Source organism: Nocardia sp. NPDC057668, from assembly GCF_042799795.1.
Lineage (GTDB): Bacteria > Actinomycetota > Actinomycetes > Mycobacteriales > Mycobacteriaceae > Nocardia.
This window is the reverse complement of record NZ_JBHVIC010000007.1, coordinates 170022-285364: the sequence shown is the minus strand read 5'-3', so window position 1 is coordinate 285364 and position 115343 is coordinate 170022. Positions and strand designations below refer to the sequence as shown.

Genomic DNA, 115343 nt, shown 5'->3' with positions numbered 1-115343 from the left:
TGCTGGCCACGGGTATCACTACTCCTCGGGCGCACCTGGTCGAGCTACAGGACGGTGAGCGGCAGGGGTGCGCCCCGATCCGTGAAGGTGAATGCCGCTCCGGTGCTGAAACGAGTGATCGCTACCTCGGTAGCTTCCCTGAACGGGGCGGCCGCGAGGGCGATTTCGACGGACAGGGTTCGATCGCGCACGACGCCGGCCCGGGTATGGAAGCGGGGGTTCACCCCGCGCACCAGCGCGTCGAGCGGCGCGAGCTGGTCGGCGGTGAGCAGTTGCGCCCAGGCCCCGTCCGCGATCGCGCCGCAGTCCTGCCCCAGCCGCAGGTGCAGAACCTGTTCTCCGGCATCGGATTCCACGGTGCGCAGGTCGAGATCCACGTAGGCCGACGGGTTGAGCGCCGGATGCAGGCGCAGGACCCGAGCCAGCGCGGCGAGGTCATCGCCGAGTCCCAGTGCGGTGCGCAGTCGTTCGGCGGTGAGTCCGGCGATACCGGCGAACTGCTTGCGCATGATCGCCAGGGCCGCCGCGGAATCCGCGCGCTCTTCCACCGCGTGCCGGAAGCCGAGGGTGAGCAGATGCTGTTGCAGGCACACCTCGTCGGCCATGCGGATCAGCGCCGAGCGGGAGAAGTCGCCGAAGCGCAGATCGTTCAGCAGCGGGCCCGCGTAGTCGGGCCGCCCCGGATCGGCGGGGTCGATCGCGGCCAGTTCCACCCGGGCGGCGCGCGAGGTCTCCAGCACCCGCGCCGACGCGGGCAGCTCGATCGGATCGATGTCCGGGTCGATCTCGACGGTCCACGCGCACACCGGTGTCCGGTCCGCGGGCACCCGGGGCGGCCGGTGCACCGGCCGCACCCGCGCCCGGGCGTTGGTGGCCCAGGCGGTGGCGTCGAAGGTGGGGTCCTCGATGTGGTGGCACATGCCGACCACGTAGTCCTCGCCCATGGGTTCCACGTCGGCGAGCGCGCCGCAGTGCGCGAGGTTGAACTCGCCGTGCCCGTGATCGCGCACCGTGTAGCGGAAGTCCATGAACTGCGGCGGCGCACCGATATCGAGCTGGAAGCCCTTGAAGATGGTCTCCACGCCGTCGCCGGTGATGCCCAGCGCGGCCCGCATGCGCCGCGTGTAGATCGGACTGGCCAGCCGCCATTCCTCGATGGCGACCTCGGTCATGCCCGCGCGGCCGAACGCGCCGATGGCGTGCGCCATGCCGGAGCGATCGATGAGGTGCCCGGTCAGCAGCAGCTCGGGCACCAGGATCGCCAGCTGCTCGCGGTCGAGCTCGTCGTATCTGCTGCGCGGCAGGGTGATCTCGCCGAGTTCGGCGGGGGACCGGGACATGGCGATTCCTTCAGTCGGCGGGGGTGTCTTCGTGCAGGGACAGGGCGCCGGTGGGGCAGTACCGCACGGCGGCGCGCGCCGCGGCGAGATCGGCGCCGGGGTCGGCGGCCAGCAGTTCGACCGTGCCGCGTTTGGGCACGCGGAAGAGTTCGGGCGCTTCGTCCTGGCAGACGGCGTGGCCCTGGCACAGGTCGCTGTCGACGACGAGTCGCATCACTCGCCCCCGGTGGCCTCGGCGACCGGGCGCAGCGGCGCTTCGGGCTGAACCTCGACCAGCACCAGGTGCGCCCCGCGCGGGGTGCCGACGACCGCGGCCACCGCCGCGGCGATGTCCGAGGCGCGCAGGAAGTACGGGTGCCGGGCGAAGCCCCACTTCACCCATTCCTCGAGCATGGGCCCGACCACCTCGGGTGCGGCCGTCATGCCCATGCCGGTCTGGGTCTGGCCCGGCCGCACGATGGACGAGCGCACGCCGGTGCCCTCGAGTTCCATCCGCAACTGCCGCGAGAACGCCTCGACCCCGAGTTTGGCCGCGTTGTACGCGCCGACGCTCGGCCGGGCCCGGTCGGCGCAGTCCGAGCCGATGACCACGAAATCCCCGCGCCTGCGCTCGATCATGCCGGGGATCACGCGGTGCGCAAGCCGCTGCGCGCCGACCAGATGCACCCGCAGCTGGTCCTCGAAGACCGCGGGATCCATGGCCCAGCCCGGCCCGAATTCGAGGTCGCCCGCCCCGGAGACCACGACTTCGATAGGGCCGAGCGCCTGTTCGGCGGCCTCGACGAACTCGTGCACCGACGCGGTGTCGCCGACGTCGAGCCGGTGCGCGAACGCCTCGCCCCCGTCGGCGCGAATCTTCTCCGCGAGGGTCTCGCAGATCTCGACCCGCCGGGCGCCCAGCGCCACCGGATAGCCCAGTTCGGCCAGCGCGGTCGCGGTGGCCGCGCCGATCCCGGAGGATGCCCCGGCGATCAGCACCGGGCGGCGCGCGGGATGTGGTGCGAAACGTGGCATTACCGAACCTCCACCGTCACGGGCAGTTTCGCGAAACCGCGCACGTTCACCGAGTGCACCCGTTCACTGCCGGGCCGCAGATCGTAGGCCGCGACCCGATCGGTGAACTCGCGCAACACGATTCCCGCCTCCAGTCGCGCCAGGTGCGCGCCCAGGCAGAAGTGCACGCCCTTGCCGAAGCTGATGAGCCCGCCCTTGTCGGCGCGCTCGATGTCGAAGCGATCGGGATCGTGGAAGGCCGAGGAGTCCCGGTTGGCCGCGCCGATCAGCAGCAGCACCTTGGATCCCTGCGGCAGGGTCCGGCCGTAGTACTCGAGGTCGACCGCCGCGGTGCGCGCCAGGATCTGGCTCGACGCGTCGTAGCGCAGCGTCTCCTCGACCCAGTCCCCCACCAGTTCGGGGTTCGCGGCGGCCTTGGCGTACTGCTCGGGATTGCGTCCCGCCCAGTACAGGGCGTTGCCGAGCAGTTTGGTGGTGGTCTCGTTGCCCGCCACGACCATCAGGAACATGAAGCCGAGGATCTCGTCGTCGGTGAGCTTGTCGCCGTCGGCCTCCACGTCCAGCAGCACCGAGGTCAGGTCGTCGGTGCGCTGTTTGCGGCGGATGGCCAGCATGTCGGCGTAATAGCCGATGAGGAAGATCGCGGCCTCCATGGCCGGGACCGGCACGTCGAGAACGCCTTCTTCGCGGTGCAGCAGCAGGTCGGCCTGCCGGCGCAGCTCGGCGCGGTCGGCCTCGGGCACGCCGAGCAGTTCGGAGATCACGTCCATGGGCAGCTTGCCCGCGACGTCGTCGATCCAGTCGAATTCGCCTGCGGCCAAGGCCGGTTCGAGGTGCTGCAGGGTGATCTCGCGTATGCGATCGGTCATCTCGGTGACCCGGCGGGGGGTGAAGCCCTGATAAACCAGTTTGCGCAGGCGCAGATGCGCGGGATCGTCCATGGCCAGGAACGACATGGTGCGATGCGCGTGCGGACCCCAGGCGGCGGGGTCCAGCGATACGCCGTTGGCGCTGGAGAGCCGGATGTTGTCGCGGAAGCCCGCGCCGACGTCGGCGTGCCGGGACAGGGCCCAGAAGTCGATCTCCGGATTGTGATAGATCGGCGCCTCGGCGCGCAGCCGCTCGTAGATGGGGTAGGGATCCTCGTGGACGCCGTAGTCGTACGGGTCGAACAGCAGCGGCTCGAGGGAGGCTGCGGTCATGGCTGGTGCACCTCGATTCGATAACGCGTTCATCGACTCTGATGAAGGCTGTCCAACCCGTGAGACACCTAGCTGGACATGTGTCCGTACACTACTGGCGCGGACGGGGCCTGACAATGGAAACCGAAAACTTCCCGCTCGCGGCGATCCCAGAACTGAAACATGTTCTTGCGCGCCTTCCGGACGCGAACCTATAGTTCCGTACACGTGTCCGGACAGCGTGGGAGCCGTGTCTTCCACGGCAAACGAGTGAATCGGTAAGGAACACTGAGAACAATGGCCGAGACCCCCTCCGTACGACCGCTGCACGCCGGCGAGGTCGAAACCTGGGACCATACGGCCGATGTGGTCGTGATCGGCTTCGGCGTCGCCGGGGCCTGCGCCGCCATCGAGGCCGCGCGTTCGGGCGCGGACACCCTCGTGCTCGAGCGCACCGGCGGCTGGGGCGGCGCGGCCGCCATGTCGGGCGGCTTCATCTACCTCGGCGGCGGCACCCCGCTGCAGCGCGCCCTCGGCTTCGAGGACACCGCCGAGAACATGGAGAAGTTCCTGACCGCCGCGCTCGGCCCCGGCGTGGACAAGGCCAAGATCCACGACTACTGCCAGGGCAGCGTGGAGCACTACAACTGGCTTGTCGCCCAGGGTGTTCCGTTCAAGGAGGAGTTCTGGGGCGAGCCCGGCTACGAGCCGCCGGCCGACCAGGGCCTGATGTTCTCCGGCGGCGAGAACGCCGCGCCGTTCAACACCATCGCCGATCCCGCGCCGCGCGGTCACCTCGCCTGGACCAAGGACAAGAAGCTGGGTGAGAAGGGCGGCGGCTACATGCTGATGGAGCCGCTCGCCCAGACGGCCGAAAAGCTGGGCGTGCGACACGAATACGACGTGCGCCTGCGCCGGCTCGTCGTGGACGACGCCGGTCGCGTCGTCGGCGTGGCCGCCACCCGCTACGGCAAGCCGGTGTACGTGCGCGCCGAGCGCGGCGTGGTGCTGGCCACCGGCAGCTTCGCCTACGCGCACGACATGGTCGAGCAGTTCGCGCCCAAGATCTTCGGCCGCCCCGCCGCCACCGTGGAGGAGCACGACGGCATCGGCATCCGGGTCGCGCAGGCCCTGGGCGCGGACGTGGCGCACATGGACGCCACCGAGGTCGCCCTCATCGCGGACCCGCAGGTGATCGTGCGCGGGATCCTGGTGAACGGGCGCGGCCAGCGCTTCGTCACCGAGGACACCTATCCCGGGCGGATGGGCCAGGCCGTGCTGCAGGACCAGGACAACCAGGCCTACCTGATCATCGACGAGACCGCGCTGGAAGCGGCGTTCGAGACCCTGTCCGCCATGTCGTTCCTGCGCATCGCGCCGACCTGGGTGGCCGAGACGGTCGCCGAGCTCGAGACCGAGATGGGACTGCCCGAGCACACCCTGTCCAGCACGATCGACCTGTACAACCATCACGCGGCGAACGGACAGGATCCGTTCCTGCACAAGAAGTCCGAGTGGGTCAAGCCCATCGGCAGCCCGCTCGGGGCCTACGACCTGCGCGGGTACACCGGCGGCTTCACCCTCGGCGGCCTGCGCACCGACCTGGATTCGCGCGTGCTGCACGTGGACGGCTCCGCGATCCCCGGCCTGTTCGCCGCGGGCCGGGTCACCTCGGGCATCTGCGCGGGCGGGTACGCCTCGGGCTGCTCGCTGGGTGACGGCAGCTTCTACGGCCGGCGCGCGGGCGTGGCCGCCGCGAAGAACAACTGAGACAGGAAGCGCTACATGCGATACGGCATCGTCCAATTCACCAGCGATCGCGGCATGACGCCGGCGGTGCTGGCCAAGGCGGCCGAGGAGCGCGGGTTCCGCTCGTTCTTCGTGCCCGAGCACACCCACATCCCGGTGAAACGTGAAGCGGCGCATCCGCTCACGGGCGGCGCGGAGCTGCCCGACGACCGGTACACCCGCACCCTGGACCCCTGGGTGGCCCTGGCCACCGCGGCGGCGGTGACCTCGAGCATCGAGCTGTCCACCGCGGTGGCGCTGCCCACCGAGAGCGATCCCATCACCCTCGCCAAAACCATTGCGACGCTGGACCATCTGTCCGGCGGCCGGGTCACCGTCGGCGCCGGGTTCGGCTGGAACACCGACGAGCTCACCGATCACGGCATCCCCGGCAACAAGCGGCGCACCGCGCTGCGCGAGTACATGGAGGCCATGCGCGCGCTGTGGACCCAGGAGGAGGCGAGCTACTCCGGTGAGTTCGTGTCCTTCGGGCCGAGTTGGGCGTGGCCCAAGCCGGTGCAGTCGCACGTCCCGCTGCTGATCGGCGCGGGCGGCACCGACAAGACCTTCAAGTGGATCGCGAAGTCCGCCGACGGCTGGATCACCACCCCGTACGAATCCGACGTGCAGGCGTCCACGGCGCTGCTCTACAAGCACTGGCAGGAAGCCGGTCGCACCGGAACCCCGCGCGTGGTGGCACTGGACGGCAAGCCCGACCCGGAGAAGCTGACCCGCTGGGCCGCGGCCGGGGTGACCGACGCGCTGTACGGGGTGCCGGAGAAATCCGACGCCGAGGTCTTCGCCTACCTGGATCGACTGGCGGCCAAACTCGAAGCCTTCGGCATCGACGCCTGAGCGACCCGCCGCCTTCGAATACCACTCTCCCCCGGTAAGTTTCGCCTGCCCCCGAAAGGCTGTGACGTGCGTATCGCCCTGCTGTCCTACCGCAGCAAGACCCACTGTGGGGGCCAGGGGGTCTACGTGCGCTACCTGAGCCGGGGCCTGGCGGAACTCGGGCACGAGGTCGAGGTGTTCTCGGGACAGCCGTACCCGGAACACCTGGACCCGCGCGTCCGGCTCACCGAGGTGCCGAGCCTGGATCTGTACCGCGACGAGGACCCCTTCCGCACCCCGGCGCCGGGCGAGATCCGGGACGGGATCGATCTGCTCGAACTCGCCACCATGTGGACCGCGGGCTTCCCCGAACCGCGCACCTTCAGCCTGCGCGCGGCCCGGGTGCTGCGCGAGCGCGCCGCGGAATTCGATGTGGTGCACGACAATCAGTGCCTGGGCTCCGGCCTGCTCGACATCGCCGGGCACCTGCCGCTGGTGGCCACCATCCACCATCCCATCACCCGCGACCGCGCGGTGGATCTCGCGGCCGCGCCGTGGCGGCGAAAACCGTTCCTGCGCCGCTGGTACGGGTTCCTGGGCATGCAGCGCCGGGTGGCCCGGCGGATTCCCGAACTGATCACCGTCTCCTCGTCCTCGGCCGCCGACATCGTGACCGACTTCGGGGTGCTGCCCGAACAGCTGCGCACGGTGCCGCTCGGGGTGGACACCGACCTGTTCCGGCCCCGCGACGTACCGCGCGTGCCCGGCCGCGTCGTCGCGGTGGCCAGTGCCGACAAGCCGCTCAAGGGCATCGCGCACCTGCTGCACGCCGTCGCGCGGCTGCGCGGGGAACACGAGATCGAACTGCGGCTGGTCGCCAGACTCGAGCCGAACGGGCCGACCGAGAAGCTCATCGCCGAACTCGGTCTCGCCGATATCGTGACCGCGGCCGGCGGACTGTCCGACACCGAACTCGCCGAACTGCTGGCCTCGGCCGAGATCGCCTGCATCCCCTCGATGTACGAGGGCTTCTCGCTCCCGGCGGTCGAGGCCATGGCCAGCGGCACGCCCCTGGTGGCCAGCCGGGCCGGGGCGCTGCCGGAGGTGACGGGCGACTGCGCCGAATTGGTGGAACCCGGCAATGTCGGCGAATTGACCCGGGTGCTGGGCGAATTGCTCGACTCACCCGAACGACGGCATGCGCTGGGCCGCGCCGGACGCCACCGGGCGCTCACCATTTTCAGCTGGGAAGCCGTTGCCGCGCAGACGGTGTCCGTGTACGAACATGCCATTGCCCGTCACGGATCCCGCCCGGCCATCGCCGCCATCGGTATCCGCCCCGCCAGCCCCCAGGAGGCGCACACATGCTGACCGTCGACTTCGATCGCCTGGGCGTCGGCCCGGGCACCCGCGTCATCGATGTGGGGTGCGGGGCCGGTCGGCATTCGTTCGAGGCGTATCGCCGGGGCGCGGACGTGGTGGCCTTCGACCAGAACGCCGATGATCTGGCCGAGGTGGAGACCATGTTCGGCGCGATGGCCGAGGTCGGGGAGGCGCCGGACTACGCCAAGGCCGAGACCGTGCGCGGCGACGCGCTCGACCTGCCCTACGGCGAGGGCGAATTCGACGTGGTCATCGCCTCGGAGATCCTCGAGCACGTACCGCAGGACGGGCGGGCCATCGCCGAACTGGTGCGGGTGCTCAAACCCGGTGGCTCCCTGGCCATCACGGTGCCGCGCTGGCTGCCCGAGCGCATCTGCTGGGCGCTCTCGGACAGGTACCACGCCAACGAGGGCGGGCACGTGCGCATCTACAAGGCCGACGAACTGCGCGCCATGGTCACCGCGCGGGGTGTGCGATTCATCCACAGCTCGCACGCGCACGCGCTGCACGCGCCGTACTGGTGGCTCAAATGCGCGGTCGGGGTGGACAACGACAAGAACGCGCTGGTGAGCGCCTACCACCGAATGCTGGTGTGGGACATGATGTCCGCGCCCGCGCTCACCCGCACCGCCGAACGCCTGCTCGATCCGCTCATCGGCAAGAGCGTGGCGCTGTACTTCGCGAAGCCGGCGGTCCGCAGTGCCGCCCGCTGACCTACCCGAGATCCCCGGGGTCCTGAGCGCCCGCCAGGCGCTGGCCACGGCCGAGGCCATCGCCGCCACCCAGGAACCCGACGGCGCGCTGCCGTGGTTCACCGGCGGGCACACCGACCCCTGGGATCACCTCGAGAACGCCATGGCGCTCACCACCGCGGGCCTGTGGGAGCAGGCCCGCGCGGCCTACCTGTGGTCGGCGAAGACCCAGCGCGCGGACGGCTCCTGGCCCACGCAGTTCCGCGCCGGGGTGATCGAGAACCACGACAGCGACACCAATTTCTGCGCCTATCTCGCCACCGGGGTGCTGCACTACCTCACCAGCACCGGCGACGCGGAGTTCGCGAACGAGATGTGGCCGGTGGTGCGCGCGGGCATCGACTTCGTACTGCGCGCGCAACTCGGGCACTTCGGCGAAATCCACTGGTCCGTGGGCGCTTCGGGCACCTCCGGCGAGGCCCTGCTCACCGGCTGCTCCAGCATCTTCCACAGTCTGCGCTGCGCGCTGGCGCTGGCCGCGCACGCCCGCGATCCGCAACCCGAGTGGGAGGTGGCCGCGCTGCGGCTGGGCCACGCCCTGCGCGCGCATCCCGAGGCCTTCCTGGACAAGGACCGCTACTCCATGGATTGGTACTACCCGATCCTGGGCGGCGCGATCCGCGGCCCGGACGGGTACGACCGAATCGCCTCCCGCTGGGATGATTTCGTCGTCACCGACCTCGGCATCCGCTGCGTCTCGGACCAGCCGTGGGTCACCGGCGCGGAGACGTGCGAACTGGTGCTGGCCCTGGACGCGCTCGGCGATCACCGCCGCGCGCTGGCGCTGTTCACGAACATGCAGCACCTGCGCGAGACCGACGGCTCCTACTGGACCGGCCTGGTCTTCGCCGACGGCAAACGCTGGCCCGAGGAACGCACCACCTGGACCGCCGCCGCGATGCTGCTGGCCGCCGACGCCCTGTCCCGAACCACCCCCGCCAACAACATCTTCCGCGACCTGCTCCCCCCACCGACCCGAACGACCCGCGCCTGCGACTGCGCCGCCACCGTCCCCCGCCCCTGACCCCCTGCCCCGCCGAGCCGCGCGACGCCCCGGCCGGATCGCTCCGGCACCGCCCGGCGAAAGTCCCCCGCGGCGGCGGGTGTCGGCCGCCGGGTGGTCAGAGGGGTTGACGGGGCGGGGCGGGTGGCGCGGGTGGCGCCACCGCAGCTGGCTGGTGAATCGGGAGCAATCGGCGGGCCGGGGTGGGTGCGGGCGCGCACGGCAAGGGGCGAAACCCGCCCTGCGCGAGTGGGGGTGGCGGTTATGCTCGCGCGGTGGGTGGTGTGATCGGCGGGCCGGAACACTCGGGGCCCGAGCAGCATTCGAGATCCTCGGCGCTTCACGACGGGCCGGGTGGCCCGGGATCGGCTGCCGGAGCGGTGCACCCGGAACAGTTCGGGCCGCTGGCGCCGATGCCCTTCCTGGTCGATCCGGACGCGGTGTACGTCGCCCGCGCGAGCACGCCCGAGATGCTGGCGGCGGCGGGGGCCGGGTACCCCTCCAGGCGGCTGGCCCGCTGGTCCACCGGGGCCGGAATCCTCACGGTGGCATGCCTTTTCCTGGCCACGCTGTGGGGCTGGATCGGCGCGGGAATCGGGCTGGCGCTGTGCGTGCTGCTGTGGTGGCGGCTCCCGGGCCGCAAGCGGCGGCGCGCCGAGTCCGAGGCGTTCTGGCGGACCCTGGCCGGGCCCGGCACCGTCATGGCCACCCGTTTCGGACCCGAATCGTTCGACGTGCAGATCGGCGACGGTCATCATCGGCGAGTGCGGTACGCGGGCATCTCACGGTTGCGCGTCGACGATCGCACGGTGCTGTTCACCCGGGACGATCTGCTGCACGCCTATCCGCGAGAGTTGTTCCCGCAGGAGGTGATCGACCTGCTCGAGATGGTGTCCGCAGGCGCTCCCGACCAGGCCACCCTGCCCCGCCCGCCGCTGCCGCCCATCCCCCCGCTCGACGGTCCCACCGCCACCTTCACGGTCCGGCCCGGCACCGCGCGGCGCATCGCGGAGACCCTCGAGAAGGAGAACTCCCTCGGCCTGCGCGGTCTGCTGCTCATCGTGGCGGCGCCGTATCTGCCGCTGCTGTGGTTCCTGCGCGGCTGGACCGCGGTCGCCATCGCGCTCGGCGTCATCGCGGTGCTCGTTCCGGCGCAGATGCTGCGCTCCCGCTACACGATTCGCCGCGTGACGGCGGATCTCGAACGCGACATGCCCCCGGGAACGAGCATGGCCACCCGCTTCGGTCCCGACGCCTTCGACATCCACATCGGCCCCAGCCGCACCCGCTTCCGCTACGACTGGCTCGGGAATGTGGCCGTGCTCGACAGCGTCGTGCGCATCGACAGCACCCTGTCGCAGAGCTTCCCCCGCCAGCTGTTCCCGCCCCCGACCCTGGCCCACCTCGACGCCATGCGCCCGCACCCCGAGCGAAAACGCCGCGTGCGCATGTGATTCCGCGGCGGCGAAGCCGATCGGCCCGGCTGCCGGCAGCAACCTCACACCCGCGGGCGCACCGCGATCAGTTGCAGGCGGCGGTGCGCTGCAGGATGCGCAGCGAACCGGTGACCGAGAGCTCGCGGAACTTCCCGCTGTCCATGGCCCGGCGATAGATGTTGTACGGCGCCTGCCCGCCGTCGGCCGGGTCGGGGAACACGTCGTGAATGGCCAGCAGTCCGCCGCCCGCCACCCAGTGCGCCCAGTTGTCGTAGTCGCGCTGGGCCGCTTCCTCGGTGTGCCCGCCGTCGATGAACAGCAGGCGCAGCGGGGTGCGCCAGGTCCGGGCGACCGTCGCCGAGGAGCCGATCACGCCGACGACCGTGTCGGTCAGCCCGGCGCGGACGATGGTGCGGCGGAACTCCGTCACCGTGTCGAAGACCCCGGTCTCGGGATCGACGAGGGTGGTGTCGTGGTACTCCCAGCCCGGCTGATGCTCCTCCGAACCACCGTGGTGATCGACGGTGTACACGACGGCCCCGGTCTCGCGGGCGGCCGCGCCCAGATAGACGGCGGATTTGCCGCAGTACGTGCCGATCTCCAGGATCACACCGTCCCCGGCGTAGGCGCGGGCGGCTTCGTAGAGCGCCCGGCCCTCGTGCGGCGGCATGAATCCGCGCGCCTCGTCCGCGAAGGTGAGCAATTCGCCGGTCGCGGCGGATGTTTCGGCCTGCGTCATTCGAAAACCTTTCTGGGACAACCGGATCGATGCGCAACACACATCAGCGGGTTGCCCGGCGAGCTGCCCGATAATAGCATCCGGACACGTGTCTGATTACCCTTCCGCCCGGTAGTCGGCGAACATGGAGGCCGTGAACATGGAACCTGTCAGCATGGAGGCGACCCGGCGCCGGCTCACCGAGAAACAGGCCGATACCGTCGACCGCCTCACCCGGGCCGCCATGGACGTGCTCGCCCGCGAGGGTTTCGCCGGGCTCACCGTGCGCATGGTGGCCGCGGCCGCCGGGGTCGGCACGGCCACCGCCTACACCTACTTCTCCTCCAAGGAACACCTGGTCGCCGAGATGTTCTGGCGACGCCTGGCCGCGACCCCGGCCCCGGATGGAACCGAGGAGGACAGCACCGCGCGCACCCTGGCGGTGCTGCGGCAGATCGCCATGCTCGTCGCCGACGAACCGGCGCTGGCGGGCGCGGTCACCAGTGCGCTGCTGGGCACCGACCCGGACGTGGCGCACCTGCGCCTGCGCATCGGCAACGAGATCCGCCGCCGGCTCATCGACGCCCTCGGCGGCGCGCCGGACATGGAGATCGTGGAGACGCTGGAACTGCTCTACGCGGGCGCGCTGGTGCGCGCGGGCATGGGCTACGCCTCGTACGCGGAGATCGCGGAGCGGCTCGAACAGGCCGGCGCGCGCATCCTGGCCGGCTGAGTCCCGGCCGGACGCGAGGTCCGCGCGTTCGCGCCGGGCGTGCGAGAGTTTCCGCCGGACAGCGCGTTACGAGCGCGCCGTCCGGCGGGCGAAATCGACTCGAAGCGATCGACTCGAAGCGATCGGCTCAGAGCGCCGCTTCGATGGCCGCGACGACGCTCGGGTCCTTGGGCTCGGTGCGCGGGCGAATGCGCGCCAGCACCGCGCCGTCGCGCCCGATGAGGAACTTCTCGAAGTTCCACTGCACGTCCCCCGCGGCGCCCTCGGCATCGGCGGCGGCGGTCAGCTCGGTGTACAGCGGGTGCCGCCCCTCACCGTTGACCTCGGTCTTCTCCAGCAGCGGGAAGTCGACGCCGTAGGTGGTGGAGCAGAATTCGGCGATCTCCTCGGCGGTGCCGGGCTCCTGGCCGAGGAACTGATTGCTGGGTACCCCGACGACGGTGAAACCGCGGCCGCCGTAGGCGTGCTGCAGTTCGACCAGGCCGGTGTACTGCGGGGTCAGTCCGCACTTGGAGGCCACGTTGACCAGCAGCACGACCTTGTCACCGGCCAACTCGGCCAGCGTGGTGGGCTTGTCGGACAGTGTGCGCAATGGAATTTCGCGAAGATTGGTCACGAGAACGAATAGTAGAACGAGTTCGGTGACCACACCGGTTCCGCCGTCGCGAGCGGGCGCTCAGCCGTAGTGCACCCGCCAATGCTTGATCCCGTTGATCCAGCCCGCCCGCAGTCGTTCCGGCGGCGCGACCTCGCGCAGTTCGGGCATGACGTCGGCGATGGCATTGAACATGAGGTCGATCTCCAGCCGCGCGAGATTCGCGCCGACGCAGAAATGCGCGCCGGTGCCGCCGAATCCGACATGCGGATTGGGATCACGCAGCACATCGAAGGTGAACGGGTCGGCGAACACCGCCTCGTCGAAATTGGCGGAGCTGTAGAACAATCCGGCCCGGTCCCCGGCGCGAATGCGCTGCCCGCCCAGTTCGGTGTCGCACAGCGCGGTGCGCTGGAACGAGGTGACCGGGGTCGCCCAGCGCACGATCTCGTCCGGCGCGGTGCGCGGTCGGCGTTCGCGATAGAGCGCCCACTGCTCGGGATGGTCGACGAAGGCCTTCATGCCGTGCGTGATCGCGTTGCGGGTGGTTTCGTTGCCCGCCACCGAGAGCAGGATGACGAAGAATCCGAATTCGTCCGAACCCAGGGCCTCGCCGTCGATGTCGGCGGTGACGAGCTGGGTGACGATATCGTCCATGGGCCGGGCCCGGCGCTGTTCGGCCAGGTTGTAGGCATAGCCGAGCAGTTCGGCGTTGGCGGTCATGTTCGCCCCGGCGAACTCCGGATCGTCGTAGTTCAGCAGCTGATTCGACCAGGCGAAGAGCTTGTGCCGATCGTGCTGCGGCACCCCGAGCAATTCGGCGATGGCCTGCAACGGCAGTTCCGAGGCGACCTGCTCCACGAAATCACCGCCGCCGGCCGATTTCGCCTCGGCCACGATGGCCGCGGCGCGCTCGGTGAGCGCGCGGCGCAATCCCTCGACCGCGCGCGGGGTGAAACCCTGCGAGATGATTCGCCGAATCTTGGTGTGCTTGGGCGGATCCATATTGACCAGCAACGCATTCCGCGACAGCTGCAGCTGTTCGGGTAGCGAATCCGCGGGCATTCGAATGATCGCGCCCTTTTCGTGCGAGGACCAGATGTCCGGCCGGCGCGATATCTCCTTCACGTCCTCGTGCCTGGTGATCGCCCAGTAACCGGAATCGTCGAAGGGGGCCGCCTGTTCGGGGGTCTGGGCGTTCCACCAGACCGGCGCGGTGCGCCGCAGGGCCGCGAACTCCTCGACGGGGCTGTGATCGGCCCAGAGTGCGGGATCGGTGAAATCGAAGCCGGCCGGTAGCGATGGAACAGACACTGTTCCTCCTCGGGCATCTTGCCGCAATGCGCACGAAATTGTAACGTGTTTCACAGTGATTGAACCACGCGCATCGTGACGTGGGACACGCTTTCGACGGGGCGATCTGCCGTCGCACCCCACCCCCACCAGCCAGTTATCCCCCAGCACTCCTAGAACCTGTTACCGGACGCACGTACTGGGATATTTCGTGCCCTGAGGTCGATCTTGTGGCTGGACATCATGTCCAGTCTGGGCACAGACTAGAACTTGTTCTACAGTGACCGCAGGCACTCTCGAAGATGAGGTAACGAACAATGACCGCTTCTCCACGCAGCGCGGACGCCGCAACCGAAGCCGACTACGTGGTCATAGGCGCGGGCAGCGCCGGCGCCGTGGTGGCCGGACGTCTCGCCGAGCGTGGCGCCAGCGTGATCCTGCTCGAGGCCGGTGGCAAGGACAACACCCGTCTGGTCACCATGCCCGGCGCGATCAGCATGGTGCACACCGTCCCGCAGCTGAAGAAGCGCGTGACCTGGAAGCAGTTCTCCACCCCGCAGAAGCACGCCAACGATCGCAAGATCCCCATGACGCGCGGCAAGGTGCTCGGCGGATCCAGTTCCGTCAACGGCATGCTCTACGTGCGCGGCAACAAGGCGAACTTCGATTCCTGGGCCGCGGAAGGCAATACGGGCTGGAGCTACGAGGACGTCCTGCCGGCCTACAAGCGCCTGGAGAACTGGCAGGACGGCGCGAGCGACGTGCGCGGCGCGGGCGGCCCCATCGAGGTCACCCGCCAGCAGGAGCTGACCCCGATCGCCCAGGCCTTCATGGTCGCCGCGTCCGAGACCACCGGTGCGCCGATCATCGAGGACTACAACGGCGAGTCGCAGGAAGGCATCTCGATCTTCCAGCAGTCCGTCAAGAACGGCCTGCGCTACAGCTCCTCGCGCGGCTTCATCACCGATCGCCCGGACTCGGGCCTGATCGTGCGCACCGGCGTGCACGTCACCCGCGTGGTCATCGAGAACGGCCGCGCCACCGGCGTCGAGATCGCGGCCAAGAACGGCAGCCGCAGCATCGTCAAGGCGAACAAGGAAGTCATCGTCTCGGCCGGCGTCATCGGCTCCCCGCAGATCCTCATGCTCTCGGGCATCGGCCCGGCCGCGCATCTGCGCGAGCACGGCATCGAGGTCGTCGCGGACCTGCCCGTGGGCCAGAACCTGCACGATCACCTGTTCGTGCCGATGACCTACATCTCGAAAAAGGCCATCCACCGCGGCATTCCGACCCACTTCGCCAGCGGCATCCTGCAGGAACTGCGCCGTCCGGGCAGCTCCTGGATGGGCCGTACCGTCTTCGAGGCGTGCGGGTTCATCAAGACCAAGTTCGCCGAGGGCGACTACCCGGACATGCAGATCCACACCCTGCCGTGGAGCTACCCGATCCCGAACCAGGACGAGGACAAACTGCACCTGGTGGACCGCCGTCCCGGCTTCACCATCTTCCCGAGCCTGATCTACCCCAAGAGCCGCGGTGAGATGAAGCTGCTGTCGAACGACCCGTTCGCCGCGCCGTACATCGACCCGGGCTACCTGAGCGATCCGCGCGACACCGAATTCCTCGTCGAGGGCATCCGGATCATCCGCGAGATCATGGCGCACGAGTCCATCGCCAAGGACTGGACCGAGGAGCTCGCCCCCGGACCCGCCCTGCAGGACGAGACCGCCCTGCGCGCCGAACTGCCCAACCGCGTGCACTCGATCTACCACCCGGTCGGCACCTGCCGCATGGGCGTGGACGAGCGCGCCGTGGTCGATCCGACGCTCAAGGTCATCGGCATCGAGGGCCTGCGGGTCGCCGACGCCTCGATCATGCCGAGCATCACCGGCGGCAACACCAACGCTCCGAGCTACATGATCGGCGAGAAGTGCGCCGAGTTCATCGAGGTGTAGAAACGGGCGCCGGCCCGCGGCGCTGAAACCGCGGTGCCGTGGTGCCGTTTCTTCCCTTGCCACCACGACATCGCTCCGCCGCGCCCTCGCGCCCATTCCGGGCGCGGGGGCGCGGCCTTTCCTCCGGAGGAACGATGGCTGCCCTGCCCATCGACGTGTGGCTCAACGCCCCACTGGCCGAATCCGCCACGCGCGCGGCCCGATTGCGCGAGCTCGGGGTGGACGGCGTCTTCACCTTCGAGGGCGCGCACGACGTCTTCGCGCCGCTGACCCTGGCCGCGGCCGCCGCGCCCGGCCTGGACGTCATGACGAATGTCGCCATGGCGTTCCCGCGCAGCCCGGTGCATCTGGCGCACGCCGCGTGGGATCTGCACACGCTGTCGCGGGGCCGCTTCCGGCTCGGGCTCGGCAGTCAGATCCGCACCCACATCGAACGGCGCTACGGCAGCGTGTGGTCCGAACCGGTGGAGCGCATGCGCGATACGGTCGCGGCCGTGCAGGCGATCCTGCACGCCTGGCAGAGCGGCGAGCGCCTGCGCCACGAGGGCAGGTTCTGGCGGCACACCCTCATGCCGCCGCAGTTCGATCCGGGTCCCAACGAGTACGGACCGCCGCCGGTGCTGGTCGGCGCGCTCGGGCCGCGCATGACCGAGATGACCGCGCAGGTTGCCGACGGGCTGCTGGTCATGCCGTTCAACACCGAACGGCACTTCCACGAGCGCACCCTGCCCGCGGTGGCGCGCGGCCGGGCGGGCTCGGAGCGGCCCTTCCAGATCATCGCCGAAGCCATCTGCGCCATGGGTGATTCCGCGGCCGAGATCGACACCGCGCGCCGCGCCGTGCGAAACCTGCTGGCGTTCTACGGTTCCACCCCCGCCTATCGGCCGGTGCTCGAGGTACACGGCTGGGCGAAGTTGCAGCCCGAACTGAACGCGCTCTCCAAACAGGGCCGCTGGCAGGAGATGTCGGGCCTGATCGACGACGAGATGGTCGACGCTCTCACCATTTCCGGCACCCCGGCCGAATGCGCCGGGCAGATCCGCGCGCGCTACGGCGACCACATCGCGCGCGTGTGCTGCTACTTCCCGGGCTACTCGGTCCGCGACGAGTCCGTCGCCGAGTTGGCCGCACTGCTGCATCGGGACTGAAAGAGGGTCTGCAAACAGGTGCCCCGGACCCGCAGAATTCGCGAGCCCGGGGCTGTCTCTCGTTCCGTGCCAGAGGATTTCGAACGACATCACGCGGCTACCTCGTCACACCCGCCCCTCAGCCGATGACTATCGGACGGGGCAGTTCGTAGAGGCTGCGATGCCCGGTCATATCGGTGACCACCAGCCGCGGCAGATGCGGCCCGTGCCCGCGATAGACGTGCGCGACCACCGGCGCGGTGGTGACCACCCGATCGCCGTCGCCGAAATGCCATTCGTACTGACGTATCGCGCCGCCCGCGAGTGCGGCGTCGAAATCCACGGTGACCCCGGCCGGGCCGGATTCCCGCGAGGCCAGGAAGCCTTCGCCGCCGGGCCCGCCGCCGCCGAACCAGTCGCGCACGCGCGGATTCATGAGGAAGGCGTCGGCGTACTGTTGCGCGCCGCGCACATCACGCCGTTTCCCCGCGTCGGTGCGGCACTGCGGCGGAAGTTCGCTCCATTGCGGGCAGGCCAGCAGGCGCAGTGATACGGCCTCGTCGCCGAGCGGATTCATCCACGGCGCGCCGCCGCGCAGATCGGTGTCCGCGGTGGACAGCCCGTCCGCGGCGACCGCGAACGTCCGGCCCGCCTCCGCGTTGGCCCGCGCCGCGGCCCGGCGGAAGACCTCCGCCGACGAACGCACGAACTCGGACCAGCGCTGCCGCAGCCCGTCCGGGGCGTCCTCGGTGTCGTGTCCGTGAAAGTAGTTGCCCACCATGACCTTCGGGCTGCCGGGCAGCTGATGCGCGGCGGTGATGGCGGCGGCCATGCCGCGTCCGCCGTAGCCGTCCTTGGCGCCACTGAAGTAGGGCACGTGTGCGGCCGGGTTCTCGGGTTCGGCGCCTTCGCCCCCGCATTCGCGGCGCACGGCCGCGTCCAGATCCTGGGTGCCGGGGGTGACGCCGACCGGAATGCCGAAGAGCGGGTCCAGATCGTTGATGCAGCCGGTCAGCAGCACGAGATCGACGGTGTAGTCGTGCGCTCTCGCGTCGGCGGCGGCCTGGTTCAGCTGGCAGAACACGTCCGGCATGAGGTCGGCGCCGGCGGGCGGGCAGGCGCTGTCGTCATTGCCCGCGGGTAGGCCGGGAGCGTCCAGCACCGCGCCCGGGACCGAGTAGTCGTGGACCTGCGCCCCGCGCCCGGTTCTGCTGCCCAGGGTCTCGGCGGTCAGGTGCGCGAACTTGCGGTCCCCGCCCAGGCCCTGCCCCCAGGTGACCGCGTCGCCGATGGACACCACGTGCAGCGGGCTGCATTCGCGGCTCACCCGGAAGTTCCACGGCTTGCCGTAGCCGCCGACCTGCCCGCCGGGAATCCGGGCGCGGGCGTCGATCCGGAGCAGGCCGTCGGCGGGTAGTTCCTCGGGGCGGATATCGAACCCGACGGTCACCACCTCGCTGCTGGCCGGGGTGATGCCGCTGCGGATGGGTTGCTCACCGGCCAGGATGCGCCATTCGACATCGGCCCCGGCGGGCACGCCCGGCGGATAGAACACCGCCGTGGTGCCGCGCAGCGGGCCGTCGCACTGTCGATCGGCGGGGGTGCTCACGTCGATGATGAGCGGATAGTCGGTGCGTGCGTCGGCCCGGGCCACCGGCCCGCCCAGCACCACCGCACCCGCCAGCCCGGGCAGTATCGCAGCCCGGTACCAGCGCGATCGCCACAACCTCACAACGCACCTCCTGGAATTCCGCAACTCAACAGCAGACATAGTGAACGGAGGCCGCGCGACACACGAAAGGCTCGCCGAGCTGGCCGAATTTAGTCACTTTTACCGGCGTTTCTGCTAGACAAATGGGATGAATGCGAGAAACCTCACGCTCGCTACGCTGGCCTTCGCCCTGACCTTCTGGGCGTGGAACCTCATTGGACCGCTATCCAGTAGTTACACAGACGATCTCGGACTTTCGCCCGGGCAGACGTCGATGCTGGTGGCCACGCCGGTCCTGGTCGGCTCGCTGGGTCGCATTCCCGTCGGCGTGTTGGCCGACAAGTTCGGCGGCCGCCTCATGTTCGCCGTCGTCTGCTTCATCTCGATCATTCCGACGTTGCTCGTCGGGTGGTCGAATTCCTATGGCGCACTGATCTTCTGGGGATTCTTCCTGGGTATCGCGGGCACCTCGTTCGCGATCGGCGTGCCCTTCGTCAGCGCCTGGTACGAACCGGCCCGGCGCGGCTTCGCCACCGGCGTGTTCGGCGCCGGCATGGGCGGCACCGCGCTGTCGGCGCTGCTCACCCCGCGCCTGGTCGACCACCTCGGACGGGCGCAGACGCACATCCTGATGGCCGTCGCGCTGGCCGTCATGGGCGTGGTCATGCTGGTGTTCAGCCGCAACTCCCCCGACTGGTCCCCGGCCACCGAGCCGGCCCTGCCGCGCATCCGGCATGCGCTGGGGCTCAAGGCAACCTGGCAGGGATCGTTCCTGTACGCGGTGGCCTTCGGCGGCTTCGTCGCCTTCTCCACCTACCTGCCGACCGTGCTGCGCAACGTGTACGACTTCGCGCAGTCCGACGCGGGGCTGCGCACCGCGGGCTTCTCGATCGCGGGCGTGCTGGCCCGCCCGATCGGCGGCACGCTGTCCGATCGCGTCGGGCCGGACCGGGTACTGGCGGTGTCGTTCGCGGGCACCGCGATCCTGGCCGTGGTGCTGGGATTCGAACCGGCGCCGGAGATTCCGGCCGGAGCGAGCCTGATCCTGATGGCGTTCTTCCTCGGCCTGGGCACCGGCGGCGTCTTCGCGCTCATCGCCAAACTGGTCGATCCGGCCAAGGTCGGTTCGGTCACCGGCGTGGTCGGCGCGGCGGGCGGCCTCGGCGGCTACTTCCCACCCCTGGTCATGGGCCTGGTGTACAGCTCGCGCTCGGACTACACCCTGGGCTACTGGCTGCTCGCGCTCACGGCGCTGGCCGCATTCGCCTACACGCTGAAACTGGGCCGCGAGATCCGGACCTGACGGCCGGCACACCGCGCATCCCGGCTCCGGCCCGGGCGGGTTGCCCGCCCGGGCCGAAACCTGTTCCGCGCCAAGTGATCATGGCGCAGCCCTGGCGTCCCGGCACGGCGGCGGGTATCTCCCGTCGAGCACCGCAAGATCTTGTTAAGGCCGTGCCAAGCACCGACCGACATCGTTGTCGTCAACACCGGAACCCACCGGAAAAAACCCGGAACCGAAGGAAGACACGACGATGATCGCGAAACTCACCGCCGGAATCGCCCTCACCGCCGCGACCGCCGCACTCGCGCTCGGCACGACCGGCACGGCCGCCGCCGCCGACTTCGGCGCCCCGGGTCAGACGGTGGTCGCCGCGGCGACCTGCAAGCACAAGAACAACGACATCGAGATCACCATGGACGCGCCGAAGGTCTACGCCCAGCCCGGCTACCTGCCCGGCGAGCACCAGACCATCCGGTACCGCACCGTGGTCATCGACGAGGCCCAGGGCACCGTCGCCGCCGTGACCGAGTACTCGACCGGCAAGGCCACCGCCACCGACGCCGCGAAACTGGACGACGCGAAGGTCAAGGTCCTGCGCAACGACCCGAACCAGTACCACGTCTACCAGCAGATCGAATGGCTCTCCGCCGACCAGGAGAACCCGCTGGCCGAGCTGAACGTGGAGGCGACCAGCTACGCGATCAAGGACGGCCGCACGCTGCTGGCCACGCTCTCGGTCTGCAAGTAGGAACCACCGCCGGGGTGGGACACGCCGCACCCGGCCCGTCCACGAGGGGTGACGGGCCGGGTTCGGCGAACAGCCGCCCGGTCACGAGGAAGATGTCCTGCCGCGAAGGGGGCGGCAGGCCGCGAAGAACCCGCCGGACCTGACCACGAGGGGTGTCAGGTCCGGCGGGTTCTTTGTCTTGGCGAGCTAACGATCGGCGATCTTGTTCTGCCAATCCTGGTCGATTTCGCCCCCGACGGAGCATCATGGAGGTAAGTGCGCCAAGGAGATTGGAGTAGACGATGGAAAGCGTGGTCGTCTTCGTACTCGCCTGCGTGATCTACTGGTTCGGTCTCATACGCTGACGCGCGGCCGCGACGGCCGCCACCGCTACTCCCGCTCGTCCCGCTCGCACCGCGGCGAGCTCTCCCCGGGCCCCGGTGTGCTCGAAACCGACTCCGGTGGCCAAGTTTTCGTGATCCGTCACCTGTTACGCGCGAGTACGCGCAACCCTCTATACGCTCTTGCGCGGCAACAGAAGGTAAACCACGGGGGACACGAATGATTCGCATTGGTTTATGGCTCATAGTCCTGGGTTTCGGCTCGGTGTTACTCCAGGTACTCGATTTGAATTTCGTTGTTTTGACCTGGGCGGATGATGCCCAGCCCGTGACCGGGCTGGCCATCGGCACGCTCGGACTGATCATCGCCCTGGTCGGCGCGGCACTACCCAGTTCCAATCGCAACGCTTGACCGCGGCGCCACGAACTCCGCCCCCGGCACCTGAGGCCGGGGGCGGAGTCTCGTTTGCGGGGCCGCCGCTCAGCGGGCCGGTTCGAGTTCGGCCGCGCCGGCCTCGTCCGACGGAAGCTGCTCGGGGGCAGCGCCTTTCGCGCCACGCATGAGAACGAACGCGAGCGCGGCGGCGACCAGCACACAGACCGCGCCCGCGCCGAAGGTGGCGGACATGGCCGTGGTGAACGACTCGCGGGCCGCCTCGACCAGCGCGCCGTCCCCGCTCGCGATGGCCGGGGCGACGCTCTCGCGGGCCGCCGTGGGGGCGGAGTCCGGCATGGAGGCGGTGTAGGTGTGCGCCAGCACCGCGCCCAGCATCGCCACGCCCAGCGCACCGCCGGTCTGCTGAATGGTGTCGTTCAGTGCGGAGCCGACGCCGGCCTGTTCGGGTGGCACCGCGCCCATGAGCGCGCCGATCGCGGCGGGCATGGCCAGGCCGGCGCCGGCGCCCACCAGGGTCATCGCCACCGCGGGCAGCCAGAACCCCGACTCGGCGGTGAGCGTGCACAGCAGGCCCGTACCGGCGGCCAGCACCAGCAGGCCCGCGATCGTGACGACCCGGACCCCGAGCTTGGGCACCAGGCCCGCGCCGACGCCGTTGAAGACCAAGGCGCTCAACGCCATCGGGGTCAGGGCCAGGGCGGTCTTCATGGGCGAGTAGCCGAGCACGAACTGCAGGTACTGGGTGAGCACCAGCAGCAGACCGGCATTGGCGAAGGTCACCAGCACCAGGGAGAAGCTGGAACCGGTGAACACGCGATTGCGGAACAGGTGCAGCGGCACCATCGGGTGCTCGGCCTTCAGCTCGCGCACCACGAATGCGGCCGAACCGGCTGCGGCCACCAGGATTCCGGGCCAGACGCCGCCGATCCCGCGGTGCGGCAGTTCGATGATGGTCCATACCAGCGCGGTCGTGCCGATGATCGAGAGCGTCATGCCGGACAGGTCCGGCTTCGTCCAGGGCCCCTTGGACTCCGGCATCAGCGCGAGCGCGGCCACGATGGCGACGACGGCGATCGGGACGTTCAGCAGGAAGACCGAACCCCACCAGAAGTGCTGCAGCAGTACACCGCCCATGACCGGACCGCCCACCATGCCGATCATCGCGACCGCGCTCCAGGCCGCGATGGCCCGGGGACGTTCCCGCTCGTCGAACACGGTGATGAGGATGGACAGGGTGCTCGGCATGATGAGCGCGCCGCCGATGCCCATCACGACACGGCCGGCGATCAGCAGTTCGGGCGAGCTCGCGTAGGCCGCGAGCAGCGAGGCCGCGCCGAAGAGCACCAGGCCAAGCACCATGACCAGCCGCCGGCCGAACCGGTCGGACAGGCTGCCCGAGGTCAGCAGCAGGCCCGCGAAGACCAGGATGTACGAGTCGATGATCCACTGGATGTCCTGGGCGCCCGCGCCGAGATCGGTGGAGATCTGCGGAATGGCGACGGTGAGGACCATGTTGTCGATCACCAGCACCAGCGAGCTCAGGCAGAGCACGATCAGGATGAGCCAGCGCTTCGGATCGCGCTGGGCCGCAGGCTCTTCCGGAGCCGCGGTCGGATGGTTGGCAGTCAATTCGATCCCCTTACGAAGCCTGTCACCGAACACTGTTCGGGGTTAGCGCACACTGTACGGTCTCCGTACACTGTTCGCAATACAGCACAGTGTTCGGCGGCGCGAACAGCGTTCTAGCAGTCGTTATGCTGGCCGCAGTCGAAGAAGGAGACAGCCGTGGCCGAGCAGGACCAGCCCTTTCAGTCGGTGTGGACCCGGGAAGAGCCGCGGGGTCGCCGCCGCGATCAGCCGGCGCTGAGCCGCGAACAGATCGTCGCCGCCGCCCTGGAACTGCTGGACACCGAAGGCGTCGAGGCGCTGAGCATGCGCAAGCTCGGGACCAAGCTGGGCGCCGGAGCCACCTCGCTCTACACCCATGTCACGAACAAGGAAGAGATCATGGAGCTGGTCACCGACGCCGCCTTCGACGAGGTTCCCTCACCCACCCCCGGACCGTGGCGCGCCGGCCTGATGACCCTGGCCAAGGGGCTGCACGCCACGTTCATGCGGCACCCGTGGCTGGCGACCGTGGTCGGCGAGGTCGGTCTGCTCTACCTCGCGCCGAGCATGCTGCGACTCAACAACGACACCCTGACGCTGCTCGAGCAATCCGGTTTTCCCGATGACGAGGCAGACATCACGCTGACCGTGCTGTGGGCCTACTGCCTGGGACTGGCCATCACCGACGCCGCGTCGCAGCAGACCATTCGGCGCAGCGGGCTCACCGAGGAGGAATGGTTCCGCCGGATCTCCCCCGCGGCCACCGCCGCCACCGCCGCGTACCCCGTGCTGCACAAGCGCTACGCGGCGTTCACCGCCGAAGCCGAGCAGCCGACCCTGGACGTGCAGCAGATCCGGATGACCGCGTTCGAGGTCCAGTTGGACCGCATGCTCGACGGACTCGATCCCGCGCTGCGCCGGACCGAGTCGCCCGGGATCGCCTCAGCGCGTTGACCATTCCTTCCGGTTGTAATCGAGGATGACCGGATGCAGCAGGGTGGAGATCTCCTCCCCCGACGCCCGGCGATCCGGCGGGAACACCGACGCGGCCGCCAGCGTCGCCGCGTCCAGCGATCGCGTACGGGCGTGCGGTGCGAGCTCGAGCCGCGCCGGTTCCCCCGTCGCCAGCACGAAGCCCCAGTCCCCGAAGCTGGGCACGTTCACGTGGTACGGCAGGGTCGACAACCCGGCCGCGCGGATCGTGGACTCGATGCACCAGAACGAATGCGGGGCGTAGAACGGCGAACCCGACTGCACCACCGCCGTTCCGCCGGGCGTCAGCGTGCGCGAGAGCAGGCCGTAGAACTCGCGCGAGTACAGCTTGGCGACCGAGGTCTGATCGGGATCGGGGAAGTCCACGATCACCGCGTCGAAGCGGCACTCGCACTCGCGCAACCAGCCGAAGGCGTCGTCGTTCACCACCGTGACGCGCGGGTCGTCGAAGGCGTGCCGGTTGAGGTCGGCGAGGGTCTCGAACGAACGCGCCAAATCGACCATGGCGGAGTCCAATTCGACCAGGGTCACCGATTCCACGTCCGGATAGGTGAGGATCTCACGCAGGGCCAGGCCGTCCCCGCCGCCGAGCACCAGCACGTTGCGGCGGGCCTGCGCCAGCGCGGGATGCACCAGCGCCTCGTGGTAGCGGTACTCGTCCACCGAGGCGAATTGCAGATCGCCGTTCAGGAACAGGCGCGTATCGCGGGTGCGGAACGGCGAGGCCGCCTCGGTGACGACTATGCGCTGATAGGGCGTCTGCACGCTGCGCACGATCGGACTCGCGAACAGCGCCTGTTCGGCGGTGGCCTCGAAGCGATCGGCGTAGAGGTAGCTCGCGCCCAGCGCCAGCGACACCAGCAGGGTGGCCGCGCCGAGTCCGGCGCGGACCAGTGGGCGCAGGTCCCGGGGAAAGACGGTGAACACCAGGATGATTCCGGCAAGCGCGTTGACCGCGCCGACCACCAGGGCGCCGCGCAATTGGCCGAAGACCGGCAGCAGGAAGAACGGGAACGCCAATCCGCCCAGCAGCGCGCCGATGTAGTCGGCGGCGAACAGATCGGCGACCGCCGAGCCCGCCGCCTGCCGGCGAATGCGCTGCAACAGCACCATGAGCAGCGGAATCTCCGCGCCCACCAGCATTCCCAGAATCAGGGCGACGCCGATGAGCGCGCCGGTGTAGATCTTCAGCCAGGCGAAGGCCGCGTACAGCATGAGCACCGAGAAGCCGCCGATCAGCGCGAGCAGCAGCTCGATGGCGGCGAAAGCCGGTGCGGCCCAGCGCTGTAGCGGCTTGGCCGCCAGCGCCCCGATCCCCATCGCGAAGATCATCACGCTGAGCACGATGGACGCCTGCACGGCGGTGTCGCCGATGAGGAAGCTGCCCAGGGTCACCAGCGCGAGTTCGTAGACCAATCCGCAGGAGGCGCAGACGAATACGGTGAGCAGCAGTCCCAGGCGCGCCGCTCGCCGCCGGAACGCCATCTACGACAAGCCGGCGGCGACGACCAGTGCGACCGCGATATGCGTTGCCGCCGAAACCCATACGGCGGGATTGAGACCCTCGCCCGAGACGAGCAGCTCGCCCAGCTTGCCCGGGGTCAGCAGGTCGAGCAGGACGAAGGCGATCGCCATGACGAACAGGCCGATCAGGCCGTACACCACGCTGGCGGTCAGGCCGCGGCCGATGCTGCCCTCGGAGGTCCAGATCGCCATGGCCACGATGATGCCCATGGACAGCACGTTGGACGCGGCCAGCAGCGCGCAGTTCGGATTGCGATCGATCCAGATCTGCTGCCGCAGATTGCCCGGGGTGATCACGTCGACCAGGACGAATCCCAGCACCATCAGCACGATGCCGACGGCGCTGTAGGCCAGGGCCGCACCGCCGTCGTGGGCCAGATCGGCGAGCATGTGTTTCTCCTCGAAATCTCTTGTACTACTTGCCCGAGTTGTTGCCGCCGTTGCCGGTGGTGGCATTGGCCGGCCAGCCGGAACCGGCGAGTTGTTCGCGGTAGCGCTTGTAGCCGTTGTCGTAGCTGTCGACATCGATCTTGGCGCCGCCGCCGTTCGGGGCGACGACGACCAGCCATTCGGGATAGCGCAGGAAGCTCAATGTCCCGCTGCTGTACTGCGCGGTCTCGTCGGTCTTGGCGGCGATGTCCTTGCGCACGCGGTCTGGAGTCTGCGCGGTGGTGTAGACCTGCCCGCCCAGCTTGTCGTCCAACTGTGCGGCACGCTGGTAGTGCTTCTGGATGTACGGGCGCGGGTCGTCGACGTTGAGCGTGTTCACCATGCCGGCGATGGCGGCTCCCCCGGCGAGGACGGCAACGAGCAGACCCGCCAGCGCCAGCCCTATCCCCCGGGCACTGCCCCTGCGCGAAGCGCGAATCAGCAGCCACAACACGACAGCGAACGCCAGGACCGCCACCACGAGCATGGCGATCCACAGAAATAAAGCCACGAAATTCAACTCCTCCCGGCCGCGAATAGTACTGGACCGGGCGGGAACCCACAGCGGCGCTGAGCCCGCACCCTGGAACAGGGTGCGGGCTCAGCGTTTCGGTGCGCGGGCGCTACTTGCCGTCGAGACCGGCGCGCACGCCCTCCTCGACTCGCTTGCCGAGATCGGCGTCCACGTTCTTCCAGTACTCGAAAACCCTGCTCAGCACGGGTTCTCGGACACCGCCCAGCACGTGGCCGACGATGTTGTCCACCAGCCGCGCGCGGGCGGCGTCGTCGAGCACCTCACGCACGAGGGTGCCCGCCTGGGTGAAGTCGCCGTCCTGCGCGTGCTCGATATAGCCCGCGTGCACCATGGTCGGCTCGAAATCCCAGAGCCCGCCGTCGGGCGCCCGATCGGGTTCGGCGTGCGGACCGCCGAACGAATTGGGCGCGTAGACCGGCACATCGGCGTCGTTGTAGGCGAACCGCATCGCACCCTCCTTGGAATAGGAGTTCACTTCCGCGGCGCGGGGCAGGTTCGGCGGCAGCTGCGCGTAGTTGGTGCCGATCCGGTAGCGATGCGCGTCGGCGTAGGCGAAGACCCGGCCCAGCAGCATCTTGTCCGGCGAGAAGCCTATGCCCGGAACGACATTGGACGGTTCGAAGGCGGCCTGCTCGATGTCGACGAAGAAGTTGCCCGGGTTCCGGTTCAGGGTCCACTTGCCGACCTCGATCAGCGGGTAGTCCCGCTGCGACCACACCTTGGTCAGGTCGAAGGGATTGAAGCGGTAGTTCTCGGCGTCGGCGAGCGGCATCACCTGCACGTGCAGGGTCCAGCTCGGGAAGTCCCCGCGCTCGATGGCGTCCCACAGGTCCTGGCGGTGCAGATCCGGATCGGTGCCCGCCTTCTCGTCGGCCTCGGCCGCGGTCAGGAACTCGATGCCCTGGTCGGTCTTGAAGTGGTACTTCACCCAGAAGCGCTCGCCGGCGGCGTTGATCCACTGGTAGGTGTGCGAGCCGAAGCCGTCCATGTTGCGGTAGGTCTTGGGAATTCCGCGATCGCCCATCAGCCAGGTCACCTGGTGCGCGGTCTCCGGGCGCAGGGTCCAGAAGTCCCACTGCATGTTGTGATCGCGAAGCCCGTTGCCGGGCAGGCGTTTCTGGGATCGGATGAAGTCCGGGAACTTGATCGGATCCTTGATGAAGAAGATCGGGGTGTTGTTGCCGACGAGGTCGTAGTTGCCGTCCTCGGTGTAGAACTTCACCGAGAATCCGCGCGGATCGCGCCAGGTGTCGGGGCTGCCCTGTTCACCGGCGACCGTGGAGAAGCGGGCCAGCGATTCCGTCCGGGCGCCCGGCTGGAACAGCTTGGCCTTGGTGAAGCGGCTGACGTCCTGGGTCACGACGAGTTCGCCGTAGGCGCCCGAGCCCTTGGCGTGCACGATGCGCTCGGGCACGCGTTCGCGATTGAACTGGGCGAGCTTCTCGATCAGATAGTGGTCGTGCAGCAGTATCGGGCCCTGGGCGCCCGCGGTGAGCGACTCGTTGTCGCTCTTGACCGGTGTGCCGGTGTTGGTGGTGGTCGGCTTGCTCGTGGCCGGCTTGGTCATTCCTAGCCTCCTGATAGGTGTAGGCCTCTCCCGGAGCGCGGCCCGGACTACAGGGCGCGCAATTCGGGCTTCAGGGCGCGCAATTGGGGCAGAGTCCCCAGAACACGACTTCGGCCTCGTCGATGACGAAACCGTGGGCTGCGCCGGGTTCCAGGCACGGTGCCGCGCCCACGACACAGTCGACGTCCACGACCGTGTCGCAACTCCTGCACACCAGATGGTGGTGATTGTCGCCGGTCCGCGCCTCGTAGAGCGCGGGCGACCCGGCGGGTTCGATGCGGCGGAGCAACCCCGCGCCCACGCAGGCCCGCAGTACGTCGTACACGGCCTGGGTGGATACCGAGCCCAGCTGCTCGCGCACCTGCACGGCGACGCGGTCGGCGTCGGAGTGCGGGGCCCGGACCACCGCGTCCAGCACGGCGACACGCGGGGCTGTCACCCGCAGGCCCGCGGCCCGCAAGCGTTCCCGTGCGTCATATCCGGTGTGCATGACAACCACCCTGCTCCCTTTTCTGGAATAAGTCAAGAAAACACATCCATGCAGGCAGCGGACTCACAGCTGGTTGCCGCGAGGTTACTGTGGCGGATTCACGTCCGCGGGCAGGGGCGACCTCGCGGCCGTGGCGGCCGGACTCAGCGGTGGGAGTCGCCCGGCGTCACGGCTTCGACCGCGGGACGCGATGACTGCCGCTCGTGTTCGTCGACCGCGCACCCGGCCGCGTCCTTCAACAGCCACCACGCCAGTGCCACGACGATGGCGGTGGCGGGCTTCCACAATTTCCGGGCCTGATCGATGTCGATGCCGTGCTCGCGCACCTCCCGCTCACCCTGCAGCAGCGCCTTCTCCTGCGCCCGGATCCGCGCCGCCGCGCGCTGTTCGGCGCGCTCGGCCGCGACCCTGTCCTGCTGCTCCGCCTTCGCCGTGGACAGCCGGCTCTCCGCGGCTTCGATGGCCGCGATCTGCTCGGCCACCTCGCCGGCGCGGTCCGGATCGAGGCGGGCGACCGCGCGCAACCGCACGATCGCGGTCCGCCGTTTGCCGGCCAGCCATTCGCACAACGCCAATTCGTGTGCGGCCCCGGCGTTTCCGGGTTCGGCGCGCAGCACCTCCCGCAGCTCGGCGTCGGCTCGCGCGATGGCCTCGGCGTCCGCCGCCCGCCACCGCTGCGCGTCGAATCGCCGCAGCAGACCGAGGATGTGGTTCGTCTCGTCGGTGATCACGATCGGTCCTAGCGCGGGGGCATCGTCGGCCAGGCGTGCGGGGCCGTCGTCGGATACCCCTTGGTGGGGTAGGGCTTATAGCTGGCGGTGGGGTAGTTCCGCGTCGACGGGGTGTCCGACACCGCCTCGTCGACGAAGAAGCCGAGACCGAGTTTGAAGGCGAAGCCGATGACGAACACCAGTGCGCCGATCACGAATTTGCCCACGCCGGAACCCGACTCCGGCTCCGTCTCGGACTCCATACGCCAGCGCGTTTCCGCCGCCGCCCGCTGCCGTTCCGCCGCCAGCGCGCGCCGCGCCGATTCCTGCTCCTCGAGGTCCGCGCGCACGGCCGCGATCAGTTCGTACAGCGCCGGATCGCCGGGATCCAGCGCCACCGCCTTGTTCAGCGCCACCAATGCGTCGGCGGGCGAGGCCACCAGCAGCGTCCGCGCGCGAATACGCAAATTCTCGATATCGCCGGGCGCCAGTTCGACCGCCCGGCGCGCGGCGACAATCGCCTCGATCCGATGCTCGCGCACCTGCGCGACCTTGCCGCGGCCCGCGCTCGCCAATTCCCAGCGCGCGAGTGCCCGCACCCGCCACGCCGTCGCATTGTCGGGCTCGGCGGCCAGCACCGCCGAGACCTGTTCCAGCGCTGTTTCGTACTCCTGCCGATCCAGCGCCGCGAATGCCGTGCGCAGCGTGCCGTCGGCGACAGCGCCGTCTTTCGAGCCGTACATCTTGTGCCCCCACCGAACATCTCTATCGTCGGTCCGAACTCTAAACCGTGACGCCGACAACAGTTGTCGTGCGGTGTGGCGTACGCGATTCGGACCTCGTGCGGCTTCGCACGCTAGCTGGCCCGAACCCGCCGTGCGAGCGGATTCCACACGTTGCCCACATCACAGGGCCCGCTCCGGAATAGAACCGGACGGCCCCCGGTTGATCAGTTTCGTCGGCGTCGGAAACAGCCCCGGGCCGCACCCATCAGTCGCTACGAGCGACCACTCGCCGAGAGGCGCTTGTTGGGCGTCGACTTCTCTTCGTGGCATTCGTGCCGCGAGCGTGCGCCGCCAGTCACCCCCGTCTGGCGGCGTTTCGCTGTTCCGGGCAATTCGCCACGCGCGCCGACCCATTCAACGGCCCGCGGGGCTCGCCATTGGCTAGCCTGCATTCCATGTTGCGCGAACGCGGGTGTCTGGCCGGCGTTATGGCGGTCGTGATCATCGCGGGCAGTGTGCACTTCGGCGGGAATGCCGGAGCCACTCCCGCGGAATTCCATTGCGCTCAACCGGCCGGCCGGGAATTCGAGCGCACGACACCCGAACAGGCCGGACTGGATTCGCGCCTGCTCACGGAAGCACTCACTTTCGCCGCCGAGCGCAATCGCTCGAATGTGCAGGTATTCCGGCACAATTGCCTCATCGGTGAAGGACCATTCAACGACCGCACCGGATCGATCGCCTGGAATGTTTGGTCCGTCACCAAAAGCGTCGTATCACTAGTGGCCGGAATCGCCGCCGATCGCGGAAAACTCGATATCGACGCCGCCATCGGCGCCTATCTGCCACCGGGACTCGGGGACGCCGCGCACCGCGCCATCACCGTGCACAACCTGCTCACCGAAACGTCCGGCCTGCGCGTCGGCGTCGTCACCGAGGGCATCACCGGCGTCATCCCGATCGACCCCTTCAGCGCGGTGCAGGCGCTGGCGGTGCCGTTCGAGAACCCGCCGGGCACCGTGTTCACCTACAGCCAGCGCAACGTCGATCTGCTCGCCTACGTGATCGAACTGGCCACCGGCGAACCGCTCCGGGAGTTCGCGCAGCGGGAGCTGTTCGGCCCCATCGGCATCGGCCGCGACGACTACTACTGGGCTCGTGACCGGGCCGGGCACACCTACGGCTACGCGCACCTCATGCTGCCGCCGCTGGACCTGGCCCGGCTCGGGCTGTTGGTCTCCGGCGCCGGGCGCTGGCACGACCGGCAGGTGATCTCGGCCGGGTATCTGCGCCGCGCCACCAGCCCCTCGGCGACCGACCACTGCTACGGCTTCCTGTTCTGGACCGGGCCCGGCTGCGCGGAGAACCCCGAATTCCTGCCTCCCGGCAGCTATTCCATGTCCGGGTTCGGCCTGCAGCACGTGTACGTCATTCCCGGCCTCGACCTCGTCGTGGTGTGGACCGGGCTCTTCGGCACGCACACCTCGCAGGGTCCGGGCGGGCTACTGCAGCACGGCGTGGAACTGCCGCACGAATTCTTCCGGAAACTGTTCGCGGCCTTCGCGGACGGCCCGGTCCCCGAACCGGGCCCCTACGTGGAACCACCCGCGCGCGTGAACCCCGGCGACTACGTCGACGCCGACATCGCACTGGCCGTGTTCGGCCTCGGCCCGAGCGCCTACCCGGGCTGTACCGTGCTGGCCTGCTTGGACACTCCGCTCGCGCCGCCGTTCAGCGACGCGCCGCCCGGCTGCCTGCTGCAGGCATGCCTGGGCACGGACCCGCGCACGCCCGGCATCCGCTGACCCCACGCCCCCGGTCCCCGAACCGAGGGGTGCGAACTAGGGTGTCACGGCCGCGCGGCCCGCCAGATCACGCAGTTCATCGGCCGGACGCCGGCCCGCGAACTGTAGTAGATCGCGCACCACCTCCCGGGCGCGATGATCGTTGTGCACGTACTCCGGGGTCAGCCGCTCGGCGTTGAGCAGGGACTCCAGGGCATCCGATGCCTGCCGCCGTTGCGCGTGCGCGCGAGCGACATCCACCAGGAAACGCGCCTGCCGCTCGGGTGAGAGCACGGACGCGTCGACGGTGCGCGCGGTATCGAGCGCCTCGCCCGCGTCACCGAGTTCGACCGCCACCGCGACCGCGTACACGGCCACACTGGTCGGGCCGAATTCGGTGTCGAAATCGTTGCGCCCCTCACCGAGTCGCGCCGCGGCGGTTCGCGCCGCGGCCAACCCCGTGCGGGCCGCCGTTCTGTTCCCGTCCGTCGCCGCGATCACCGCCAGCATGAGCTGGAGAGAACCGTAGAGCGACAACACTTCCGGGCGAACGAGATCATCGTCGCCCGCCCGGCCGATCTGCGGCGCCAACGCGGCCACCGAGACCCGCGCCGCCTGTTCGGCCTGTTCGAGTCGCTGCAGCCGCAGGAAAGCCTGTGCCATGCGGTATGTTCCGGCCACCACGCTGAGCGCGTCGCCGGATTCCTCGGCCGCCGTCAGCGCCCGATCCGCGGCGACCCAGGCCGCATCCACTTCTTCCTGTCTGGTGAACGCGGTCGCGGCCACCTGGTAGGCGCGTGACAACAGTGTCAGCACCTCCGGCCGCTTCGCGGAATCGCTCCGCGCCGCATGTTCGAGGTCCGGGATGAGTTCCAGCAGGCTGCTGCCGACTTCCACGAGCCGAGACTCGTGCGCCAACCGCCAAACCAGATCCACCCGCTCCCGCAGCCCCGGCAACTCGTCGGCCGACTCGCGATCGACCGCTTTCACTTCCGAGACGCCAAGGATTTGCTCCAACGCCGGATGTCCGGTGAGCAACAGTCGCAGCTGTTCGAAAACGGCGGACCCTGCTCGATGCCCATCACCGCGATCGGCGGCCAGGGGTTCGGCCGCCTCCGGTCTGAGATCTCGCACCGCCACGCCGAGTACATCGGCCAAACGCTGCAGCACCGACAGTCTCTCGACCGGCAGTACATCGCGCTCGACCTGTGACACCCAGCTTTCCGAGCGCCTGATCGCGGCGCCCAACTCTTTCTGCGATAGTCCCCGCCGCCGGCGTAACTCCGCTACCCGTGCCCCTAGGGTACTTTCGGCCACCGGGTCAAACTCCTTCTGCCTGATCGGCTTTCCCGGCCGTCACCGCCCGCGTGTTTCGCCGATGTCTACCATGCCCTTCTCCTTCCCGATGGGAACTTCTCCTTCCCCTATGAGATCTGCCGACAAGGATTCCAGACAGGGCGAGCTTACGGCGCACAGTATGGAACATGTATTTTTCTTATTGCACCGCAATTTTTCTGTGTTTATCGTTTACCAGGCACCCGTCGCACCAAATCCGACACAAGAGGTGGCAGTTGACCGCCGCACCGCAAACACGTGAAGTCCATGTGCGCCTGAGCTTTCCGGGCGGCATGGTCCTGGACTACCGCGCCGAACTCACAATTGCCGAACGACTCGCGGCACATCTGCGCCCCCATCGCATTGAAGTCACCATCGAGACTTCGGCGCCCGGCCGACTTCCCCCACTCCCCTGCGCCGAACTCTGGACCGACTGAAATGAGAAAACGGGCCGTTTGATCCCTGGCGGATCGAACGGCCCGTTCTCGGACTGACGGAAATCTCAGCGATTCGCCAGCAAAACCTCGGCGATCTGAATGGTGTTCAGCGCCGCGCCCTTACGCAGGTTGTCGCCGGAGATGAACAGCGCCAGACCACGGCCGTCCGGGACGCCCGGATCCTGGCGGATGCGGCCCACGAGCGAATCGTCGGCGCCGGCGGCGGCCAGCGGGGTGGGGACGTCGACCAGTTTGACCCCGGGCGCGCCCGCGAGCAGCTTCTTGGCGGTCTCCACCGAAATCGGCTCGGCGAACTCGGCATTGATCGAGAGCGAGTGCCCGGTGAAGACCGGAACGCGCACGCAGGTGCCGCTGACCAGCAGGTCGGGCAGGTTCAGAATCTTGCGCGACTCGTTGCGCAGCTTCTGATCCTCGTCCGTCTCCTCCGAGCCGTCGTCCACGAGCGCGCCCGCGAGCGGGATCACGTCGAAGGCGATGGGCGCGACGTACTTGTTCGGGGCCGGGAACTCCACGGCCGAACCGTCGTGCACCAGTTGCTCGGCGTTGTCGATGACCGCGCGCACCTGGGTGGCGAGCTCCTCGACACCGGCCAGGCCGCTACCGGAAACCGCCTGGTAGCTGGAGACGATGAGCCGGCGCAGGCCCGCCTCGTCGTGCAGCACCTTGAGCACCGGCATGGCGGCCATGGTGGTGCAGTTCGGGTTGGCGATGATGCCCTTCTTCAGATTCCGGGTCGCCTCGGGATTGACCTCGGAGACGACCAGCGGGACCTCGGGGTCCTTGCGCCAGGCCGAAGAATTGTCGATGACGGTGACACCGGCGGCCGCGAAGCGCGGCGCCTGCACCCGGGACATGGTCGCGCCCGCGGAGAACAGCGCGATGTCCAGACCGGTCGGATCGGCGGTCTCGGTGTCCTCGACCACGATGTCCTGACCGCGGAACGGCAGAATCTTGCCCGCCGAGCGCGCGGAAGCGAAGAACCGGATCTCATCGGCCGGGAAGTTGCGCTCCTCCAGCAGCTTTCGCATGACGGCGCCGACCTGACCGGTCGCGCCGACGACGCCTACCCGCAATCCCATAATTAGCGCCCCGTTCCGCCGTGCACCACGGCCAGTTCGTCGCCGCCGAGCTCGAAGGCCCGGTGCAGCACCTGCACGGACTCGTCCAGGTCGGTGTCCTTGACCAGCACCGAGATTCGGATCTCGGAGGTGGAGATGAGATCGATGTTGATACCCGCGTCCGCGAGCGACTCGCAGAAGGTCGCGGTCACGCCCGGATGCGACTTCATACCCGCGCCGACGAGGGACACCTTGCCGACGTGATCGTCGTAGACCACCTGCGAGAAGCCGATGTCGCCCTGCCGCTTGGTGAGCAGTTCCACCGCGCGCGGGCCGTCCAGCTTGGGCAGGGTGAAGGTGATGTCGGTCTTGCCGGTCTCCACCTTCGAGATGTTCTGCAACACCATGTCGATATTGATCTCGGCGTCGGCGACGGCACGGAACACCTTGGCGGCGTAGCCCGGTTCGTCCGGAATGCCGACAACGGTCACCTTGGCCTCGCTGCGGTCGTGCGCGACGCCCGTGAGGATTGCTTGCTCCAAGGGGATGTCCTCCATCGATCCGGTAATCAGGGTGCCGGTCTTGTCCGTGTACGAGGAACGGACGTGCACCGGCACGTTGTAGCGGCGCGCGTACTCGACGCAGCGCAGCATGAGAACTTTCGAGCCGCAGGCGGCCATCTCCAGCATTTCCTCGTAGGAGACGGTGTCCAGCTTCTGGGCATCGGAGACGACCCGGGGATCGGCGCTGAAGACGCCGTCCACATCGGTATAGATCTCGCACACATCGGCATTGAGCGCGGCGGCCAGCGCGACGGCGGTGGTGTCCGAGCCGCCGCGGCCCAGCGTGGTCACGTCCTTGCTGTCCTGGCTCACGCCCTGGAAGCCGGCGACCAGCACGATCGTGCCCTCGGCGAGCGCGTTCTGCACCCGGCCCGGGGCCACGTCGATGATCTTCGCGTTGCCGTGCGCCCCGGTGGTGATGACGCCGGCCTGCGAGCCGGTGAACGAGCGCGCTTCCGCGCCGAGCGAGTGAATGGCCATGGCCACCAGCGCATTGGAGATGCGCTCACCCGAGGTGAGCAACATGTCCATTTCACGCGCGGGCGGCGCGGGGGCGACCTGCTGGGCCAGATCGAGAAGTTCGTCGGTGGTGTCACCCATCGCCGAGCAGACCACGACCACGTCGTGCCCCTGCTTCTTCGTCTCGATGATCCGCTCGGCAACCCTGCGGATGCGCTCGGCGGTGGCGACCGAGGATCCTCCGTACTTCTGGACGACGAGAGCCACGGCGGAAATCCTCCAAGATCGACTAACTGCTGCTACCGACCCACAAGACTACCGGCCCAGGTCACGAGATTTTCGGCCACCTCCCGGCAACCCGGATCTCACCGAGCTGATCAGGCGCGAGTGAGCCAGGTGACCTGCGCGCCACTGTCGAATTCCCGCCGCCGCTCGACCCGGAAGCCGGTGGGCCGGAAATTTCCGGCAAGCGCCCGCACGCCCTCACCCAGCAGCACCGGATACTGCTTGATGACGAGTTCGTCGATCTCGTCCAGGACCTGGGCGGCGAACCTGCCGCCGCCGGCCAGCCAAATACCTTGGCCGTCCTGCTTCTTCAGGCGCTGAATCAGCCCGATGGGATCCGACGCCACCAGTTCGACCCCCGGATCGGCGATCTCGCCCAGCGTGGTGGAGACCACGTACTGCCGCACATGCGGATACGGGCTGGTGATGCCCACATTCAGGGCGGGCTCGTAGGTGCCGCGACCCATGATCATGGTGTCGAAGTGCACATTCGCCGCACCCTCGGGCACCCCGAAATGCGGGCGCACATGGGCGGGCAGGGTTTCCGGATAGTCGGTCGCCAGCCAGGTCCAGAAGTCCGGGGACGCCTCGTAGGCGCTGATGTCACCGTCGGGGGCGGCGATGTAGCCGTCGAGGGACATACCGACGAAGTAGGTGAGATTTCGCAAGGGTTACCGCCTCGTTCGTAGTACTCTGCGTGAAGTGATTGAAATGTAGTACTACGGATGGAGTGGTGTCAACGGCCGGGACGAATCCGCGCCGGGCATCGCCACCGGGCAACTACGCCGCGATCCGGTTCGAGCGGCGATGGAACGGGCGATACCCACGGACACCGAGGCGTCAAGCCCTGAGAAGTAGTCGCGTTTCAGACCCTGACGGCGCAAAATTCTCCACCACCTGTCCGAGCTGCCTATTACGTTGGCGGCCAGTGATATTCGCAAACCTGTCGAAACGGGCGGGTTCGAGCGGCCTGGGACACAGTTGACTCAACGAGCGACGCTGGTCACAATCAGGCCCCGAAGCTGGAGGGTTGGAATGCGTACTAAGACTGATCACCGATTCGTCATCGATATCGATCCCGATCAGGTGATGGAGGCGTTGCTCATGGTCGAGCAACTGCCCGACTGGTCGCCTTCCCACTCGGATGTCCGGGTCGCGACCCGCGACAAATTGGGCAGACCGAAGCGGACCTACATCTCCGCGAACCTCATGGGCCGGCCGGATCGGCAGGTCGTCGAGTACACCTGCACCGAGAACCGGGTCGCGTGGAAGGTCGCCGAATCCAGCGCCGGCGCCGGCGGCCAGGGCTGGTTCGACGTCGCCGAGACCGAGGACGGCGGCACCGAGGTCTGGTACCACTCCGAGATCTACCTGCCGATTCCCGCGCCCGGCATGTTCCTCAAGCGCACCGCCCGCCGCGAGGGCGAGGCCATGATCGAGAACTTCATCGCCTTCGTCGAATCGGTCACCGGCATCGAAGGACTCGGCGAGGCCGAGGAGCCGTACGCGGAACCGGCGCCCTACGAGCCCGCGACCTACACCCAGCAGCTCAACTACGGCCACGGTTTCGAACCGGGGTTCGGCACCGCGTAACCGCGGCCCGGCAGCGCGCCGCGGCCGCCGCCGTGACGCCGACAGTGAACACGCGTCCGCTGCACTGTCATTGACGCCCCGCGCCCTGCACTATGTCCAACATGCCCGGTGCGCAACGATCACGATTGACCAGGGTCGGCGAGAACGCCTCCGTCACCCAGCTGGAACTATTCTTCGACCTGGTGATCGTGTTCGCCTTCACCATGGTCACCGACTTCGCGGCACACGAGACCACCGCGGTCAACATGCTGCGCTCCCTGCTGATCCTCATGCTGCTGTGGTGGATGTGGATCGCCTATTCCTGGCTCGGCAACGTCATCAAGGCCGACGAGGGCATCGCGCGCGTCGGCATCTTCGTGGCCATGGGCGGCGCCTTCCTCATCGCGCTCACCATCCCCGAGGCCTTCCACGATCTGCCCGGAGGCTGGTACGCCCCACTGGTATTCGTCATCGCGTACCTGCTGGTGCGCTTCGTCCACCTGTGGATGTTCTGGCTGGCCAGCGCCGAGGACGCCCAACTGCGCCGGCAGGTGGTGCGCTGGGCCGCGGGTTCGCTCACCATCGCCGGCACCCTGCTGACCATCGGCGCGCTCACCAGCGAGACCGCCCAGCTGGTGCTGTGGCTGGCCGCGCTGGCCGGGGACATGCTGTGGACCAGCCTGGCGGGCAACGAATGGCGGCTCAACTCCGCCAAGCACTTCGCCGAGCGGTACGGGCTGATCATCATCATCGCGCTGGGCGAATCCATCGTCTCCATCGGCGTCGGCGTGGCCGGGCTGCCCATCTCCTGGCCCATCGCGCTGGGATCGATGCTGGGACTGGCCATTTCGGGCCTGCTGTGGTGGGCGTACTTCGACGTCGCCGCGCTGACCGTGGAACACGAGCTCGCACACGCCACCGGCACGCGCCGGGTGCAGATCGCCCGCGGCTGCTACACCTACTGGCACTTCCCCATGATCGTCGGCATCATCGCGCTCTCGCTCGGCATGAAAAAGGTGATCAACTACGTCGGCGACGCGGAGGATCACCGGCTCTCCGACGCGCTGTACGGGATTCCGCTGTACTGCCTGTACGGCGGCGTCGTGCTGTACCTGCTGGCACTGATCGGGTTCAAGTACTACGCGACGGGTGCGCTGAGCACACACCGTCTCATCGCCGTCGTCCTGCTGCTCGTGCTGATCCCGCTCGCCGCGGCGCTGCCCGCGCTGGCGTCGCTGACCCTGCTGTTCGTGGTGCTGGGCGCGCTGATCCTGTGGGAGACGGTGTCCTATCGCGAGCCGCGCGAGGAGATCAGGCACGGCTCGCACGACGCCGCGTGACGCCGCGGGCGGTGGATCAGCGGTCGAACCGGTGATCCACCGACTCGCTCACGCGCACGCCCTCGCGTACGGCCTCGCGCATCTGGTTGATGTTCTCGCGCAGAACATCGGCTACCAATTCGTCCGTGCGCTCGTCCGCCAGCACCCGGAAGATGATCCGGAAGCTGGCGTCGGCGACGCCGCGAATCACGTCCTCGTGGAACGGCAGGTATTTCACCCGGCCCAATTGTGGATCCTGCCGGATGAACTCGACCATCATCTGATCGATCTCGCCGCGGTTCTCCTCCAGCGCGTTCGCGATGTTGCGGGCGTAGTGCCCCGTGCGCAGCACCTCGGCGACCTCGTCCAGCACCGCCATGGTCACCGGGCGCTTCACGGTCTCGACGATCGCGCCGACCGAGCGGTTCACGATCGCCGCGGTCACCCGGTCGCCGAAGGCCCGATCCGCCACGCGCGCGAGCCGCACCAGGATCACGACCACGCGCAGCAGCCGGAAGCCGCGGAAGAACGGGCTGGTCACCGGGATCATGCCCAGGACCTCGTACCAGTAGACGAACGGGAAGGTCCAGCTCCAGCCCTCCCGCCGCCAGCGCCAGCAGAATTCGATCGCGAAGATCGCGCAGATGACGTAGTCGGCGATCTGGATGAGCCGGTAGGTGTCCCCGCCGACCGGGAAGAACGTCACCCAGCCGACCAGCACGACCGAGATCACAGCCAGCCCCAGCATGAGGAAATCCGTCCACAGGGCCGGTGGCTTCCGCGGGTACTCCACGTCGTCCGGTGCACTCGCCTGGATCACGCCGACCCCTTCCACATCGAACGGTCCCGCGCCAGCGTAGTGGCCGGGCCCGGCCCGGCGCGCCATTCCCGCGACGGCCGGTCCGGGGCCGGATCAGCGGTCGCGAAAAGCGCGCCGGTGCAGGGATTTCCGGTGCGCGGTCAGCTGCCCGCGCGGATGATGGCCTCGATGTTGCGCTCGGCCAGCGCGGTGATGGTCAGCGACGGGTTGACCGTGGCCGAGCTGCCCGGCAGGCCGGCGCCGTCCATGACATAGAGCCCCGGATGCCCGAGCACGCGGCCGTAGCCGTCGGTCGCCTGGCCGAGCACCGCGCCGCCGAGCGGGTGCGCGGTGAAGAAGGCGTTGGCGTCGTAGCCGATCGGGGCGTAGTCCAGCAGCGCGTTCGAGCGCTGGGCGATGCGCTGATCGACGGCCCGGCAGGCGGCGGCCACCTGGTCCTGCACACCGGGGTTCCAGCTCAGGCCGACGCCGTTGCGTGCGCTGTCGTAGCCGAACCGGGCGCGGGTCGGGTCGAGCACCATGCCGAGCGAGGCGATGGCCCCGGTGTCGACGGGAATGCCGGGGACGTACCAGTTCTCGAGGGTCAGCGGGACGGTCGAGTCGTCGAAGATCCGGCTCGCGCTGGGCACGCCGCCGCCGGTGGCGCTCAGCGAATCGGCGCTGCGGGCCAGCACCACGTCGCCGTTGGTGCCCCAGCCCGCGCCGATGTGCTCGTTGAGCCGGGGCAGGCCGCCGGTGGCCTGGGCGCGGACCAGGAGTTCGGACGTGCCGATCGAGCCCGCGCCGAGGAACAGCCGATCGCAGGTGAGGGTGCGGGTGCGCAGGACCGCGCCGGTGGGCGCGAGCTTGGACACGGTCACCACGTATTTGCCGGAGCCGTCCTGCGCGATCGAGTCCACACGGTGGCCGGGGAAGATGCCGGTGCGGCCGGTGGCCTCCGCGTAGCGCAGGTAGTTCTGGTCCAGGTCGAACTTCGCGCCGTTGGAATTGCCGAGGTTGCTGCGCGACGCCGTGGCCGAGGCGCGGCTCGTGCCCGCCAGTTCGGCGCGCAGCACGTCCCAGTTGAAGATCGAATCATTGGGCTGCGGTTCGTACCCCGCGGCCCGCACCTGCTGATCCCACACCCGGGAATGGGCGAAGGGCGCGGAGTTGTAGATGTCGGCGGGCACGGGGCTGAGCCGCAGCATCTGCCGCACCCGCGGGTAGTACACGCTCTCCAGCTCGCCGTAGTCGACCACACCGCGAAACACGCTGTCGAACAGGTGCTTCGGCGGGGCGACCATCGCGCCGGAGAAGATGATCGAGCCGCCGCCGACCGCGGCCGCGCGCCAGACGTCGATGCCCGGGTAGTTGACCACGTCCAGCACGCCGCCGAAATCGGCGAAGGCCATGGGCACCTTGGTGACCCCGGTGAAACTGGTCCGATGCCAGAAGCCGCGGCCGTCGGGCAGATCGTCACCGGTGAAGATCTCGCGCTGGGGATCGTTGGGCCAGCGTGAGCCGCGCTCGAGCACGGTGTTCTGCACGCCGGCCTCGGCTAGTCGCAGGGCGGTGACCGCGGCGCCGAAGCCGGAGCCGATCACGATCGCCGGGGAGTGCTCCGGCGGATCCGGCAGCGGCGCGAAGATTTCCGGCACCCACCGCTCGAACAGCGCGTTCCACAGTGGACTCGCCGCCGCGACACCGGAGCCGCGCACGGCGGCGCCCGATCCCACACCGGCAGCAAAAGCCGCAAAACCGGCAGCTTTCAGTAGAGCGCGCCTCCGCACGGCCACCTCCCTCATCAAGTAGGCCGCGCGCGAGATTACCGTTCGGTCGCCAGTCCAACAACACATGCGACGAGCCGAACAATTCGGTCATACGTGTCGGCTATGTCCCGATCGAATCGGTGGATAGCCGACAATTCGCCAGAGGGGTGAAGGGTCGAGCCCGGAGGCTCAGGCGCGCAGGCGTTCCCGGCGAAGCTGATCGACCTCGGGCATGGGCAGGGGGGCCAGCGAATCGACGCCCAGGGCGCGGGACAGGAGCAGGTCGGCGAGCTCGGGATTGCGGGCCAGGGCCGGACCGTGCATGTAGGTGCCGATCGTCGAGCCCTGGATCACGCCCTCGAGACCGTCGCCCACGCCGTTGCCGACGCCCTTGGTGACGCGCGCCAGGCCGGTGGCGTCGCCACCGAGTTTGGTTCCGCCCCGGTGGTTTTCGAAGCCGGTCAGGGCCTGGGTCAGCCCCGGCAGCAGCGGGGCGGTGGCCACCTCGCCGATCGCGCGCCTGTCCTGCGGGGAGGTGGTCACGTCGATGAGGCCGACGCCGTCCACCCGCTCCCCCGAGGAGGTCTCGTACCACTGGCCGAGCACCTGGATGGCCGCGCAGATCGCGAGCACCGGCGCGCCCCGCCCGGCGGCGCGCTGCAGTCCCGGGTACTTCACGAGGTGACGGGTGGCCAGGCGCTGCGCGGAATCCTCCGCGCCGCCCAGGGTGTAGATGTCCAGGGAGTCCGGCACCTCGTCGGCCAGCGTGATCTCGACGACCTCGGCGGCGTACCCGCGCATGCGCAGCCGCTGCCGCAGCACCAGGGCATTGCCGCCGTCGCCGTAGGTGCCCATGACGTCGGGCAGCACCAGGCCGATGCGGACGGTCGATTCGCTCATGCGCGGACGCTCGCCTTCTCGTCGAGATCGCGGTTCAGGTCACGGAACGCGGTGTAGTTGGCCAGCACCTCGACCTGCCCGGCGGGGCAGGAAGCGATGGCGCGCAAGGGATCCGCCACGGTGGTGTGTTCCACGCCCGCGTAGGTCAGGCGCACGGCCAGATCGGTGGCGCGCTCCCCCGCGGCGACCACCTGGGTGCCCTCGAAGTGCTCGAACCGCACGTCCCACAGCCAGGACAGATCCTCGCCGTCGGGCACCTGACCGTTCACCGCGATCACCAAACCCGTTGCGGCGGGGTCGATCATGGACAGGGCCTCCTGCCAGCCGGCCGGATTCTTGGCCAGCAGCAGGCGCGCGGTGCGCCCGCCGACCTCGACGGTCCGGTAGCGGCCGGCGATCTCCCGTACGGTGCCCGCCGCGTCGGCCGCGGCCCGCGCGTCCGCGCCCATGGCGACGGCCGCGGCCACCGCCTGGGCGGCGTTACCGCGATTGGCGCGGCCCGGAAGGGCAAGGGCCAGTGGGATTTCCAGACCGTCGGGGCCGTGCAGCGCGTGCTCGTCAACGCGCCACTGCGGTTCCGGGCGCTTGAAATCCGCGCCGGTGCTGTACCAGTGCTCGCCGTCCCACATGATCGGCTCACCGCTGCGCGGGCAGCTGCTGGCGTCGACCGCCCAGCCGCTGCCGGCCGCGACCCACACCACGTTGGGGTGGTCGTAGGCGATCGAAGTGATCAGCACGTCATCGCAATTGGCGATGAGCACGGCGTCGGGGTGGCGCGCCATGCCCGCGCGCAGGCGGCGCTCGATCATATTGATCTCGCCGACCCGGTCCAGCTGATCGCGGGACAGGTTGAGCAGCACCACCGCGGCCGGGTTCAGGGCATCGGCCACGTGCGGCAGGTGCAGCTCGTCCACCTCGATGGCGGCCAGGCGCGCGGTGCGATTGGCGGTGAGCGCGGCCACGATTCCGGCGTCCATGTTGGCGCCGTCGGCCTGCGTCGCGACCGCGCCGAGGGTCTGTAGCGCGGCCGTGGTCATGCGGGTGGTGGTGGACTTGCCGTTGGTGCCGGTGACCAGCACCGTGCGCCGCTCGCGGCCCAGCTGGGTCATGATCGTCGGGTCGATCTTCAGCGCGATGAGGCCGCCGATCATCGATCCCTTACCGCGTCCGGCTTTCTGCGAAGCCCACGACGCCGCCGTCGCCGCCCGCAGCGCCAGCTTTCCGCGTACCGAGATGTCTGCCACGGTCGCGAGTTTATTGGTGTGCCGCGCTCGGTGCGCAGGCGGTGTCACGGCTTTCGCCGTGAGCTGCGGCACTCAGGTGTTGTAGAGCTTGTTCTCGTAGGCGGCCGAGTAGTACTGCTCCAATTGCTCCAGCGTTTCGGGGCTGTCGGGGATCAATTCCTTCACCAGCCGCGCCTGGCTGGGCAGGGTGTCGGCGGGCCACTGCTCGGGCTGCCAGAGCCTACTGCGCAGAAACGCCTTGGCGCAGTGCAGGAAGATCTGCTCGATCTCGACCTCGACGGCCAGAATGGGCCGGTGCCCGCGCACCACCATGTCGTCGAAGTAGGGTGCCTCGCGCACCAGCCGCGCCCGGCCGTTGATGCGCAGGGTTTCTCCGCGCCCCGGGATCAGGAAGATCACGCCCACATGCGGATTGCTCAGCATGTTGAGGTAGCCGTCGGCGCGGCGGTTGCCCGGGCGTTCGGGAATGGCGATGGTGGTGTCGCCGAGCACCCGCACGAAACCGGCCGGGTCGCCCTTCGGCGAGGCGTCGCAGTTGCCCTCGGCGTCGCTGGTCGCGAGTACGACGAAGGGAGAGTTGGCGATCCACTCCCGGTCCCGCGCGTGCAGGGTGCGGCGTTCCTTGGCGACGGCCCGCGGCGTGGGCGCACCGAGGAGTTCCCGCAGTTCGACCGGATCCGTGATCTCGCTCATCGTTCGATTCAACGCCCGGATCACACCGCCGCGCCAGCCATTTGTGAGAAAGCAGTCGGTCCCGAAACGGTTACGCGCGCACCGGTGGGTTACAGCGGAACGTCGAACAGGTTGGGCTGCCCGGCGGCGTAGCGGCTCTCGTCCAGCTGCCGGAAGGGATCCAGCTCCGGCGCGCGGTAGAGGGTGAACAGCGCACAGCGGGGCGCGGTGGAACCGGCCACCTCCAGCAGGGCGTTCACCGCGGTGCGGGCGGACTCCGACGCACCCTCCATGGTCGCCAAATCCACCTTGGTGCGGACGTAATCCCCTGCCAGGAACAGGTTTTCGAGCTCGGCGCGATGCGATTCCGGGCGCAGCGCCCAGGAGCCCGCGGTGTTGATCAGCAGCGGGTCGGCGTTCTCGTTGCGACGCTGGGCGGCGTTCCAGGTCACGCCGGTGTCCAGGAACCAGGAGTGCAGGTCCTCGTCGCGCAGCAGGATCTGCTTGTCGTTCAGGTGCGCCTGCAACTGCGCCCAGACCTCGCGGGCGATCTCGTCGTGGGTGCATTCCTTGGCGGTCTTGCCGAACAGGATCCCGGGGGTGTTCCAGTCCGAGATGTCCACGGACAGGCAGTCCTGCACCGTGCCGTCGCCGAGGCCGGACATGGGGGTGCGGTTCCAGAACTGGTTCTGCGAGATGGAGGTCAGCGACCAGGGCGAGTCCACGTAGGCGGCGTGGCCGCGCGCGATGGCCGAAGGATTGCGCAGGAAGAACTGGATGCCGGTCATCCAGTCCACGGTGAGCTGGGCCATGCCGGCCAATTCGGGTCTGCGCGCGAGGATTTCGGGCGACCACAGGGTGCGGGCCACCTCGACCGGGAGGGCGGCCACGAAGTAGTCGGCCGTGATCGTCTGCGCCACACCGGAAGTGGTGACCACCCGGGCGCCGGAGATGCGGTTGTCGGCGACCTCGAGCCCGTGCACCTCGGCGCCGGCGAACTTCACCCCGAGTTCGCGCAGCCTGCGCACCCACGGGTCTATCCAGGCTTCGTTGGTCGGGCCGTCCAGCAGGCGGTCCAGCGGGCCGTCGTTGGCGATCTCCAGGGGATTGCCCAGGAACTGCTCGCCCATGGTGCCGATGGTGCGGGTGCTGGCCAGGTCGTCCTTGGCCGCCACCAGCAGGGTGGTGAGGGTGCGCGAGAGCAGCATGCGGAATTCGTTGGAGCGCCGGCCCGCGCCGACGTAGTCGCGCCAGGAGATGGTGTCCCACTGGCCGTAACGGCGAGCGTCGCAGCTGGAGTTGAAGACCAGCAGGCGGTTCGCGAAGTAGAGGGCGTCGGCCTGGCCCATCTTGGTGGTGGTGGAGATGGCCGAGCTGACGGTTTCGCGGAAATCCTCGGGGGTCGTCCACGGGCGTCCGGCCCGGCCCAGGGGCAGCAGGGTGTCGTCGCCCCCGCGCCGGGAGAATCGCGCCTCGGGGGCGGCGACCAGGTTGTCCCACACGCCGTTCTCGTTGTCCCCGAACGGGATTCGCCGCATGGTGTCGGTGAGATGGCGGTAGAAGCCGGGGAAGAAGCGGAAGCCGTGCTCGCCCCACAGGTCCGGGCGGCCGTCGCGGCCGCTGCCGGGAACGGCGATGCTGCGGGCTTTTCCGCCGAGCGCGCGGCGCTCGTAGACGGTGACGTCGAAGCCGCGTTCGGCCAGTTCGTGCGCGGCGGTCAGCCCGGCCGGGCCCGCGCCCAGCACGGCGACGCTGCGGCCGGGTTCGGCATGGGCCGGGGTCGGTCGCAGCGTGGTCGCCGACAGTGCACCGGCGGCGGCCCCCGCCGCGACGGCGCCGCGCAGCACTGTCCGCCGCGCGACGGACATACGCTGTCCAGTCATTCCCTACCTCCCACGCCTGGGAGGAATCCTAAGCAGCGGGAACGGGCACCGGGTCGGTAGGGGTGATCTTTTCCGTACCGGCGGTCTCCGGAGATGCGGCGGCGGTGCGGCGGCGACCCCATCGGCCCCGGCGTAGCGATCCGCCCGAGGTTGCTGTGAAAGCGCCCGCTATCACGATCACCGCGCCCGCCAGGGCCACCGCCGACGGGGTCTCGTCCAGGAAGAACCAGGACGCGGCTATGCCGACCACCGGCACCAGCAGGGACAGCGGGGCGACCGTGCCCGCCGGATAGCGGCTCATGAGATAGGTCCACAGGCCCGACCCGGCGATGGTGCCCAGCAGCGCGATGTAGGCCAGCGCCGCGAACGCGGGCAGGCCGTCCGGGCCGAACGCGGCCGCGAGATCGTGCCAGCCGGTGGCCGGTCCCTCGGTGAGCGCGGACAGCGCGAACAGGGGCAGCGGCGGCACGACGGTCATCCACAGCGTCAGGTGCAGCGGGTTGACCCCCGCGGATTCGGCAGCGGCGAGCCGGGATCCGATGTTGCCGAAGGCCCAGCCCAGGCCGGCGGCCAGGGTCAGCAGCAGCGGCAGCAGCGCGGCATGCTGCATGCGGTCCCAGCCGATCACGGCCATGCCCGCCACGGCCACCGCGATCCCGAACAGTTGCACCCCGCGCAGGCGCTCGCGCAGCAGCACCGCGCCCAGCAGCACGGTGAACGGCGCCGAGGACTGCAGCACCAGCGAGGCCAGCCCGGTCGGCATGCCCGCCCGCATGGCGCTGAACAGGAAGGCGAACTGCAGAATCCCGAACCCGATCCCGTACAGCAGCAGCCAGCGCCACGGCACCGCCGGTCGCGGCACGAACACCAGGACCGGTACGGCGATGACCGCGAACCGCAGCCCCGCGAAGAAGAACGGCGGAAAATGGTCGAGCCCCACCCGTATCGCCAGGAAGTTCAACCCCCAGAGCACCACCACACCCAGCCCCAGCAGCCGATCCCGATTCGTCATACCCGGAATGATCCGACGACCAATAGGTAAGAACAATCGAATAATTCTGCACCAATACTGTAGTAGAACTTACCTATGCCCCACCCGGATCCCCCCGCCGACGACGCCACACCCCCGCGCTCGGTCCCCCGCCCCCGCCGCATCCCGGCGTCCCCCGATCCGGCCACCGCCACCCCGCGCCCCCGCCGGGTCTCCGCCGACCCCCACTCCCGCCGCGACCCCGACGCGCCCGGCCGCCGATCCCCCCGCACCCCCGCCCCCGGCATCACCGCGTCGCCCACCCGCCGAACACCCCCGGCGGACCCACCGGCCACCCGATCCACCCCCGCGGCCCGCCCTCGCCGCATCACCAACTCCCCCGCGGCCCCGACCGCCGCCACCCCGGTCCCGCCCCGGGCCGGCCTGCCCCCGCAGGAGCCCACGCCCCCCGGCCCCGCACCCTCGCCGCCGGTCGCCGGCGAGACGGGCACAACGCCTCGCCCAGGCAAAGACCCCGAAGCCCCTGCGCCCGAGTCTGTTTCAACCTCGGCCACGGGCACCGTCTCGGGGCACCAACCGACATCTCCCGGCCGCGACAACCACGACCGACCATCCACCGGTGCACGGAACGTCGAAACATCGGCACCCAAACAGGTTTCAGCGTCGGCCACCGGCACCGACTCGGCACATCGAGCAGCATCGGGCGACCGTGACGAGCCCGGTGTGACGCGGAGAGAGACGGACCGCGTCGGCGGCGGCAGGTCGGGCGCGCCGGACACCGGGAGGGGGCGAGCGGGTTGGAGGAACGACGGATCGGGTACTCACCCCCGGGTGAATCGGGAAGGGCGTTCCAGCGCGGTCGAACGCGGGGAGGGCGTCTCGGGAGGCGAGGTGCGGGTGGCGGATTCGAGCGGGGGCGGGAACGGCTCGGGGGCGCTCATGTCGGTCGAGCGGTTGCGGGTGTTGCGGGAGCTGGCGGATCGGGGGACGGTGGCCGCGGTCGCGGCGGCCCTGTCCATGACGCCTTCGGCGGTGTCGCAGCAGCTCAAAGCGCTTGCGCGCGAGGCGGGAGTGCCGTTGCTCGAGCCGGACGGGCGGCGGGTGCGGCTCACCGACGCGGGGCGGGCGCTGGTGGTGCGGGCCGACGAGGTGCTGGCGGCCGTGGAGCGGGCCGCGGCCGAGATGGCGTCCTATCGCGGGTCCGCGCGCGGGCAGGTGCGGGTGGCGCTGTTCCCTTCCGGCGCAGCGCTGTTGCTGCCGCACGTGCTGACCGAATTGGCCGCGAGCGGCGTGGAGGTGGTCGCCCGGGACGAGGACGTGCCGCCCTCGGAGGTGCCGCGCCTGCTCGCCGACTACGACGTGGTGCTGACCCACCGGGACGAGCGTTCGCCCTCGGTCGGCGGGGCGCGGGTGAGCTCGCGCGTGCTCATGCGCGAGCCGATCGACGTGGTCGTGGGCCCCGGCCACCGCTTCGCGCGCAATGCCACCGTGATGCCCGCCGAACTGGCCGACGAGACCTGGATCAGCGTGCGCGGCGGCTTCCCCGTCGACGACGTGCTGCGCTCGATCGCCACCGTCACCGGCGTGCAACCCCGAATAGCCCAGCGCCTCAACGATTTCACGGTGATCGAGGCCCTGGTGGCCGACGGCTACGGCATCGCCCTGATGCCGCACTACGCGGTCCGCCACCCGGACCTGCTGATGCTCCGGCTGACCGGCGTCCGCGCCGCCCGCCTCTACGACCTGGCCACGCGCCCGCACGCGGAGAAACGCCCCGCCGTCGCCGCGGTCCTGGCCGCCTTCCAGACAGCCGCCCGCAAGGTAACCGACGAATCCGACTGACAAACAACGACTCCGGCCACTCGCAGCGCGCGGACCTACGTGGTCTGCGAAACGATGATCACGCGCACGGTCCGCTTCCCCGACGCCAGATCGACGGGGGGTTCGACGGTCCGCGGCTCGGGCTCCCGCCTTCGAACGGAAACCGGCCCCGCACTCGGGATTCGAGGCGGGGCCGATTCGGGGGGTTCTGCCGGAATCAGCGCTGCTGCGGCGGCTGCTGCCTGCCCATCTGGGCGGCGTGGTAGCCGAAGTCGTCGGCGACCATCGCGGCCAGTTCGAGCAGGGCGCGGCGGGTGGGCTTCCCGACCAGTTCCAGGTCGATCTCCGCGCCCTCGGCGAGGTGATCGTCGAAGGGCACGACCTGTACCGCGCGGGTGCGGTCCAGGAACAGCTTGCGCAGCTGATCCAGATCGACGGTCGAGGAACCCTTGCGAGAAGCGTTGACCACCACCACGGTTCGCTCCACCAGCTTGTGGTAGCCGTGGTGGTCCAGCCAGTCCAGGGTGGCCGAGGCGCTGCGCGCGCCGTCGATGGCGGGTGAGGTCACCAGCACCAGCGAGCTGGCCATATCCAGGACGCCGGACATCGCCGAGTGCATGAGCCCGGTGCCGCAGTCGGTGAGAATGATGTTGTAGAACTGCTGCAGGATGCCGATCGCCTTGCGATAGTCGGCCTCGCTGAACGCCTCCGACACCGCCGGATCCTGTTCGCTGGCAAGCACTTCGAGGCGGCTGGGCGCCTGCGAGGTGTGGGCGCGGACATCGGAGTAACGGCTGATGTGGTTGTCCTCCAGCAGGTTCCGCACCGTGGAGCGGGTCTGCCGCGGCACCCGGTGGGCGAGGGTGCCCAGGTCCGGGTTGGCGTCGATGGCGATGACGCGGTCGCCGCGCTGGGAGGCGAAGGTGGAGCCGAGACCGACCGTGGTGGTGGTCTTTCCGACGCCGCCCTTGAGCGAGAGGATCGCGATGCGGTAGTCACCGCGCACCGGCTGATTCACCCGGTCCACGAGCTGGCCGTAGACGACGTCCGCCGGCGACTCACCCGGATTGATCATGCCGCCGGACGCCTTGTGCACGGTGCGGCGCCAGCCGCTGCGCGGCGCGCGCCGGGCGCGCTTGAGCAGATTCAGGTCGTTGACCGAATTACCCTGCGGCGGCGGCTGCTGCCCGAAGCCGGGCTGCTGCGGAAATCCCTGGGGCGGTTGCCCGTTCCAGCCCTGCTGCTGGAATCCCGGCGGCGGTTGCTGCGGCTGATGCTGCTGCACCGGCGGGGGCGGTGACCAGGTGTAGATCGGCGCGCCGGACGGATCGGTGCCCGGGCCGAACTGCCCCGGCTGACCCGGCTGACCGAACTGCCCGCCCGGGTCCGGCTGCTGCTCCGGAAATACCCGGCGCACCATGCCGTCGCTGCCGATCTCCTGGCGAATCTCCCCGTAGGGCGTCTCGTCCCGGACCTCGCCGAAGGCGTCACCCGGCGGAAAACCGCCCGGCGCACCGGGATTCGGCGGCGGCGCGAACTGCCCCGAATCAGGCATCTGATAGTTGCCGGTGGGCGGGAAACCCGGCTGCTGGCCGTTCGCGTACGGACCGCCGCCATAGGCCCCCTGCGGGCCGAACCCGCCGGGCGCGAAGGGATTCGAGCCTTCGGGCCCCTGCGGGGCGAAGGGATTGGGCCCCTCGCCCGGACCACCGGGCCCGGCGAACGGCCCCTGCGGGAATCCCGGCCGGTCGAACGGCGGCGCCGCGGCCGCACCCATGTGCACGGTCTGGTCGATCGAATCCGGAACGGGCGGGAAGAACCCCGCGCCCGGCTGCTCCGCCTCGGCGGATTCACCCGATTCCGGCGTAGCCGCGCCGGCGGTCGCGCGCTCATCCGGTTCGAGATCGTCGGCATCCACCGACGCCCCCGGTTTCGACGTCGAATTCTGATCGTTCGTGGTCACGTGTCCCCCATCTGCTCGACAGCTCGAACAGAGAGCTCGGCGCTAATGCAAGCACAACGCTAGCAGCTGTCCCGCCTCTCCGAATCTTCAGCGCACAGCTCAGGGCCGTAGCCCGCCCCGCGTCCGTGCTCGCGGTCCGTGCGCCCCCGATCCCGGGCGTACCCGGGAGTTACCCCCATCCCGCGAATTCAGTCCTCCCGTACCGGGACTCGCGTCCCGCGCACGCGAGAGCCCGCCCCGGCGGCCGGAGCGGGCTCTGCGGTAAGGCTTCTCAGCTGGTGCGGGCCGCGCGGTTGACCGCGGAGACGACCGCGCGCAGCGAGGCGGTGGTGATGGAGGTGGCGATGCCGACGCCCCACGTCACCTTCTCGCCGATGGCGCATTCGACGTAGGCCGCGGCCTGGGCGTCGTCGCCGGAGGACATGGCGTGCTCGCTGTAGTCCAGCACGCTGACCTCGTAGCCGATGGTGCCCAGCGCGTCGACGAACGACGCGAGCGGACCGTTGCCCTCACCCGCGATGGCCTGCTCGACGCCGCCGACCTTGACCACGGCCTCGATGTGATCGACGCCGCCGTCCAGCTCGGAGGCCGTGACCTTCTGGCGGATGCGCTCCAGCGGCAGGATCGGGGTCAGGTACTCCTCGGAGAAGACGTCCCACATCTCCTTCGGGGTGACCTCGCCGCCCTCGCCGTCGGTGATCTTCTGGATCGCCTGCGAGAACTCGATCTGCAGCCGGCGCGGCAGCACCAGCCCGTGATCGGTCTTCATGATGTAGGCGACGCCGCCCTTGCCGGACTGCGAATTCACCCGGATGACAGCCTCGTACGTGCGGCCGACGTCCTTGGGATCGATGGGCAGGTACGGGACCTCCCAGGTGATGTCGTCGACATCGGAGCCCGCGGCGTCGGCGGCGGCCTTCATCGCGTCCAGGCCCTTGTTGATGGCGTCCTGATGCGAACCCGAGAACGCGGTGTAGACCAGATCGCCGCCGTACGGGTGGCGCTCGGCCACGGGCAGCTGGTTGCAGTACTCGACGGTGCGGCGGATCTCGTCGATGTTCGAGAAGTCGATCTGCGGATCCACCCCGCGGCTGAACATGTTCATGCCCAGGGTCACCAGGCAGACGTTGCCGGTGCGCTCGCCGTTGCCGAACAGGCAGCCCTCGATGCGATCGGCGCCGGCCTGGTAGCCCAGTTCGGCGGCGGCCACGGCGGTGCCGCGGTCGTTGTGCGGGTGCAGCGACAGCACGATGGAGTCGCGGCGCTCGAGGTTGCGGTGCATCCACTCGATGGAGTCGGCGTAGACGTTGGGCGTCGCCATCTCCACGGTCGCGGGCAGGTTGATGATCAGCGGCTTGTCCGGGGTCGGCGCGATGATCGCCGAGACCGCGTCGCAGACCTCCTTGGCGTAGCCCAGCTCGGTGCCGGTGTAGGACTCCGGGCTGTACTCGTAGCGCCAGTTGGTGTCCGGGTGCCGCTGCTCGATCTCCAGGCACAGGGTGGCGGCGTCGGTGGCGATCTTCTTCACCGCGTCGCGGTCCGCGCGGAAGACCACGCGGCGCTGCAGGACCGAGGTGGAGTTGTAGAAGTGCACGATGACGTTCGGTGCCCCGGCGCAGGCTTCGAAGGTGCGCTCGATCAGCTCGGCGCGGGCCTGGGTCAGCACCTGGATGGTGACGTCGTCCGGCACGGCGCCGTCTTCGATGATCTCGCGGACGAAGTCGAAGTCGGTCTGCGAGGCGGACGGGAAGCCGACCTCGATCTCCTTGTAGCCCATGCGGACCAGCAGGTCGAACATGCGGCGCTTGCGGGCCGGGCTCATGGGGTCGATGAGCGCCTGGTTGCCGTCGCGCAGATCCACCGCACACCAGGAGGGCGCGCGATCGATGACCTTGTCCGGCCAGGTGCGGTCGGGCAGTTCCACCGCCTCGACCTCTTCGGCGTACGGCCGGTACCGGAACACCGGCATGGAGGAGTTCTTCTGCTTGTTCCACGCGGGCTGGTCGGCGGGCGCGGGCTTGCTCGGCGCGGTGATGGAGCGCGAGCCGGATACGAACGCATCAGCGGGTGACATAGCGATTTATCTCCGAAGTGTGGCTGGAAATCCCAGGTGTGGGTTTAGACCGGCACGACTAGCACCCGCGACGGGAGGCCAGTCCGTATCAGACCCCGTCGCGGCGGCAAAGGAGGAGAAGTGCCCGCTGCATGATGATCAGGAGTTTACAGGTCTGCAATGCGCCCCCGGAAGCAGGGGAGGCACGCGCCACACCGGCGAACCGGGTTTTACCGGTTTGCCGCATTTGCACACAGCTCGTGAATGAAGCGCATCTTGTCCAGCACCGGTTCGGCCAGCACGAAGGGGTACAGGTCGCGGTGGCCCATCGAGCGATTGACCATGTTCAGCGCCCAGGCCAGCGGCAACCACAGATCGATGATGCGATCGAAGCCCGCGCGACCCACCTGCGGGCGTTCCAGGGTGGCGCCGGCCGGGGCGAATCCGAAGGCCGCGGCGGTGTCCAGGGTGTCCCGGATGTGGAGGTAGTGGGCGAAGGTCTCGGCCCAGTCCTCGGCGGGGTGCATGGTCGCGTACGAGGAGACGAAGGAGTCTTCCCAGCCGGACGGCGGGCCCGAGCGGTAGTGCCGGTCCAGCGCCTCCTGGTAGTCGGCGAACGGATCGCCGAACAGCTCGCGGGAGAGCTCCAGATCGGCGTCCGCGGTGACCAGGACCGGGAAGTAGTAGTGCCCGATCTCGTGCCGGAAGTGACCGAGCAGGGTCCGGTAGGGCTCGTCCATGGCGACCCGCAGCTGCTCGCGGTGCACGTCGTCGCCCTCGGCGAGGTCGAGCGTGATGACCCCGTTCTCGTGACCGGTCATCACCTGCTGCGATCCGCTGGCCAGCAGATCGAAGGCGAGACCGAAATCGGGATCGGCGGTGCGATCGACGATCGGCAGGCCGAGTTCGGTGAGCTCGAGGACCAGGCGGCGTTTGGCGGCCTCGGCCTCGGCGAAGGCGGGCAGCCACTTGTCGTCCTGGTCGGCGGGCCGGGTGCGGGTGAGCCGGCAGGATTCGCAGAGCGTGGGACCACCGCTGCGGGGCACCAGCCAGTTGCACTGGGCCACATGGCGGTTGTCGCAGAGCCGGAACTCCTGGGCGTCGACGGTGCCGCTGGTGAAATCGCGGGCGCTGTCCCCCGGATCGTCCTGATCGCCCGCCGCGCGGGCGGGGTCGCCGTCCTTCGCCAGGATCAGCAGCGCCCGGTCGGCCAGTCCGAAGCCGAGCGGGCTCCCGCATTGGAGACAGAGCGAATTCTCGAAGGCCAATTGCTGGCCGCACTGGGGACAGCTGAAATCACGCATGGCGCAACACCTCGATCGTTCAAGCGGACAACGGGGCCACGTCCACCGACACGCTGATGGTGCTCTCCTTGGCGTCGGTGTAGATGATGCCGCGGACCGGCGGAACATCCGCGTAGTCCCGGCCCCACGCCAGGGTGACGTACCGCTCGTCGGCGAACTGATTGTTGGTGGGATCGAAATCGAGCCATCCGCCCTCGGCGCTGCCGTCCGGCAGCCACACCGCGGCCCAGGCGTGCGTGGCGTCCACCCCGACCATGCGTTCCTTGCCGGGCGGCGGATCGGTGGCGAGGTAGCCCGAGACGTAGCGCCCGGCCAGGCCGAGCGAGCGCAGGCAGGCGATGCCGAGACGGGCGAAGTCCTGGCAGACGCCCGCGCGGGCGGCGAAGACGTCGGCCACCCGCGTGCTGACCGTGGTGGAGCCGGACTCGTAGGTGAAGTCGGTGAAGATGCGGGTGTTCAGCTCGGTCACCGCCGCGAGCAGCGAGCGGCCGGGCGGGAAGGATTCGGCGGCGTAGGCGGCGACCTCGTCGATGATCTCGGGCGGGACCAGATCGAGGGTGAATTCCACCGCCAGCGGGCCGTTCTCGTGAGTGGGCCGGGCCTGTTCCCACGGCTGGCCGGCGGCCGCGACGGGCGCGCGGCGCACCTCGACCACCGATTCCCCGGTCACCTCGAGGCGGCGGTGGTCGGCGGTGACGTGGAAGTACAGCGTGGTGTTGTCGTAGACGTCGGTGCCCACCGAGCGATCCGAGGGCACCGGATCGACGCGGATATCGTGCGAAAGCAGTTGCTGGCCCGCGAATTCGCGCGGTGTCAGGTAGGCGCGGCCGTAGGAACTGGTGACCGCGTCGGAGTAGACGTAGACCGTCCGGTGCAGGACCCGGTAGCGGCGTGCGGCGCTCATCCGACCACCCGGGCCGATCCCCACAGCGGCTGGGTTTCGCGCGGCACGGAAAGCCGGGTGCTCTCGAAGGATTCGGAGACCTTGCGCAGGCGCAGATGGACGCCGTCGAGCAGTTCGGCCAGTTCGGTGCGACAGCCCTGTGCGTCGATGACCTCCAGGTCGGCGGGATCCAGCCGGTGCAGCATGCGCTGGGCGTCGCTCAGGAGTCGTTGCGGGCGCGCGGATCCGGCCGCGGCGGGCAGCGCGAGGAAGTGGGCTTCGAGGCGGGCGAGCTGGTAGGCGAGCGAGCGCGGGTTGCTCGCGTCGAACAGCAACAGCGCGGCCAGGGCGGCCACTCGGACCGAATCCCGATGGCGGCGGCGGTAACTCACCGAGGAGACGGTGGCCCGCAGCACCGCCTCGGTCACGACCCGCCCGACCGGGGCGGGATAGGTGTCGGTCAGCGCCGCGGCCAGCAGCGAGCACAGCGCCAGCCCGCGTTCGATGCGGCGGCCGATGTCCATGACGCGCCACCCGGTGTCGCGGACCATGGATTCGCCGTCGATCCCGGCCAGCGACAGCAGCCCCGCGAGCGCCCGCGAATGCACCGCCGACAGCGCCGCGCCCTGATCCCCCCGCGCACCCCGGTACTCCGCGAGCGCCCGGTCCACCGAACCCAGCACCATCCAGGTGTCCGGCGAGAGCTGGTCGCGCACCGCCCGCGCCGCTTTCCCGTACCGCTCCATGGCGTAGGCGACCGACCCGGGCAGCTCCCGGTCCACGGTCAGCGCCACCAGGTAGTCGTGGTCGCTCCGCGAGGCCCCCGGCAGCGCGATCGGCATGGTCGGCTGGTCCGAGAACTCCCGCCGCCGCAGCTCGCGCCGCGCCGCGACCGCCGGGTCCGACCCCCGGGCCGCGGGACCGGACCCGGTCCCGCCCGCCGACTGCGACTGTGCCCCTTGCGATTGCGACTGTCCGCCCTGACTCTGGGACTGTCCCCCTTGCGATTGCGATTGCCCGCCCTGGCTCTGGGACTGCCCGCCCTGCGACTGGGACTGACCACCCCGGCCCTGCGACTGACCGCCTTGCGACTGCGACTGACCACCCTGACTCTGGGACTGACCGCCCTGACTTTGGGACTGCCCGCCCTGCGACTGGGGCTGACTGCCCTGGCTCTGCGACTGTCCCCCTTGCGATTGCGATTGCCCGCCCTGGTCCTGCGTCTGCCCACCTTGCGACTGTGACTGCGACGAACCACCCTGGTCCTGCGTCCGACCGCTCTGTGACGGGGATTGCCCGCCCCGGGGTTCGGATTGCCCATCCGGGCTCTGCGCCGCTTCACTCCGCCACTGCGGCAACGCATCTCGCGCGTGCTCACCGACCGGCGAATACCCCTGCCCGGCAGCTGTTTCGGCGTCCGCTCCCTGCGACTGGCCGCCAGGGCCCTGCCGCTGGCCCGTCCCGCCCTGGCGCAGGCTGCTGGTCTGGAGCTGCTGGTTCAGCCAGTCCGATTGGGCGACAGATTGTTTCGGGGCGGGCGGGGCCGTGCCGGTCATGTGGCCGAGGGCGGCGATGAGGATCGGCATCGCGTCCGCGCCCTCCATCCAGGGGCGGTAGCGGTAGTCCTGGTGGCGGTCGTGCGTGGCGCTGAGCAGGCGGACCGTCGCCTCGGCGCGTTCGCCGTAGCGGCCCAGCCAGAACAGATCGCTCAGGACGCGGGGCGAGCTGACGACCTCCAGCGCCGCGACGGCCGGGGTGCGGTGTTCGCGCTCCTCGGCGACCTCGACGGCGGGCACGGGGGTGGGGGTGGCGCGGACCCAGATGTCCTTGGCCGCGGCCTCGCCGACCATGCCGTCCGGCCCGGTGCGCTGATGCAGTTGCCCGAGCCCGCCGGCCATGACCCGGTACCCCACCCGGCCGGCCAGGGAGAACAGCCGCATCTCGACCGGGGACGCGGCCAGGGTCCCGCCGCCCGCGACGGCCGGAGCCAGGGAGAAGCGCGCCGGCTCCTGCCCGACCCACTTCCAGCCCTCGGCCTCGATGCGCGCCCGCCACAGCGCCCGCTGTTCGCGGGTGAGCAGGGCGCCGAAGACGGTGGTCCCGTCCCGGGTGGAGCGCAGGATCAGCCGGTGCAGATTGCCGATCAGGTAGGAGCGCTGGAGATCGTCTCCGCCCCAATAGGTTTCGACACTCGGTAGTTTCAGGTCCTGGTCCAGCAGCATGCGGGACAGCCGCGGCAGGAACGCGGCCAGCGCCGGGGTCTCCAGCACCCCGCTGCCGAGGGTGTTGACCACGGTGACCGCGCCGCGGCGCAGGACCTCCACCAGACCCACCACCCCGAGCCGGGAGTCGGGCCGCAGATCCAGCGGATCGGAGAATTCGGCGTCCACGCGGCGCAGCACCACGTCGACCTGTTCGAGGGTGCCGAGCGAGCGCATCCACAGCCGCCCGTCCCGCACCACCAGGTCGGCGTTCTCGACCAGCGGGAACCCCAGCACCGACGCCAGATACGCCTGATCGAAGGCGGTTTCCGAATGCGGGCCGGGGCTGAGCACCACGACGGTCGGCTCTTCGTCCGCGGCGCGTGGCGCGGCCTCGATCAGCATGAGCCGCATGGCGCGCACGAAGGGCGTGAGCGGCAGCGGGCTGGCGAGTTCGAAGGCTTCGGGGATGGCGGCGGACACCACGCGGCGGTCGGCGAGCGCGTAGCCCGCGCCCGAAGGCGCCTGCGCCCAGTCCGCGAGCACCCGGAACCCGCCGTCGCTCCAGCGGCTGATGTCGCAGGCGTGCAGGAACAGCTGATGCCGGCCGGGCAGCGTGATCCCGTGCGCGGCACGCATGTACCCGCTGTAGCCGAACACGATCTGCGGGGGCAGCAGCCCGGAGGTGATGGTGCGGCGCGGCCCGTACACGTCGGCCAGGATCGCGTCGAGCAGCCGCGAACGCTGCACCACACCGGCTTCCAGCCCCGCCCAGTCCGGTGCGGTGAGCAGCAGCGGGATGGGATCGAGCCGCCAGGGCTTGGCCGCCGCGGGTTCGGTGGCCGAGCCGCCCAGCTCGGTGTAGGTGATGCCGTCGTCCTCGATGAGGCGGCGGACCCGGGCGTCGAGCCGGTCCAGGCCCGCGCCGCCCTGGTCCAGGAGGTCGCCGGCGAGTTCGGCCCACGGCGGGCGCAACCGCCCGCGCCCGTCCACCAGTTCGTCGTGGTACCCGTCGGTGGGCAGGCCGCAGGCATCGAACGCGCCGGTATTCGCCGCCGCCGCACGATATTTCGCGTACTGTTCGGCGGCCGCCGGGCTCATGCCCGCCGTGCCCCAGCGGTCCGGTCGCCCGGACCCGGCGTCGCCCGGGGGCGTCGCGTCGAGCATTGTCACCGCAACCACTTCCCGCCGCGTGCCTATCGGTCGCCGGGCAGGCCCCACACCGTGCGCGCCCGCCGTAGGTCGAGGATCCCGGGCGCACCGATATCCGTGGCCTGCATGGCTATTCTGGCACGCAGATCGGCGATGTCCACCGGACCGGGCGTATGCCCGGCCGGTTCGAAACGCCGGTTGCGCCGCGATTGCGCCGCCAGGTCGTTCACCGGCGGCCCCGGGTAGAACATGCCGCCCGGGTGCGAGACGTGATAGGTGCAGCCGCCCCGGGACAGTCCCGCCTCGATGTCGACGACGTCGAAGACCAGCGGCGCGTCCACGGTGATGCTGGGGTGCAGCGCGTTCGGCGGCTGCCAGGCCCGGTAGCGGACGCCCGCGACCTGCGTATCCTCCTTGCCCGCGGGCATGAGCGGCACCGGGAAACCGTTGCAGGTGAGCAGGTATCGCCCGCGGTCGGCGCCGGTGACACGCACCTGCAGCCGTTCCACGGACGAGTCGACGTAGCGGGCGGTGCCGCTCGCGGTGGTCTGCTCGCCCAGGGTGTTCCACGGCTCGATGGCGCCGCGCAGTTCCACTTCCATACCACCGAGTACCACCGTGCCGATGCGCGGAAAACGGAATTCGAAGAACGGATCGAGCCAGCTCATATCGAAATCGATGCCGTGCGCGCGCAGATCGGCCACGACCTCGGCGATATCGGCCGCCAGGAAGTGCGGCAGCAGGTACCGGCCGTGCAGGTTGACCCCGTGCCGCAGCAGCGGCGCGGTGTACGGGCGCTCCCAGCAGCGCAGTACGAGCGCGCGCACCAGCAGCGACTGCACCATGGCCATGCGAAAGTGCGGCGGCATCTCGAAGCCGCGCAGTTCCACCAGGCCCAGGCGGCCGCGCGCGGAGTCCGGGCTGTACAGCTTGTCGATGCAGAACTCGGCCCGATGGGTGTTGCCGGTGAGGTCGGTGAGCAGGTGCCGCAGCGCGCGGTCCACCACCCACGGCGCGGAAAGCTGTTCCCCGGCATCGGATTCGCCCGCCGGGTGCAGTCGCGCGATCTCCGCGAACGCGATCTCCAGCTCGTACAGCGACTCCGGGCGCCCCTCGTCCACCCGCGGGGCCTGCGAGGTGGGCCCGATGAAGCGGCCGGAGAACAGGTAGGACAGCGCCGGATGCCGCTGCCAGTAGGTCAGCAGCGAAACCAGCAGGTCCGGCCGCCGCAGCATGGGCGAGCGGGCGGGCGTCCAGCCGCCCAGTGTGATGTGGTTGCCGCCGCCGGTGCCGCCGTGCGTGCCGTCCACGTCGAATTTCTCGGTGCCGAGCCGGGCCAGGCGCGCCTGCTCGTAGAGGGTGTCCAGCAATTCGGCCTGTTCGGCGAAGGTCTCGGCGGGCTGCACGTTGACCTCGATGACGCCGGGGTCCGGCGTGATGGACAGGCTGTGCAGCCGGGCGTCCACCGGCGGCGGATAGCCCTCGAGCACCACCGGCTCCCCCACCGTCGCCACCGCCTCCTCGATCCGGCACACCAGATCGAAGTAGGCGTCCAGTTCGGTGACCGGCGGCAGGAAGACGAACATCCGCCCGCGCCGCACCTCCACCACGAGGGCGGTGATCGGCGCGTCGTACGCGGGCACCACCGCGGCGTCCGGTTCGCCCGCCAGCGGCCGTGCGCGCGGCGGCGCGACGGGGTCGTTCTCCACCGTCTCGGGCGGCGGCTCCCACGAGATGGAGCTCAACGGCAGCCGCAGCCCGGCCGGAGAATCGCCCTCCGTCAACACGATTCGCCCGCGCCGCAGCCGCCAGTCCGCGCTGGCCCAGCCCCCGCCGTCCGGCCGGCGATGCAGCGGCAGCACGTAGGCCGCGGGCTCCCCCGCCGACTCGTCCAGCCGCGCGAGCAATTCGGCCCGCGCGCGGTCCGAATCCCGTTCCGGCACCAGGTCGTCGATCTCCGAGACCGGATCACCCCACGGCACACGGGCTTTCGCCCCCATCCGCGCCAGCGAATCCTCGTACGCGGCCCGGACCTGACTCTCCGGCAGTCCCAGCCCGTCGGCGATATGCGCCAGCACGGACCGCGCGGCGTCCGCGGTACCGATGCCCGCGCCCTCCGCGCCGGGGCCCGATCCCACCGCCACCGATTCCGAGGCACGCCGCGAATGCTCTTGTGCCGAGGCACTGTTCCGACCGAGATCGGTACCGGCGCCGGGTGGTGGAGGAACGACGGAGGTGTCGGCCACGAGCGCCGCGCCGACGGCCGCCGGGGCGGCAGAGCGCTCCGATTCGTTCGTCGACCCGGGCCGCGCGGCAACCGGACTACCCGCACCATCGGGACCATCGCCACCCTCGGGATCCACCCGGTGCTCCGACGGTAGATGTTGTCCGGCACTGCCGAACTCGGCCACCGGCCCGTTTCGCAGCATGGCCGCGATGTCCGTCCCGCCGGGCAGGCCGTTGATCCCGGCAGGTCCCGAGGCAGGCGTGGCCGCCGAACCGTTCGGCGAGACATCGCCCGGACCAGTCGGCGCCGGGTCCGCCGGTGCGGGGGCGGCGGGGAGCCAGGGGTCTATCAGCAGGTCGGGGTAGTGCCAGAGGGGTTTGCCGTCGGCGCGCCAGAGCAGGGCTATGTCCCAGCGAGGCAGGGGTTCGCCGGGGTACCACTTGCCCTGGCGGTACTGGACCAGGCCGGTGGGGGCGTAGATCCGGCGCAGGCGGCGGGCGAGGTCGGCGGCGCGTTCGCGTTTGTGCGGGCCGTCGGCGTCGGTGGTCCATTCGGGGCCGGTCTGGTCGTCGATGGAGACGAAGGTGGGTTCGCCGCCGACGGTGAGCCCGATCCCCGCGTCGCGCGTGCGGAGATCGACCGCCGCCCCGGTGGCGGCGATGCGATTCCACTGAACGTCGCTGTAGGGCAGCGTTACTCGTGGATCCTCGTGGACACGGCGGACGGTGTTGGAGAACTCCAGGCTGGCGAGCACCGGATCGGTCGCACCGGTGATGGGCGCGGAGGACACCGGGTGCGGGGTGGCGGCCAGCGGAATATGGCCCTCCCCGGCGAACAGCCCGGAGGTGGGGTCCAGGCCCACCCAGCCCGCGCCCGGCAGGTACACCTCGGTCCAGGCGTGCAGGTCGGTGAAGTCGGCGGGCGGGCCGGAGGGCCCGTCCAGGGACGGCGTGTCCTGCGCCAGCTGGATGAGGTACCCCGAGACGAACCGGGCGGCCAGCCCGTACTCGCGCAGGATCGACACCAGCAGCCAGGCCGAATCACGGCAGGAGCCCAGCGCCGAGCGCAGCGTGTGATCGGGGGTCTGCACACCCGGTTCGAGCCGGATGGTGTACCCGACGTCCCGGCGCAGCGCCTGGTTGATCGCGATCAGGAATTCGATGGTGCGCGGCTGCGAGCGGGGCGGGTTGGCGCGCACCCACTCGCGGACCAGTTCACCTGTGCCCGAACCGGGTTCGCCCTCGTCGACCGGGCGCAGATACGCCTCCAGATCGGCACTCAGTTCCCGGGGATAGCGGAACGGGAAGTGCTCGGCGTACTCCTCGACGAAGAAGTCGAACGGGTTGATGGCGTCCATCTCGGCCACGAGCCCGATCACCACGGACAACTCGCGCGCGGGTTCGTGAAAGACCAGGCGCGCCAAGAAGTTCCCGAACGCGTCCTGCTGCCAGTTGACCCAGTGCGCGGCCGGATCCACCCGCATGGAGTACGCCTCGATGCTGGTGCGCGTGTGCGGCGCAGGCCGCAATCGCACCACGTGCGGGTGGATTCGCACCGGGCGGTCGAAGGTGTAGGTCGTGCGATGCTCGAGGGAAACTCGAATCCCCATAATCAAGTTCACCACGCGAGAGCGGTGACACGCGGGCTTATTACCGACAGAAAGGACGACACGCGGCGACCTCCCACAGATGCCGCGGGGGTGTGCGCACACTCGTAGGGACGATTGGAGGAGGTTTCGATGAGCACTTCGGTGTGCCGGCTCTGCGCAGCGGCCCTGGATCACTGCCACGGGACGCTGATCGCACACGCCGACGGGTCCTTCGAATGCACCGATTGGGGCTGCGCCGCGGCCGATCGGGTGCGGCACCCCTACCTGGCCGACTGTTCGACGGTGGCCGGCGGCTGCGAATGCGTAGTGGCGGAGGTCGTTTCACACCGCGCGCCGCAGAGCCTAGCGGGCTGATCCGCCGCACCGCCCGGTTCCGCCACGCCGTCGCGACAGGCTTCGGTGGCCTCGCGCCGACCCCCGGCGACCCGGCAACTAGCCTGGTCAGGTGAGCTACGACCACGTATTGCTGCCCTCCGGTGCCGCCGCGACCCCCGACGCCGTCGACGCGTACCTGTCCACGCAGGACGGGAAACCCGCCGCGGACGTGGTGGCCGAGATCGCGGCCGAACTCGATCGGCGCAATGCCGAACTCCCGGAGTCGGACGCGTTCCTGGCCGCGCCGGCGGCGGACGGCACCATCGGCGCCACGCTTTTCGTATCCAGCCCCATTGACGCGGTGGGGCACGTACGGGGGCTGCTGTTCGAGTTGGCGACCCCGCACGGGTACGCCGTCTACGATCCGCAGCTGACCTGGCTGATCGATCCGGCCGATCACGTACCGGTCGCCGTGTCGCACGGCGGGGCGGGCGAATTCCCCTATCTCACAAACAAACTCGTCCAGCAGTGGATCCCGGAGCTGAGCCAGCCGGGACCGTATCTGATCGTCGAGAGCGGTGACCAGATCTACATCCAGACCTATCGCAACGAGGACGGCCGCTACGACCTCGAGTATCGCGACGGCTCGCCCGAGCGGCATTTCGGCGTGCGGGTGGAGGATCCGCAGACGGTGGCGGATCTGATCTGGTCCTGGACCACCGGCGACCGTTCCCGGTTCGAGACCCTGGACTGGCAGCGCCTGACCTTCTGACCGACGCGGGCCCGAGCCCGCACGTGCATCCGAACAGCCCGGGACGCGAGCGCGTCCCGGGCTGTCTTGCGCCGCGAACGGGCGACTTACACCGGGTCAGCCGATTATGGCTAATGCACAGCCAACATTTCACATTTCGGAGTTCTTAAGGTAATCCTTACCTAAATTAGACCGATGTCCAGTTGGCGTCTTCCGGATGCCTGGACCTACCCCCGGAAGATTCGATGAGGCTCACCCGACTCGCGCCGTTCGTCGGCGCGTTCACCATCGCCGCGCTGGTCGGCACCGCGACCCTGACTCCGCTCGCCGCCCCCGCGCAGGCGGAGACGGCGACCGAAACGCTCGCCGGCGTGGCGATCAGCGACGCGAACTGCGCTACCGGCGCAACAACTTTCGACGATGTCATCACCGCCGCCGCCACCGCGCTGCGCACGGTCGTGCCCGCGGATCAGCATCCGGCATACGACCAGCAAGTACAGGACTTCCGGCAGACGGTGGCCGCCACCCGCGTCCACCGCAATGTGCTGCCGGTCGACCCGGCCACCCTCGGCGCGAAGGTCGAGGACATCGACGACCCGATCGTCACCTACCTGGTCAACGGGCTGGACGCGGTGCGCACCGGCCGCATGGACACCACCGTCTCGGTCTCGGAGCTGACCCTCGAGCACGTGGTCGAGGTCTTCCTGTTGGCCAACCGGATCGTCAAGATTCCGACGCAGCTGCTCACCACCATGATCCCGCGGGTGGGGTCGATGCTGGTCGGCATGGTCGGCAGCATGTTCAAGGGCGTGCACCGGCTGGGCCGCAGTATTCAGGACCGGATCGGCGACACCTGCAATCCGCCGAACGCGTACGAGCCGCTGGATCTGTCCTTCGCCGAAGAGGCGATCGAGCTCGAATTCCCGGTGCCCGCCGAACTCGCCCATTTGGCGAATCAGTTCGTGCTCGCCGATGAAAGCTGCACTCCGGCAGGCGAGCTGAACACCGCCGCCGTTCTCGAACGCACCCGCGCTTTTCTGGCCACCTCGGATCAGTTGCCATTCGATCTGCCCACCCTGCACGCGGCCACCGATGCGCTGCACGCATTTCTGCGCGATCACCAAGTCGCGAAACCGCTGATCCTGCGTCCCACAGCGGAACTCGGCGCCATTCCGGCAATCCTCGATTACGGCCCGCTGACCCTGCTCACCAATCTCGGCTTCGATATCTACGAGGGCAAGGCGCACCACACCGTGCCGTTGAGCGAGGTCACCATCGAGAATTCGATGGATCTGGCCTATGTGACCGCCGATACCGCGAGCCTGCTGATGGCGCTCGGCAGCATGGCGGCAGGAATCGGTGGCGTCGGTTCGGAGATTCTGACGCCCATCACAATTGCGCGGGTTCTGGCCTTCGCGCCGTTGAAATACGGCTGGCCGGTTATGCGGGGCGTACTGCGCTCCATGTGCGCGGCCGAGTAACAAGCGCATCTCGATTCGGATTCCGGCACCCGCGCAATGAACTGCGCGCGGGCGCCGGAAAGCTAACATTTCGAAATATTCGCACGCGGTGCCGTCCGATTTGCTTTCGAAATCCGTCCGAGACGAGGAGAGAGCTTTGAAGCTACGCCCGAGGCCGAGCACACCGAGACTGCGCAAGAGCCTGGCCGTGCTGGTCGGCATCGCGGCCGCACTGGCCGCGGTGGTCGCACTGCACGCCACCGGAGCGGGCGCGGACGTTCCTCGCAACAGCCAGCACATGCCGTGCCCCCAGCCCGCGGCCATGCCCGCGCCGCCCGTCTGGACCTAGCCGGACGGGTTCGAGTTCACCCGGGAGCGACGCGGCAGCGATGCCGCGCCGCCATCGAGAGCACGAACGGCCACCTCAGAGTGCGCGGCGACCGGACAGCGCCCGGCCGAGCGTGAGCTCGTCCGCGAACTCCAGATCCCCGCCCATGGGCAGACCCGACGCCAGCCGGGTCACGCTCAGGCCTGGGAAATCACGCAGCATGCGCACCAGATACGTCGCCGTCGCCTCACCCTCGGTGTTGGGATCGGTCGCGATGATGACCTCCCTGACGTCGACGCCGTCGTCCTGATTGCCGATGCGGGTCAGCAGCTCCCGGATCCGGAGCTGATCCGGGCCGACGCCCGAGAGCGGATCCAGCGCACCGCCCAGCACGTGATAGCGGCCGCGGAACTCCCGCGTGCGCTCGATGGCCTGCACGTCCTTGGGTTCCTCGACCACACAGATCATGGTGCGATCGCGCCGCGGGTCGGAGCAGATGCGGCAGCGTTCACCGTCGGAGACCGTGCCGCAGACCACGCAGAAACGCACGCCGTCGCGCACCTTCTGCAGCGCCGCCTGCAGGCGATCGATCTCCGGCGGTTCCACCGAGAGAAAATGAAAAGCGATGCGCTGGGCGCTCTTCGGACCGACACCGGGCAGTTTGCCCAGCTCGTCGATGAGATCCTGAACCGGACCCTCGTACACGCCTGTTCCTCTCCGCCGCTGTCCCGGCCGCGATCAGAAGCCGGGCAGCGCGCCGCCGCCGAGACCGCCGGCCAGCGGGCCGAGCCGATCCGCGGCCAGTTCCTGGGCATTCTCCATGGCGTTGTTGATCGCGCCGATGACCAGGTCCTGCAGCGTCTCCGCGTCCTCCGGGTCGATGATCTTGGGGTCGATGGTCAACGCGAGAATCTCGCCGGTGGCGCGAATGCGGACGCGCACCAGACCGCCGCCCGCCTCACCGTCCACCTCGGCCGCCGCGATCTCCTGCTGCGCGGCCATCACGGCCTGCTGCATCTGCTGGGCCTGGGCCATCAACTGCTGGATATCGAACTCTCCACCGGGCTGCACGACGTGTCCTCTCTGCGGGGATGTGATCGGTCACCAGCCTACAAGCGGAGGGTCTTGACTCTCCCCCGGTGGGAGAGTGTTCGCTGAAGGCATGACAGCGACGGTTCCGATCGGGGAGTTCTCCCGGCTCAGTTATCTCAGCGTGAAGGCGCTGCGCTACTACCACGAGATCGAGCTGCTCGAACCGGCCGCGGTCGACCCGGGCACCGGCTATCGGTTCTACTCCACCGATCAGGTGGATCAGGCTCATCTCATTCGCCGGCTGCGCGAGCTGAACATGCCGGTGCCCGAGATCAAGGCGGTGCTCGCGGCCCCGGACCGGGCCGCCCGGGACGAGGCGCTGCGCGCGCACCTCGAGCGGATGGAGGCCGAGCTGACCCGCACCCGCGACGTCGTCGCCTCCCTGCGGACGCTGCTGCTGCCGCCCGCGAGCATTCCGCTCGCGGTCGAATATCGTTCCGTCGCAAGCCATCCCGCGCTGGTCCTGGGTGAGACGGTGGGCCGGGACGGCATCGGCGACTGGTGCGACACCAGCTTCGGCACGCTGTATCAGGGGCTGGCGCGCGCGGAGATCGAGCCCGCCGGACCGGCCGGAGCCACCTACGACATGGAGTTCTTCGAGCAGGAGAACGGCGAGGTCATGGCGTACGTGCCGATCACCCCGGCCGACCGGTCGCGCGCCGCGGTGGTGGGCCGGGTGCTGGAACTGCCCGCCCGGCGCTTCGCGGTCGCCGTGCACCTGGGCCCCTTCACCGAGTTCGACCGCACCTACGGCGCGCTGGGCAGCCACGTCGCCGAGCACGACACCGCGCTCGCCGAGCCGGTCCGCGAGATCTACCTGGCCGGACCGGACGACGCCGATGAGTCCGGCTACATCACCGAGATCTGCTGGCCCATCGGCCGGCTCTGAGCACCACCCGAGTTCATCCGACCCGACAGGAGACCGTCATGGCCATCAAGATCGCCAACATCACCATCGACTCCGGGAACGCCGCGGAGCTGGCCGCTTTCTGGGCGCAACTGCTCGACCGCACCGTAGACCCGGACGGCAACGAGCACTTCGCCACCGTCGGCCAGAGCACCGGCCAGAGCCCGACGCTCATGTTCATCCACGTCCCGGACAAGAACCCCGGCAAGAACGTCGTCCACCTGGACCTGCTGTCGGACGACCTGCCCGGCGGCATCGAGCGCGCGGTCGCCCTCGGCGCCAAGCACATCGCCGATTTCGACGAGTACGGCATGAAGTGGACGACCCTGTCGGATCCGGAGGGCAACCTCTTCGACATCGCGGCGGGCTGAGAGTCACCGCCGGGCACGCGACTGCCGCCCGCCCCGTATTCACGGGGCGGGCGGCAGTGTCGAATTGTTCGGGGGTCGCGCGACCCAAACCGTTCGGGGTCGCGCGCCCCACACCGTTCGGGGTCGTGCGGCCCGCTCCGCATCCGGTCGGGCCGAATACGGGACGGCGGTTACACCAGTTCGGCCTTCAGCTTCTCCAGCACCTCGGCCTGGATCTTCTTCAGGCCCAGGGGCGCGAAGATGCCCTCGAAGATGCCGCCGATGCCGCCGGCGCCCTTCCAGCTGGTGCGCACGGTGACCAGCGAGCCGCTGCCCTCGGGGGTGACGGTCCAGGTGGTGACCATGGAGGAGTTCGAATCACGTTCGGTCACCATGGAATCGGAGACCGAGATGGCCGCGCGCACGTTGCGCTGGCGCTTCTCGGTGGCCTGCAGCGTCCATTCCACGACGGTGCCCGCGCCCTTGCCACCCTCGACCACCTTGTAGTCGCGGTAGTGCGAGGAGAGGATGCGCGGCCGCACCGACTCGTAGTCGGCGATCGCGTCGAGCGTGCGCTTCGGATCCGCCGTGACGACGATCGAACTGGAGGCGCTGACCTGTCCCACCATGTGCTCCTTTGTGATTCCCGGCTGAGTGCCCTGGTGCCGCCCGGTCATGGTACGCCGAGCGATGTCCGGGGCGGGTATCCGGATTCGAGTCCCGCGCCGCCCGAAACCCCTATCCTGGGTGGACGTCGTGGGGAGGACGCGGGCATGAAACGCTTCATACGATGGCTGCGCGTCAATCTCGATGCCGTCGTGGTCATGATCGTCGCGCTGACCGCGGCCGCCGTCGAGATGTTCGGCACTTTCGGCGGTGACGACAAATATGTGCCGTCCGCCACGCTGGTGGTGCTGGCGCTGCTGGCCATTTCGATTCTGCGCGATCGGGCCGCGCTCTCGCGCGCGGTGCGCGACACCGCGACCGTCCGCCAGCTCTACGGCGCCGAGATCGGCCAGACGCACGCGCTGGCCCGCGGCGCGACCGATCAGTGGGCGTTCAAGGGCGGCACCGGCAGCTACCTGCGCGCGGTGACCCTGCCCGAGCTGCTGGACAAGGCGCGGCACGAACGGCGTTCGCTGCGTGTGCAATTGGAGATCCTGGATCCGGCCAACGAGGCGGTGTGCCGGGACGACGCGCACTTCCGCGCCTCGCTGCAACCGGCCAACACCGGCCGCCCGTGGACCGCCGACCGGGTGCGCAAACAGGCCTACGGCACGGTGCTGGCCGCCTGGTGGTATCACCAGCAGTCCGAATTCCTGGAGATCGATCTGGCGGTGTCGCCCATCCGCACCACCTACCGGTGGGACCTGTCCGCCGGCTGCGTCATCGTGACCCAGGGCAACGCGAACACCCCGGCGCTGCTGTTCGAGAGCGACAAGCCGCACTACCGCGATCTCGCCCGGGAGCTGCGGATGAGTTTCCGGCAGGCCAAGCGCGTTCCGATCGATCTGCACAGCGATCTGTCGACGCCGGGCGAGCCGACGCTGCGCCAGACCCGTGAGCTGTTCGACCGGCTCGGCATGCCGCTGCCGGGCGTCTACACCGACGACGATGTCGCGGAGATCATCCGGCACGCGCTGCGCCCCGAGGCCGCGCCGCACTGGTGAACCGCGCGGGCTAGGCGGTCAGCAGCAGACCGGTGACCGCGGCCCCGGTCGCGAGCACGGCCAGCGCCAACCCGGTGAGCACGAAGCGCCGCATGGGAATTCGCACCTCGTGGGTGCGGCAGAACTCCAGGCACAGCAGGGTCGCCAGCGACGCCCACGGCGTGACCAGCGGGCCGACGTTGGTGCCGATCAGCAGGGCCAGCAATTGATCGCGTTCCCCGGCGGGTATCACCGCCTCGCCCGCGGTGTACGCGGGCAGGTTGTTCACGAGATTGGACAGGCCCGCCCCGGCGCTCGCGGCCCGGAACGCGCCGGCCGCCCCGGAGTCGTCACCGATCAGGGTGCTCATGACCGTGGAGAGGCCGTACCGGCCCAGGGTGGGGACGACCAGGAACAGCCCGGTCACGAAAACCAGCAGTTGCCAGGGGAACAGCGACCAGCGCAGGGCGCTGCGATCCAGGAATCCGAAGGCCGCCACCGCGATCAGCGCGGCGCCGGCCGCCGCGTATTCGATGCGCTCGCCCGCGAAGGGAATCGCGAGCACGAACAGCAGGCACGCACCCCCGGTGGCGTACAGCAGCACGCGTTCGCGTGCGTCCGCCGGGGTCACCGGCTCCGGCACGACGTAGCGGTCCGCGCCCCGATGCGGTCGCCGCCAGTACCAGAGCCACAGGCAGACCATGGTCACCCCGACCGAAAGCAGCTGCGGCAGCCACATTCTCGCGCCGAAGTCCAGCGCGTGCAGGGCCACGCGATCGGCCGCGAGCAGATTGGTGAGGTTGGAGACCGGCAGCAGCAGGCTCGCGGTATTGGCCAGCCACAGCGTGGTCATGGCCAGCGGCACCGGCGCGATGCGGGCCGGGATCGCCAGGGCCAGCATGACCGGGGTGAGCAGCACCGCGGTGGTGTCGAGGTTCAGCACCGCGGTCGTGGTCGAGGCGAACAGCACGCACAGCAGGAACAGCGCCGCGTAGTTGCCGCCCGCGATGATGGCCAGGCGATGCGCGATCACGTCGAAGACCTTGGCGCGCCGGGCCAGCGAGGCCAGCACGATCACACTGACCAGGAACAGCAGCAGCGGGGCGATGCGGGCCATATTGTCCGCCGCCTCGGCGCGCGGCAGCAATCCCGTTGCCACACAGAGCAATCCGAGAACGAGCAGACCGATGCGGACGCCGTCGAGAACGGTCAGCCGGTTCCGGACCGACGCGCGCAGCCGCGCGAGCGGAGAATCCCGCGGCTCGGAATCGAGTTCTCGCATGATCAATGTTGACATGCCCCGCGCCCCCGGTGGCCCGGCCCGCGAATCCCCGGGCGCCGCACCGGCGGCCGAACCACGCATACCGAACCACGCGGCGGGATATGTCGGGCCGGGTTCGATTCGACCGGCCTCGAAGGGGTTCGGGCTGGGCAATACTGACACGGTGACGGTGGCGGGAGGGTGGCCGCGGGACTTCTTCATCAGTTATTCCCCGGCCGACGAACGGTGGGCGGCCTGGCTGGCCTGGCAGCTGGAATCCGCAGGTGCGCGCTATCGGGTGCTGCTGCACTCCTGGGATTTCGCCGCGGGCGAGAGCTACGAGGATTTCACCCGGCAGGGCCTGCGCGAATCCGCGGCCGTGGTCGCGGTGTTCTCGCACAACTACCTCGACTCCCGCGATTGCGCGGCCGAACGACGGGCGGTGGCCGCCCTGGACCCCGCCAAGGTGCTGGCGGTCCGCGTAGATGACTGCGCGCCCGCCGATTTCGCTCCGCATACCGAATTCCTCGACCTGGCGGACGCGCGGTCCGAGGACACGGCGCGGCGGCAACTGCTCGAACGCGCGGCGCGGCTGCCCGCCCGCTCCGGCCCGGCGGCGCCGCCCACCGGATCGGGCCACGACGCGCGCCCGGAAGCGGCGGTGGGCCGAAGACCGCTGACGGCGCCGGACTTTCCGGGTGGATCCGGACCGGCCGCGCCGCGCACCGGACTGTCGATCCTGCATCTGCCCGGTCCCCGCTTCGGTCGCGGCCTGGCCGCGGCCGGGCAGCCGCGCGATCCCGCGGGCCTGCAATCCCATGTCTGGGGCGCGGTCTCGGAGCTGCTGGATCGCGAGCCTGGGGTGCCGACGCCCGATCTGCTGGTGGTGAGCGGTGATCTCACCGAATCCGGCCACCCCGCCGAAGTGCGGCAGGCGATTTCGTTCCTCGGCGGGCTGCGCGTACTGCTGAAGCTCGCGCCGGACCGAGTCGTGGTCGTGCCGGGCAATCACGACGTGTCCACCCTGGCCTGCCATTCCTATTTCCTGGACTGCGCGGCCAACGACCGCAGGCCGCTACCGCCCTACTTCCCGAAACTCGGCCATTTCGCACAGCTGTTCACCACCCTCTATCGCGGCCTGGATCAGCTGGTTTTCGATGTGGGACAGCCCTACACCCTGTTCCCTGTTCCCGAACTGCACGTGGTGGTCGCGGGCCTGAACTCCACCATGGCCGCGACCCACCTGGCCGACAGCGACTACGGATCGGTCGGCGAGGAACAGCTCAACTGGTTCGCCGAACGCCTGCGCGATTTCGAGAAGCGGGGGTGGCTGCGCGTGGGCGTCGTGCGGCACGCGGCGGTATCGCATTCCAGCGCATCGCCCTACGATCCGGCGCTGCTGCGCGATGCCCCGAAACTGGCCGCCGCGCTCGGCCCGCGCCTGAATCTGCTGCTGCACGGCCCCGGTCCGGACGGCGCGCACACCCGCCGGCTCGGCGGCGCACTGCCGGTGCTGGCCGCCGAACCCGATCGACCGGAACTCATCCACATCACCGCGGGCGGGCTGCTGCGGCTGCCCTGTGCGCCGGTGGCGGAGAAACCGGTCTTCTGGCTCGAACCCTGGGCCCGGTGCGCGGCCGCCTTCGGCCCGGACGAGCCCGACCGTCCCGCGCCGGCCCCGCAGACCGCGCCGGGACCCGACGAGCAACTGCTGGACAGCGTCCGGGAGATCTGCGCGGTCAAGTTCCCCGACGCCAAGATTCGGCGCAGCGCCACCGAGCATCCCTATCTGCTGATCACCGAGGAGCGCGGGCGGGTCATCGACCAGCGGCGCATCGGCGTACACGTGGGCGAGGTGACCGAGGCGGTGCTGGACCGGTTCCTGCGCGGGCAGCCGGAGCCCGGCTCCGAGCTGGTCTACCGGGGACCCCGGCCGACACCCGAGGTACGGGAGCGGGCGGCCGCCGACGGCGTCCGGGTGCGCAGCTTCTCCGACTTCCAGGGGCTGCTGGATCTCGACGACTACCTGCGCAAACAGGCCGAGCAACTGCGCAACGATCCGCGCTATCCGCCGGGACTGTATGTGCCCCAGCGCTTCCGCATGGTGGAGCCGGGCGCGCAGGAGATCCGCGACGATCTCATCGGCACGCTGATGCGCCTGGTCACCGGGGACGACGGCCGGTTCGTGCTGCTGCTCGGCGATTTCGGGCGGGGCAAGACCTTCGCCCTGCGCGAGCTGGCCCGGCGCATCGGCGAAACCCAGCCCACGCTGCTGCCGCTGTTCATCGAACTGCGCACCCTCGATCGGACGCGCTCGGTGCACACCCTGGTGGCCGCGCACCTGGCCGACAACGGCGAGGACCGCATCGATCTGGGCGCGCTCGACTACCTGCTCGAACAGGGCCGGGTGGTGCTGCTGTTCGACGGCTTCGACGAACTGCTGTCCCGGCTCAGCTACGAGAGCGCGGCCGACCACATGGACACGCTGCTGCAGGCGGCGGTGGGCCGAGCCAAGGTCGTGGTCGCCGCGCGCACCCAGCACTTCAAGTCCCGCGATCAGGTGTCCGGGGCGCTGGGCAGGCGATTCGACGAACTGTCGGGCCGGCGGGTGATCAATATCGAGGACTTCACCCCCGACCAGGTCCGCTCGTTCCTGGTCAATCGCGCCTCGCTCATGCCGGATGTGGGCGCGGGCCCGCCGCCGGAGGACCGGATGCGGCTGCTGCGCGGCATCCCGGATCTGCTGGCCATGGCCCGCAATCCGCGCATGCTGAGTTTCATCGCCGAGATCGACGAGCACCGGCTGCGGGCCGCGGCCGGATCCGGGCAGCTCATCGGCCCGACCCGGCTGTACCGGGAGATCCTCGAGTCCTGGCTGACCTACGAGGTCGAGCGCTCGCCCGAACAGGCGGGCGCGCAGACCGGGTTGCGCGTCGAGGAGCTGTGGCAGGCGATCACCGCGTTCGCGCTGCGCGTGTGGGAGGCGGGCGAGCCCTACCTGACGCTGGCCGAATTGACCGACGTCGCACGCGAAGTCGACGACCTCACCGATCCGGGACGGCGCAGCGCGCCGCTGTCCGCGCACATCATCGGCTCGCGCAGTCTGCTGGTGCGCGCCGAGGACAATCTGTTCGGCTTCATTCATCCCTCGGTCGCGGATTGGCTGGTGGCCAAGCATGTTTCGGTCGAGTTCGCCGCGGGCGCGAGTGCGCCGCCGCCGCTGGAACAGGCCGAGTTGACCCCGCTGGGCATCGAATTCCTCTGCGATCTCACCGATCTCGGGCTGCTGCGGGCCTGGATCCGTCGGGTGCTCGAGGATCCGGCGGCCCACGACATCGCCCGGCACAACGCCGAGCGCATCACCGCCAGGTTGCGCACGGCCCCGGATACCCCGTTGCGCGGCATCGACCTCGGCGAGCAGGACCTGTCCTATCGGGACCTGCGCCGCGCCGACCTCACCGGCGCCGTCCTGCGCCGGACCCGGCTGTTCGAGGCCACCCTCGACGGCGCGGTACTGGCCGGCGCCGACGCCACCGGGGCCGATCTGGAGCAGGCCGCGCTGGCCGGGGCCGATCTGCGCGGGGCCGATCTCACCGAAGCCCACCTCATCGGCGCGGACCTGCGCAACGCCGACCTGCGCGACGCCCGCCTGCACCGCGCCCGGCTCGACCGGGCCTCGCTGATCGGCGCGGACCTGCGCGGGGCCGATCTCACCGAAGCCCAGCTCATCGGCGCCGACCTGCGCAACGCCGACCTGCGCAACGCCCGCCTGCACCGCGCCCAGCTCGATCAGGCGTCGCTGATCGGGGCGAATCTGTGCCAGGCCGATCTGACCGGGGCCCGCCTGGCCCGCACCAACCTGACCGCGACCCTGCGGCACGGCACGGTGTGGACCCGGGCCGCATTGCTCGAGGTCATCGGGCTGCCGGCGCGGACCGAGCTGACCGGTTCGGCCCGGGTGCCGGGCACCCCGCCCGGCACCGAGTTCGCGCCGGCCGCGGTCGGGGTCATGCACGGCTTCGACACCAGGCACGGCCGCCTGCCCCGGCCGCTGGCCTACAGCCCGGACGGCGGTGTCCTGGCCCTGGGCTGCGACTACGGGGGCGTGGTCATCTACGGCGCGGACACCGGGCGCGTGCTGCGCACCCTGCAGGGACACCGGGCCCGCGCGTTCGCGGTCGCCTACACGGCGCAGGTACTGGTCACCGGCTCCGCGGACAACACCGTCCGCATCTGGGACGCCACCACCGGTGAGGCGCTGAGAATACTGTCGGACCACGAGAAATGGCCGTGGCCGCTGGAGGTGAACGTCACCGGCGATCAGCTGGCCACCGGCGACGCCGACGGCGTGCTGCGCCTGTGGTCGCTGCCCGCCGGCGAGTTGCGCTACCGCTTCGCCGCCCCGCGCGGACAGCGCCAGCGCATCGTCAGCATCGCCTTCCACGGCGATCAGGTGGCGGCGGGCTACCAGGACGGCACCGTCCGCATCTTCCGGGTGCACACCGGCACCGAGACGGGAACCTTTCGGGCGCAGACAGATTCGCTGCGCCGCGTGGCCTGGGATCCGACCGGGCGGCTGCTGGCCGTCTGCGGCGCCGACGGCGTGCTGGCGCTGTGGGATCCGGCCGGCTGCCGGCCCGTGCGAGAGCTGCCCGGGCACCGGGACATCGTGTACACGCTCGCCTTCCATCCCACCGAGCCGCTGCTGGCCAGCGGCGACACCGCGGGCGGAATCATGCTGTGGCGCCTGGACACCGGGGCGGTGCTGCACACCGGCGCCGAGCACGGCACCGCGCCCATCCACTGGCTCGCCTTCGAATCGAGCGGGGACCTGCTGGCCAGCGGCGACGCCACCGGCTCGATTCTGGTGCGCGACGGGCGCACCGGCGCGCCCCGGCATCGCCTCACCGGGCACACGGGATCCATCTGGCCGTTCGTCTTCCGCCCGGACGGCGGGCAATTGGCCGTGGCCGACGATCAATTCGCGCTGCGCGTCTGGGATCCGGTGACCGGAGAGTGCCGGCACGTGCTCACCGGGCACGGCCGCCACGTGCGCACGGTCTCCTTCGACGCCACCGGCGCGGTGCTCGCGGCCTGCGGCAACGACGGCGACGTGCGACTGTGGGACGCCGCCACCGGCCGGCTCACCGAACATCTGCGCGGCGACGCCGATCGTCCGGTGAACCTGGAGTCGGCCATCTTCAACCCGGCTCGGCCCGGTCAGCTCACCACGACCGGCAACGACGGCAGGCTCAGCGTGTTCGACATCGGCACCGCGACCCACGAGCGGCACATCAGCATCGACGCCGCGCCGGTGTGGGCCACCGCCTACAGTCCGGACGGCCGCCTGGTCACCACGGCCAACGACGACGACAGCGTCACCATGTGGACCCGCAACACCGGCGGCGAGCACGCGGTCTGCCGTGATCATCGCGGGCGGGTGCGCTCGATCGCGTTCGACGCCGCGGGCGCGCGCATGGCCACCGGCTGCGACGACTCCGAGGTCCGGGTCTGGGACGTCGCCTCCGGAACCCTGCTGCACACCCTGCGCGGGCATCGGGATCGCGTGTACGGGGTGGCTTTTCACGGCGATCGACTGGCCAGCGTGTCCTGGGACGCCGAGGTGCGGATCTGGGACATCGGCGGCGGCGCGACGGTGCACCGGCTCACCCGGCACGGCGGCAAACTGTGGTGCGTCGCGATCGATCCGCGCACCGGGATGCTCGCCACCGCGGGCGACGATCTGGCGATTCACCTGTGGGACATCACCTCCGGACGGCACCTGCACACCCTGACCGGGCACCGCTACCGGGTGCGCTCGCTGGCTTTCGCCCGCACCGGCGGGCTGCTCGCCAGCGGCGGCAACGACGGCAGCGTCATGCTGTGGAGCTGTGGCGCCGACGACGCTCCCCCGGCCCAGCGGGCGACCCTGCTCGGCTGGCCCGAGGGCTGGGCGGCGTTCACCCCGGACGGCCGCTACAAGACCGAGGGACTCACCGACGGGCAGTTCTGGCATGTGATCGGCATGCGCAGATTCGAAGCGGGCGAGCTGAATTCGTATCTGCCGCAGATTCGGCAACTGGAACTCGACGAACCGCTGTGACGAGGGGGCCGCCCAACTGGGCGGACGCCCATTCCAGTGGGCAGCGGGCCACCACCCGGTTATGCTTCGCCGCGATCCTGCACGACCGGATTGTCTGTTCTACGGGTTTTATTCGAGGGGAATCGCTCCACCATGCACTCCGTTCGCCGCGTCAAGAACGTGCTGTCCTACGTTCTCTCCATAGTCATCGGATGCGCCCTGCTGTTCGGCGGCGTGAGCACGCTGAGCGACGACGGCACGGTGAAGTGCGGCAGCCGGGTGATGTCCCCCGGCGACACCTGCGACACCACCCGCAAGGGCCGCACCACCACCCGCACCTACGACGAACAGAAGGACAGCAACGGCTCCACCCCGTGGATCCTGTTCGGCATCGGGACGCTGATGATCGTCGGCGGCGGGTTCATGCTGGTCCGCGAGATCCGCCGGGGCTCGGGCAACACGCCCAACCCGCCGTCCGGCGGCGGTGCGCCCAACCCGTACGCCCAGCCCAATCCCTACGGGCAGCCGAACCCGTACGCCCAGCCCAATCCGTACGCACAGCCCGCGCCGCAGGCCCCCGCCTACGGTCAGCAACCCGCCTACGGTCAGCCCGCGCCCTACCCCCAGCCCGCCCCCTATGGCCAGCAGCCGCAGTACGGTCAGCCCGCGTACGGTCAGCAGCCCGGCTACGCCGCGCCGCAGGGGTATCCGCCCGCGCCGCAGTACGCGCCCGCGGGTCAGCCCTACCAGCCGCAGCCCGGCTACGGGCAGCAGCCGTACCCGCAGCAGCCCGGCTATCCGCAGCGCCCGCGCTGAACAGCTGCCGCACAAGCGAATTCACCCGGGGGAGAGCATCATCAGCAACGCGGTCAAGGGCGCCATCGCCGTACTCGTGTTCGGGTTCCTGATGGGGGCCTCAGTCTCGTCTCCCTGGCCATCGGAGACCGCGGCAAGGTCATGTGCGGCGACGAGCAGATGCGACCGGGCGAGCGGTGCGTGACGACCGAGAACGGCAACTCGACGACCCGCAGCTATTCGAGCCAGCGCAGTACCAACACCGAGGAGAAATGGACCTCCGCCGGCATCGGCGGCATCGTGTTCCTGGGCGGGACCGTCTGGCTGATCGTGGCGCTGGGCGACCAGAAGCGGGCCCGCGAGCGCGGGCCGCAACCGGTCTTCGGCGGCTACCCGTACCCGCCAGCCGCCGGGTACGGCCTTCCGCCCGGCCCGCAATACTCGTATCCCGGCCCGCAGCACCCGGTGCCCGGCCCCGGGTTCCCCGCACCGCAGCAGTTCTATGCGCCGCCCCCGGTCGGCCCGATCCCCGATCCCGAGCCGCCCCGGCCGGCCGCGCACAAGCCGCCGATCGAGCATTCAACCCTGCTCCACCCGCCCACCGAAGCGCATCCGTATCCAACTCGTGACCCAAAGCCGCACTGACACACCGCAATCCTCAGGCAATTAGCCGAAGTAACTATTCTCACGGTCGGAGCGGGAATAGACTCGAAGCGTGGCTGCTGGGGGCCACATCGTCGCATGCTAACTGTGTGTGAAAAACCGCCCCGCCGGTGTGCGCTTGCTGGCCGTACCGGTCGGTGCACGCTAGCGTTCCGAGGGTGGCAGTGAGTCTGTTGGGGTTGGCTGGCCGCGCACCGGCCGCACGCGAATCTGGGTTCGCCGCGTATCAGGCCGGGGTCGATCGACTCCTGGCCTCCTATCGTGCCATCCCGCCCGATGCGAACATCCGGCTGGCCAAGAAGACCTCCAATCTCTTCCGGGCACGGGCGAAGAACACCGCGCCCGGGCTCGACGTCTCGGGATTGACGCAGGTCATCGCGGTCGACCCGGAACAGCGCACCGCCGAGGTGGCGGGCATGACCACCTACGAGGACCTGGTCGCGGTCACCCTGCAGTACGGGCTCGCGCCGCTGGTGGTGCCGCAACTCAAGACCATCACCCTGGGCGGCGCGGTGACCGGCCTGGGCATCGAGTCCACGTCCTTCCGCAACGGGCTACCGCACGAATCGGTCCTGGAGATCGATGTGCTCACCGGGGCGGGCGAGATCATCACCGCCACCCCGGACGGCGAGCACGCGGATCTGTTCCGCGGTTTCCCCAACTCCTACGGCACCCTCGGATACTCCACCCGGCTGAAGATCGAGCTCGAACCGGTGAAACCGTATGTGGCACTGCGCCACATACGGTTTCATGATTTACGGGAGCTGGAGGCCGAGATGGCGCGCATCGTCTCCGACCGCTCGTACGCCGGTGAGCAGGTCGATTACCTCGACGGCGTGGTGTTCACCGCCGACGAGAGCTACCTGGTGCTCGGCCGCCAGACCGACGAGCCCGGCCCGGTCAGCGACTACACCGGCATGGAGATCTTCTACCGGTCCCTGCAGCACGACTCCGACCGGCCCAAACGCGACCGGCTCACCATCTCCGACTACCTCTGGCGCTGGGACACCGACTGGTTCTGGTGCTCACGCGCCTTCGGTGCGCAGAACCCGAAGATCCGGCGCTGGTGGCCGCAGCGATACCGGCGCAGCAGCTTCTATTGGAAGCTCATCGCGCTCGATCACAAGTACCACATCGGCGACAAACTCGAAGCCCGCCAGGGTAATCCGCCCCGCGAGCGGGTAGTGCAGGACATAGAGGTGCCGATCGAACGCACCGCCGATTTCCTGGAATGGTTCCTGCGCGATATTCCCATCGAACCGATCTGGTTGTGCCCCTTGCGATTGCGTGACGACAACGGCACCGGCCGACCCTGGCCGCTGTACCCGCTCGAACCGGGACGCAGCTACGTGAACGTCGGCTTCTGGTCTGCCGTGGCCACCACGCCCGGGCAGCCCGAGGGCGGGGCCAACCGTGCCATCGAGCGCAAGGTCTCCGAGCTCGACGGCCACAAATCGCTCTACTCGGATTCCTATTACGGACCCGAGGAGTTCGCCGAGCTGTACTACGGCGGCGGCACCTACGCCCGCCTCGAGAAGGACTACAACCCGGATCATCGACTACTCGACCTGTATTCGAAGGCGGTGCAACGCAAGTGACCACATTCAAGGACCGTTCCGAGGTGTTCGCAGAGCTAGGTACCAAGCTCACGATCGCCGAGATATTCGAGTCCCTCATCGAGGGACCGATGCCCGTGCGCTTCACCGCGTACGACGGCAGCAGCACCGGACCCGCGAACTCCGAGTTCGGGCTCGAGATCGTCAATCCGCGCGGGGTGAACTACGTCGCCAACGCACCCGGCGATCTGGGTATGGCACGCGCCTACATCTCCGGTGACATGCGCATTCACGGCGCGCACCCCGGTGATCCGTACGAGCTGCTCAAGGCCATGGCGAGCATGAAGTTCCGCCGCCCGACCGCCATGCAGCTGGTGGTCATCGCCCGATCGCTCGGCTGGGAACTGCTCAAGCCGGTCGCCCCGCCGCCGCAGGAGACCCTGCCGCGCTGGCGGCGCATCGCCCTGGAAGGGTTGCGGCACTCCAAGACTCGCGACGCCGAGGCCATCCACCACCACTACGACGTCTCGAACACCTTCTACGAGTACGTACTCGGCGAGTCGATGACCTACACCTGCGCGGTGTACGGGGACGAAGCCTGGAACCTCGAGCAGGCGCAGGAGAACAAGTACCGCCTCGTCTTCGACAAGCTGAACCTGAAGGTCGGCGACCGGCTGCTCGACATCGGCTGCGGCTGGGGCGGAATGGTGCGCTACGCCGCCAAGCGGGGCGTTCGCGTCATCGGCGCGACGCTCTCGGCCGAGCAGGCCGAATGGGCGCAGGCCAGGATCACGGCGGAAGGCCTGTCGGGCCTGGCCGAGGTGCGGCACTCGGATTACCGCGATATCGCCGAGGATTCGTTCGACGCCGTGTCCTCCATCGGCCTGACCGAGCACATCGGCGTCCACAACTACCCCGCGTACTTCGAGTTCATCCAATCCAAGCTGCGCGACGGCGGGCTGTTCCTGAACCACTGCATCACCCGCCCGGACAACAAGCACACCAGTAGGGCCGGGGATTTCATCGACCGGTACGTCTTCCCCGACGGCGAGCTCACCGGCTCGGGCCGCATCATCTCCGAGATCCAGAACGTGGGTCTCGAGGTGCTGCACGAGGAGAACCTGCGCCGCCACTACGCCCTGACCCTGGCCGAATGGTGCGACAACCTGGTGAAGAACTGGGATGCCGCGGTCGAGGAGGTCGGCGAGGGTACGGCCAAGGTGTGGGGTCTGTACATGGCGGGCTGTCAGCTCGGCTTCGAGCGCGGTGTGGTGCAGCTGCACCAGGTCCTGGGCGTCAAGAACGGCCCGGACCAGGCCTGGACGGTCCCGCTGCGCCCCTGGTGGCAGCCCTAGGCGGTAAGCCTGGACGCACCCTGCGATTGCTCAGACGAGCGAATCCAGAAATGCCCGGGGCAGCTCCTGCGGATCGGATCCGCCTGTGCCCAGGGACATTTCGGTGCGCAGGGTGCGCAGCAGGCCGAGGATGCCGGGTCCCGCGTCCAGCAGCGGCCGGGTCCAGCCGAGGTCGGCGCAGGTGATCACGACCGGGATCAGGACGCTGATCGCCTCGCCCTGCCAGCGGGCGGTGGCCAGCGCTTCGGCCAGTAGCAGGGCCGCGTCGAGTTCGGCGCGGGGACGGTTCTTCTCGCGGGTGCGGGCGTGCAGGGCGCGGGCGCGTTTGACCGCGGTGTCGGCGGTGCCCAGCGGGGCCAGCTCGTCGGGCACGGCGGGATCCTCACCGCGATGGTGCCGTGCCAGCAGGGCGCGAATGGCGGCGATCTCCTCGGCCTCGGCGGTCAGCGCCGCCGCACCGGTGAGATGGTGGACCGGCCGCGGCGGCGGATCACCCGCCGAACCCGCCCCGGGCTCGGCGGGCAGCTCCAGCCGCAGCCGTTCGGCGCGGATCCGGGCGGCGAGGCGAGGCAGCTTGCGCTCCACCGCGATACGCGCGCCCTCGTCCAGCCGGGCGGCAGCCGCGCCGGCGTCGCCGAGCACCGCTTTGACCCGCGCGCCGATGACGAAGGTGCTCACCAGAAAGTCGATCGGGCCGACCCGCGCCGGCAACTCGCGACTCTGATCCAGCAGTCGTTCGGCGCCCTCCAGATCCCCACGGCGATAGGCCAATTCACCGAGCAGCGCACTCGCCACCCGCGCCGGGTGCGATCGCGGGCCGGAGCGATCGCGGGCGATCTGCCACGCCTGTTCGAAACACGCCGTGGCGGTCCGGATGTCGAGCTGTTCGTAGGCGGCCGCACCCAGACCGCAGCGGCCGAACACCGCGCCCAGCGGATCACCGGAGCGTTCGTGATACGGCCGCGCCCACTCCTGGGTGGCACGCGCGCCGTCGAAGTCGAACTCGCAGAGCCGCACGAAGGACGCGAGATTCGCCGCGGTGGACACCGTCCAGGCGGGCAGCTCGTCGACCAGGCGCAGCGAATCGGTGAGCTGGTCCAGCACCCCGTCGGTGCGATCGCGCGCCACCTGGTCGGCGGCGGCCAGCACGGCGGCCTGGCAGCGCTGGATGACGGCCTCGGCATCCTGCGGCGAACTGCGGGCCAGCATGTTCGACAGCCGGCCCAGCGCGGTGCGCGCGGCCCCGGACTGCTGCAGGTTCACGTTCGCGCGGGCCAGCGCCATCAGCAGTTTGGAGCGCGAAGTCACCTGCTGCACCGGCAGTTTCGACACCGTCCCGAACAGGGTGGCCAGCCGGGAGCGATCGATGAGGTCCATGCCACCGCTCTCGATGAGATCGAGGGCGTACTTGAAGTCGGTGGCCGCCATGGCGTGATCCACCGACTGCCGCAGCATCTGGTGTTCGGCGAACCAGCGCGCTGCCCGCCGGTGCAGCGCCTTGACCTGCCCGGGTTGCGCGCGTTCGAGCCGGGCGCGCAGGTGCTCGGCCACCATGGGCTGCATCCGGAACCACTGGGAATCGTCGGAGACCCGGTGCACGAACAGCTCGCGCGCCTCGGCCTGCTCCAGCAGGCTCCCGGCGTCCGCCGCGCCGCTCAGCGCCGTCGCGAGGGAGGCGTTGACCCGCTCGGGGACCGCGACCGCGCTCAGGAACTCGAGCATCGCCGGTTCGAGCTGATTCAGCACGTTCTCCGCGAGGTACTCGCGTATGGCCTTGCTGTCGCCCGAGAGCCGGGCGATGAGCTGATCGGCGTCCCGCTGCGCACCGCGCAGGGACAGGCTCGCCAGCTGAATGGCCGCGGGCCAGCCGCCCGCGGCGGCGTGAATCTGCTCCACCTGCCGGTCGGTGAGTTCGAGTCCGTTGCGATCCACCAGGATCTGCCTGGTCTCATCCTCGGTGAGACTCAGTTGATCGCAATCGATTTCGACCAGTTCGTCGGCCACCTGCATCCGGCTCAGCGGCAGCCCGGCGCGCTCGCGGCTCGTGACCACGAATCGCAGATGATGACATCCGTTGTCCAGCAACGACTCCAGCACGCGCTGCGCGCCGGCGTCGGTGATGCGATGCCAGTCCTCCACCATCACCACCACCGAGGATCCGCTCGCGTGCACCTCGTCGATGAGCGCGGAGATCGCGTACGGCACCGCCTCGGCGGGCCGTTCCTCCAGCACCTGTTCGAGCCCGGCCCCGATCTCCGGGCGCACCCGGCGAATGGCCGCGATCATGTGCGCGAGCAGCCACACCTCGTGATCGTCGTCGCGATCGATGCCCAGCCAGGCGACCGCGACCCCGCGATCGGTGAGCTCGGCACACCACTGGGTGGCCAGGGTGCTCTTGCCGAAACCCGCCGGGCCGTGCAGCACCGCCAGCCGCCGCCGCCCGCCCTGGCGCAGCGTTTCCAGCAGGCGCGGGCGCGGCACCGGCTCGCGCGCGAGCGTGGGCGGCCGGAATTTCGTGGTGGCCGTGGGCGGCAGCGTGTTGCCCAGGACCGGAAAGTCACCGCTGCCCGGATCACCGGATCGGGCGCCGGTCTCGGACCCGGTGGGCGGGCGCAGGGTCATCGAGCGATTGCGGGCGCCGGGCACCGCCGTCCCGGTGCGCTGGCGCGAAAAGTACCGGCTGTCATCGTATTCGGTGTCCGGGCCGGAGATATCGCCGTCCAGCAGCGCCATTTCGTCCGGTACCTGCCCGTGCCCGGACTGCACGGTGCGCAGCAGATCACCGAACTCGACGGCCGAGGCGGGCCGGTGCCGCGGATCCGGGGCCATGGCCGCCTCGATGGCCGCCGCCACGTCGGCGGGAATGTCCTGCTCGCGCAGGTCCGGCACCGGCTGGCTGGTGATGCGCAGGAACTGCGCGATGATCTTCTCCCCCGACTGCCGCTCGTAGGCGGCGTGCCCGGTCAGCAGCGCGAACAGGGTGGACCCGAGCCCGTACACGTCCGAGCGCACGGTGGGCTCCTCGCCCTTGAGCACCTCGGGCGCGGTGAACGCGGGCGATCCGCTGATCAGACTGGTCGAGGTCCGGAATCCACCGGGAATGCGGGCGATCCCGAAATCGGTGAGCATGGGCTCCCCGTACCGGCTCAGCAGCACATTGGCCGGTTTCACGTCGCGGTGCAGCACCTGCGCGCGATGCGCGGTCTCGATCGCGCCCGCCAGCTTCACCCCCACCCGCAGCGAATCGGACCAGCCGAGCGGGCCGTTGTCCCGGACCAGCCGTTCGAGCGAGCCGTGCGTGGCGAAGGGCATCACGATGTACGGCCGCCCGCTCGCCGTCACGTCCACCTGCAAGATGTCCACGATGTTCGGATGCCCGGACAGGCGGCCCATGGCGTGTTCCTCGCGCAGGAAACGCTCGCGGCTCTCGTCGTCGATCTCCGAGGACAGCACCTTCACCGCCACGACGCGATCGAGCACCCGCTGCGTGCAGCGGTAGACCACACCGAAACCACCCCGGCCGATCTCCTGCGCCTCGGCCAGCCCCATGGCTTCGAGCTCGTCCACGATCGACACGGGAACGTATGCCTCGGTGGCGTTTTCGACTCGGGAGGGTGCTCTCCGGGGGCCTCCCGGGTCAGGCTGTGAGTTCACGTCTCTGCCCACCTCGAACTCGACACGAGCGCACACACCGAACGGACGGGTGGTCCGATGCGCAACCCGTACATATTCCCAACGTAGCGCGGGTTTCGCCGGATCGGGCACGAAACGCCAGCACGGAGACCGGAAAGCACACCGCCCGGGTCACGAGAATCGTGACCCGGGCGGTGCCGGTCGTCATCGGCGGCGCGGACGCCGCCACTCGACTACTTGCGCAGCGAAGCCGGAACCTCGAAGCGCTCACCGAACTTGGCGGCCAGCTCGTCGGCGCGAGCCACGAAGCCGGCGGTGCCGCCCGGGTAGCCCACGATGAACTGGTGCACGCCACCGGTCCAGGCCGGGTAGCCGATGCCGAAGATCGAGCCGATGTTCGCGTCGGCCGTGGTGGTGAGCACGCCCTCGTCGAAGCACTTCTGGGTCTCGATGGCCTCGATGAAGAGCATGCGGTCCTTCAGATCCTGCAGGGTGACGCCCTCGGGGAGCTCACGCTGGGAACCGAAGGCCTCGCGCAGGCCCTCCCAGATGCCGGCGGTCTTGCCGTCGACGTAGTTGTAGAAGCCGGCGCCGTGCAGCTTGCCCTTGCGATCGAACTTGTCGATCATGGTGCCGATCACGTTGCCCGAGGCCAGCGAAGCGGCGGAGATGACCTTGCCCTCGGCCTCGGCCGCGGCACGGGTCTCCTTGAAGATCTTCTGCATGGTCTCGAAGTTGAGCTCGTCGCTCAGCTTCAGCGGCGCGGCCGGGTAGCCCGCCTGCAGGCCGACCTGCTCGATGGTCTGCGGATCGATGTTCTCCTCGAGCATCATGATGGCCTCGTTGATGAACGTGCCGATGACGCGAGAGGTGAAGAAGCCGCGGCTGTCGTTGACCACGATCGGGGTCTTGCGGATCGCCAGGGTGTAGTCGTACACGCGGGCCAGGGCCTCGTCCGAGGTCTTCTCGCCACGGATGATCTCGACCAGCGGCATCTTGTCCACGGGGGAGAAGAAGTGGATGCCGATGAAGTCCTCGGCGCGCTTGACGCCGTTGGACAGCAGGGTGATCGGCAGGGTCGAGGTGTTCGAGCCCAGCAGCGCGTCGGCGTCGACGATGTCCTCGATCTCGCCGAAGACCTTGGCCTTGAGCTCGGGGTTCTCGAAGACGGCCTCGATCACGAAGTCGACTCCGGCGAAGTCCTTCGCATCGGCGGTCGGGTGGATCTTGGCGAGCAGCGCGGCCGACTTCTCCGGGGTGGTCTTGCCACGGGAGAGCGCCTTCTCCTCGATCTTCTCGGAGTAGTTCTTGCCCTTGTTGGCGGCCTCGATGGTGACGTCCTTGAGGACGACGTCGTAGCCGGCCTTGGCGGAGACGTACGCGATGCCCGCGCCCATCATGCCCGCGCCCAGCACGCCGATCTTCTTGATCTCACGCTTGGGCACGTCCTTGGGACGCGATCCGCCGTTGTTGATCGACTGCAGATCGAAGAAGAACGCCTGGATCATGTTCTTCGCGACCGGGCCGGTCAGCAGCGAGACGAAGTAGCGCGACTCGATGAGCGAGGCGTTGTCGAAATCGACCTGCGCGCCCTCGACGGCCGCGGACATGATCGCGCGCGGCGCGGGCATGTTCTGGCCCTTGATCTGCTTGCGCAGGTTGGCCGGGAAGGCCGGGAGGTTCGCGGCCAGGGCCGGGGTGGACGGGGTGCCGCCGGGGATCTTGTAGCCCTTGACGTCCCAGGGCTGCACGCCCTTGTCCGGGTTGGCCTTGATCCACGCCTTGGCGGCGGGGACGAGCTCCTCGACCGAGCCGACGACCTCGTTGATCAGGCCGGTGGCCTTGGCCTTGGCCGGGTTGAACTTGTTGCCCTGCAACAGAACACCCATGAGGCCGTTCGCGATGCCGAGCATGCGGGTGATGCGGGTGACGCCGCCGCCGGCCGGGAGCAGGCCGAGGGAAACCTCGGGCAGGCCCAGCTGGACGCCCTTGACGTCGGCCGCGATGCGGTAGTGGGTCGCGAGGGTGATCTCCAGGCCGCCGCCGAGGGCCGCGCCGTTGATCGCCGAGACGACCGGCTTGCCGAGGGTCTCCAGGCGACGCAGGTCGCCCTTGATGGAGGTGAGCTCCTCCATGATGTCCGCCGCGTTCTCCGGGGTGGTCTTCATCATGTTCTTGAGGTCACCGCCGGCGAAGAAGGTCTTCTTCGCGGAGGTCAGCACGACACCGGTGATGTCGTCCTTCTCGGCCACGAGGCGATCGACGGTCGCCTTCATGGAGTCCTTGTACAGCTGGTTCATGGTGTTGGCGCCCTGGTTGGGGTCGTCCATGGTCAGCACGACGATGCCGTCGGCGTCCTTTTCCCAGCCGATCATGTTCTCACTCATAGTTTTTGGTTCTCCTCGAGAAAAGTCGGTGGGCGTTAGACGCGCTCGATGATGGTGGCGACACCCATGCCGCCGCCGATGCACAGGGTGACCAGCGCGTAGCGCGCGTTGCGACGGATCAGCTCGTCGACCATGGTGCCGGTGATCATCGCGCCGGTGGCGCCCAGCGGGTGGCCCATCGCGATAGCGCCGCCGTTGACGTTCAGCTTCTCGTCCGGGATGTTCAGGTCCTTCTGGAACTTCAGAACGACCGAGGCGAACGCCTCGTTGATCTCGAACAGGTCGATGTCGTCAACCGTCAGACCGGCCTTGGCCAGCGCCTTGAAGGCGGCCGGGGTCGGACCGGTGAGCATGATGGTGGCGTCCGCGCCGGAGGTGGCGGTGGCCACGATGCGGGCGCGCGGGGTCAGGCCCGAGGCCTTGCCGGCGTCCTCGTTGCCGACGAGCACGAGGGCCGCGCCGTCGACGATGCCCGAGGAGTTACCGCCGTGGTGCACGTGGTTGATGGACTCGACGTAGGTGTAGCGCTGCATGGCCACGGCGTCGAAGCCGCCCATCTCGCCGATGCCGGCGAAGGCCGGGTTCAGCTTGCCCAGGTCGGCGGCGGTGGTGCCGGGACGCATGTGCTCGTCGTTGTCGAGCACGGTCAGGCCGTTGATGTCCTTGACCGGAACGACGGAGTTGGCGAAGTAGCCGTTCTTCCAGGCGTTCTCGGCCAGGTCCTGCGAGCGCACGGCGTAGGCGTCGACGTCATCGCGGGTGAAGCCCTCGATGGTCGCGATGAGGTCGGCCGAGATGCCCTGCGGGACGATGTAGGCGTCGTAGCTGGTCGCGGGATCCATGAACATCGCGCCGCCGTCGGAGCCCATCGGCACGCGGGACATGGACTCGACGCCACCGGCGATGACCAGGTCGTCGAAGCCCGAGCGGACCTTCTGCGCGGCCAGGTTCACGGCCTCGAGGCCGGAGGCGCAGAAGCGGTTGATCTGGATGCCGCCGACGGTGTCGGGGAGGCCGGCGGTGAGCACGAGGGTGCGGGCGATGTCGGCGCCCTGGTCACCCACGGGGGAAACAACACCCAGGATGATGTCCGAGATCCGATCCTCGTCGAGGTTCGGGAAGCGGTTCCGCAGCTCAGCGACCAGACCGGTGGTCAGATCGATGGGCTTGACCGAGTGCAGCGACCCCTTCTTGTTGCGGCCGCGCGGGGTGCGGATGGCCTCGTAAATGTAGGCCTCTGTGGTCATATCGGAGTGTTTCCTTCCTTAAGGTGCGCCGTCACCGCGTTGTGCGGTCAGCACGTAGCCATAACCTCGCCGACCGGCCGTTCGGCCAGCCGTCCTGACGCTGTACAAACAGCGGCACGAACCGGTCGGCACGGTTCAGGTAACCCGTACGCCTGGGCATACCTTAGAACCTCGCCGAACCGATACTCGCGGCCACCCGATCATAGTACCGCCCGATGCGAACTCCGGTTAACTTAATCCGTCTCACAGGGCAACTGTCAACCCTGTAGCGGAGTAGCGCCCAATTCCGACCGCAGGAGTTCCAAGGCCACATCATCCGGGTCGCGACGCTCTTCGGCGGGGACCGGGACGGCCGCCGCGGCTAGCATCTCCCGTTCCTCTTCCTCCGTAGTAGCAGGTGGGACGCCGTCATAACCTACTGGCGAGTATTCCGAAGGCCCCGGGTCGTCCGGGAGGTCCGGCCCGTCAGGTAGCGGAATATCGTCTTCCGGCGGGGTGTTCCGGGCCGCCGAACCGCCGCGGGTGAACACCCGCTCGGGGGCTGCCGGGGCGGGCTCCGCGGGGCGTTCCGGAGCGGGCGCGACCGCAGTCGCCGCCTCGTCCGCGGGGGCCGGGCCCCAGCCGGCCGGCGCCGCGGCGGGCGCGCTCGCGGCCGGGGGCGCGCTCTTGGCCTGACTCGGCCGGGAGAACTGCGCCGGCCCCTTCTTGGCGGCGGGTCCGGCGCCGGCGGGTCCCTTGCCCGCGCCCTTGGCGGGCGCGGCCGCCGCCGCGCCCCCTCCCCCGCCGACTTCCCACTTCACGTCATGCTCGCGCCCGAGTACGGCGCGCACGGCCGAGCGCACCGCGTCCAGGTTCTGCGGCTGCGACAGCCGCTGTGCCAGCGGCGCGTGCTGATGCGCGAAAACGATGGTGGCCCCTTCGAGCCGCGACACCGACGCACCCGACAGCAGCGCCTGCACCGCCGCCCCGAACTCCCGGACCTTGGCCCGGATGTCGGCCCACGCCGCCTCGATCTCCCGCAGCACTTCGTCGGGGTCCGCGCCACCACCGGCGGAACCGTCATGGCCGGAAGCGTCGGCGGATACGGAGGATTCGACGGCGGCGGACGCATCGACAGCGTGCGCGGGAGCCGCCGCACGATCGGACTCCGCAATCGGCTGCGGAGCGGGATCCGTCCCGGATTCGACTGCCGCACCATGCGTTTCAGGGACTAGCCCGAAAGCTGGCGCGGGCTCGCGCGCCGGATCGAACGCGGGCTCGGCGGCGAGATCCGCTGCGCCGGAAGCGTCCGGACCCGCCCCGCCGTCCACCCCGTATTCGAGCGACGGCTCGGCCACGAGCGCTGCCGCGGAACCCGATTCGGCGTCAACACCCGGCGTCCCGTCGGTGCTCGACGGCGCGCCGGTGTCGATGGCCGACCCGGAACCGGGTTCGAGCTCGCCGTCGAGCGACGGCTCGGACGCGGCCATCAGCTCATCGATCAGAGCGGACTCGGCGGCGAGGGCGGGTTCCACATCGAGTTCGAGCGCGGGTTCGGAATCGAGGTCCGGCTCCGCGTCGAGCCCGGGCTCCCGCAACTCCGGCGCGGCGTCGACGGCCCCGGCGTCCGTGTCCAGCGAGGAAATGTCCTGCGCTACAACATCTTCGGGTACGGTGCCAGCCGCCACGGAGATATCTTCCGCGGCGAGCTCTTCCCGCCGCGCGGTGGGACTCGGCGCGATCGCGGTGACCCGCGCCGCGCTCATCTCGGGCGGGCGCATGGCGATGGGCCTACCCGGCCCCTCCGGATGCGCCTGCGCAGCAGCGATTCCGGCCGCGACCGCCGCGCCGCTCGCGATATGCCCGTGCTGCACCGGAGCAGGCGAAACGCCTTCGGGCGCACCGGCCTGCACGGCACCGTCGGCCGAACCCCCGTCCGCGCTCACCACATCCCCGCGCGACTGCGCCGGAATCGCGGCATCCTCGCCGTGCCGCGCGGACGACGGCTGCTCTCCCTGCGACGCGGGCGCGGAATCCCGCTGCGGCGCAGACGACTGCACACCCTGTTGTGCGGCGGCATCGGGCCTCGCCGCCGACTCCTGCGGCGTGTTCGGCTGCCGATCCGCGGCATCCTGCGGCGCGGACGTGGACTGCTGCCGCGCCGAAGCCTGCTGCGCGGCGGCGGAATCGGGCGTCGCCACCGAGTCCCGTGGCGCGTTCGGCTGCCGGGTCGCGACATCCTGCGGCTCGGGCTGCCGCGCGGGAGCCTGCTGTTGCGCTCCGGCGCCATGTGGCGCGTTCGCCTGTCGCGGGGCGGCATCCTGCTGCGTGGGGGCCGAATACTGTTGGGGGGCTTCGGGTTGTTTGTTGCCGCGGATCGCGGCCAGGGCCTCCGCGCCGCGGCGGCGTGGTTCGCCGGTCGGGGGCGGGGCGGCGTGGGGCTGGGGAGCGGGCTGCGGCTGGGCGGCGGGCTGCTGGTGCGGGGCGGGCTGCTGGGGAGCGCGGGAACCTTGGGCCGGCTGGGCGGGCGGGAGGGCGCCGCCCGCCATGCGGCGTTCCAGGTTTTCCAGGCGCTGCAGGGTGGCCGTCTCGGCGTCGGAGGCGGCGGGCAGGAGCATCCGGGCCGCCACCACCTCGAGCAGGAGGCGGGGGGCGGTCGCGCCGCGCATGTCGCCGAGGCCCTCGTGCAGGAGTTCGGCGAAGCGGGCCAGGCTCGCGGGGCCGATGGCGTCGGCCTGGGCCTGCATTCGCTCCAGGACGTCGCCGGGGCCGGTGACCAGGTTGCGGGCGATCGCGTCGGGGACCGCGCGCAGCAGGATCAGGTCGCGCAGGCGTTCGAGCAGGTCGGTGGCGAAGCGGCGGGGATCGTGGCCGGCCTCGACCACGCGGTCGATCGTGCCGAACAGGGTGGCCCCGTCGCCCGAGCCCAGGGCGGCCACGGCGTCGTCGATGAGGGCGACGTCGGTGACCCCGAGCAGGGACACCGCGCGCGGGTAGGTGACGCCGTCGGGGCCGGCGCCCGCGAGCAGCTGGTCCAGCACGCTGAGGCTGTCGCGGGGCGAACCGCCGCCCGCGCGAATGACCAAGGGGTACACCGCCTCTTCGACCTGCACGTTTTCCTGATCGCAGATCTTGCCGAGCAGGCCGCGCATGGTCGCGGGGGGCAGCAGCCGGAACGGGTAGTGGTGGGTGCGGGACCGGATGGTGGGCAGCACCTTCTCCGGTTCGGTGGTGGCGAAGACGAAGATGAGGTGCGCGGGCGGCTCTTCCACGATCTTGAGCAGCGCGTTGAAGCCCGCGGTGGTGACCATGTGCGCCTCGTCGACGATGAAGACGCGGTAGCGGGATTCGGCGGGCGCGTAGAAGGCGCGGTCGCGCAGCTCGCGGGTGTCGTCCACGCCGCCGTGGCTCGCGGCGTCGAGTTCGATGACGTCGAGGTTGCCCGAGCCGCCGGGGCCCAGCGATACACAGGAGTGGCAGACCCCGCACGGGGTGGAGGTCGGACCCTCCACACAGTTGAGCGAGCGCGCGAGAATGCGCGCGGACGAGGTTTTACCGCAGCCGCGCGGTCCGGAGAAGAGATAGGCATGACTGATCCGCCCGGTGTCCAGGGCGATACTCAGGGGATCGGTGACGTGCTCCTGCCCCACCACTTCAGCGAACGTTGCCGGTCGGTACTTCCGGTACAGAGCCACGGCCCGAGGGTACCGGCAGGCGGTGACACCGCTCCGCTGCGCTCCGGCGGTTCCGGACGAGCGCGTCGCACAACTATGTGATGTAGGTCACATCCAGTCCGGAGGCCCGTTCGATACCGACCGGACCGGACGCGGTCCCGGTGATGCGCTCGAGCAAATTCTTAGCGTGACCTCCCGGCCCGATAGCCGGACGTAACTTATGCGCAGGATCGCCATTTACGGACACGCGTTCGGTTTCAACTCCGCAGACCGGACATAACGATCGCATCAACCGATGCAGCAAGATCGCAATTGTTTGGCTACCGTGGACCTCGGCAACTTCGGTAGCCAAACCTTCATCAGGTTGGTGGCCCCGGCCGGTCCCTCATCCCGACCGGGGCACAACCAAATTCCCCGGAGGAACGCCCAGTGCCGTCGCACGACGACATCGCAGAAGCCTGGCTCTCCAGCACCGAGTTCGCCGGCGATCTCGCCGCGGTCGGATTGCTCAGTCGAGCCATCAACCCCGAGGACTACGACATCAAGCGGGCCTCGCTACCGGTGTCGGCCGCCGCCGATCCGGCCACCGCCGGGGCCATTCTCGAGCTGCTACAGCGCGGCCAGGTGCCGACGCTGGCGGCCATCGAAACCCTCATCGTGCAGAACGACATGCGCGCCGAGGCCGAGCGCATCGAACGCCTGGGCCGGCGCGCCCAGCGCAGCGTCGACGACTTCGGCCGGGTGCTCGCCAAACTCACCGATGAGTACTGGACCGTGCACGGCACCGGCCCGACCCGCCGCGACATCCTGCTGTCCGAGCCGGTGTTCGCGCTCATTCGCGATCGGGTCGGCGATATCGCGCCGACGGCCGTCAAACATCTGTGGCTGATCGAGCGGGCGCAGCGCGCGGGCTGGATCGCCTACAGCGCCACGCCCCGATCCCTGTGTGCCGGAAGGCGTTTCCACGCCGCGAGGTACGGCAACCGGGTGTCGCTGCGGCCGGTGAACGCGCTGGGCACGCTGGTCGCGGCCTATCTGCGCGATCAGATCGCCGAGCAGGGCCGCCCGCCGCGCTGGTCGGTGCTGGCCTACGAACTGCGGGACGATCGCGGCCGCCGCGTGTTCAACGACACAGCCGACGCCCGCGCGCAGCAGCGGTGGCTCACCACCGCCGAGTGGATGGCCCTGGACGACGATCTGCCGGTGCCCGGACCGCGCGGATTGCGGCAGCTGGCCAAGAAGAGCAAGGATCGTCGCAGCTAGACCTGTTACAGACACGTATCCAAGTCCTCAATTTCGTAACAGCGCCGAAACGTGAGTTTTCGGTAACTTCCGTGCAACGCGAATTCGCGCGAAGGGAGTTACCGATGACACCGACCCTAGATCCGGCCGCCACGGCCTGGCTGCTCGCGGCCACGGCCATGGTGCTGCTCATGACGCCGGGGCTGGCGATCTTCTACGGCGGCATGGTGCGGTCCAGCGGTGTGCTCAACATGCTGATGATGAGCTTCATCTCGATTCCGCTGGTGACGGTCGCCTGGCTGCTGGTGGGGTACAGCCTCGCCTTCGGTGACGACGCCGGCGGCGGGCTCATCGGCGATCTCGGGCATTTCGGGCTGGCCGGAATCGATCCGACCTCGCTCTACATGATCGGCGAGAACACCGGCATCCCGCTGCTGCTCTACGTCACCTTCCAGCTGACGTTCGCGATTCTGACCGTGGCCCTGGTCAGCGGCGCCATCGCGGACCGCGCCAAGTTCTCGGCGTGGATGGTGTTCGTGCCGCTGTGGGCCATCGCGGTGTACGCCCCGATCGCGCACTGGGTGTGGACCCCGGACGGCTGGCTGGCCAAGTTCGGCGCCATGGATTTCGCGGGCGGCCTGGTCGTCGAGATCGCCTCCGGCGCTTCGGCACTGGCCCTGGCCCTGGTGCTCGGCCCGCGCGTCGGCTTCAAGGTCGACGCCATGCGCCCGCACAATCTGCCGTTCGTGCTGCTGGGCGCGGGTCTGCTGTGGTTCGGCTGGTTCGGCTTCAATGCCGGTTCGGCGTTGAACGCCAACGGCACCGCCGCCGCGGTCTTCCTGAACACCCTTGTCGCGGGCTGCCTCGGCATGCTGGGCTGGCTCGCGGTGGAGCAGCTGCGCGACGGCCGCCCGACCACCTTCGGCGCGGCCTCGGGTGTGGTGGCCGGTCTGGTCGCGATCACCCCGTCCTGCGGTTCGGTGACCACCGTCGGCGCGCTCGTGGTGGGCCTGGTCGCGGGCGTGGTGTGTTCGTTCGCGGTGGGCTGGAAGTTCAAGGGCAACTACGACGATTCGCTCGACGTGGTGGGCGTGCACTTCGTCGGCGGCGTGGTCGGCACCATGCTCATCGGCCTGCTGGCCAGCCGGACCATGACCGGCGAGGGCGGCAAGGAGGGCCTGTTCTACGGCGGCGGGCTGAGCCAGCTCGGCAAGCAGGCGGTCGGGGTTGTCGCGGTGGCGGCCTTCGCCTTCGGCGTCTCCTACGCGCTGGGCAAGCTCATCGACAAGACCATCGGCTTCCGCGTGAACCGCGAGGACGAGGTCAACGGGATCGACTTCGCGCTGCACGCGGAGACCGCGTACGCCGAGGGCGTGAACGGACATGGACACGGACAGCGACGTCCGGGTGAGGGGCCGTTCGGGCACTGAGTCGGTCCGAACGGTGCGAGGCCGGGGCGGTGAGTGAGTCACTCACCGCCCCGGCCTCTTTCGTCGCTACGGTGCCCCGCCCGGCGGAGCCGTTTCACATTGTTCGCAGCCGCTCAGTTCACCTTGCTCGCGGCCGCGGCGAACGTATTGCACTGTGCGGTGCGGTTCTTGTCGTAGCCGAGCTCGAACCAGCCGCCGCTGTTCTGCGAGCTGCCGTGATCGCGCATGTCGCCGGGGGCGTCGCCGCGGTGATAGATGTCGTTCTTGGCCACGTTGATCTGCGCGGAGGTCAGCGCCCCGCCGCCCTTGGAGGAGGCCAGGAACATGCCGTCGAAACAGTTGGCCTGCAACTCGGTTCGGCGCGAGAGCTCGAGCCCGCCGTCCGAGCGGGTGCCCGCGGTGCGCCGTTCCTGGTGCACCTTACCCAGGATGCCGGACTGCGCCTGCACGTGATGGCCGTACTCGTGCGCGAAGACCGACAGGTAGACCACCCAGTTGTCGCCGTACATGTCGGTCTGCAGCTGGCTGATGGGCATGTAGATGGTCTTGTCGGCGGAGCAGTAGAACGCGGCGAAGCTGCTGCTGTTGCCGGTACACAGCGTGGTGATGCCCGAAGTGCCTTCCGACACCATGACTTTGGGCGCTTCGAAGGCCAGGTTCACCTCGGTGAACAGCGGCCGCCAGGCGTCTTCCAGGCATTTGGCGGCGGTGTCGAAGAAGGTGCGCGCGGCGCTGAGCTGCGTGCTCCAGGGCGTGTAGTCGCAGTTCGCGGGGATGAGGGTGAGGCCGGTGTCGACCACGAGCGGATTGTCCGAGGTCTTGGCCACGCCGGGGGCGTCCGGCTGCGCCGGGTAGGTGGTGCCGACCCCGTCGCCGGAACCCAGTGTGTTCAAACCGTTCTTGACGGCCGTGCGCAACAGCAGGCTGGTCACCAGCACGATGAGAATGACGAGCAGGGTGCCCCAGCGCCGGCGGCGCGGGGGTGGGGGCGGCGGCTGCGTGCGCCCTGGCGCGGCGTGCGCGGGCGGCGGCGGCATGGGCGGGCGATAGGCGGGCTGACGCGGTTGCGCGCCCCCGGGCGCGCCGTATCCCGGTGCGTGGCCGTAGCTCTGCGGCCGGGGCTGCGGGTGGCCCTGGGGCGCGGGGTATCCCGGCCCCTGCGGCTGGGCGGGACCCGCCGGCCGGTAGCCGGGCTGTGGCGGAAAGCCTTGACGCTGTGGATAACCGGGGCGTTGCGGATAGCCGGGCGGTGGCTGCGTCGGGCGTCGGCCGGGTTGGGGTGGCCAGCCACCCGGGGGATTCGGTCCGTGCCCGGACGGTGGGCGAGTCATCCCCCACACCCCCTCGTTCCTCAATGACTACCGACAGCCGCTGAGGAAGAATAGCAAGCTGGCTAAAGTACCCATCCATGCAGATTTTTCGGGGGGGCGCCCTCGTCGCGCTGCTGCTCGCGGTAGCGGGCATTTTCGCGCCGGTCGCCCTCGCGCAGCCGGTCGGAGTGCGCATCACCGCGGACATCAATCTCGGCGACGATGGTCTGCTGCGGGTGAGCCAGACCGTGGAAGTGCCCGAGGGCGAGGAGTTCCGCCAGGTGCTGCCGCTGCGGGTGCAGCTCAGCGAGGGCGTCGAGCGCAGCTTCGAGGTCACCGATGTGCAGACCGTCGGGGACGGCACGGCCGGCGTCGCCGACAATCTCTTCACCATCGAGGTGCGCCCGGGCACGGCGACGGTGACGTACGTGGTGCACAACACCGTGTCCGAGACCCAGGGTGCGCAGGTGTTCCACTGGACCGGGGTGCTCAACACCGACGTGGCCTCGATCAGCGCCACGGTGATCAGCCCCGATTTCCGGATGGGAATCACCAAGTGCACGATCGGCCCGCCCGGAAAACCGGAGAACTGCGCGGACATTCGGGTCGAGCCGGACGGGGTGGCGCATCTGGAGAAGACCGGGCTGCGCAAGGGCGACATCGTCGATGTGACCTTGCAGGTGCCCGCGGGCACGGTGCGGGCCAACGCCGACATCGAGGACGACAACGCGCCCGGCCCGTTCTCGCTGACCGCGCCGGTGTGGGCGGCCTTCGGCGCGCTGCTGGCCGGACTGCTGGCCGCGGGCGGGTACGTGTTCTGGGCGCGCCGGGTGCAGCCCAGCGGCACCGAGGTGCTCGATCCGCTGGCGCGCGAGGGGAATCGGGTCACCTTCACCTCGCCGGACGGCGTTCTGCCCGGCACCGCGGGGCTGCTGGCGGACGGTTACGTGGACGCCGCCGATATGGCCGCGACGCTGGTGGATCTGGCTGTGCGCAGCTATGTCTGGGTCGAGGTCGCCGGTGACTCGGACTGGCGGATCACCCGGATCAACGCCCCCGACGACCATCTGACCGGCTACGAGCGCGCGGTCTACGCCGCGCTCATCCCCGAGGGCAAGGATTCGGTGCTGCTGTCCCAGCGCCGGGGCCGGGTGCCCGCGAACGACGTGCGCGCCGCCCTGATCGACGACGCGACCGCACAGGGCACCTTCATCGATCGCACGCGCCGCGGCTTCGAATTCTGGCTGGGCGCCGGCTTGATCGCGGTCGGCGCGATCACCACCCTGGCCCTCGCCCTGGGCCCCGGCCACGCCCTGATCGGGGTCGCCCTGGCGGCGGCGGGCGGCGCGGCGCTGCTGCTGCCCCGCTATCTCCCCTCCCGCACCGCCCGTGGCCGCGATGTCGCCGCTCGCGTGCAGGCGATGCTGCGCAGCCTCGATGCGGTTGTCCCCCGGCAACTCCCGCCCCCCGATCAGGAGATGGTCTTCTCCCGCGGCCTCCCCTTCATGGTGGCGGGCCGCCGCACCGACCAGTGGGTCAACAAGTTCCGCGACCTCAACCCCGCCGACGACGGCGAGCTGGGCGTCTACTGGTTCGGCGGCTTCGAGTCCGAGCAGGACCTCTACCAGTTCGCGGGTCACTTCCCGTACTTCATCACGGCCGTGGAGGGCCTGTTCGCCGACGCGAACGACCGCTGACCGCGCACGCACCGGGGCCCCGAATGTTCGAAACATTCGGGGCCCCGGTGTATCCGGAGTCGAGGGGTCAGCCCGCGTGCACCGCCAGGGCGCGGCGGGCGTAGGCGCGGACGTCGGCGTCGGTGTCGTCCAGGGCCGATTCCAGGGACGCGCGGGCGGAACTGGATTCGGGCCAGCTGCTCAGGGTCAGGACGGCCGCCTTGCGGATGTCGGGGTGGATGTCGGTCAGGGCCAGTCGCAGGGGATCGGCGGCCAGGTCGGGGCCGGCGGCGGGCAGGCCGCGGGCCGCGCCTTCGCGGACCTGCCAGGCCGAATCCTTCAGGGCGGCGGTCAGGACGGCGGCGTCGTCGGGGGTGCCGAGACGGGCCAGGGCGGTCAGGGCCGCGGCACGGACCAGGGGGTCGCGATCGTCCAGGAGGGCGCGGACCGAGTCGAGGCCGCCCAGGCCGATGGTGGCCAGGCCCTTGGCGGCGGCGATACGGACCTCACGGTTGCCGTCGCGGGTGGCGACCGACAGGGCGTTCCAATCATCCAGGGAGACCAGGCCGTTCACCGCCTCGATGCGGACGCGGTGGTCGGCGTCGGCGGCCGCCGCGGCGAACAGTTCGGGGGAACCCGCGCGCAGGGCCCGCAGCAGGTCGATGACGACGGCGCGGACCGCCGGGTCGGGGGAATCGGCGTGCGACGCGAGACCGGCTGCCGCGGGCAAGATTTCGACGAGTTCACGCAGGCCGGAGATGGCCTCGGCGCGGACCGCGGCATCCGGATCGGCCAGCGCGGCGATGAGGCGGTCGCCCCAGCCGTCGGGGGTGCCCTCGGTCAGGACGGAGATCGCGGTCGCGCGCACCTGCGCGTCCGGATCGTCCAGGAAGGACTCGAGTTCGGCGACCGCGGGCGAATCCAGGGACAGCAGCAGCGCGATGCGCGGTGAGACGACGATCTTGGGCGCCGCACCCGCGCCGGGCGCGGCATCGGTGTCCGGCGGGGCCGTCGCCAGGTTCGGCGGGCTGCCGACGAGTTCGGGCTGAGCCACGGGGATGACGGTGTCGTCGGCGGAGGTCAGCTCGTCCAGGCCGGGGACCGGGACGAAGTACGGCGCGATGGGACGCTTGAGGAATTCCATTGCGCCGCTGTCGTTCTTGCGCAGGTTGAGGTGGTAGCGCCAGTCGACGTCATCACGCTCGGGCAGATCGGCGCGCTCGTGGTAGAGGCCCCAGCGGGATTCGGTGCGGGTCAGCGAGGAGCGGGCGGCCATTTCGGCGCAGTCGCGGATGAAGGTGACCTCGGCGCAGCGCATGAGTTCGTGCGGGGTCTGCGCGCCCATGGCCGCGAGGTCATCGAGCATGCGGTCGAAGGTCTCGATGGCGAGGGAGAGTTTGGTGGCCGTCTTGGGCGGGGCCACATAGTCGTTCACGAAGCGGCGCAGCTTGTATTCGACCTGCTGCTGCGGCGGGCCGTCGGGATTGCGCAGCGGCCGGTAGACGAGTTCGTGCGCGGCGGCCAGCTGGTCGGCGGGCAGCTCGGCGGGGGCGGGCAGCTCCGCGAGGGTGCCCGCGGCGTGCGCGCCCGCCAGGTCGCCGTAGACGAACGCGCCGATCATGTAGTTGTGCGGGACGCAGGCCAGGTCACCGGCGGCGTAGAGCCCGGGGACGGTGGTGCGGGCGTTCTCGTCCACCCAGACCCCGGACGCCGAATGCCCACTGCACAAACCGATTTCGGAGATGTGCATCTCGATGTCGTGGGTGCGGTAGTCGTGCCCGCGATTGGCGTGGAAGGTGCCGCGGGTGGGGCGCTCGGTGGTGTGCAGGATGCCCTCGAGGGTGTCCAGGGTCTCGGTCGGCAGATGCGAGACCTTGAGGTAGATCGGCCCGCGCGCGGATTCGATCTCCTGCTTGACCTCGGACATCATCGCGCCGGACCAGTAGTCCGAGTCCACGAAGCGCTCGCCCAGCGCGTTGACCTGGTACCCGCCGAAGGGGTTGGCGACGTACGCGCAGGCGGGACCGTTGTAATCCTTGATGAGGGGGTTGATCTGGAAGCATTCGATGCCCGAGAGCTCCGCGCCCGCGTGGTACGCCATCGCGTATCCGTCTCCGGCGTTGGTCGGGTTCTCGTAGGTGCCGTAGAGGTATCCGGAGGCGGGCAGTCCCAGGCGGCCGCAGGGACCGGTCGCCAGAATGACCGCCTTGGCCCCCACCGCGACGAATTCCCCGGTGCGCGTGTTCAACGCGGCCGCACCGACCGCGCGCCCGTTCTCGGTGAGCACTCGAACGGGCATGAGCCGGTTCTCGATCTGGATCCGCTCGCGCATCTTGCGCTGGCGCAGCACGCGATACAGCGCCTTCTTCACATCCTTGCCCTCGGGCATGGGGAGCACGTACGACCCGGAGCGGTGCACGCGGCGCACCGCGTACTCCCCGTAGGCGTCCTTCTCGAATTTCACGCCGTAGCGTTCGAGCCGCTGGACCATGGCGAAGCCGCGGGTCGCGGTCTGATAGATGGTGCGCTGGTTGACGATTCCGTCGTTGGCGCGGGTGATCTCGGCGACGTAGTCCTCGGGTTCGGCCTTGCCCGGAATGACGGCGTTGTTGACCCCGTCCATGCCCATGGCCAGCGCACCGGAGTGCCGCACGTGCGCCTTCTCCAGCAGCAGCACGTTCGCGCCCTGTTCGGCGGCGGTGAGCGCGGCCATGGTGCCGGCGGTGCCGCCGCCGATGACCAGCACGTCACAGTCGAGGCGGATCATCGCGGACAGTTCTGGAATCTCCATGAGCACACCATCATTCGGTCGAGGGTTTCGAGTTCGGGACGCGCCGGGGCGCGGTGCGGGCGGCGGGGCCGCTCGCACCGGGCGGCGTGGGGTGCGGGCCGGATTCGCGGCGGGCCCGTCCGCGTCAGAGGGCGGCGAGGTCGCCCGAGTGATCCAGCGCGGTGATGATGTCCGCGCGCAGGGCGGTGCGATCGGCGCCGAGTTCGCGCGGGTTCGGGACGTCGAGCAGGGCGCGCAGCGGCTCCCCCGCCCGGCCGAGCACCGCCACCCGGTCGCCCAGCAGCAGCGCCTCGTCCACGTCGTGGGTGACGAAGACGATGGTGGTCGGATGCGTCCGCCAGGTGTCGATCAGCAGGCGCTGCATGGTGGCGCGGGTCTGGGTGTCCAGCGCGCCGAAGGGTTCGTCCATGAGCACCGCGCGCGGTGCCCCGGCCAGCCCGCGGGCCAGTTGCACGCGCTGGCGCATGCCGCCGGACAGGCTCTTGGGCAGGTAGTCGGCGAAACCGGTGAGCCCGATCTCCTCGATCCAGCGCTCGGCCAGTGCGCGGCGGCCGGCCCGGGGCTCGCCCCGGAGCTTCAGCGCCAGTTCGACATTGGCGCGGACCGTGCGCCACGGCAGCAGCGCGTTGTCCTGGAAGACGACGGCCCGGTCGCGGTTGGTGCCGGTCACGGCGACGCCGTCGGCGAGCACCCGGCCCGAATCGGGGCGCAGCAGCCCGGCCAGGGCGCGCAGCACCGTGGACTTCCCGCAGCCGGACGGACCGGTGAGGATCAGGATCTCGCCGGGGTGGACGTCGAGGGTCAGATCGGTGATCACCGGCGCGCCGGTGTAGGACAGGTCGATCCCGTCCGCTCGCAAACTCATTCCCGTGCCGGTCATTTCGCCACCTCCTGCACGCGCGGCAGCCAGTGCGTCACGCGCCGGCCGATGAGTTCCACCGCGGCCGAGGTGCCGTACCCCAGCACACCGATGGTGATGATCCCGACGAAGACGCCCGGGTAGTCGACGATCGTGTACGCCTGCCAGGTGCGGTAGCCGACGCCCAGCCGCCCGGAGATCATCTCGGCGGACACCACGCAGATCCAGGCGACGCCGATGCCCACGGACAGGCCGCTGAAGACGCCGGGCAGGCTGCCCGGCAGCACCACCCGCAGCAGCACGTCCCAGCGGCTGCCGCCGAGCGTGCGCACCGAGTCCTCCCACAGCGTGGGCAGGGCGCGTACCGCGTGCCGGGTGGACACCATGACCGGGAAGAACGCGGCGAAGAAGGTGATGAACACGATCCCGGCCTCGTCCTCGGGGAAGAGCAGGATCGCCACCGGCACCACCGCGATGGCCGGAATCGGCCGCGCCAGTTCGGTGATGGGTCCGACGGTGTCGGCGAACCAGCGCGAACGCCCCAGCGCCACACCGGTCAGCACGCCCAGCACCGCCGCCAGCCCGAAGCCGGTGAGGATGCGGATCAGCGACTGGCCGAGGTCGAGATAGAACGTCTCGGTCCCCAGCTGATGCCGGAAGGCCCGCACGATCTCGGTGACGGTCGGCAGCGTGTCGAACCGCACCCACAGTCGAATGTCGTTGGCGGTCAAGAACTGCCAGGCCCCGACCGCGACGAGCACGGAGGTCAGCCGGACCACGCGGGAGCGCCAGGTCGTGAAGTCCCGGCGGGGCCGGGTGACCCGCACCGCCGGTTCGACGGTGGGTTGCCCGAGCACCGGTGTGATCGTGCCGGTACTCATCGGCTGTCCCCACGGTGCGCTCGGCCACGGCGGAGATCACGCTGCGGGGCGCTCATGATCGAACCTCGTTCACAGCCTGGTCGTAGGCGACCGTCGCGGCGGAGGGGTGGGCGGTCAGGTAACGCTGGGCGGCGGCCACCGTGGTGAAGGGCAGGTAGCGCTCGCCGTCGCGGACCCACAGGGCCTTGTCGGCGAACCAGCGGGTGCCGAGCTCGGCGTCGGGGATGTAGGCCGCGCGGATCGTCTTGGCCTGGGCGCGAGCCTGTTTGATGGCGCGCAGCAGCGCGGTGGGGTCGGAGACCGGCTGGGTGACGTTCTGACCGGCGAACCAGATCTCGCCGGCCAGGGCCGGGTTCTCCGCAGGCTTGCCGCTGACCGGGTCGTTGCCCTTGACCGGCGCCGGGTTGGCACTGTTCGCCACTTCGGCGGCATAGTCGCGACCCGCGTCGGCGAAAGCCTTTTGCAGCGGCGCGCGTTCGACGAAGGCGTCGATGTCCAGTTCCGCGAAGTCGCCGATCGACTTCAGGTACTGCACGTCATCCTTGAACGCCGCGAGCAGGCTCGGCTTCAGCGTGGTGTCGAAGGAGGTTCCGCCCGGCCCGTTGTAGAGGTACACGACCTCCTGTGCCAGTCCGGAGTTCTCGGCGACGAGGCGCGCCGCTTCCAGGGGCTCGGTGTGGATGAAGTCGGTCGCGTCCAGCTGTGCGCGCAGGAAGGCATCGAGTACCTCGGGATGGTTCTTGGCGTAGTCACGACGGGCCACCACACCGTGGAAGGTGGGCACGTTCAGTTCGGCGCCGTCGTACAGGAGTTTGGCCTTGTTCTGAAAGACGAGCAGCCCGGGCCAGGCCACGAACTGCGACAGCCCGGCCACCTGACCGGATTCGAGCGCGGACGCGCCCACCTGCGGCTGCTGATTGAGCACCTCGACGCCGGTCTTGGGGTCGATGCCCGCCCGGGTCAGCGCCTGCACCAGGGTGCCGTGGCCCGCGGATCCCACACTCGCCGAAACCTTCTGTCCCGCGAGGTCGTTGATGGTGCGCGCGGGGGAATCCGGAGCCACCACCACCATGTTGAGCGCGCCCTTGGGGTTGTAGCCGGTGATGGACACCAGCTCGGTGCGCGAACGCTCGTTGGCCTGCGTCCGGGAGCCGTTGATCAGCAGCGGGTAGTCGCCCATCGAGCCGATGTCGATCTTCTCGGCCACCATCTGCGCGGTGATCGGCGCACCGGTGTCGTAGTCCTGCCACTCCACCTGGTACTTCGGCCCACCCTTGGCGGTGAGGTCGTTCAGGCGCTGCTCCAGGAAGCCCTTGGCCTTCAACAGGGTTCCGGCGGTGACGGTGTTGATGGTCTTGGACTGGTAGCCGACGACGAGCTTGACGGTGTCGCCGCTCGCGGTCTCCTCGAGCGAGCAGCCGGTGACGGTGAGCGACAGGGCCGCGGCGAGCGCGAGGGCGGCGAGGCGGGCGGGGCGGAACTTCACGGTGAATCCTTCAGCGGAGCAGGTAGGGCATGTTGACGGTGACGGCGCCGGTGGGACAGCGCGCGGCGCACGGGCCGCAGTACCAGCACTCGTCCACGTGCATGAAGGCCTTGCCGTTCTCGGGATTGATCGCCAGCGAATCGAGCGGGCAGATCTCCACGCAGAGCGTGCAGCCCTGAATGCACAGGGATTCGTCGATGGTCACCGGGACATCCGCCCGCTGGTTGACCAGGGCCATTCAGATCAGCCTCCAATCGGTGCGCTCCGGCGGCCGGATGAGGCTGCCGCGCATGGTGATCCGGTCGCCGCGCATCCGGATGTATTCGAGGTCGACCGGGCGGCCGTCCTCGAGTTTGGTGAGGCGCTCGAGCAGCAGCAGCGCGCCGCCCTCGGGCAGTTGCAGGGTCGCGGCCGAATGGGCGTCCGCGGTGATGGCCTCCAGGGCCAGGTCGGCCGAGCCGAGCGGCCCGCCGCTGATCTGCTCGATGAGCGCGAACACGTCGTTCGTCTCCAGATCACGGGTGAGGACCTGCTCGCCGATGTCGGGCGCCAGGTAGGTCAGGTCCAGGCTCAGCGGCAGATCGCCGAAGTACCGGAGGCGTTCTATATAGACGGCCTGCTGCCCGGGTTCGAGCCGCAGCCGCCGGGCGACGGCCGGCGGCGGGGTCACCGGGTGCGCCGCGCGCACCTCGTTGTGCACCTCGCCCTGCCCGCGCAGGGTCTCCTTCAGCCCGAGCAGGGCGTCGAGCCCGTGATCGTATTTGCGGCGCGCGACGTGCGTGCCGATCTTGGGCGCGCGCTCGATGAGTCCCTCGTCCTTGAGCAGGGCGAGCGCGTCCCGAACCGTATTGCGGGAGACCGTGAACTCGGCGGCCAGTTCCTGCTCGGTCGGCAGCGAGCTCTCGAAGGCGTCCGCGTGGATTTGCTGCCGGAGGATATCCGCCACCTGGCGAGCGCGATCGGCCCGGCGGATCGGGGTGCGCAAGGGGGTCGGTTCTGCGGGCACTGTGTTCTCCTTTCCGCCATTGACCTGCGGTTTCGAACTGTAATGGCGACCCGCGTGCGCAGGTGCGCACCAAGATCGGATAGCGCGGTGCGGTCGCGGCAATGCGCCGGTTCGCCCCCGGGCCGGCACCCGCACGGCCTGCCGATTCCCGGGCCGCCGCGGGTATTGCGCCACCCCGCCGAGCTGCGGCGCGGCTTGCAATCACGCTGATCGGAATGCGTGTGCTCGCGCACGGCGCGGAGTGAGCTGGGTTCGGCGGTCGCGTCTCGAGATGTGGGAGAGCCGGCCGGCGCGGCAGTGTTGTCGATCACGCCGCGGGTGTATTCCGCCATCCGGGTCTCGAATCGGCAAACATCAACGGCCGCAAATTATTCGGCGCGAAGGGAGCTTGCTCGGAGGGTTTGCCGCGAGAAGCGTTCGGCACGCTCGGGTGGCCGGGCGGCCCGAACGCGTCTTCCTTTCAGCTCGAGCGGAGTGTTAACTTGATTTCATGTCCGCCACCCCTGCCCTCGTCGCACGAGTCACGTACGTGACCGTCGCGCTGGGTGTGCGGCTGCCGCGCCAGCGGGAACTGTGTTGTCCCCGCACCTGCGCAGCCGAGCTCTGATCTCTCCGATTCGTTCGAATTCGGGTCTGTTCGCTGCATCGCTGACTATCTCCATCTAGGCATCAGTCCCCCCGTATTCACGGCACGGGACCGCAGCAAGGACTCAGAATCATGTCCAGCCCCACGCTCGAACGCACCCTTTCCACCACCAAGACCGCCGCGGCCACCGCGCGGCTGGCCCCGGCCCGCCCCGCGGTTCCGCCGGAGCTGCGCATCACCGACAACCCCGCGGCCGCCGTACTCCGGGCCGCCGCCCGCGGCCCCATCTTCCGCGACATCGCCGCGCAGGCAACGGGTCTGAGCATCGCGACCGTGAATCGCCAAGTCTCCGCGCTGCTTACGGCGGGTCTGTTGCGAGAACGCGCCGATCTCACCGCCTCCGGCGCGGTCGGCCGTCCCCGCGTGCCCTTCGAGGTCGACACCGATTCGTACGTGACCGTCGGCGTGCACATCGGCGCCAGCGTGACCCGCATCGTGGCCGCCGACCTGTCCGGCCGCATTCTCGGCGGACTCGAAATCGCCACGCCCCAAACGGGTCAGGACGCCGCGCTGACCATAGTGGCCCGCAGCGCCAAGGCCTTCCTGGATCGCCTGCCGCGCCGTCGCCCGCTGTGGACCGGGGTGGCGCTGGCCGGTCGGGTCGATCCGGCCGCCGGCGTCGTCGATCATCCGCGCCTGGGCTGGCAGGCCGCCCCGGTGGCCGCGGTCTTCAGCAGCGTGCTGGACCTGCCGGTCTCGGTCTCCGCGCACGTGGAGGCCATGGCCGCCTCGGAACTGCTGCTGGCCAACCGCGAACCGGGCGAGGGCCCGCGGCCCGGCAGCAGCCTGTACATCTACGCCCGGGAGACCGCGGGCATCGCGGTGACCCTGCACGATCGGGTGCACACCCCCGCCAACGGCCCCGGCTCCATCGCGCACCTGCCCACCGGCTCGGACGCCGATTGCACCTGCGGCCGGCGCGGTTGCTTGGAGGCGACCATCGGTGAGCGCTTCTTCCTGGAGCGCGCGGTGCGCCGCGGCGTACTGCCCAAGCCGGAGGCCACCCGCCGCCCGGCGATCACCGACCTGTACCGGGCCGCGGACGCGGGCAACACCACGGCCCGCGAGCTGCTGCTCGAGCGCGCCGACATCCTCGGCCGCACCGCGGCGCTGGTGCGCGACATGTTCAACCCGGATCGCGTGGTGCTGGGCGGTCAGGCCTTCACCGGCTACCGGCCCGGAATGGAGCGCGTGGCACAGGCTTTCGCCGAGAGCACCACGCTGCCCGCGGCGGATCTGCGCATCAGCCGCTTCGGCGGCCGGGTGCAGGAGTTCGCGGCCGCGGTGACCTCGCTCAGCGTGTTCTACGCCGATCCGGTCTCGGCCATGCGGCGCGCCACCCGCACCGCGCGCTGAATCCCTGACGTACGACGACGGTTCGGCCTCGCGGGCGCGAGGCCGGACTTCGTTGTATCCCGTTACTCCGCACCGGATTCAGCAGTGACTCGGCACCACGAGAACACCGCGGTGAGCTACCGCCGACGGAAGTGCGGGTGCACTAATCGCCGACGGCGCTGCGGCGCATCACCGCCGACGGGCACAGGGGCGCGCTACAGCCCACGGGCACAGGAGCGGGCTACTGCCGACGGGCACAGGGGCGGGCTACGGCCGACGGGCACAGCGGCGCGCTGATCGCACAGCGTTGCGCCGTAGCCGATCTCGCGGTGGCGCACCGCCGCCGATGTCGACCCACGCCGATGTCACACCGGAGGCGGGCCCGGACGGTCCACGGTCCGGGCCCGGCCCCGGGCACGGCTGCGCGAGGCCCTGTCGCGCAGCCGTTCTCACCTCGCTCGCGCTGGAGTCCCCTTCCCCGAGAGCGAGGTGAGAGCTTCTAGGCCGCCCTGACGTGGTTCAGCCCCCACTCGCGCGCCAGCAGGCGGTGCGAGGTGAGCCGATCCTCGTGGCGGTGGGTGACGCTGGTGATGACGAGTTCGTCCGCACCGGTGAACTCGCGCAACGCGTCCAGGCGCGCGGCGACCGTGGCGGGCGAGCCCACGAACTGGGTGGCGACGCGGTCGCCGACCAGCCGGAGCTGATGATCCGACAGCGGTGGCGCGGTCGCCGGATCGAGATATTCGGCCGCGCCCGCACCGCTGCGAATGCTGTAGACCCAGTGCGGATACGTGGAGGCCAGGTGCCGCGCGGTGTCGTCGTCCTCCGCGACCACGACATCGGCCGAAACCACCACGTACGGGCGGGGATAGCGGTCCGAGGGCCGGAAGGCCGCGCGATAGGCCTGCACGGTCTCCACGATGGTGCCGGGCGAGACGTGGTAGTTCGCGGCGAACGGCAGGCCCAATTCCCCGGCCAGTTGCGCGCTTTCACCGCCACTGCTGCCGAACAGCCACAGCTGCACATCCGCGCCCTCGCCGGGGACAGCGCGCAGGTGCACGCCGTCGCTGCCGGTGTAGTGACCGGTCAGCAGATCGCGGATCTGCTGCACCTGCTCGCTGTAGGGCAGCGGCTGCGCACCGGGTAGGTGCAGCGCCTCCAGACCCGCGGCGATCCGGCTGGTATCCAGCAGCTGCCCCGGAATGAAGGGCGGCGGGATCACCACGCCCTCGCGGACCTCGGTGCGCCGGTCCGGGTTCGGCACCGGCGGCACGCCCGCAGAACGCAGCTGGTCACCGCGATGGCCGGACCGGCCCAGCCCCAGGTCCAGGCGGCCGGGGTGCAGCGCGTCGACGGTGCCGAACGCCTCCACCACCGCCGCGCTGGTGTGATGCCCCAGCAGCACGGCCGCCGTCCCGACCCGGATGGACTCGGTCGCCGCGGCGATCAGCGCGAGGAGGGTGGTCGGTGCGGAGCTGGCCACCGCGACGAAATGATGCTCGGCGATCCAATACCGGTGGTAGCCCCAGCGTTCGGCGTTGCGGGCCAGGTCGATGGTGTTGCGCAGCGCCTGGCGGGCGTCGGATCCGGCGCTGATCGGCGCGAGATCCAGGACGGACAGCGGAACGCTCATGCCGCGTCCCCCGTTCCGTTCGCGGCGGACCCGATCCATCGGCTCCCGGCGCCCGGGCGCGACCCGCTCCCCCGGTGGCCGGCGCTCATGCGGGAATCCCCTTCCCCGGATCGCGCTCTCCCGCTTCGACATCCAGCGGCAGACGGTTCTGCGCCGGGGCGATCGGGCAGGTGGCGTAGTCGGTGAAGGCGCAGGGCAGGTTGACCGTGCGGTTGAAGTCCAGCGTCAGGGTGCCGTCCGGCGCGGGGCGGGGAACGTCGAGACGGCGACCCCCGCCGTAGGTGGTGACGCCGCTGGTGCCGTCGGTGAAGAGCAGGTGCAGGCCGATGGTCTGGTTGCCGAACACGACGAGCCGGTGTTCGAGGCCGCCGAGCTCGAAGGTGACGGTGCCGGTGGCGACGTGGTGGTGTTCGAGACCGTCCACGACCGCGCCGGTGGTGACCACGCGCGCCACCTCGTACGGTTCGAAGCGGCCGAGCACCGTCCAGCGCGGGTCCACCGGGTAGACCGGGATCTCGGTGAAGGTGGCCAGGGCCGGGGCGGCGGGGTCGTGCACCCGCAGCGCGTACTGCTTGGTGCGGCGGATCACCTCGATGACACGGTCACCGGCGTGCACCTCCAGACCCGGCTTGCCCTCGCCCGGCGTCAGCTCCAGCTCCCCGGCCAATTCGGCTCCGTCGAAACGCAATTCGTCGGCGACGGAAGCTCGCACGTAGACGTGGTCGCCCTCGGCGCGCCAGCGGCCGGGCAGGCCCTCGACGCTCTCCTCGGTCGCGCCGAGCCAGTGCAGCCCGGTCAGGCTGAGCCAGCCCAGCGGCTGCCGGGCCCACGCCGCGCGCTCCGCACGCCAGGTGAGGAACTGCTGTTCGAATTCGGTGACGGTTGCGGTCATGACGCGCGTACTCCTTCGGTGCCGAGATGGGGGTGGCGCAGACCGAGGTGGTCGCGCAGGGTGCTGCCGGTGTACTCGGTGCGGAAGCTGCCGAGTTCCTGGAGTTCGGGAACGACCTTGTCGACGAATTCGTCGAGGCCGGTGGGGGTCAGATGCGGAACGAGAACGAAACCGTCGGCGGCGTCGCGCTGCACGTGGTCGTCGATGGACAGCGCGACCTCGCGCGGGGTGCCGACGAACTGCTGGCGCGCGGTGGTCGCGATGATGAGTTCGCGAATGCTGAGGTTCTCGGCCTCGGCCTTGGCGCGCCACGCCTGCGCGACGGCCAGCGGGTCGCGGGCGTGCCGGACTCGGCCGCGAGTGATGTTCACGTTGTCGACCGGATCGATGTCGGGCAGCGGTCCGTCCGGGTCGTAGGCCGACAGGTCCCGGCCCCACACCTGTTCCAGGAACGCGATCGCCGTCTGCGGGGTGACCTGGCCGCGGCGGATCACGCGGGCGTTCTCGGCCGCCTCCGCGGCGGTGTCGCCGAGCACGAATCCGGCGGCGGGCAGGATCTTCAGGTCCTCCCGGCGGCGGCCGTACTTGGCAAGCCGGTCCTTGACGTCACGGTAGAAGCGCTGCCCGTCCTCGAGTTCTCCGTGCGCGCTGAAGATGACATCGGCCTTGGCGGCGGCGAATTCGCGACCCTCGTCCGAATCGCCGGCCTGGATCTGCACCGGGTAGCCCTGTGGACTGCGCGGCAGCGCGAACTCGCCCTCGATGTCGAATTGCTCGCTGCCGAACCGGACCGTGACCGGGGGCGGGGCGAAGATCCCGCGCTCGCGATCCACCGTCGGCGCGGGGGCGGGCGGGCTGTCCCACAGCGCCCGGGTGGCCTCGATGACCTCGGCGGCGCGGGTGTAGCGCTTGGCGTGCTCCAGGTAGCCGCCGCGCCGGAAGTTCTCGCCGGTGAACGCGTCGGAGGAGGTGACCGCGTTCCACGCCGCGCGCCCGCCCGAGAGATGGTCGAGCGAGGCGAATTGCCGTGCCAGCTCGAAGGGTTCGTTGTAGGTGGTGTTGATGGTGCCCGCGAGCCCGAGGTGGGTGGTGACCGCCGCGAGGGCGTTGAGCACGGTGAAGGTGTCGGGGCGGCCGACCACGTCGAGGTCGTGGATCCGGTCCAGGTGCTCGCGCAGCCGCAGGCCCTCGGCGAGGAAGAAGAAGTCGAATTTACCCCGCTCGGCGGTGCGCGCCAGGTGCACGAAGTTCTCGAAGTCGATCTGGCTGCCCGAGCGCGGATCGGTCCACACGGTGTTGTGGTTGACGCCCGGGAAGTGCGCGGCGAGGTGAATCTGCTTGCGTATCAGCTGTTCCGGCATGGCTCTCCTCAGGCGGTGGCGTAGCGGTTGGCGGGGCGCGGCAGGCCGAGCCTGCCGCGCAGGCCGGGGACGAGCGCGTCCGGCGTCGCGTTGCCGGGGGTGGGCGGGGTGATCAGCGGCAGGTGCTCGAGCACGGCGGGGAGCGCCAGCGGCCGGAGCACCACACCGTCAGCGGCACAGTCGATCTCGACCTGGCGCAGCAGTTCGTTCAGTTCGACGGCGGTGCCGATGTGGAACACGGTGGCGGGCGCGGGCGTGGCGAACCAGTCCTCGAGTTCGGCGACCTCACCGGCCGCCGCGTCGGCGGTGCCCGCGAGATGAATGTCTATGTCCAGCAGCACGCGCAGCTGCTGTGGGTCCCGGCCCGCGGCGGCCGCCGCGGTGCGGAGTTCGGTGCGCACGGCCGCGGCGGTGGCGAGATCGGCCGCGGCGATCCGCACGATGTCCGCGCGATGCACCGCCACCCGGGCGGCGGGGGTATCGGCGGCCCGCACGGCGACCAGGGGCTGTCCCTGCGGCGGGCGCGGGGTGATGGAGGGGCCCTTCACGGAGAAGTTGTCCCCCGCGAAGTCGATGTAGTGCAGCTTGTCGCGGTCGATGAAGCGGCCGGTCGGAGCGTCGCGGATCTCGGCGTCGTCCTCCCAGCTGTCCCAGAGCCTGCGCACCACCTCGATCGCCTCGTCGGCCTCGTGCCAGCGGTCCCGCGCGTCCTGTTCGGGCTTGCGGCCGAACAGTTTCGCCTCGCCGTCCCCGGCGACCGTCACCTCCCAGCCCGCCCGGCCCAGGCTCGCGAAGTCGAGGCTCGCAACGGCTTTGGAGAGGTGAAACGGCTCGGTATGGGTGACCGGAGCCTGCGGCAGCAGCCCGATGCGCTCGGTGACCGCCGCGACCCGGGCGGCGATGGCGACGGCGTCGAGCCCGCCGAGCACCCCGGCGTCCGGCTGACCGGTCGCGCCCGGTTCGATCCGGCCGCTACCGGTCCGCACCGCGTACGAGTCGGAGATGAAGGCGAGGTCGATGCCCGCGCTGTCGGCCGCGCGCAGCGCGTCCACCCAGTAGCCGGGGGTGAACAGTTCTTCCGCGCGGGAATCCGCGCGCCGCCAGGAGGCCGGATGCGTACCGGTTCCGGAGAGCTCCAGGCCGAGCAGCAGCGGGGTGAATCGCGGCATCATGCCGTCCTTTCGATGGTGGCGGTCGAGACGCCGGAATCACCCGGCGGGCGAGCGGATTCGGCGGCGGTGAGCCCGCGGGCGCGGGCGGGCGCGCGGGGCACCGCGGCGAGCAGTTCGCGGGTGTACTCGTGCTGTGGCGCCGCGAACAGCTCCGCGGTGGTGGCTGTTTCGACGATCCGGCCCGAGCGCATGACGGCGACCCGGTGCGCGAGGCGGCGCACCACGGCCAGATCGTGCGAGATGAACAGGTAGGACAGCTCCAGCTCGGTGCGCAGCTGCTCGAGGAGTTCGAGGATCTGGGCCTGCACCGAGACGTCCAGGGCGGAGACCGGTTCGTCGAGCACCAGCAGTTCCGGGCGCAGCGCCAGGGCACGGGCGATGGCGACGCGCTGGCGCTGACCGCCGGAGAGTTCGGCGGGCCTGCGTGCGGCGTAGTCCGCGGGCAGGGCCACCTGATCGAGCAGTTCGGTCACGGCGGCGCGCCGCCCGGCGCGGTCGCCGACGCCGAAGGCCTGCAACGGTTCCGCGATGATGCGGCCGACACTGAGCTTGGGATTCAGTGAGACGTAGGGGTTCTGGTAGACGACCTGGATGCGCCTGCGCAGGTCGCGCAGGGGTGCGCCGCGCAGGTCGGCGATGTCCCGGCCGTCGAAGGTGACCGACCCGGCGTCGGGGGTGTCCAGGCGGGCGATCAGGCGCGCGGTGGTCGACTTCCCGGAGCCGGATTCGCCGACCACGGCGAGGGTTTCGCCGCGCGCGATGGTGAGCGAGACGTCGTCCACGGCGGTGAGCGCAACCCCGCGTGCGATCGTGAAAGACCTGCGCAACCCGGTCGCCACCAGCAGCGGGGGCCCCTCTCCGACTGGCGGTTCGCCGGTAGGGGCCGTCCCGGATCGCACCGATCGTGGAGCGGGAGCGCCGTATTCGGTGGCGAGCGGCGGTTCGGCGGCGGCCACCGGCCCGGTGGTCACCCGCGGTGCCTCGGCCGTCGGTTGCGGCTCCTCGGCAGACGACTCCGGAGTGCGCGACTCCGGAGTCACGGACTCGGCCCCCGGCTCGGCAAAACGGGCCGGACCGACACCGGCCGGATCCAGGCCCGGTGCGGCGGCGATCAACCGGCGCGTGTACTCGTGCCGCGGGTCGGCGAGGACCGTTGCGGTGTCGCCGATCTCGACGATCCGGCCCCGGCGCATGACCGCGATCCGGTCGGCGCGTTCGGCCGCCACGCCCAGATCGTGGGTGATGAGCAGGACCGAGGTGCCCGACTCCCGCGTGCGCTCGGCCAGGTGATCCAGGATCCGGCGCTGCACGGTCACGTCCAGGGCGCTGGTCGGCTCATCGGCGATGACCAGTTCCGGGGTGCACGCCAGCGCGATGCCGATCAGCACCCGCTGGCGCTGGCCGCCGGACAGATCCTGCGGATACTGGCGAGCGCGCACCTCGGGCCGGTCCAGGCCCGCCTGCTCCAGAATGCGAACGGCCTCCAGCCCCGCCGTGCGCCGCCCCGCACGGCCGTGGATGCGCAGCACCTCCGCGATCTGGTCGCCGATGCGCAGCACCGGGTTCAGCGAGGTGCCTGGATCCTGCGGCACCAGCCCGATACGCGCCCCGCGAATCTTCTGCAGCGCCCGCTGCCCGGCCCGATCGAGGCGCTCACCCGCGAAATCTATTTCGCCGCCGGTGATCTCGCCGCCGCCGAGCAGCCCGATCACCGCGTGCGCGAGCGTGGACTTGCCCGAGCCGGACTCCCCCACCAGCGCCAGGGTCTCCCCGCGCTCGACGCGCAGTGCGACGTCCCGCACGGCGGCGGTGGTTCCGGTGCTGCCGCGGTACTCCACGCGCAGCCCCTCGATTCGCAGCAGTGGCGCGCTCATCGGCTGTTGTCCCGGCTGATCGCGCGGGCAATCCGCTGGGTGGACAGGACCAGGGCGATGATCACCAGCCCCGGCAGGGTGGTGAGCCACCAGGCCGTGGCCAGGAAGTTCCGGCCCTCGGCGATGAGCGAACCCCACTCCGGGGTGGGCGGGACCGCGCCGTAGCCCAGGAAACTCAGCGCGGCGATGGCCAGCACCGCCACCCCGAACTCGATGGCGGCCAGCGCGGCCACCGGCCCGTAGGCGTTGCGCAGCACGTGCCGGAAGAGCACGGTGTGCCAGCGCACCCCCGAGGCGAACGCGGCCTCCACGTACGGGGCGCGGCGCACCCGCAGCACCTCGGCGCGCATGACCCTGGCGAACCGCGCGACCAGCGCGATGCCGACCGCGATGGCCACGTTGCGGGTGCCCGCGCCCAACACGGTGACCGCGGCCAGCGAGAGCAGCAGTTCCGGAATCGACAGCAGCACATCGATGATGCGCGAGAGCACCGTGTCCACGATCCCGCCCGCGGCGCCCGCCACCAGCCCGATGAGCCCGCCGACGACGAGCCCGAGCAGGACCGCGAAGACCGTGGCGGTCAGCGACAGCGCGGCCGCGTGCACGACGCGGGTGTACAGATCCCGGCCGAGATTGTCCGTGCCGAACCAGTGTTCGGCGCCGGGCGCCTGGAACTTCTGCGCGGGCACGCCGGTCAGCGGGTCGCCGCCGGCGAACAGACCGGGCACGAGCGCCCAGCCCAGGACCAGCAGGACGACCGCGGCCGCGAGCACCAGCCCCAGGTTGCCGCGCAACGCGCCGAACCACGAGCCGGGCGACAGGCGCGCCCCCGCCCGTGCTCGGCCCGCACCGGCGGCAGTTCCGGCGTCGCCGTCCACCGGGTCGATGCCGGGTACCCGGTCGGAGACGGAACCGGTCCCGGGCGCCGGAGCGGCCGCGGGTGCGGCGAGCCCGGCGGCGGCCGAATCTCGTTCGGGTGCAGCGCTCTTCGCGGGACCGTCGGCCTTGAACAGCGCGAGGGCGTCAGTCATCGACGATCGCCCAGTCCGTGTACCAGTACCCCATGCCGGTGTCGACCAGTGCGTGCGACAGCAACAGGACGCGGCGGCGCGAGCGGAAACCCGCGTCCGCGCCGCCCGGTGCACCCCGCAAGCGCGAACGCAGCCGGGTCACCGCCGCCCGCAGCGGGCGGGCCGCCGGCAGCGCGGGAATCACGAAGGTGCTGAATCCGGGATCAGGCATGGGCGCGCTCCTTGCTCGAACGGTGCTGGACCACACGGGGATCCAGCAGCGGGAGAATGAGGTCGATGAGCAGGTTCACGCTCACGAAGACCAGGGCGGCGAAGGTGACGATGCCCTGCACCACCGGAATGTCCTGCATGAGAACGGCTTCCTGGGTGAGCCGCCCGATGCCGGTGCGCGCGAAGACCGTTTCCACCACCACCGAACCGGCCAGCACCGTGCCCACCCACAGGCCCGAGACCGTCAGCGCCGGCCCGGCGGCGGGACGCAGGACGTGACGCAGCTGCACCCACCAGCGCGAGGCCCCCTTCGCGAAGGCCACCTCCACGAAGGGCTGCCGCCAGGTGGTGACGAGGCTGGAGTACAGCACCTGGGCGATGACCGCGCCCACCGGAATGGCCAGGGTCAGCGCGGGCAACACCGTCCCGCTGAAACCGGTTCCGCCGAACGCGGGCACCAGGCGCAGCTGGAACGAGAAGACCTGCAGCAGAATCAATCCCACCCAGAAGGTGGGCATGGACGCGC

90 protein-coding genes and 1 pseudogene (2 of these 91 cut by a window edge) are annotated in these 115343 nt (G+C 69.8%); 34 read left to right on the top strand and 57 right to left on the bottom strand.

Features of this window, described 5'->3' with window-relative positions:
• The 5 genes in view from ACFVBH_RS34595 to ACFVBH_RS34575 are tightly spaced (at most 34 nt apart) and all read right to left on the bottom strand, a layout consistent with a single transcriptional unit that may run on beyond the window.
• Window positions 1–10: the beginning of an acyl-CoA synthetase gene (locus ACFVBH_RS34595; protein WP_354988392.1), read on the bottom strand. It extends 1595 nt beyond the left edge of the window; only the first 10 of its 1605 coding nucleotides appear in the window; it begins with the start codon at window positions 8–10; its stop codon lies off the left edge, out of view.
• 34 nt (window positions 11–44) lie between these two features.
• Window positions 45–1340, bottom strand: coding sequence for a hypothetical protein (locus tag ACFVBH_RS34590; protein ID WP_379008236.1), 1296 nt, complete (start codon window positions 1338–1340; stop codon window positions 45–47).
• Between the two features lie 10 nt (window positions 1341–1350).
• A complete protein-coding gene (locus tag ACFVBH_RS34585; protein WP_354988394.1) occupies window positions 1351–1554 on the bottom strand; it encodes a ferredoxin in 204 nt (67 codons plus the stop codon).
• Entirely contained in the window at window positions 1554–2354 is an 801-nt protein-coding gene (locus ACFVBH_RS34580; protein ID WP_354988395.1) for an SDR family oxidoreductase, read from the bottom strand. Before ACFVBH_RS34580 ends, ACFVBH_RS34585 begins: the two co-directional genes overlap by 1 nt.
• Window positions 2354–3556, bottom strand: coding sequence for a cytochrome P450 (locus ACFVBH_RS34575; RefSeq protein ID WP_379008232.1), 1203 nt, complete (start codon window positions 3554–3556; stop codon window positions 2354–2356). The genes ACFVBH_RS34580 and ACFVBH_RS34575 overlap by 1 nt, the downstream gene beginning before the upstream one ends.
• Before the next feature lie 276 nt (window positions 3557–3832).
• Here ACFVBH_RS34575 and ACFVBH_RS34570 point away from each other — a divergent pair, with 276 nt between their 5' ends.
• The 6 genes from ACFVBH_RS34570 (at window position 3833) to ACFVBH_RS34545 (ending at window position 10749) form a co-directional block, all read left to right on the top strand.
• Entirely contained in the window at window positions 3833–5305 is a 1473-nt protein-coding gene (locus ACFVBH_RS34570; protein WP_354988397.1) for an FAD-dependent oxidoreductase, read from the top strand.
• A 15-nt stretch (window positions 5306–5320) separates the two neighbouring features.
• On the top strand, window positions 5321–6178 hold the full coding sequence (locus ACFVBH_RS34565; RefSeq protein ID WP_354988398.1) for an LLM class F420-dependent oxidoreductase: 858 nt from the start codon (window positions 5321–5323) through the stop codon (window positions 6176–6178).
• A 66-nt stretch (window positions 6179–6244) separates the two neighbouring features.
• On the top strand, window positions 6245–7528 hold the full coding sequence (locus tag ACFVBH_RS34560; protein ID WP_379008228.1) for a glycosyltransferase family 4 protein: 1284 nt from the start codon (window positions 6245–6247) through the stop codon (window positions 7526–7528).
• On the top strand, window positions 7522–8253 hold the full coding sequence (locus ACFVBH_RS34555) for a methyltransferase domain-containing protein (RefSeq protein WP_354988400.1): 732 nt from the start codon (window positions 7522–7524) through the stop codon (window positions 8251–8253). The genes ACFVBH_RS34560 and ACFVBH_RS34555 overlap by 7 nt, the downstream gene beginning before the upstream one ends.
• Complete coding sequence (locus ACFVBH_RS34550) at window positions 8240–9316, top strand: prenyltransferase (protein ID WP_379008225.1); 1077 nt, start codon at window positions 8240–8242, stop codon at window positions 9314–9316. Before ACFVBH_RS34555 ends, ACFVBH_RS34550 begins: the two co-directional genes overlap by 14 nt.
• 254 nt (window positions 9317–9570) lie before the next feature.
• A complete protein-coding gene (locus ACFVBH_RS34545; protein WP_354988402.1) occupies window positions 9571–10749 on the top strand; it encodes a hypothetical protein in 1179 nt (392 codons plus the stop codon).
• A 67-nt stretch (window positions 10750–10816) separates the two neighbouring features.
• Here the strand turns inward: ACFVBH_RS34545 and ACFVBH_RS34540 are convergent, their stop codons facing one another.
• The gene (locus tag ACFVBH_RS34540; protein ID WP_354988403.1) at window positions 10817–11470 is read right to left on the bottom strand and encodes a class I SAM-dependent methyltransferase; all 654 of its coding nucleotides are present in this window, start codon (window positions 11468–11470) and stop codon (window positions 10817–10819) included.
• Window positions 11471–11609: 139 nt separating this feature from the next.
• Between ACFVBH_RS34540 and ACFVBH_RS34535 the strand changes: the two genes are divergently transcribed.
• Complete coding sequence (locus tag ACFVBH_RS34535; RefSeq protein ID WP_354988416.1) at window positions 11610–12182, top strand: TetR family transcriptional regulator; 573 nt, start codon at window positions 11610–11612, stop codon at window positions 12180–12182.
• A gap of 127 nt (window positions 12183–12309) precedes the next feature.
• Here the strand turns inward: ACFVBH_RS34535 and ACFVBH_RS34530 are convergent, their stop codons facing one another.
• Window positions 12310–12774 carry a glutathione peroxidase gene (locus ACFVBH_RS34530; protein ID WP_379008743.1) on the bottom strand — a complete coding sequence of 155 codons (465 nt, stop codon included), beginning with the start codon at window positions 12772–12774 and terminating at the stop codon, window positions 12310–12312.
• Between the two features lie 84 nt (window positions 12775–12858).
• Entirely contained in the window at window positions 12859–14091 is a 1233-nt protein-coding gene (locus tag ACFVBH_RS34525) for a cytochrome P450 (RefSeq protein WP_354988405.1), read from the bottom strand.
• Between the two features lie 296 nt (window positions 14092–14387).
• Here ACFVBH_RS34525 and ACFVBH_RS34520 point away from each other — a divergent pair, with 296 nt between their 5' ends.
• Window positions 14388–16025 carry a GMC family oxidoreductase N-terminal domain-containing protein gene (locus tag ACFVBH_RS34520; RefSeq protein ID WP_354988406.1) on the top strand — a complete coding sequence of 546 codons (1638 nt, stop codon included), beginning with the start codon at window positions 14388–14390 and terminating at the stop codon, window positions 16023–16025.
• 143 nt (window positions 16026–16168) lie between these two features.
• Window positions 16169–17173: a TIGR03617 family F420-dependent LLM class oxidoreductase gene (locus ACFVBH_RS34515; RefSeq protein ID WP_379008741.1), complete on the top strand. Its 1005-nt coding sequence runs from the start codon at window positions 16169–16171 to the stop codon at window positions 17171–17173.
• A 118-nt stretch (window positions 17174–17291) separates the two neighbouring features.
• Here the strand turns inward: ACFVBH_RS34515 and ACFVBH_RS34510 are convergent, their stop codons facing one another.
• A complete protein-coding gene (locus tag ACFVBH_RS34510; RefSeq protein ID WP_354988407.1) occupies window positions 17292–18884 on the bottom strand; it encodes a PKD domain-containing protein in 1593 nt (530 codons plus the stop codon).
• Window positions 18885–19011: 127 nt separating this feature from the next.
• Between ACFVBH_RS34510 and ACFVBH_RS34505 the strand changes: the two genes are divergently transcribed.
• The 3 genes from ACFVBH_RS34505 to ACFVBH_RS34495 all read left to right on the top strand — a co-directional run bounded on the left by ACFVBH_RS34505 (window position 19012) and on the right by ACFVBH_RS34495 (window position 21628).
• Complete coding sequence (locus tag ACFVBH_RS34505) at window positions 19012–20166, top strand: nitrate/nitrite transporter (RefSeq protein ID WP_379008220.1); 1155 nt, start codon at window positions 19012–19014, stop codon at window positions 20164–20166.
• A 232-nt stretch (window positions 20167–20398) separates the two neighbouring features.
• Window positions 20399–20896 (top strand): hypothetical protein, encoded by a 498-nt coding sequence (locus ACFVBH_RS34500; protein WP_379008217.1) that lies wholly within the window; start codon window positions 20399–20401, stop codon window positions 20894–20896.
• Window positions 20897–21502: 606 nt separating this feature from the next.
• Window positions 21503–21628: a hypothetical protein gene (locus ACFVBH_RS34495; RefSeq protein WP_379008215.1), complete on the top strand. Its 126-nt coding sequence runs from the start codon at window positions 21503–21505 to the stop codon at window positions 21626–21628.
• 69 nt (window positions 21629–21697) lie between these two features.
• On the opposite strand, the gene ACFVBH_RS34490 is transcribed toward ACFVBH_RS34495, so the two are convergent.
• Complete coding sequence (locus ACFVBH_RS34490; RefSeq protein ID WP_354988411.1) at window positions 21698–23242, bottom strand: MFS transporter; 1545 nt, start codon at window positions 23240–23242, stop codon at window positions 21698–21700.
• Window positions 23243–23398: 156 nt separating this feature from the next.
• Between ACFVBH_RS34490 and ACFVBH_RS34485 the strand changes: the two genes are divergently transcribed.
• Window positions 23399–24175 (top strand): TetR/AcrR family transcriptional regulator, encoded by a 777-nt coding sequence (locus ACFVBH_RS34485; RefSeq protein ID WP_379008211.1) that lies wholly within the window; start codon window positions 23399–23401, stop codon window positions 24173–24175.
• Here the strand turns inward: ACFVBH_RS34485 and ACFVBH_RS34480 are convergent.
• The 7 genes from ACFVBH_RS34480 to ACFVBH_RS34450 form a co-directional block, all read right to left on the bottom strand.
• The gene (locus ACFVBH_RS34480; RefSeq protein ID WP_379008208.1) at window positions 24164–25699 is read right to left on the bottom strand and encodes a polyamine aminopropyltransferase; all 1536 of its coding nucleotides are present in this window, start codon (window positions 25697–25699) and stop codon (window positions 24164–24166) included. The two genes, ACFVBH_RS34485 and ACFVBH_RS34480, sit on opposite strands and share 12 nt — an antisense overlap.
• Complete coding sequence (locus tag ACFVBH_RS34475; RefSeq protein WP_354988414.1) at window positions 25700–26128, bottom strand: DUF350 domain-containing protein; 429 nt, start codon at window positions 26126–26128, stop codon at window positions 25700–25702.
• A gap of 25 nt (window positions 26129–26153) precedes the next feature.
• Window positions 26154–26678 (bottom strand): DUF4247 domain-containing protein, encoded by a 525-nt coding sequence (locus ACFVBH_RS34470; RefSeq protein ID WP_354988415.1) that lies wholly within the window; start codon window positions 26676–26678, stop codon window positions 26154–26156.
• A 112-nt stretch (window positions 26679–26790) separates the two neighbouring features.
• Window positions 26791–28269, bottom strand: a complete 1479-nt coding sequence (locus ACFVBH_RS34465) for a catalase (RefSeq protein ID WP_354988270.1) — start codon at window positions 28267–28269, stop codon at window positions 26791–26793.
• Between the two features lie 70 nt (window positions 28270–28339).
• The gene (locus ACFVBH_RS34460; protein WP_354988271.1) at window positions 28340–28759 is read right to left on the bottom strand and encodes a Fur family transcriptional regulator; all 420 of its coding nucleotides are present in this window, start codon (window positions 28757–28759) and stop codon (window positions 28340–28342) included.
• A 143-nt stretch (window positions 28760–28902) separates the two neighbouring features.
• Complete coding sequence (locus tag ACFVBH_RS34455; protein ID WP_379008205.1) at window positions 28903–29490, bottom strand: hypothetical protein; 588 nt, start codon at window positions 29488–29490, stop codon at window positions 28903–28905.
• Between the two features lie 8 nt (window positions 29491–29498).
• Window positions 29499–30212, bottom strand: a complete 714-nt coding sequence (locus ACFVBH_RS34450) for a tetratricopeptide repeat protein (protein ID WP_379008202.1) — start codon at window positions 30210–30212, stop codon at window positions 29499–29501.
• A gap of 437 nt (window positions 30213–30649) precedes the next feature.
• Here ACFVBH_RS34450 and ACFVBH_RS34445 point away from each other — a divergent pair, with 437 nt between their 5' ends.
• Window positions 30650–31999, top strand: coding sequence for a serine hydrolase domain-containing protein (locus ACFVBH_RS34445; protein ID WP_379008199.1), 1350 nt, complete (start codon window positions 30650–30652; stop codon window positions 31997–31999).
• Window positions 32000–32035: 36 nt separating this feature from the next.
• Here ACFVBH_RS34445 and ACFVBH_RS34440 read toward each other — a convergent pair whose 3' ends face one another.
• Window positions 32036–33295: a helix-turn-helix transcriptional regulator gene (locus tag ACFVBH_RS34440; RefSeq protein WP_354988275.1), complete on the bottom strand. Its 1260-nt coding sequence runs from the start codon at window positions 33293–33295 to the stop codon at window positions 32036–32038.
• 254 nt (window positions 33296–33549) lie between these two features.
• On the opposite strand from ACFVBH_RS34440, the gene ACFVBH_RS34435 reads away from it, so the two are divergent.
• Entirely contained in the window at window positions 33550–33750 is a 201-nt protein-coding gene (locus tag ACFVBH_RS34435) for a hypothetical protein (RefSeq protein ID WP_379008195.1), read from the top strand.
• Between the two features lie 65 nt (window positions 33751–33815).
• Here the strand turns inward: ACFVBH_RS34435 and ACFVBH_RS34430 are convergent, their stop codons facing one another.
• From ACFVBH_RS34430 to ACFVBH_RS34420, 3 genes are all read right to left on the bottom strand, one after another.
• Window positions 33816–34850: an aspartate-semialdehyde dehydrogenase gene (locus ACFVBH_RS34430; RefSeq protein ID WP_354988277.1), complete on the bottom strand. Its 1035-nt coding sequence runs from the start codon at window positions 34848–34850 to the stop codon at window positions 33816–33818.
• A 2-nt stretch (window positions 34851–34852) separates the two neighbouring features.
• Window positions 34853–36118 (bottom strand): aspartate kinase, encoded by a 1266-nt coding sequence (locus ACFVBH_RS34425; RefSeq protein ID WP_354988278.1) that lies wholly within the window; start codon window positions 36116–36118, stop codon window positions 34853–34855.
• A 110-nt stretch (window positions 36119–36228) separates the two neighbouring features.
• A complete protein-coding gene (locus ACFVBH_RS34420; protein ID WP_379008191.1) occupies window positions 36229–36804 on the bottom strand; it encodes a dihydrofolate reductase family protein in 576 nt (191 codons plus the stop codon).
• Between the two features lie 367 nt (window positions 36805–37171).
• Between ACFVBH_RS34420 and ACFVBH_RS34415 the strand changes: the two genes are divergently transcribed.
• Together ACFVBH_RS34415 and ACFVBH_RS34410 are read left to right on the top strand one after the other, a co-directional pair.
• On the top strand, window positions 37172–37729 hold the full coding sequence (locus tag ACFVBH_RS34415; RefSeq protein WP_354988280.1) for an SRPBCC family protein: 558 nt from the start codon (window positions 37172–37174) through the stop codon (window positions 37727–37729).
• Between the two features lie 101 nt (window positions 37730–37830).
• Window positions 37831–39048 (top strand): low temperature requirement protein A, encoded by a 1218-nt coding sequence (locus ACFVBH_RS34410; RefSeq protein ID WP_354988281.1) that lies wholly within the window; start codon window positions 37831–37833, stop codon window positions 39046–39048.
• A 16-nt stretch (window positions 39049–39064) separates the two neighbouring features.
• Here the strand turns inward: ACFVBH_RS34410 and ACFVBH_RS34405 are convergent, their stop codons facing one another.
• The 7 genes from ACFVBH_RS34405 to ACFVBH_RS34375 form a co-directional block, all read right to left on the bottom strand.
• Window positions 39065–39847, bottom strand: a complete 783-nt coding sequence (locus tag ACFVBH_RS34405) for an ion transporter (protein ID WP_354988282.1) — start codon at window positions 39845–39847, stop codon at window positions 39065–39067.
• Between the two features lie 140 nt (window positions 39848–39987).
• Entirely contained in the window at window positions 39988–41631 is a 1644-nt protein-coding gene (locus tag ACFVBH_RS34400) for a GMC oxidoreductase (RefSeq protein WP_379008185.1), read from the bottom strand.
• A gap of 153 nt (window positions 41632–41784) precedes the next feature.
• Window positions 41785–42495, bottom strand: a complete 711-nt coding sequence (locus tag ACFVBH_RS34395; protein WP_354988284.1) for a glutamine amidotransferase — start codon at window positions 42493–42495, stop codon at window positions 41785–41787.
• On the bottom strand, window positions 42492–43739 hold the full coding sequence (locus ACFVBH_RS34390; RefSeq protein WP_354988285.1) for a MurT ligase domain-containing protein: 1248 nt from the start codon (window positions 43737–43739) through the stop codon (window positions 42492–42494). Before ACFVBH_RS34390 ends, ACFVBH_RS34395 begins: the two co-directional genes overlap by 4 nt.
• 72 nt (window positions 43740–43811) lie before the next feature.
• On the bottom strand, window positions 43812–44432 hold the full coding sequence (locus tag ACFVBH_RS34385; protein ID WP_379008181.1) for a pyridoxamine 5'-phosphate oxidase family protein: 621 nt from the start codon (window positions 44430–44432) through the stop codon (window positions 43812–43814).
• Window positions 44433–44521: 89 nt separating this feature from the next.
• Window positions 44522–46294 (bottom strand): FAD-dependent oxidoreductase, encoded by a 1773-nt coding sequence (locus tag ACFVBH_RS34380; RefSeq protein WP_379008178.1) that lies wholly within the window; start codon window positions 46292–46294, stop codon window positions 44522–44524.
• 28 nt (window positions 46295–46322) lie between these two features.
• Window positions 46323–47306, bottom strand: a complete 984-nt coding sequence (locus tag ACFVBH_RS34375; protein WP_379008176.1) for an EamA family transporter — start codon at window positions 47304–47306, stop codon at window positions 46323–46325.
• A gap of 918 nt (window positions 47307–48224) precedes the next feature.
• Here ACFVBH_RS34375 and ACFVBH_RS34370 point away from each other — a divergent pair.
• On the top strand, window positions 48225–49127 hold the full coding sequence (locus ACFVBH_RS34370) for a LysR family transcriptional regulator (RefSeq protein ID WP_379008738.1): 903 nt from the start codon (window positions 48225–48227) through the stop codon (window positions 49125–49127).
• 196 nt (window positions 49128–49323) lie between these two features.
• Here ACFVBH_RS34370 and ACFVBH_RS34365 read toward each other — a convergent pair whose 3' ends face one another.
• The 6 genes from ACFVBH_RS34365 to ACFVBH_RS34340 all read right to left on the bottom strand — a co-directional run bounded on the left by ACFVBH_RS34365 (window position 49324) and on the right by ACFVBH_RS34340 (window position 62498).
• Window positions 49324–51069, bottom strand: a complete 1746-nt coding sequence (locus tag ACFVBH_RS34365; protein ID WP_379008173.1) for a MinD/ParA family protein — start codon at window positions 51067–51069, stop codon at window positions 49324–49326.
• A 271-nt stretch (window positions 51070–51340) separates the two neighbouring features.
• Window positions 51341–53143, bottom strand: a complete 1803-nt coding sequence (leuA, locus tag ACFVBH_RS34360) for a 2-isopropylmalate synthase (RefSeq protein WP_379008171.1) — start codon at window positions 53141–53143, stop codon at window positions 51341–51343.
• A gap of 209 nt (window positions 53144–53352) precedes the next feature.
• Window positions 53353–54426 carry a putative zinc-binding metallopeptidase gene (locus tag ACFVBH_RS34355; RefSeq protein WP_379008168.1) on the bottom strand — a complete coding sequence of 358 codons (1074 nt, stop codon included), beginning with the start codon at window positions 54424–54426 and terminating at the stop codon, window positions 53353–53355.
• A 19-nt stretch (window positions 54427–54445) separates the two neighbouring features.
• Window positions 54446–55330: a transglutaminase N-terminal domain-containing protein gene (locus ACFVBH_RS34350; protein ID WP_379008165.1), complete on the bottom strand. Its 885-nt coding sequence runs from the start codon at window positions 55328–55330 to the stop codon at window positions 54446–54448.
• Window positions 55327–58677, bottom strand: coding sequence for a circularly permuted type 2 ATP-grasp protein (locus ACFVBH_RS34345; protein ID WP_379008736.1), 3351 nt, complete (start codon window positions 58675–58677; stop codon window positions 55327–55329). Before ACFVBH_RS34345 ends, ACFVBH_RS34350 begins: the two co-directional genes overlap by 4 nt.
• 29 nt (window positions 58678–58706) lie before the next feature.
• The gene (locus ACFVBH_RS34340) at window positions 58707–62498 is read right to left on the bottom strand and encodes a DUF2126 domain-containing protein (RefSeq protein ID WP_379008163.1); all 3792 of its coding nucleotides are present in this window, start codon (window positions 62496–62498) and stop codon (window positions 58707–58709) included.
• Window positions 62499–62627: 129 nt separating this feature from the next.
• Between ACFVBH_RS34340 and ACFVBH_RS34335 the strand changes: the two genes are divergently transcribed.
• The 4 genes from ACFVBH_RS34335 (at window position 62628) to ACFVBH_RS34320 (ending at window position 65373) form a co-directional block, all read left to right on the top strand.
• Window positions 62628–62852 (top strand): hypothetical protein, encoded by a 225-nt coding sequence (locus ACFVBH_RS34335; protein WP_354988294.1) that lies wholly within the window; start codon window positions 62628–62630, stop codon window positions 62850–62852.
• Window positions 62853–62943: 91 nt separating this feature from the next.
• On the top strand, window positions 62944–63585 hold the full coding sequence (locus tag ACFVBH_RS34330; RefSeq protein WP_379008160.1) for a hypothetical protein: 642 nt from the start codon (window positions 62944–62946) through the stop codon (window positions 63583–63585).
• Between the two features lie 224 nt (window positions 63586–63809).
• On the top strand, window positions 63810–65045 hold the full coding sequence (locus tag ACFVBH_RS34325; protein WP_354988296.1) for a hypothetical protein: 1236 nt from the start codon (window positions 63810–63812) through the stop codon (window positions 65043–65045).
• Between the two features lie 136 nt (window positions 65046–65181).
• Window positions 65182–65373, top strand: coding sequence for a hypothetical protein (locus ACFVBH_RS34320; RefSeq protein ID WP_354988297.1), 192 nt, complete (start codon window positions 65182–65184; stop codon window positions 65371–65373).
• 75 nt (window positions 65374–65448) lie between these two features.
• On the opposite strand, the gene recR is transcribed toward ACFVBH_RS34320, so the two are convergent.
• Window positions 65449–66057, bottom strand: a complete 609-nt coding sequence (gene recR, locus ACFVBH_RS34315) for a recombination mediator RecR (RefSeq protein WP_379008157.1) — start codon at window positions 66055–66057, stop codon at window positions 65449–65451.
• A gap of 33 nt (window positions 66058–66090) precedes the next feature.
• Window positions 66091–66423: a YbaB/EbfC family nucleoid-associated protein gene (locus ACFVBH_RS34310; RefSeq protein ID WP_354988299.1), complete on the bottom strand. Its 333-nt coding sequence runs from the start codon at window positions 66421–66423 to the stop codon at window positions 66091–66093.
• Between the two features lie 91 nt (window positions 66424–66514).
• On the opposite strand from ACFVBH_RS34310, the gene ACFVBH_RS34305 reads away from it, so the two are divergent.
• Both ACFVBH_RS34305 and ACFVBH_RS34300 read left to right on the top strand, forming a co-directional pair.
• On the top strand, window positions 66515–67333 hold the full coding sequence (locus tag ACFVBH_RS34305) for a MerR family transcriptional regulator (RefSeq protein ID WP_379008154.1): 819 nt from the start codon (window positions 66515–66517) through the stop codon (window positions 67331–67333).
• A 38-nt stretch (window positions 67334–67371) separates the two neighbouring features.
• Window positions 67372–67722: a VOC family protein gene (locus ACFVBH_RS34300; protein WP_354988301.1), complete on the top strand. Its 351-nt coding sequence runs from the start codon at window positions 67372–67374 to the stop codon at window positions 67720–67722.
• Between the two features lie 170 nt (window positions 67723–67892).
• On the opposite strand, the gene ACFVBH_RS34295 is transcribed toward ACFVBH_RS34300, so the two are convergent.
• Window positions 67893–68327 carry an SRPBCC family protein gene (locus ACFVBH_RS34295; protein WP_354988302.1) on the bottom strand — a complete coding sequence of 145 codons (435 nt, stop codon included), beginning with the start codon at window positions 68325–68327 and terminating at the stop codon, window positions 67893–67895.
• 147 nt (window positions 68328–68474) lie between these two features.
• Here ACFVBH_RS34295 and ACFVBH_RS34290 point away from each other — a divergent pair, with 147 nt between their 5' ends.
• The gene (locus ACFVBH_RS34290) at window positions 68475–69371 is read left to right on the top strand and encodes a hypothetical protein (RefSeq protein WP_354988303.1); all 897 of its coding nucleotides are present in this window, start codon (window positions 68475–68477) and stop codon (window positions 69369–69371) included.
• A gap of 10 nt (window positions 69372–69381) precedes the next feature.
• Here ACFVBH_RS34290 and ACFVBH_RS34285 read toward each other — a convergent pair whose 3' ends face one another.
• Window positions 69382–70647 carry an SLC13 family permease gene (locus tag ACFVBH_RS34285; protein ID WP_379008150.1) on the bottom strand — a complete coding sequence of 422 codons (1266 nt, stop codon included), beginning with the start codon at window positions 70645–70647 and terminating at the stop codon, window positions 69382–69384.
• A 148-nt stretch (window positions 70648–70795) separates the two neighbouring features.
• On the opposite strand from ACFVBH_RS34285, the gene ACFVBH_RS34280 reads away from it, so the two are divergent.
• The 5 genes from ACFVBH_RS34280 to ACFVBH_RS34260 all read left to right on the top strand — a co-directional run bounded on the left by ACFVBH_RS34280 (window position 70796) and on the right by ACFVBH_RS34260 (window position 81062).
• Window positions 70796–76714, top strand: a complete 5919-nt coding sequence (locus tag ACFVBH_RS34280; RefSeq protein ID WP_379008148.1) for a pentapeptide repeat-containing protein — start codon at window positions 70796–70798, stop codon at window positions 76712–76714.
• Window positions 76715–76846: 132 nt separating this feature from the next.
• Window positions 76847–77509 carry a hypothetical protein gene (locus ACFVBH_RS34275; RefSeq protein ID WP_379008146.1) on the top strand — a complete coding sequence of 221 codons (663 nt, stop codon included), beginning with the start codon at window positions 76847–76849 and terminating at the stop codon, window positions 77507–77509.
• A 180-nt stretch (window positions 77510–77689) separates the two neighbouring features.
• Window positions 77690–78133, top strand: coding sequence for a hypothetical protein (locus tag ACFVBH_RS34270; protein ID WP_379008144.1), 444 nt, complete (start codon window positions 77690–77692; stop codon window positions 78131–78133).
• A 182-nt stretch (window positions 78134–78315) separates the two neighbouring features.
• Window positions 78316–79749: an FAD-binding oxidoreductase gene (locus ACFVBH_RS34265; protein ID WP_379008734.1), complete on the top strand. Its 1434-nt coding sequence runs from the start codon at window positions 78316–78318 to the stop codon at window positions 79747–79749.
• Window positions 79746–81062, top strand: coding sequence for a class I SAM-dependent methyltransferase (locus tag ACFVBH_RS34260; protein WP_379008142.1), 1317 nt, complete (start codon window positions 79746–79748; stop codon window positions 81060–81062). Before ACFVBH_RS34265 ends, ACFVBH_RS34260 begins: the two co-directional genes overlap by 4 nt.
• A 30-nt stretch (window positions 81063–81092) precedes the next feature.
• On the opposite strand, the gene ACFVBH_RS34255 is transcribed toward ACFVBH_RS34260, so the two are convergent.
• The 4 genes and pseudogenes from ACFVBH_RS34255 to ACFVBH_RS34240 form a co-directional block, all read right to left on the bottom strand.
• The gene (locus tag ACFVBH_RS34255) at window positions 81093–84629 is read right to left on the bottom strand and encodes a protein kinase (RefSeq protein ID WP_379008139.1); all 3537 of its coding nucleotides are present in this window, start codon (window positions 84627–84629) and stop codon (window positions 81093–81095) included.
• 299 nt (window positions 84630–84928) lie between these two features.
• Window positions 84929–87082 (bottom strand): 3-hydroxyacyl-CoA dehydrogenase NAD-binding domain-containing protein, encoded by a 2154-nt coding sequence (locus tag ACFVBH_RS34250; RefSeq protein ID WP_379008137.1) that lies wholly within the window; start codon window positions 87080–87082, stop codon window positions 84929–84931.
• 35 nt (window positions 87083–87117) lie between these two features.
• The gene (locus tag ACFVBH_RS34245) at window positions 87118–88329 is read right to left on the bottom strand and encodes an acetyl-CoA C-acetyltransferase (protein WP_354988311.1); all 1212 of its coding nucleotides are present in this window, start codon (window positions 88327–88329) and stop codon (window positions 87118–87120) included.
• 2006 nt (window positions 88330–90335) lie between these two features.
• Window positions 90336–92003, bottom strand: a pseudogene (locus ACFVBH_RS34240) (DNA polymerase III subunit gamma and tau); the annotation flags it as partial.
• 408 nt (window positions 92004–92411) lie between these two features.
• On the opposite strand from ACFVBH_RS34240, the gene ACFVBH_RS34235 reads away from it, so the two are divergent.
• Window positions 92412–93245, top strand: a complete 834-nt coding sequence (locus ACFVBH_RS34235; RefSeq protein WP_354989339.1) for a hypothetical protein — start codon at window positions 92412–92414, stop codon at window positions 93243–93245.
• Between the two features lie 104 nt (window positions 93246–93349).
• Window positions 93350–94654 carry an ammonium transporter gene (locus ACFVBH_RS34230; RefSeq protein ID WP_354989340.1) on the top strand — a complete coding sequence of 435 codons (1305 nt, stop codon included), beginning with the start codon at window positions 93350–93352 and terminating at the stop codon, window positions 94652–94654.
• Window positions 94655–94767: 113 nt separating this feature from the next.
• Here the strand turns inward: ACFVBH_RS34230 and ACFVBH_RS34225 are convergent, their stop codons facing one another.
• Window positions 94768–95691: a neutral zinc metallopeptidase gene (locus ACFVBH_RS34225; protein ID WP_379008132.1), complete on the bottom strand. Its 924-nt coding sequence runs from the start codon at window positions 95689–95691 to the stop codon at window positions 94768–94770.
• Window positions 95692–96062: 371 nt separating this feature from the next.
• Between ACFVBH_RS34225 and ACFVBH_RS34220 the strand changes: the two genes are divergently transcribed.
• Window positions 96063–97661 carry a DUF2207 family protein gene (locus tag ACFVBH_RS34220; protein ID WP_379008130.1) on the top strand — a complete coding sequence of 533 codons (1599 nt, stop codon included), beginning with the start codon at window positions 96063–96065 and terminating at the stop codon, window positions 97659–97661.
• Between the two features lie 67 nt (window positions 97662–97728).
• Here ACFVBH_RS34220 and ACFVBH_RS34215 read toward each other — a convergent pair whose 3' ends face one another.
• From ACFVBH_RS34215 to ACFVBH_RS34190, 6 genes are all read right to left on the bottom strand, one after another.
• Window positions 97729–100431 carry a fumarate reductase/succinate dehydrogenase flavoprotein subunit gene (locus tag ACFVBH_RS34215; protein ID WP_379008127.1) on the bottom strand — a complete coding sequence of 901 codons (2703 nt, stop codon included), beginning with the start codon at window positions 100429–100431 and terminating at the stop codon, window positions 97729–97731.
• Window positions 100432–100555: 124 nt separating this feature from the next.
• Complete coding sequence (locus tag ACFVBH_RS34210; protein ID WP_354989344.1) at window positions 100556–101311, bottom strand: ABC transporter ATP-binding protein; 756 nt, start codon at window positions 101309–101311, stop codon at window positions 100556–100558.
• Window positions 101308–102171 carry an ABC transporter permease gene (locus ACFVBH_RS34205; RefSeq protein ID WP_379008123.1) on the bottom strand — a complete coding sequence of 288 codons (864 nt, stop codon included), beginning with the start codon at window positions 102169–102171 and terminating at the stop codon, window positions 101308–101310. The genes ACFVBH_RS34210 and ACFVBH_RS34205 overlap by 4 nt, the downstream gene beginning before the upstream one ends.
• Before the next feature lie 52 nt (window positions 102172–102223).
• Window positions 102224–103657 (bottom strand): ABC transporter substrate-binding protein, encoded by a 1434-nt coding sequence (locus ACFVBH_RS34200; protein ID WP_379008121.1) that lies wholly within the window; start codon window positions 103655–103657, stop codon window positions 102224–102226.
• Window positions 103658–103667: 10 nt separating this feature from the next.
• The gene (locus ACFVBH_RS34195; RefSeq protein WP_067574315.1) at window positions 103668–103895 is read right to left on the bottom strand and encodes a ferredoxin family protein; all 228 of its coding nucleotides are present in this window, start codon (window positions 103893–103895) and stop codon (window positions 103668–103670) included.
• The gene (locus ACFVBH_RS34190; RefSeq protein ID WP_379008118.1) at window positions 103896–104663 is read right to left on the bottom strand and encodes a GntR family transcriptional regulator; all 768 of its coding nucleotides are present in this window, start codon (window positions 104661–104663) and stop codon (window positions 103896–103898) included. It lies immediately after the preceding gene.
• Between the two features lie 718 nt (window positions 104664–105381).
• Here ACFVBH_RS34190 and ACFVBH_RS34185 point away from each other — a divergent pair.
• Window positions 105382–106665 (top strand): ROK family protein, encoded by a 1284-nt coding sequence (locus tag ACFVBH_RS34185; protein ID WP_379008114.1) that lies wholly within the window; start codon window positions 105382–105384, stop codon window positions 106663–106665.
• A gap of 478 nt (window positions 106666–107143) precedes the next feature.
• Here the strand turns inward: ACFVBH_RS34185 and ACFVBH_RS34180 are convergent, their stop codons facing one another.
• The 8 genes from ACFVBH_RS34180 to ACFVBH_RS34145 form a co-directional block, all read right to left on the bottom strand.
• Window positions 107144–108277: an LLM class flavin-dependent oxidoreductase gene (locus tag ACFVBH_RS34180; protein ID WP_379008111.1), complete on the bottom strand. Its 1134-nt coding sequence runs from the start codon at window positions 108275–108277 to the stop codon at window positions 107144–107146.
• An 85-nt stretch (window positions 108278–108362) separates the two neighbouring features.
• Window positions 108363–109169 carry a DUF1684 domain-containing protein gene (locus ACFVBH_RS34175; protein WP_379008108.1) on the bottom strand — a complete coding sequence of 269 codons (807 nt, stop codon included), beginning with the start codon at window positions 109167–109169 and terminating at the stop codon, window positions 108363–108365.
• Complete coding sequence (locus tag ACFVBH_RS34170; RefSeq protein WP_379008106.1) at window positions 109166–110530, bottom strand: NtaA/DmoA family FMN-dependent monooxygenase; 1365 nt, start codon at window positions 110528–110530, stop codon at window positions 109166–109168. The genes ACFVBH_RS34175 and ACFVBH_RS34170 overlap by 4 nt, the downstream gene beginning before the upstream one ends.
• Before the next feature lie 8 nt (window positions 110531–110538).
• Complete coding sequence (locus ACFVBH_RS34165; RefSeq protein WP_379008104.1) at window positions 110539–111699, bottom strand: LLM class flavin-dependent oxidoreductase; 1161 nt, start codon at window positions 111697–111699, stop codon at window positions 110539–110541.
• Entirely contained in the window at window positions 111699–113576 is a 1878-nt protein-coding gene (locus ACFVBH_RS34160; RefSeq protein ID WP_379008102.1) for a dipeptide ABC transporter ATP-binding protein, read from the bottom strand. The genes ACFVBH_RS34165 and ACFVBH_RS34160 overlap by 1 nt, the downstream gene beginning before the upstream one ends.
• Complete coding sequence (locus ACFVBH_RS34155; protein ID WP_379008100.1) at window positions 113573–114607, bottom strand: ABC transporter permease; 1035 nt, start codon at window positions 114605–114607, stop codon at window positions 113573–113575. Before ACFVBH_RS34155 ends, ACFVBH_RS34160 begins: the two co-directional genes overlap by 4 nt.
• A complete protein-coding gene (locus ACFVBH_RS34150; RefSeq protein WP_379008098.1) occupies window positions 114600–114818 on the bottom strand; it encodes a hypothetical protein in 219 nt (72 codons plus the stop codon). The genes ACFVBH_RS34155 and ACFVBH_RS34150 overlap by 8 nt, the downstream gene beginning before the upstream one ends.
• A protein-coding gene (locus ACFVBH_RS34145) for an ABC transporter permease (protein WP_379008096.1) crosses the window boundary here: on the bottom strand, window positions 114811–115343 show its 3' portion. The gene runs 427 nt beyond the window's last position; the window shows 533 of its 960 coding nt (coding positions 428–960); its start codon lies off the right edge, out of view — the gene reads right to left on this strand; its stop codon occupies window positions 114811–114813. Before ACFVBH_RS34145 ends, ACFVBH_RS34150 begins: the two co-directional genes overlap by 8 nt.

Coding starts and splice junctions, on each gene's coding strand:
- ACFVBH_RS34590 (WP_379008236.1), bottom strand. CDS start 1,340: ATGTCCCGGTCCCCCGCCGAACTCGGCGAGATCACCCTGCCGCGCAGC.
- ACFVBH_RS34585 (WP_354988394.1), bottom strand. CDS start 1,554: ATGCGACTCGTCGTCGACAGCGACCTGTGCCAGGGCCACGCCGTCTGC.
- ACFVBH_RS34580 (WP_354988395.1), bottom strand. CDS start 2,354: ATGCCACGTTTCGCACCACATCCCGCGCGCCGCCCGGTGCTGATCGCC.
- ACFVBH_RS34575 (WP_379008232.1), bottom strand. CDS start 3,556: ATGACCGCAGCCTCCCTCGAGCCGCTGCTGTTCGACCCGTACGACTAC.
- ACFVBH_RS34570 (WP_354988397.1), top strand. CDS start 3,833: ATGGCCGAGACCCCCTCCGTACGACCGCTGCACGCCGGCGAGGTCGAA.
- ACFVBH_RS34565 (WP_354988398.1), top strand. CDS start 5,321: ATGCGATACGGCATCGTCCAATTCACCAGCGATCGCGGCATGACGCCG.
- ACFVBH_RS34555 (WP_354988400.1), top strand. CDS start 7,522: ATGCTGACCGTCGACTTCGATCGCCTGGGCGTCGGCCCGGGCACCCGC.
- ACFVBH_RS34540 (WP_354988403.1), bottom strand. CDS start 11,470: ATGACGCAGGCCGAAACATCCGCCGCGACCGGCGAATTGCTCACCTTC.
- ACFVBH_RS34535 (WP_354988416.1), top strand. CDS start 11,610: ATGGAACCTGTCAGCATGGAGGCGACCCGGCGCCGGCTCACCGAGAAA.
- ACFVBH_RS34520 (WP_354988406.1), top strand. CDS start 14,388: ATGACCGCTTCTCCACGCAGCGCGGACGCCGCAACCGAAGCCGACTAC.
- ACFVBH_RS34505 (WP_379008220.1), top strand. CDS start 19,012: ATGAATGCGAGAAACCTCACGCTCGCTACGCTGGCCTTCGCCCTGACC.
- ACFVBH_RS34500 (WP_379008217.1), top strand. CDS start 20,399: ATGATCGCGAAACTCACCGCCGGAATCGCCCTCACCGCCGCGACCGCC.
- ACFVBH_RS34480 (WP_379008208.1), bottom strand. CDS start 25,699: ATGGCGTTCCGGCGGCGAGCGGCGCGCCTGGGACTGCTGCTCACCGTA.
- ACFVBH_RS34475 (WP_354988414.1), bottom strand. CDS start 26,128: ATGCTCGCCGATCTGGCCCACGACGGCGGTGCGGCCCTGGCCTACAGC.
- ACFVBH_RS34465 (WP_354988270.1), bottom strand. CDS start 28,269: ATGACCAAGCCGGCCACGAGCAAGCCGACCACCACCAACACCGGCACA.
- ACFVBH_RS34460 (WP_354988271.1), bottom strand. CDS start 28,759: ATGCACACCGGATATGACGCACGGGAACGCTTGCGGGCCGCGGGCCTG.
- ACFVBH_RS34450 (WP_379008202.1), bottom strand. CDS start 30,212: ATGTACGGCTCGAAAGACGGCGCTGTCGCCGACGGCACGCTGCGCACG.
- ACFVBH_RS34445 (WP_379008199.1), top strand. CDS start 30,650: ATGTTGCGCGAACGCGGGTGTCTGGCCGGCGTTATGGCGGTCGTGATC.
- ACFVBH_RS34430 (WP_354988277.1), bottom strand. CDS start 34,850: ATGGGATTGCGGGTAGGCGTCGTCGGCGCGACCGGTCAGGTCGGCGCC.
- ACFVBH_RS34415 (WP_354988280.1), top strand. CDS start 37,172: ATGCGTACTAAGACTGATCACCGATTCGTCATCGATATCGATCCCGAT.
- ACFVBH_RS34410 (WP_354988281.1), top strand. CDS start 37,831: ATGCCCGGTGCGCAACGATCACGATTGACCAGGGTCGGCGAGAACGCC.
- ACFVBH_RS34400 (WP_379008185.1), bottom strand. CDS start 41,631: ATGAGGGAGGTGGCCGTGCGGAGGCGCGCTCTACTGAAAGCTGCCGGT.
- ACFVBH_RS34395 (WP_354988284.1), bottom strand. CDS start 42,495: ATGAGCGAATCGACCGTCCGCATCGGCCTGGTGCTGCCCGACGTCATG.
- ACFVBH_RS34385 (WP_379008181.1), bottom strand. CDS start 44,432: ATGAGCGAGATCACGGATCCGGTCGAACTGCGGGAACTCCTCGGTGCG.
- ACFVBH_RS34380 (WP_379008178.1), bottom strand. CDS start 46,294: ATGACTGGACAGCGTATGTCCGTCGCGCGGCGGACAGTGCTGCGCGGC.
- ACFVBH_RS34375 (WP_379008176.1), bottom strand. CDS start 47,306: ATGACGAATCGGGATCGGCTGCTGGGGCTGGGTGTGGTGGTGCTCTGG.
- ACFVBH_RS34370 (WP_379008738.1), top strand. CDS start 48,225: ATGTCGGTCGAGCGGTTGCGGGTGTTGCGGGAGCTGGCGGATCGGGGG.
- leuA (WP_379008171.1), bottom strand. CDS start 53,143: ATGTCACCCGCTGATGCGTTCGTATCCGGCTCGCGCTCCATCACCGCG.
- ACFVBH_RS34355 (WP_379008168.1), bottom strand. CDS start 54,426: ATGCGTGATTTCAGCTGTCCCCAGTGCGGCCAGCAATTGGCCTTCGAG.
- ACFVBH_RS34350 (WP_379008165.1), bottom strand. CDS start 55,330: ATGAGCGCCGCACGCCGCTACCGGGTCCTGCACCGGACGGTCTACGTC.
- ACFVBH_RS34345 (WP_379008736.1), bottom strand. CDS start 58,677: ATGCTCGACGCGACGCCCCCGGGCGACGCCGGGTCCGGGCGACCGGAC.
- ACFVBH_RS34340 (WP_379008163.1), bottom strand. CDS start 62,498: ATGGGGATTCGAGTTTCCCTCGAGCATCGCACGACCTACACCTTCGAC.
- ACFVBH_RS34335 (WP_354988294.1), top strand. CDS start 62,628: ATGAGCACTTCGGTGTGCCGGCTCTGCGCAGCGGCCCTGGATCACTGC.
- ACFVBH_RS34325 (WP_354988296.1), top strand. CDS start 63,810: ATGAGGCTCACCCGACTCGCGCCGTTCGTCGGCGCGTTCACCATCGCC.
- ACFVBH_RS34305 (WP_379008154.1), top strand. CDS start 66,515: ATGACAGCGACGGTTCCGATCGGGGAGTTCTCCCGGCTCAGTTATCTC.
- ACFVBH_RS34300 (WP_354988301.1), top strand. CDS start 67,372: ATGGCCATCAAGATCGCCAACATCACCATCGACTCCGGGAACGCCGCG.
- ACFVBH_RS34290 (WP_354988303.1), top strand. CDS start 68,475: ATGAAACGCTTCATACGATGGCTGCGCGTCAATCTCGATGCCGTCGTG.
- ACFVBH_RS34285 (WP_379008150.1), bottom strand. CDS start 70,647: ATGTCAACATTGATCATGCGAGAACTCGATTCCGAGCCGCGGGATTCT.
- ACFVBH_RS34275 (WP_379008146.1), top strand. CDS start 76,847: ATGCACTCCGTTCGCCGCGTCAAGAACGTGCTGTCCTACGTTCTCTCC.
- ACFVBH_RS34250 (WP_379008137.1), bottom strand. CDS start 87,082: ATGAGTGAGAACATGATCGGCTGGGAAAAGGACGCCGACGGCATCGTC.
- ACFVBH_RS34245 (WP_354988311.1), bottom strand. CDS start 88,329: ATGACCACAGAGGCCTACATTTACGAGGCCATCCGCACCCCGCGCGGC.
- ACFVBH_RS34230 (WP_354989340.1), top strand. CDS start 93,350: ATGACACCGACCCTAGATCCGGCCGCCACGGCCTGGCTGCTCGCGGCC.
- ACFVBH_RS34225 (WP_379008132.1), bottom strand. CDS start 95,691: ATGCCGCCGCCGCCCGCGCACGCCGCGCCAGGGCGCACGCAGCCGCCG.
- ACFVBH_RS34220 (WP_379008130.1), top strand. CDS start 96,063: ATGCAGATTTTTCGGGGGGGCGCCCTCGTCGCGCTGCTGCTCGCGGTA.
- ACFVBH_RS34215 (WP_379008127.1), bottom strand. CDS start 100,431: ATGGAGATTCCAGAACTGTCCGCGATGATCCGCCTCGACTGTGACGTG.
- ACFVBH_RS34210 (WP_354989344.1), bottom strand. CDS start 101,311: ATGACCGGCACGGGAATGAGTTTGCGAGCGGACGGGATCGACCTGTCC.
- ACFVBH_RS34205 (WP_379008123.1), bottom strand. CDS start 102,171: ATGAGTACCGGCACGATCACACCGGTGCTCGGGCAACCCACCGTCGAA.
- ACFVBH_RS34195 (WP_067574315.1), bottom strand. CDS start 103,895: ATGGCCCTGGTCAACCAGCGGGCGGATGTCCCGGTGACCATCGACGAA.
- ACFVBH_RS34185 (WP_379008114.1), top strand. CDS start 105,382: ATGTCCAGCCCCACGCTCGAACGCACCCTTTCCACCACCAAGACCGCC.
- ACFVBH_RS34180 (WP_379008111.1), bottom strand. CDS start 108,277: ATGAGCGTTCCGCTGTCCGTCCTGGATCTCGCGCCGATCAGCGCCGGA.
- ACFVBH_RS34175 (WP_379008108.1), bottom strand. CDS start 109,169: ATGACCGCAACCGTCACCGAATTCGAACAGCAGTTCCTCACCTGGCGT.
- ACFVBH_RS34170 (WP_379008106.1), bottom strand. CDS start 110,530: ATGCCGGAACAGCTGATACGCAAGCAGATTCACCTCGCCGCGCACTTC.
- ACFVBH_RS34165 (WP_379008104.1), bottom strand. CDS start 111,699: ATGCCGCGATTCACCCCGCTGCTGCTCGGCCTGGAGCTCTCCGGAACC.
- ACFVBH_RS34160 (WP_379008102.1), bottom strand. CDS start 113,576: ATGAGCGCGCCACTGCTGCGAATCGAGGGGCTGCGCGTGGAGTACCGC.
- ACFVBH_RS34155 (WP_379008100.1), bottom strand. CDS start 114,607: ATGACTGACGCCCTCGCGCTGTTCAAGGCCGACGGTCCCGCGAAGAGC.
- ACFVBH_RS34150 (WP_379008098.1), bottom strand. CDS start 114,818: ATGCCTGATCCCGGATTCAGCACCTTCGTGATTCCCGCGCTGCCGGCG.